Genomic DNA, 111,976 nt, shown 5'->3' on the forward strand with positions numbered 1-111,976 from the left:
TCCTACGCGCACGTGCCGATGCCACGCATGACCAACACCTATATGCTCGACGGCGACAAGACGCCCGAGGAAATCATCGCTTCGGTCAAGAAGGGTATCTACGCCGTCTCGTTCGGCGGCGGTCAGGTGGATATCACCTCCGGCAAATTCGTCTTCGGTTGCACCGAGGCCTATCTGATCGAGAATGGCAAGGTCGGTGCGCCGATCAAGGGCGCCATGCTGATCGGCAACGGGCCGGACGCAATGCAGCGCATCTCGATGATCGGCAATGACCTGCAGCTTGATACCGGGATGGGTATGTGCGGCAAGGCGGGGCAGTCGGTACCCGTCGGCGTCGGCCAACCGCATCTGCGCATGGACCAGATGACGGTCGGCGGCACCTCGGTTTAACCGGCCTTTATCGCCTAGGTGTAAACAGGCAAGTTTCACCCCTCTGTCCGGCAGGACAGAGGGGTGCCTCCAATTCAAGCCTCTATTTCTTGCTCAACAGCGCCACGGCCTCGACATGGGGTGACCAAAGAAACTGATCGATCGGGATCACGCGGTCGATCCGGTAGCCGCCCTTGACGAGAATACTCAAGTCTCGTGCCAGCGTGACGGGATTGCATGACACCGCCGCGACTTTCGGCACGGTGGATTTGGCAATCTCGATCGATTGCGCTTCGGCGCCGGCACGCGGCGGATCGAAAACAAGTCCGTTGAAGGGCGCGAGTTCACGCGCAAGAAACGGCCGGCGGAAGAGATCGCGGCGTTCGGCGGTCACCGGCTTCAGGCCCTGTACCTGGCGCACGCTACGGTCAAGCGCGGCCACCGCCGCTGCATCGCCCTCCACCGCATGCACCGCGGATTTCTCGGCAATCCGCAAGGCGAACGTGCCGGCACCCGCAAAAAGGTCGAGCGTCTTCTTGGCCTTGGCAAGATGGGCGGTCACCAGAGCTGCCATGGCGTTTTCTGCATCGACTGTCGCCTGCAGGAAGCCGCCGGCTGGCAAAAATACCGGCACCCTGCCAAATTGAACCATGGGCCTGCGCGGTTCAACGATGATTTCGCCTTCATAGGTCAAGCGGGCAAAGCCCTTCTTCAGCACCAGCGCCGTTAGGGCCTGGCGCTTTGCGGCGTCCGGGGCCTGGCAGCCCGAGACCATGATGTCGAGACCCGAGGCTGTTGCCGTCACGGTCAATCGAAACGGCTTCATCCCCCCACCGACAACCGCAACGAGATCGCGCAGGTCATCGAGGCGCGACACGATATCGGGCAGGGTCACCGGGCATTCCGAAATGTCGATGAGATCATGGCTGAGATGGCGATTGAAGCCTAGAACGGCGCCGTGATCGCTCGTGCGAGCCGCAAACACCACCCGGCGGCGGGTCTGCGGCATGCAGGGCACCAGCGGCTCGAGTTCGAAAACAAGCCCCCTTCCCGCGAGGGCTTCCTGAACCAGCGAGCGCTTCCACACCCGATAGGGTTCATCCTGCCAATGTTGCAGCGCGCAGCCGCCGCACTCTTCGAAGTGGCGGCAGGCAGGAGCGATGCGCTCCGGCGAGGCTTCGAGGAGAGCCATGAGCGTGCCCCGGCCATTGTCGAGCGCGATATTGGCGGTCTCGCCCGGAAGTGAGAACGGAACGTAGGCGATCCCGGATGCCGTCGAGGCGATGCCGTCGCCGCCCGCTCCCATCTTCTCGATTGTAACGCGTGTACTCATCAAACTTTTCTTTTCAATCCGGCGAGAAGATACTCGCGGTTGCCGTCGCCGCCTTCGATCGGCGAAGGACAAAGTCCGAGCGCGTTCCAGTCCGGCATTGCATCGAGCCATTTCCTTAGATCATCCGCCACCCGTTCGCCATCCTTCGGATTGCGCAAAATTCCGCCCTTGCCGATGGCCTCGCGCCCGGCTTCGAATTGCGGCTTGACGAGAAGGACGCAGTGCGACCCGGGTTCGGCCAGATCGAGGGCTGGCGACAATGCAAGTTTCAGCGAGATGAAACTGACGTCGGAGACGACGAGATCGGCCTTCAGACCGCCAAGATGGTCTCGGGTCAGTTCCCGCGCATTGAGCGATTCAAGATTGGTTATCCGCGGGTCGCCGCGCAGCCGCTCATGCAACTGTCCGTGCCCTACGTCGACAGCTATGACATGGGCCGCGCCGCGTTCAATCAGCACTTGCGTGAAGCCGCCGGTCGAAGCGCCGATATCCAGGGCTGCTCGCCCAGCAATGGGAATGTCGAAATGGTCGAGGCCGGCAATGAGCTTGAGCGCAGCGCGGGAAACGTAGGCGCTGGCGGGGTCGTCAACGAGGATGATGGCGGCTGCGCCAATCACCGCGCCCGGCTTGGTGACGACGGCACCATCCACTTTGACAGTCCCACGCACGATCGCATCGCGGGCGCGCGAGCGACTGGCAAAGAAGTCTCGTTCAACCAGAAGCTGGTCAAGCCGCATTGTCACGCGCGTGCTGGCGCAACCAGTTGATCGCGTCCGAGCGCATTGAATACGGCCTGTACAATACCGGCGCTGTCGAGCCCGGCGCGCGCATACATGGCTTCGGGCTTGGCGTGATCCTGGTAGGCGTCCGGCAGGGTCAGCACGCGGACGCGCAGGCCATGGTCGAGAAGCCCGTCGCGGCTGAGGAAATGCAGCACGTGCGAGGCGAAGCCGCCGACCGCGCCTTCCTCGACGGTGACGAGAACCTCGTGTTCGCGCGCGAGGCGGCGAATGAGGTCCTCGTCGAGCGGCTTGGCGAACCGTGCATCGGCGACCGTGGTGGAAAGACCGGCGGCGTCGAGTTCATCGGCGGCAACGAGGCACTCCTGCAAGCGCGTTCCGAACGACAGCAGCGCGACCTTGGCGCCCTCGCGGACAATGCGTCCCTTGCCGATCTCGAGGATCGCTCCACGCTCCGGCAGGTCGACGCCGATGCCATCGCCGCGCGGGTAGCGGAAGGAAATCGGACCTTCATCGTAAGCGGCGGCCGTTCGGACCATATGGCGAAGTTCGGCCTCGTCCGATGCGGCCATGACAACAAAACCCGGCAAGGCAGCAAGAAAGCCGGTGTCGAACGAGCCGGCGTGCGTTGCGCCGTCGGCGCCGACAAGTCCAGCGCGGTCGATCGGAAAGCGTACGGGCAAGTTCTGCAACGACACGTCATGGACGACCTGATCGTAGCCGCGCTGCAGGAAGGTCGAATAGATGGCGGCGAAGGGCTTGTATCCTTCGCTCGCCATGCCGGCCGCAAAAGTTACCGCATGCTGTTCGGCAATGCCGACGTCAAACGTGCGCTGCGGAAATACTTCCCCGAAGAGATCGAGACCGGTTCCGCCCGGCATCGCCGCCGTGACAGCGACGATCCTGTCGTCATGGCGCGCTTCCTCAATAAGGCTCGTCGCGAAGACCTTCGTGTAACTCGGTGCGTTTGCAGGCGGTTTTGCCTGCGCGCCGGTGATCACGTCGAACTTGTTGACGCCATGATATTTGTCGGCTGCCGCCTCGGCAGGGGCATAGCCCTTGCCCTTTTGTGTGACGACGTGGATCAAGACAGGACCGTCCATCGTGTCTCGCACGTTCTTCAGAACCGGAAGCAGATGATCGAGCTTATGGCCATCGATCGGGCCGACATAATAGAAGCCGAGCTCCTCGAACATGGTGCCGCCAGTCCAGAATCCGCGCGCATATTCTTCCGAAAGCCGCGCCTTTTCCTGCAGGAATTTTGGCAGTTTCTTCGCCAACTGTTTTGCCGTCTCGCGAAACGTGCGATAGGCCCGGCCGGAAACGAGGCGCGCAAGATAGGCGCTCATTGCGCCGGTCGGCGGCGCAATCGACATGTCGTTGTCGTTGAGAATGACCACGAGCCGCGCATCGAGCGCGCCGGCATTGTTCATCGCCTCGTAGGCCATGCCCGCCGACATGGCACCATCGCCGATGACGGAGACGACATTGCGCCTCGTTCCGGCGAGGTCGCTGGCGACAGCCATGCCGAGCCCGGCGGAAATCGAGGTGGACGAATGGGCAGCGCCGAATGGATCGTATTCACTTTCGCTCCGCCTGGTGAAACCGGAAAGCCCGCCCTCCTGGCGCAAGGTCCGGATGCGGTCGCGCCGACCGGTCAGGATCTTGTGCGGATAGGCCTGATGGCCGACATCCCAGATGATACGGTCGTGAGGCGTGTTGAAGACATGGTGGAGCGCAATGGTGAGCTCGACGACGCCGAGGCCCGCGCCAAGATGACCACCGGTCGTCGACACCGCATCGATAAGCTCGGTGCGCAGCTCAGAAGCGAGTTGCGGCAGGTCCGACTCCGGTAGCGCGCGCAGGTCCGAGGGGATCTTGACGCGGTCGAGCAGCGGTGTGTCAAAATTCTTGGCCAAGGTGCGAGGCTCCGTTTAAAAAGTCAGGCGTTCCTAGAGTAAATCGACCTGTGCGGCAAGGAGCCGGGCCTTTGCCCTACCCCTCCGGCAGGGGAATGAATTCTTCTTCGTCGCCAGGGACGATATCGAAGCGGCCGCTGCGCCACTCTTCCTTGGCCTGTTCGATACGCTCCTTGGACGACGAGACGAAATTCCACCAGATATAGCGCTGAGAGGGCAGAGCTGCGCCGCCAAAAAGCATGAAATGCGCGCCTTCCGGTGCACTGATGATGATTTCGTCGCCGCTGCGAAACGCTAGCAGGCGGTCGGCCGGGAATGTCTCGCCGGCGACCTCGACCGGGCCTTCCAGCGTATAGATCGCCCGCTCTTCGGCCGCTGTCCCCGGTATCTGGATGCGTTTTCCGGGTGCAAGGCGAATATCGACATAGAGCGTTTCGGCGTGCTGCTGTACCGCTGACTTGGCGCCGTGGAACGTTCCCATGACCACGCGCACGTCGACGCCGTTTTCGCTCATCGAAGGAAGCTCGGCGACGCCGGTATTGGCAAAGGCCGGGTCGATCTCTTCGAGATGGTCCGGCAAGGCGAGCCAGGTCTGCAGGCCAGAAATCGGCAGCGGCTCCTTGCGCAATTCTTCCGGCGACCGTTCCGAATGGACGATGCCGCGCCCCGCCGTCATCAGGTTCACGTCGCCTGGACGAATAACCATTTCGGTGCCGAGGCTGTCGCGATGGCGTATCTGGCCGTCGAAAAGGTAGGTCACTGTCGAGAGTCCAATATGGGGGTGCGGGCGCACGTCGATACCCTGGCTCGGACGCAGAATTGCCGGGCCCATGCGGTCGAAAAAAATGAAAGGGCCGACGAGCCGGCGCTTGGCAGTCGGCAGCGCGCGGCGCACTTCAAGATTGCCGATATCGCTGGTGCGAGGAATGATCAGCGTTTCGATGGCGTCGGCGGCCGTCCTGTCGCCGGGCTCGGGGTCATTGCCAGGGAAAAAGCTCATGGGCGCACTCCTTGGGTCACACCACGACCCGAATTGATACCAACCATAGAGTCCCGGCGCGCCGTTGAACAGCGTCGCTCAATTACTCGGGATCAAGCGGCTCGGTGCCGACCGGCTGTCCGTCACGGCCGAGGCGAATCTTTTCGACCTTGTCTTCGGCAACTTTCAGCAAGGCATCGCAATGTTTCTTCAGCGCTTCGCCGCGCTCGTAGATGCGAATCGACTGTTCGAGTGGCACGTCACCGCGCTCGAGGTCATCGACGATCTTCTCCAATTGGTCGAGCGCCTGTTCGAAGCTCATGGCAGCGATATCGGTATTGTTCGGGGCGTCTGCCATGGTCAACCTTCCATCAAGCGTTTGATATGCGCGCCCGCGGAGAGCGACATTCCCTTGAGGTCGTAGCCGCCTTCAAGAAGGCTGACAAGGCGATTTCCAGCAAAGCTCCCAGCTCTTTCCATGAGCATGGCGGTTGCCCAGTCGAAATCCTCTTCATCGAGGTTGATTTCGGCGAGCGGATCGCGGCGATGCGCGTCGAAGCCCGCCGAAATGATGATGAGTTCGGGCTGGAAAGTATCGAGCGCGGGCAGAATCCGCGTGGTGAACGCTTCGCGGAAATGGTCGCTGCCGGTCATCGGTGCAAGCGGCGCGTTGACGATATTGCCGGCGCCGGTTTCGGATTTCGCACCGGTGCCGGGATAGAGCGGCATCTGGTGCGTCGAACAATAGAGCACCGAGGGATCGTCCCAGAAAATTTCCTGGGTGCCGTTGCCGTGGTGGACGTCCCAATCGACAATCGCGACCCGTTCGACGCCGTGCGCCTTTTGCGCATGGCGTGCGGCAATCGCGGCATTGTTAAAAAGGCAAAAGCCCATGGCCTTGTTGCGCTCGGCGTGATGGCCGGGCGGGCGCGAGGCAACGAAGACATTGTCCGCCCGCTTAGCAAACACATCGTCGATGGCGGCGTTGGCCGCGCCGATCGCCGTCAAGGCCGCCTCCCAGCTTTTCGGGCTGACTGTCGTATCGGCATCGACGCGCGTCAGCCCCTCATCCGGTATCGTGCCGCGGACGCGCTCGATAAATTCCTGCGGATGCGCATAAAGGATCGTCGCCTCATCACCCATCGGCGCTTCGGCACGGTCCAGACCGTCAAAAGCGCTATCCTCCAGCACCTTGGCGAGCGCGCGCAGCCGGTCGGGACGCTCGGGGTGGCCCGGGAGCGTTAGGTGTTCGAGATAGATCGGATGCGTATAAAGGCGAGTAACCATGAAAACTTTCTGCGCTGCCAAAAGGGCATGACCATGACCAATTAGTTGCAGAGCGAATTTGCACCGGTCGGAGCAGCTTGTTCAAGGCGAAAGTGGACGGGTTGATACGAAAGTCGAATTGACGTGGCGTAGCGAACAACCCTCTCATAACAAGGTCCCGTCAATTGCGCGTGAACACATGACTACCATCTCCGATGTCAAGAAACTCGTCGCTCCCTTGCTCGAACGCCACCATGACCTCGCGCTCGTCAACCGTAAGCTGATAATCAAGTCGGTCCGACATGTCCTGCGATTTGTGTGCATAGACCGTCGGAGTGACCCGTTCACGTTTGCTGCCGATACAGCCGTGAACCTGTCGTTTTTGAACTTTGGCGGTTGGTCGCTGAGCGGTGGGCGAATGCTCTACATACCAGGACGGCTTTGGGACACGCGCGATCCGGAATCGCTGCAGCTTCTTCGCGATATGATCGAGTTCGAGGCGCTGCCTGAGTTGCGCGCCATCAATACGATCGACGATTTCGTTGCACACCGCTCGAATGACCCGGAGAATTCGCGGTATTTTTTCGCAAACCTCAACTGCTTGGCTGTCATCGCCATCGTCAAAGGCGATCTCGACAAGGCGGCATCGATCCTTGAGGCGGGCTTGGCCAGTGGCAAACAGGATTGCGTGCCCAAATATTATCCCCTGCTTCTCGCCCGCGACCAGCAAGGCCTCCTTGATTTCTTCCGCAGGCAGCAACTGAACTCGATCGCGGCGCTCAAACTCGAAAGCCGGCGCCCTTCCCGGTCGAGTTGCAGGGGCAACCGGGCGCTAGGCTTCACCCAGGGCCTGCGTAAGATCTGCGACCAGATCGTCCGGATGCTCGATGCCAATCGACAGGCGGATGGTCGAATCGAGAACGCCGATACGCTGGCGCACATCGAAGGGCACGCCCGAATGCGTCATCGTCGCCGGGTGGCTCGCAAGTGATTCCGTGCCGCCAAGGCTCACCGCAAGCTTCAAGATCTGCAGGGCATTCAGGAACTTGAATGCCGCAGGCTGACCACCGACAATATCGAACGAGAAGGTCGAGCCCGCGCCGGTGCATTGCGCGGCAAAGGTCTTGCCGAGCGGCGATGCCGGGTCGTGATAAGGCAGGTAGTGGATTTTCTCGACCTTCGGGTGCTCGCGCAAAAAGTCGGCGATGATGGCCGCGTTGTTATTGGCCTTCTCCATTCTAATCCCAAGCGTTTCGAGCGAGCGGCCGAGCATCCAGCACGAGTGCGGATCGAGCTGGGTGCCGATAGCGCCGCGCAGCGCCTTGACCTGTTTCATGACGGCCTTGGAGCCGAGGGCCGCGCCCGCGATAAGATCGGAATGGCCGCCGACATATTTGGTCAGGGAATAGAGCGAAATATCGGCACCATGCTCGATGGGGCGCTGGAACACCGGGCCGAGCAATGTGTTGTCGCAGGCGATCACGGGCCGATGGCCTTGCGTTTCGGCAATTGCGTCGGCAACCCGGCGGATCATCGCCACGTCAACGAGGCTGTTCGTCGGATTGGCTGGCGTTTCGATCAAGATCACGGAGACCCGCCCACGCTTCATCGCGTCCTCGGCGGCAGCTTGAACGGTTGTCTCGTTCACACCGTCGGCAAAACCGACTGCCGCTACGCCCATATTGAGGAAGGTCTTCGCAAGCAGCGTTTCCGTGCCGCCGTAAAGCGGCTGCGAATGAAGGATTGCATCGCCGGGACGGACGAAAGCGAGGAGCGTCGTTGCGATGGCCGACATGCCGGACGAGAACAGGGCACAGCTTTCCGTACGCTCGTAGACGGCAAGCCTGTCCTCGACGATTTCGCTGTTCGGATGGTTGAAGCGCGAATAGACGAGCCCGGCGCCGGTGCCCTCCGGCGGCTCGCGCCGCCCCGAGACGAAATCGAAGAAATCCCGCCCCTCCTCCGCCGACTTGAACACGAAGGTCGAGGTGAGAAATACTGGCGGCTTCACCGCGCCTTCGGACAATTCCGGATCATAACCGTAATTGAGCATCAGGGTTTCAGGATGCAACTCGTGATTGCCGATGCGGGTTTTGGAGGGATGGGGCGCGGTCATAACAGTCTCCTCGCTGGTAGCCTTACCAGCGAGACTATAGCAGATGGGAAGATCGTTCCTTGCGAATTTGCCCGGCTAATCGCAACAGTTTGAAGGTTAGAGGATGTCCGTCTTCGTGATCTGGATGCCGAAGCCTTCGAGGCCGACATAGTGGCGCTCGCGCGAGGATAGAAGCCGGATCGAGGTGATGCCAAGATCTTTAAGGATCTGCGCGCCAAGACCGATCTGCCGCCATTCCTCCTCGCGCACCTTCGCCTCGGCGTGGGCCTCGCGGTCCTGCAGGGTGGCACGATTGCGGTCATCGTCACGGCCGACGCCGACGGAGCCTTCGCGCAGATAAACGATGACGCCGCGCTTTTCTTCAGCAATGCGCTTCATGATGCTGTCGAGCGTGTTGCGCGCGCCGAATACATCGCTCAAGACGTCTTCGCGCTGCAGGCGTACCGGCACATCCTCGCCGTCACGAATATCGCCGTAGACGATAGCCGCGTGGTGCATGGGCTCCCACGGCAAGGCATAGGTAATGGCCCTCGCCTTGCCAGCGCACGTGTCGATATCATATTCGCCGATGCGCTCGATCAAGGTCTCCTTGCGCTGCCGATAGGCGATGAGGTCGGCCACCGTTACCTGGTGCAGATTGTTCGTCTCGGCAAAGGCCGCGACCTGCGGGCCGCGCATTACCGAGCCATCGTCATTGACGAGTTCGCAGATGACGCCGACTGGCGGAAGCCCGGCAAGCTTGCACAGGTCGACGGCAGCTTCGGTATGTCCGGAGCGCATGAGGACGCCGCCTTCGCGCGCGACAAGCGGGAAAATGTGTCCGGGCCGGACAAAATCCGCCGCGCCTGCATTGGGATTGGCGAGATTGCGCACGGTGAGCGTACGATCATCGGCGGAAATGCCCGTCGTGGTGCCATGCTTGTAATCCACCGTCACGGTGAACGCCGTTGCATGCGGCGCGTCGTTCTCGGCGACCATCGGCGCGAGATTGAGACGCCGCGCATGGTCGCGGGGCATGGGCGTACAGACGATGCCCGAGGTGTGGCGGACGATGAACGCCATCTTTTCCGGCGTGCAATGCACGGCCGCAACGATCAGATCGCCCTCATTCTCGCGTCCGTCATCATCCATCACGACGACGATTTCGCCGCGTTCGAAGGCGCGCAGAGCATCGACGACCCGTTTTTGATTGTAAGCCATGAAAGCGCCCCCCTAAATGCGGCCGGTCTGGCCGCGATGCCTCAAATAATGATCCGCGATGGCGCATGCGACCATCGCTTCGCCGATCGGTACGGCACGGATGCCGACGCAAGGGTCGTGCCTGCCCTTGGTCATCACATCAACCTGCTGGCCATCGGCATCGATGCTGCGGCGCGGGGTCAGGATCGACGAGGTCGGCTTGACGGCAAAGCGGGCAACGACCGGCGCGCCGCTCGAAATTCCGCCCAGTATACCGCCGGCATGATTGGAGAGGAATATGGGTTTGCCGTCATTGCCCATGCGCATCTCATCGGCGTTCTCCTCGCCGCTGAGCCTGGCCGACTCGAAACCGTCGCCGATTTCAACGCCCTTCACGGCGTTGATCGACATGAGGTAGCTTGCAATATCCTGATCGAGCTTGGCATAGACCGGCGCGCCAAGACCTGCAGGCACATTCTCCGCGACAACCTCGATGACCGCACCGATCGACGAGCCCGCCTTGCGGATGCCATCGAGATAGGCGGCAAAGGTTTCGACCGAGCCGGCATCGGGTGTAAAGAACGGGTTGTTGTCGACCTCGGCCCAGTCCCAGCGAGCACGGTCGATCGAATGTATCCCCATTGCGACCAGCGCGCCGCGCACCACAAGACCCGGCACGACTTTGCGCGCAATGGCGCCGGCAGCGACGCGCGCGGCGGTCTCGCGGGCCGAGGAGCGCCCACCGCCGCGATAGTCGCGAATGCCATACTTCACATCGTAGGTATAATCGGCGTGGCCGGGGCGATACTGGCGGGCGATATCGCCATAATCCTTGGAGCGCTGGTCGGTATTCTCGATCATCATCGAGATCGGCGTTCCCGTCGAGATCATGGTGACGCCGTCATCCTGCAACATCACGCCCGAGAAGACCTTGACCTGGTCAGGCTCGCGCCGCTGCGTCGTGTACTTCGACTGGCCGGGCTTGCGCTTGTCTAAATAGGCCTGGATTTCGGCTTCCGTGAAGGAAATTCCCGGCGGACAGCCATCGACCACGCAGCCAAGCGCTATGCCGTGGCTTTCGCCCCAGGTGGTGACACGAAAAAGATGACCGAAGGTATTGTGCGACATGTGGGTTACCCGCCTTTGGGAGGCGTTTTATGAGTGTTTCCTCCCGTGGTCAAACCCGTCGCTGCTAAATTCTCAATGCGGTGCGGATCCTTATGCTCCCGCGATTGCTTTCGCCGGCGACGGTTTCGCCGCCGACGAAAAGATCTTGGAAACAGATCAGTCCAAAGTCACGCCTGTGCTTTTGACGATGGGCTCCCATTTGGCGATTTCCGCCTTCACATGGTCGGCAAGCGCTTCCGGCGTCGATCCGACGATCTGCGCGCTGAAATCGTTCATGCGCGTGATCAGTTCGGGATTGGTGAGCGCGGTATTGGCGGCCTTGTTGAGGCTGGCGACAATCTCAGGCGGGGTGCCCGCAGGCGCAAACAGCGCGTTCCAGGTGTAGGTCTCATAGCCAGGCACGGTCTCGGCCACCGTCGGCATATCCGGGAAGGACGGCGCACGCTCCTTCGTCGTGACGCCGAGGCCCTTGAGCGACTTCGCCTTTATATGGGCCGACGAAGAGGGCAGATTGTCGAACATGATCGAAACCTGATTGCCGAGAAGGTCGTTCAAGGCCGGACCTGCGCCCTTATACGGAATATGCTCCATCTTCACGCCGGCCATGCTCTTGAACAGCTCACCCGAAAGATGCAGCGGCGTACCGTTCCCGGATGAAGCATAGGAGTACTTGTCGGGATTGGCCTTCAACAGATCGATGAGTTCCTTGACATTGTTGACCGGCAGCTGCGGATTGACCACGAGCACGTTGGGAACGACGACAAGAAGCGAGACCGGCGCGAAATCCGTCACCGGGTCATAGGGCTTGGTCTTCAGCATGAGCGGATTGAGCGCGTGGGTCGCGACGGTTCCCATTAGAATCGTATAGCCATCCGGATCTGCCTTGGCGACGCGAGCCGCACCGAGATTGCCACCGGCACCGCCGACGTTCTCGACGATCACCTGCTGCCCGAGCGATTTCGACATATTGGCTGCGACGAGGCGGGCAACGAGATCGGTGGATCCGCCGGCGGCAAAAGGCACCACCAATGTAATGGCCCGCTCCGGAAATGTCTCGGCAGCGGCAGGCAATACCGATGCAACGATCGAACCCGCGGCAAGTCCAAGAACGGTGCGTCTGTTAAACCCCATGAATATCTCCTCCATAATCTCGGTTGATTCAATGCATATCGTAATCATCAAAACATAACGGCGTGCAGGGATTAAGCAATAAGACTTATGGCGGTATGAAGGACTTAACAAAGCGCGGCAAAGGAGCCGTGTGCAAGGCCGTCAAATCCGGCCGGCGGCCGCCGCGGTGATCAAAATCGCGAGAGCCATGGAAAACCAGGAGCTGTAGTTTATGCCGTTTCCGGATGGAGGGCGCGTTCGGGTCGACGGTTCTGATTTCAACAAATCTACCGCAGATTCGCAATTCTTTTGCCACAAATCATCGCTCTAAGTGTGCGCGTCGCCCGACCACCGATTTGATAAAGAGGATTCGAAAATGCGCTTCTTTGTAGCAACATTCATGTTTATTGCCTCCCTGCTCCCGGTCGGTGCGCTTGCGGACGATGCCCAAGGGACAATCACCAAGATCGACGAGGACAATTCGACGATCACGCTCGACGACGGCAAGGTCTATAAATTGCCGGGCGAGTTCGATCTCAGCGTCATCGAGAAGGGAATGAAGGTCACGTTGATGTTCGACGTCGTCAACAAGGAACGCTTCATCACCGATATTGAAGAAACCCAGGAATAATCTGGCTAAAGCCAGGTAAGCTTGCCGTGCTCAAGGCGCAGGATGTGATCCTGCGTGATGGCGAGGTTGGCCGCGTCGTGGCCATCCAACCCGTTGATCATCTGGAAAATGGTGCGAAGGCAACCGCCATGCGTAACGCACACGGTCGGCCCCTTCACCTCGGACAGCCAGTTCGCCACGCGGATGCCGAGCATCGCATAGCTCTCGGCTGTTGGACCGGGCGGCACGAAGGTCCACTTGTTGCGCGCACGTTCCTCGACGAGTTCCGGCGTCTTCCTGGCGATGTCCTCGATCATATAGCCCTGCCAGTCGCCGAAGCTGACTTCCATCAGGCGCGGATCGGTGTGGTAGGCAGCCGGATCGACACCCATTCGGGTGCGGATGCGTTCCATGGTCTCGCGTGTGCGGCGCAACGGACTCGCAACGAAATCGAATCCTGCGCCGTCGCCGATGAGCGACTTGATCAGATCGCCGTTGCGGTCGGCTTGAGCGCGGCCGCGCGCATTGATATCGATATCTTCCTGCCCCTGGATTCGCTCCGTCACATTCCAGTCGGTCTCGCCGTGACGCGAGAAATAAATCAGCGTGTCGGGCGGGATCACTGCGATGCTCAATCTTTCACGACGGAAATGTCAGGTGCGTCCACGGCTTTCATGCCGACGACGTGATAGCCGCTGTCGACGTGATGCACTTCGCCGGTGACCGAGCGGGAAAGGTCGGAAAGGAAATAGAGACCGGCGTCGCCCACTTCCTCGATGCTGACCGTGCGGCGCAGCGGCGCATTGTACTCGTTCCACTTGAGAATATAGCGGAAATCGCCGATGCCTGATGCGGCAAGCGTCTTGATCGGTCCGGCGGAAATGGCATTGACGCGAATATTGTCGGGGCCGAGATCAACCGCGAGATATTTGACGCTCGCCTCGAGCGCGGCCTTGGCAACGCCCATGACGTTATAGTTGGGCATCACTTTTTCGGCGCCGTAATAGGTGAGCGTCAGGATGGAGCCGCCATCTGTCATCAGCTTTTCGGCGCGCTTGGCAACTGCCGTCAACGAATAGACCGAGATCAGCATGGTCTTGCTGAAATTGGCTTCGGACGTGTCGACATAACGGCCGGTCAATTCGTCCTTGTCGGAAAATCCGATGGCGTGCACGAGGAAATCGAGCTTGCCCCATTTCTCTTCGAGAGCTGCAAAACAGGCATCGATGGTCGCGGCGTCGCCGACATCGCAATGGCCACAGAGAAAAGCGCCGAGTTCCTCCGCAAGCGGCTCGACCCGCTTCTTCAAAGCGTCGCCCTGATATGTGAAAGCGAGTTCGGCGCCAGCGTCATGAGCCGCCTTGGCAATGCCCCAGGCGATGGACCTGTTATTGGCCACGCCCATAATCAGGCCCCGTTTACCCTGCATCAAACCGGTTTTGGCGGTCATATACCAACCCTTCATGAGACTTATGATCGATGTGCGGTATCGCACAGCCCGCGCCGGGCTTCAAGCATGCTCTCAATGTCGTTTTGGTTTTTCAGTTGCCGGATTCGCGCAGGAATGCTTCGAGCGCCGGATCGCGATTTTCGGGCAGCATGATGCGAACATGAACGAAGAGATCGCCATGTCCCTCGCCCTTTTTCGGCAAACCCTTGCCCTTCAGCCGCAAAACGCGGTCGGAGCTCGTCCAGGGCGCGACTTTGACCGCCACGCGGCCATTCAACGTATCAACTTCCTGGCGCGATCCGAGAACGGCATCGCGCAGCGATACCGGCAGTTCGACATGGATGTCCCGACCATCGACGCGGAACTCAGGGTGCGGCTTGAAACGGATCGTCACCAGAGCATCGCCCGCGGTGCCGCCCAATACTTCCTCGCCCTGACCCTTGAGCCGAATCGTCTGGCCGTTCTCGACGCCGGTAGGCAATTTGATCGCAAGCCGCTTGCCGTTCGGAAAAATCGCCTCGACCTTCTCGGCACCCGCGGCCTGCTCGAGCGTGATATCGATGGTTGCCTGGAGATCAGCGCCCTTGCGCGGTCCAGCGCGGCGCGCGCCGCCGAAGCCGGCGCCACCCATGCCGGCGCCCTCGCCGAAGAGGCTGCTCAATATGTCTTCCGCCCCGAAGCCGGAATTGCCGGCCGTGCTCGAGCGGAATTCGAAACCGCCCGGCCGATGGCGCGCACCGCCGAAACCGGCGAAAGGATCGCCCTCGCCGCCACCAAAACCTTCAAAACCATGGGGAGCGCGCTGCTTGCCTTCCGCGTCAATCTCGCCGCGATCGAACTGGCCCCGGCGCTCCTTGTCGCCGACAATTTCATAGGCCTGGTTGATCTCGGAGAAATTTGCCTGCGCCTTCGGATCATCCTGATTCTGGTCGGGATGGTATTTCTTGGCGAGCTTGCGAAACGCCGATTTTATTTCTTCTGGCTTCGCCGTCTTGGCGACGCCCAACACGCTATAGGGATCGCGCATGTGTCTGCCTTTCCTCGCACGAGCGAGATGTCCTGGGATTCCGCAGCTATATGCTCATGAATAGGAAGAAATTCCAGAGATTTGATGCAAAAAACTACGAAAACAGCTCAAAGCTTGCAACCGCTTACATAGGGGCGAACGATTTCAACGTCCACTGGCCGCCATTTTGCATGCACGTCTCGCCCTTATAGAGCATGACCCCGTCGAACGACTCGCGCGATGTCTGGAATTCGCGGCAAAGCTCTGTCTCGTTCTTCTTTTCGGCAATAGCGGTGATGGTGCCCTGGCTGCCGGTTTCCGGGTTGGACCACGGCACGGGTTTTTTGCCCCATTGGGTGAAATTAAGCGCGGAGACGATATTGCGGACGGTCGTCTGATCGGACGATCCTTTCGCATCGACGGCTTGCGCCGGAGCGACCGAACCGGTCACAGCTGTCTGGTCCGGAACCGCCTTCTCGATACTGAAACCCTTCATGGCACAGCCCTGGAGCAAGCCAAAGACGACGATGATCGCGGAGCCTTTAAAGAGCCCGCCTGCACGCCGCTTATCTGCACGGAATTGCTTGCTACCGGATCGTGGAAACGCCAAAAACATGCCTTTCTCTAACAGGGTCAATTCGAAATGACTATGGGACTATGGATTAAATGAAGTTAACAACGGATTACCCACCCATCGAACGTTATCAAATCGTTAGCTTTCGGGTATCCAAGTCAGCTTTGAAAAACGTGCCGGTTTTCTGTGGAAAGCTCTTTTGGAAAGCGGGAGAGAAGCATCACCTGGACGCGAACCGTGACAGGCGTGCACCGACCTCGGTTGCGAGGAGCAACCCACGAAACGAGGTGTCTGCTCGCCCCTCATATTCCATCGAGCAGAAATTGAAACGTGCTGGCGAATCCCATGAAGGCGACAATGATCATCCATAGCTCTCTCATGAAGCCAAGCCCGATGAGTTGGCCAGGTCCCTCGTACCCGGCAGAGTATTGGACATCATGCAGTTGAAGCTCGGGCGTTTCGGCAAGGACTTTGGCGATAAGCTGATATTCCGCAGCATTGGAGAAGTATTGGCAGTCTTCGATAGCTGTGTCGACTTTCTGCTTAAGATCAGAGAAAAATTTGAAGTGCAGCAGAACACCGTATATCGGGCCGAAATTGCGCTTGAACGGCCTGGGCTTGTGTATTCCACGAGACAACGAGCTTTCGCTATCCCAGTAGGTAAGCGGGTATTTTATCAGTTGGTTCGACAAGCCGAACTTCCTGCCTCGTAAACCGCCCTTTATCGACCATCCCGAACTCGCCTGTCCGATAACATACCCGGTGGCATCAAACTGGTTTGCTATCTCCCAGGGCGGAACATCATCGGAAAGGTTCGCGCATGAATGCTCCCCCGGATATAAGTCGATCATGGGGGCGGCCATTCTAAAATGTTGCTGGATAGAAAGATGCGCAGCGACGTCAGTGATCGGTCGCTGGTAGCAGTCCTGATAAACAAGATACTCATCTACATCCAGATTGAGGTACCACCGGTTCTGACCATAGTGGTTGAAAATCCATTCCCTCCACAGGATCGAGCGTTGAGCGTCCGCGTATCTAACCGTCGACCGCCAGAGGTCGACGTCATTCTGGGCGGTTAGATATTCGACGGTTCCATCACAGGATTGGTCGTCAATAACGATAAAACGCGCGACCCCGAGTTTTCTGTAATGCGTCAGAAACGAGCCTAGAAATTTCCTTTCATTTCTGACTGGCACCACAACTGCAATGTCACCGTCCGTATATTTTGACGTCGCTGTCGCGATCTGATGCATTCCGAGTTGGCTTGACAGCAGAGGAGCAGCCTTTAGCTCTTTGAGCCATGTGCGGACAGCCGCCAGAAAACCACGGTGCCGAAGTCCGATGGAATTTCGCGAAGGATAGCATGTGTTGTTCAACGAGGCGTCCTCAACTCCAGGATTTTGTGCGGGCGGTCCACGCAATACTTGCGGCGCCACACTCAATAAATGTAACCGATTCGAAAATGTTTCATAAATAGACCGAGGAATCGGTTCATTAACGTCCCGTCGCAGACCTCAAGCGCGCTCACGTGCCATCTTATTTAGCTGGAAGCCAGGTGCCGCTTGCCATGCAGGGCATGGAGAAGGTAACAAAATTCGAAGACTCTAACCGGAGTTGAGGATACGCCGTCAAGCGACCTCGGCACCCGTCTTCGAAACCTATGGAATGATCGAGACCCATGACATCAACAGATGACTTCACTGAGAATTCCGAGCCATTCGCCCTCTTCGCGAAATGGCTGGGGGATGCCACCAAAACCGAGCCCAACGATCCGAACGCCGTTGCGCTTGCGACCGTCGATTCAGACGGCCTGCCGGACGTGCGCATGGTTCTCTTGAAAGGCTTCGATACACAAGGCTTTGTTTTTTATACGAATTTCGAGAGCCGGAAGGGCGAGGAAATCCTCGGATCGATGAAGGCTGCCATGTGCTTCCACTGGAAGTCACTGCGCCGGCAGGTGCGTGTACGCGGCCCAGTCGAAATCGTCAGCAAGGAAGAGGCCGACGCATATTATGCCACGCGGCCGCGTGGCAGCCGCATCGGCGCATGGGCGTCGAAGCAGTCGCGACCGCTCGAAAGCCGGTTTGCGCTGGAAAAGGCCGTGGCCGAATATACGGCCCGCTACGCGATCGGCGAAATCCCGCGTCCCGACCATTGGTCAGGTTTCCGGATTCGCCCGACATCCATTGAATTCTGGCACGACCGGCCGTTCCGCCTGCACGACCGCGTGGTCTTCAGCCGCGACGAGCCAGCCGGTGACTGGAACAAGACGCGGCTCTATCCCTAAGCTGCGTTCAAGATCTGGGCTCTAGCCTTTCTTGCGGCTGAGGAATGCCATGAACGCCGCCCGCGCCTCGTCCGACTGAAGGCGCTCGGCAAAGAGCTTGGCCTCGAGATGGATGCGGTCGATGGTTTCCTGCCGCGGCATCCGCAACAGATCGCGGGCAATCTGCATCGCCTGCGGCGGCTTGGCGGCGATTTCGGTCGCCGCCTTCAACACGGACGCCTCGAGTTCGTCTGTCTCCACCAACCGGTAGATCAGCCCGGCTTCCTTCGCCTCGACCGCATTCAAGCCATCACCCATGGCGAGAAAGGCAAAGGCGCGTTGCTGCCCCATCAGAGTCGGTCCGAGCAGGCTCGATGCCGCTTCCGGGACGAGGCCGAGATCGACAAACGGCGTCTTGAAATAGGACTGTGGTGTCGCAAAGCTCAAGTCGCAATGAAGCTGCAACGTCGATCCGACACCGATGGCAAGGCCGTCTACACCCGCGAGCAGCGGCTTTTTCGCATTGGCGACCGTTACGAGAAAGTCGATGACCTCGGTGCCCATTTGGCCCGTGGTGGCGAAGGCCATGAAGTCCTGCAGGTCGTTACCGGAGGAAAATGCGCCCGGCACGCCGAAAAAGACATTGGCGCGGATGTCTGGATCGCTGTCGCTGTCGGCAATTGCCTTCAACATCGCCGCATACATTGTGCGTGTCAGCGCGTTCTTCTTGTCGGGTCGATTCATGCGAATGACTTGAACCGCGCCGTGGCGCTCGATTTGTATATGCTCCGACATATCGGTCCCCTGTTAAGAAAGCGCCGTGCGCGCGGCGAGCAGGCTGGCGGCGCCATGAATGACGCGGTCCTTTAGCGCCGCCGTTTCGGCGAGAAGATTTTCGGCGAAGAATCGTGCAAGTGCCGAGCGCCCGGCATTGTTGCCGCCGACAGCTGCCTTGGCGAGATAGGTCGCGCCCGCGGCAAGACCGAAGAGCCGCAGGAAAGGCGTCGCCCCCGCAAAGGCGTCGCTGACCCTGCCCGCGGCGATTGCCGCCTGCAGCCAGGAACCCGCTTCAGCAAGATCGTCGAGGCCATCAAACAGGCGCTTTGCGGTCTCGCCAAACTCGATGCTGTTCGAGGCGTTGACGGCTTCCGCGACTTCCCGCAATTCGGCGATATAGCCGGCGAAATGCTGGCCGCCGGCAAGCGACAGCTTGCGCTGGACAAGGTCGATCGCCTGAATGCCGTTCGTGCCTTCATAGATCGGCGCAATGCGCGCATCACGCAGCAGCTGTGCGGCGCCCGTCTCCTCGATATAGCCCATGCCGCCATGAACCTGGATACCGATTGACGCAACGTCCACGCCTATATCGGTCGAGAAAGCCTTGGCGACCGGCGTCAACAGATTGGCCCGATCCGACCAAAACCGCGCCTCATCGCCTTCGCCGGTCTTCGCCATGTCGATGGCATGGGCACAGGCATAGGCTATTGCGCGCGCGGCACCGGTCAGGCCCTTCATCGTCAATAGATTGCGCTGGACATCGGGGTGCTCGACGATCGGACTCATGCCTTCGCCCTTCCAGCCGGGCGCTCGCATCTGGCGGCGGTCCTCGGCATAGGCGAGCGCTTTCTGATAGGCAGTCTCGGCAACAGCGACCCCCTGTATCCCGACCGCAAGGCGGGCGTTGTTCATCATGGTGAACATGCAGGCGAGACCGCGGTTTTCCTCACCGATCAGCCAGCCGACCGCACCCGGCTCGCGATCCTTGGCAAATCCGTCCCCGTAGATCATCGTGCAGGTGGGCGAGCCGTGGATGCCCATCTTGTGTTCGACGCCGCCGCAGAAAACATCATTGCGGGCGCCGAGCGAGCCGTCCTTGTTGACAAGGACTTTCGGCACGAGAAACAGCGAGATACCTTTCGTTCCCTGCGGTGCGTCGGGAAGCCGGGCGAGGACGAGATGGACGATGTTGTCGGTCAGGTCGTGCTCGCCATAGGTAATGAAAATCTTGCTGCCGAAAATGCGATAGGTGCCATCCTCGGCGCGTTCGGCGCGCGTGCGCAATGCGCCGACATCGGAGCCGGCCTGCGGCTCCGTAAGGTTCATCGTGCCCATCCATTCGCCGGAGACGAGCTTCGGCAGATAAAGCTGTCTAAGATCGTCGGCCGCATGCGCTTCCAGCGCCTCGATAGCGCCAAGGGTCAGCGTCGGGCCGATCCCGAAGGCCATGGAGCCCGAGTTCCACATCTCGAATGTTGCAATGGCAAGCATCATCGGCAGGCCCTGCCCTCCGAACTCTTCGGGGCCGGTCAAGGCGTTCCAGCCGCCGTCGATCCACTCGCGATAGACTTCCTTCCAGCCGGGCGGAGTCGTCACTTCGCCATCCTTGAGCGGCGTGCCATGCTTGTCGCCGACTTCAAGCAAGGGAGCAACACGCGTCGAGGCAAAACGCCCCGCCTCTTCGACAATGGCATCGACAAGGTCACCCGAAAGGTCGCCGAAGCGGCCCTCTTCCAACGCGGCGTCAAGACCGGCGGTTACTCTGAGCGTGTGGATGATTTCCTCGACGGGCGCGCGGTACATGTCACGTCTCCTCATGCGTGATGGCAGCGGGCGCACATTGCAACCGCATCGGGGCGCAAGCAAGTGTATTTTTACGTAAACGTAAGATATTTGGATAAGGCGCTTTCGCTTCGTGATGGCCCAGCGAGTGTAAAATCGGTGACTAACCAAATATTAACCGCGATGCGGCGACCATCCTTGGTTAGTATGGGTTTGATCGCACCGTGTGAAGGATTTCCGTTTGACGATCCGCGTGCCCAGATTTGCCATTGCAACGGTCCTCGCGGCCTTGTTTCTCGGCGACCCGGCGCAGGCGGCATCCGAATTCACCACGCCATGGTCGAACAAGGCGCGCGCCATCGTTCTCGACGGCTACGAGCACAATTCCTTCAATCTCGTTGAAATCGCCAAAGACCCGAGGATTGCGGCGTTCATCCACAAGGGATCGGACGGCCTGCCGGCAAACTACCAGTGCAAGCGCATCGCCGATGCCATGCAACAGGAGCTGTGCAAACGCATCTGGCGCAATTATGCAGTCTCACGCGAGCTTTACCAGACACGCCGGATTCTGGCGAAGGCGCTGGGGTTAAAATGGGGCGCTTATCACCTCGCGCGCCCGGGCAATCCCATCGAGCAGGCAAACCATTTCGTCGATTATGCCGAACCGAGCGACGACGAACTCGTCGCCATCGATATCGAAGAGAACGATCCGTCGAAGTTCATGTCGCTGCAGGATGCGGAGATTTTCGCTGAGCACATCAAGTTCAGGATCGGGCGCTATCCGGTCCTTTATACGAATGGCACGACCGCGCGTTACATCGCCGACCATCGCCTGGAGCTTCCGATCCTGTCTCGCCTGCAGCTCTGGTACGCGCGCTACGAAAGCGATATCGCGCCGCATTTTCCCAAAGGCAACTGGCGCGATTACGCCCTTTGGCAATTTACCTCGCCGAGCAACTGCAACAAGCAGAAGTGCCCCTACCGCCCGGCCGGAACCAACCGCGACATCGACGTCAACATTACCGATATGACCGTGGCGCAGTTGCGGCGGGCGTGGCCGTTCGGCGAACTGGTTGATGCGATACCACCTGACGACTTGCCGATGCCAGGCAATCGCCCTTCGCCGCGCGACGATATATTGATGGCAGCGGCACAGCCGCCGCTTATTGATTACCGGCGCCTGAAGGAAATGACGGTAACATTGCACGCCGCCGCAGCGAACTTCCTTGCCGAAGCCTCGACACTGCTTGAAAGGAATGACCCGCGCACAGACAAGGTCGACCGGTCGATAACAGCTTCGATCTCGCTGAAGTTGGATACCGACGAAAGGCTGAATGGACTGTCGGCACGCAAGGCGACCGTGGAGCAGTTGTGGACCAGTCTACGCGAAGCCTCCGAGCCGGCGGCACCCGACCAGCGCGTCGTGGTAACCCATTACTGCTTCAAATACTTCGTGCCCAAGTCCAGGCAAACGGTGGAAGGGCAGCTTGCTGCGCTCGATCCCTTCCTATAGCGCGGCGGTCTTTTCGCGCTCGATGGCCCGCCAGCCGATGTCGCGCCTGTAGAAGCCCTCCGGCCAATCTATCTTGGCAATGGCAGCGTAGGCTGCGGCCTGAGCCTCCGCCACGGTACGGCCGCTTGCGGTAACGTTCAGTACGCGCCCGCCATTGGCGACGAGTTCGCCGTCTTTCTCTGCCGTTCCGGCATGAAATATCTCGACGGAACCGTCCGCAGCAGCCGAATCGAGCCCCCTTATGACGCTGCCCTTTTCAGGCGCAGCCGGATAATCCCGCGCGGCCATGACAACAGTCAATGCAGGTTCATCATTCCAGCGCACCGAAACCTGATCGAGCATGCCGTCGGCAGCGGCCTTAAGCAGCAGCAGCAGATCGTCCTTCAAGCGCAGCATCAGGACCTGCGTTTCCGGATCGCCAAACCGCGTGTTGTACTCGATCAGCTTCGGCCCGTCCTTCGTGATCATCAGCCCCGCGAAGAGAATGCCGCTGAACGGCGCGCCGATTTCCGCCATGCCGCGCATAGTCGGCTCGATTAGTTCGCGCATCGTCCGGTCGATCATCGCCTGCGGCATAACCGGGGCGGGCGAATAAGCACCCATGCCGCCGGTGTTGACGCCGGTATCGCCTTCGCCGACGCGCTTGTGATCCTGGGCGGTGCCGAATGGAAGCGCGGTCTTTCCGTCACAAAGGCAGAAGAAGCTTGCCTCCTCGCCATCGAGATATTCCTCCACCACGACCTCGGCGCCGGCACCGCCAAAGGCTCCGGAAAAACAGGCGTCAACGGCGTCGAGCGCTTCCTGCAGCTCGAATGCCACCACAACGCCCTTGCCGGCGGCGAGACCATCGGCCTTGACGACGATCGGCACGCCCTGTTGCCGGACATAAGCCTTGGCGGCATCGGCTTGCGTGAAACGCTGGTAGGCGCCAGTCGGAATTTCGAAACGGGCGCAAAGGTCTTTGGTGAAGCCCTTCGAGCCTTCAAGCCGAGCCGCAGCCTTGGACGGACCGAAAACCAGAATGCCGGCGGCGCGAAGTTCGTCGGCTATCCCGGCAACCAAAGGTGCTTCGGGTCCGACCACGACGAAATCAATGGCGTTTTCCTTGCAGAAAGCGACGATCTGCGCATGGTTGGCGGGGTCGAGCGCGACGCACTCCGCGACCTTGGCAATGCCGGGATTGCCCGGCGCGCAATAGAGCCTCGTCAATACGGGCGAGGCCGCGATCTTCCATGCCAGCGCGTGTTCCCGGCCACCGGACCCAATAAGCAGGACTTTCATTGACATCGTGCTCCGCATGTTTACGAGTTGCCGTGTCGGTATGGCCTTGACGCTTGAGGGTCAAGCACCTCGCGCAAATTTGCCCGGAAATACGTCTATAATGCTTGACTGCATCGCTGCCCGCTGCAAGGTCAGGCCATGACTTCAGAGAAAGACACGATCCAGTCGACACAATCGCGCGGCCGCGTATTCGACGCGCCGTCGGGCCATTGGGTCTATCGCACGCTTCCGAACTGGCTGTGGCCCTATGCCCAGCTGGCGCGTTGGGACCGTCCCATCGGCTGGTGGCTTCTGCTTTGGCCTTGCTGGTGGGGCGCGGCACTCGCCGCCAGCGCTGGCGCAAAGGTAGGCGACCCGATCTGGTCGGTCCTGCCCTCGCCCTATCACCTTGTTCTGTTCCTCGTCGGCGCCATCGCCATGCGCGGCGCCGGCTGCACTTATAACGACCTTGCCGATGAGGATATCGACAACAAGGTGGCACGCACGCGCTCGCGGCCACTGCCATCAGGACAGGTGACGCGCAAGCAGGCCAAGGTCTTCCTCATTCTGCAAACCCTGGTCGGATTGGTGGTGCTGCTGCAGTTCAATCGTTTCACGATCCTGCTTGCCATCGCATCGCTGGTGATCGTCGCGATTTATCCGTTCATGAAGCGAATCACCAATTGGCCGCAACTCGTGCTCGGGCTTGCCTTTTCCTGGGGCGCGCTTGTCGGCTGGTCGGCGCATTTCGGCGCGCTCGCGTGGCCGGCTGTCCTGCTTTATGCCGGAACGATCCTCTGGGTCATCGGCTACGATACGATTTACGCCCACCAGGACAAGGAAGACGACGCGCTTGTTGGCGTGCGTTCAACCGCCCGCCTTTTCGGCAACCGCACGCTCGAAGCGCTCATGATCCTTTACGGAGGAGCGCTGGCGCTGTTTCTCTGGGCCTTTGCCATGGCGGAAGTGCCGATGCCAGCAGTCGCCGGCCTGCTGGCCGCCGGCGCGCATATGTACCGGCAGATCATGACCCTCGATATCGAAAACCCTTCAGAGTGCCTGCGCCTCTTCAAGTCGAATAGCGTCGTCGGCTGGCTGATCTTCCTCGGCCTCGTCTTCGGCGGATTGTGGACCGTGGTCAAGCCGATGTTCTGATTGCCGGGGCTCCGGCCTATCTGGAGCCCTGGGCAATCACCTCCTGGCCCCCGATGACCAATCGCAGTCCGAGATCGCCGACCTTGCGCCGGGCGAGGAACCTTGGCCGGCGGCGACGAGGCTCGCGGCCCTGCCGGCGCTCCTTCGGCGCGGAAACGGTCACAGGACCGATGCTCTGTTCGAGCTGCCGCGCAATACCGTCCTCCTCGACCAGCATCATCGGCAGGGCGAACAGCGAGGACCAGGCGCGCCAGTCGGCGGCGATGTCGTTGAGGTCGTGGGCGACCAGCAGAGGTACGGAAAGATGCGGGTCGGTGTGCATGAGTTCGAGCGTGACGGTGATATCGCCGAGTTCGTCTTCGGTTGCCCGCGCGGTAACGCCCAGAAAGGCGCAAGCCGGCAATGCTAGTGAGACCGGCAAATGGCTCGCCGGCAACAGGCGTTTTACCACCGCGCCGCGCTCATGCAGCGTGAAAGTGACATCGCCGCGATCATCGCGCGTGGCATAGGTGACCGTTTGTGGCAGGTGGAATGGATCAAGCCGGAACTCCCGACCTGCCCAAACCGGCTTGGCTCCGGCTTTGTTCATGTGACGCCTTCTGTCGATCCTGAGAGCCGGTATTCCGGTCATCTCGTTTTATTTCCCTGTAGAGCGGACCGTTTTCGGTCTCGTATGGGGAAACAATAGGCGCCGACTCTGCCAATCCCGCTTAATGAACGGGGTTAACTCTTTCTCATCGCGAAGGATGGTTATCGAAAACCAACCGGCTCCAAGATTTTGGTAAGGCGGATGAATGAAAGGTTAGGGATACAGCCGTGCACTGGGCATGTCACCACCCTGTGGGCTGCCGCCCATCCCAAGGGTGAAGATACTTTGAGGCTAAAAGCCAAAGCCCGGTAGGCCCTGCACCGGGGGCGATCCAAGCTAAATCCACCAGGAGCTAAAGCACCTTGCCGGGGTTCATGATTCCGGCCGGATCGAATGCCTTCTTTATGCGGCGCATCAGGTCGAGCGCCACCGGTGATTTCGTCTCGGCGATTTCCTTGCGCTTCAACTGGCCGACGCCGTGCTCGGCGGAAATCGAGCCCCGATAGGCGCGGACAATACCGTGGACCCGTGTGTTCACCTCGACCCAGCGCGCTAGAAACGCCTCCTTGTCCGCACCAACCGGCTGCGAAATGTTGTAGTGGAGGTTTCCGTCGCCCATATGGCCAAAGCAGACGATGCGCGCGCCAGGAACAAGATCGAGCACAGCCTCGTCGGCCTCGGCGATGAATTCGGGAATGCGGGCGACTGGCACGGAAATATCGTGCTTGATCGATCCGCCCTCGGGCTTCTGGGCGAGCGACATGGCCTCGCGCATGTGCCAGAAGGATTTCTCCTGCGCCGTGCTGTCGGCAATCGTCGCATCTTCGACAAGACCGGCCTCGTAGGCTTCGGTGAGGATCGCCTCGATGGTCTCGCGCGCATCCTCGGCGGAGCGCGACGAGGATATATCGATAAGGACATACCATTGGTGGACGCCCTGCAGCGGATCCCGCACGCCATCGGTATGCGCGACGGAGAACTCGACCCCGATGCGCGGCATCAGCTCAAAACCGGTGAGCGACGGTCCGGCATGGCTTTGCGCTATCGCCAGCAGTTTCAAGGCATCCTCGGGGTTGGCCAGCCCGGCATAGGCGACGCCCTTGCCGCGCGGCAAGGGAAAGAGCTTCATGACCGCCGCGGTGATCACGCCAAGCGTTCCTTCCGCGCCGACGAAGAGGTCCTTGAGGTCGTAGCCGGTATTGTCCTTCTTGACATAGCGAAGGTCATTGAGAATCTCGCCGGTCGGCAGCACGACTTCGACGCCGAGGCAGAGTTCACGCGTATTGCCATAGGCAAGCACGGCCGTACCGCCGGCATTCGACGAGAGATTGCCGCCGATCTGGCACGATCCTTCTGAACCGAGCGACAGCGGAAACAGCCGGCCTTCGCGTTCCGCTGTCTCCTGCAACGTCTGGAGGATGACGCCGGCTTCGACGATGGCAAGGTTGCCTGCCGGGTCGATGGAGCGAATGCGGTTGAGCCGCGAAAGCGAAAGGATCACCTGCTGTCCGCTGGCATCGGGCATCTGCCCGCCGACGAGCCCGGTATTGCCACCTTGCGGCACGATCGCCGTACCGGTTTCGGTCGCGAGTTTCAGGATCGCCGAGACTTCCTCGACGGTCGAGGGTCGCAGGACCAGCGCTGTCCTGCCGCCAAATTTTTCGCGCGGTTCGATCAGGTACGGCTCGATATCGTGGGCGTTGCGCAGCGCATTGCCCTCGCCGACGATGGCGGAAAAGCGCGCAAGAAGATCAGGCGTCAAACTCATTTTATCTCATCCATTTCAGCAATTGCCGCGTCACGGGGTGCGGCGGCACGAACAAGCCGGTCATTGATCGCTTCGCCAAGTCCCTCGAAAGGTATGGGCTCCACGGCGATCACCGGACGTTTCAGGCGATCGAGGCGCTTCATGAAGTCGAAGAGGTTGGCGGCCGCCTCGCGCAAGTTGCCCGTCTCGCTGAGATTGAGGGTGGCACTGGCATTTTCAGCCTTTTGGGCACGGCTCGGCCCGAATGCCAGCAGTGCCTCACCTTCCCTGACGTCATGCACGTTCAGCCTCACACGCGCCGAGGGCGCATAATGTGAAGCCATCATACCTGGCGCCTCTATCGCCGCACGCTGATCAATGCGTTCGAGCCTGGTCCCTATGACCGACTCGATGTCTTCAGCCGCCAAGCCGCCCGGACGCAGCAGTGCGACGCGCGTCCCGTCGAGCTTTACGATGGTCGATTCCAGGCCGACCTCCGAGGGGCCGGCATCGAGAATGAGGCTGATCCGCGCGCCGAGATCCTCGTTGACCGCTTCGGCGCTGGTGCCGCTGATCTTGCCGGAGGTGTTGGCGCTTGGCGCGGCAAGCGGGTGGTCGAGCGCCGCGATGATTTTGCCGGCGACGCCGCGCGGCATGCGCAGCGCAATCGTGTCGAGACCGGCGGCAACGAGGGGGTGAATGGCGGTATCGGGCTTGAGCGGCAGAACAAGGGTGAGTGGCCCCGGCCAGAAAGCATGCATCAAACGCCGCGACAGTGGATCGATCACAGCGTAGCGTTCGGCCATGTCGATATCCGAAACATGGCAGATCAGCGGGTTGAAGTGCGGCCTGCCCTTGGCTTCGAATATGCCGGCGACGGCGTCGCCATTGGTGGCATCGGCGGCAAGGCCATAGACGGTCTCGGTCGGAATCGCGACGAGCTTACCCTCGGCAAGCGCACTGGCTGCCGTTCGCACTGCCTGATCGTCTGTCTTCAAAATCGTCGCCAAGGCGCTCTCCGATACCGGACTTGCCTACACGATGCCGCTATCGCCTCGCAAGTATCGGCTGATGAACACGCCGAATGAGTTCATGCGTAAAATTGTATCAATCCGAATCAAGGCTTGGCAATAAATCGCTGTTAAAGCTCGCTTTTAACAAAGAAACGTCACGGGGATTAGGACGAAAATGCTGCGCCAGACTATCGCTGCCACCGCCATGATCATGCTAATGGCCCCCGCTTACGCAGGCGGCTCCATCGACGTTGTGAGCGGATCGGCAACGCCGAACTCGATCTCCTATGTGGGTTTTGACAGTTTCGACGCAACCGGCAACCCGATCTGCACGCCTTGCGAGGCGCAGCAGGCCGCGGAAGCAGCACGACTGAAAGCCTATGCCGAGCGGCGCGAACGGTCGCGGCAATATATGGCGCGCCTGCAGGGGCGCGAAGTTCCAGCCGCCGCCGAAACGGCAACCGCCGCCGCTCCGGTATCTGATTCACCGATTGCAGCGAATGCCGCCGAACTCGTGCCGGCCGGCGAGCCAGTGCCGCAAAGGGCGCTCGCTGATGTGGCGGACACGCCGCTGCGCACAGGCCTGCAGTGAACGTTAGGCGCTCACCGAAAGAGGAAGCGCCTAACGCTTTGTCACCCCACGATCTTCGAGAAGTCCGCCACGGTAGTCGTGGCCGTGCGGATGCGCGCGAGCAACGCCAGGCGGTTGGCCCGGATAGCCGGGTTCTCGTCGTTGACGAGCACCTTCTCAAAAAATGAATCAACTGGTTCGCGCAATGCACTAAGTGCGATCATGGCGCCGGAAAAGTCTTCATTTTGAATCGCTTGCGCGGCTTCCTTCTCGGCTTGATTCACCGCCGCGGACAAGGCTCTTTCCTCGTCCAGATTAAATAGCGCAGCATCGACAGCATTGGCGATCTGCGTTCCCTTCTTTTCCTCGGCGCTCAGAATGTTCGCGGCGCGCTTGGTGCCCGCGAGCAGGTTTTGGCCTTCCTCCGTGTTGAGGAAGACGACGAGCGCCTCGACACGGCGGGCGATCAGCAACAGGTTGTCGGCGCGCTCGGTAAGCACCGCATCGATAAGATCATGGCGGGCGCCAAGATCGCGGAGGTAGACCTTCATGCGGTCATGGAAGAAGGCGAGCAAATCAAGCAGCACAGGATGCGCCTCTTCGATTACATCGCTGCGAAGGCGCTTTTCAAAACCGGAAACGGCGTTGATGACATCTTCTTCGCCATCGACGTCGCCCGACTGCTGAGCGGCCTGATGTTGCTCGTAGCCTTCGACGCGCTTTTCGATACTGTCTTCACGCAACTGGGAAAGTGCCATTTCGAAGACCGGCATCAGTTCGATCTTCCAGTCATTGGAAAGCAAAAGTCGAACGACGCCGAGCGCCGCCCGGCGAAGGGCAAACGGGTCCTTCGAACCCGTCGGCTTTTCATCGATCGCCCAGAACCCGACAAGCGTGTCGAGCTTGTCGGCCAGGGCCACAGCCACCGAAACCGGATCGCTCGGCACGATATCGGAGGGGCCCTGCGGCTTGTAATGCTCTTCGATTGCAGCAGCGACCGAAGGATGCTCGCCCTGCAAGAGCGCATATTTACGGCCCATGCCGCCCTGCAATTCCGGGAATTCGCCGACGATCTCGGTCGTAAGGTCCGCCTTGGCGAGAACGGCAGCGCGCATGGCAAGCGCCGGATCCGCGCCGACGAGTGGTGCGATCTCGCGGGCAAGCGCCCTTATGCGGATAATGCGCTCGCCCTGTGTGCCGAGCTTGGCGTGGAACGTAACGTTGAGCGCGTCGAGCCGCGCCATGCGCTGGTCGAGCGGCTTCGCAAGATCGAGATCGAACCTGATCGCAGCGGCGGCGAGCGTGTGCATGTCCGGCAGGTCATGCTGGTCCGTGTTCCAGAAGTAAAGGGCATCGGAGAGCCGGGCGCGCACGACCTTGCCGTTACCGAATGCTATCTCGCGTCCGCCATCCTTGGCTTCGATGTTCGAAACGAGGATGAATTTGTTCGACAGGGGATTCTCACCAGCTCCCGCAGCTTCGCTGTGACCACCCCCATCCGAGGGCGAGGTTGACGCGTTGCGGCCATTCTTGCCCTCCTCTTGAAGCGAAGGGGCGGACCGGAGAGCCGGGGTGGGATGAAGCGTCTGCTTGCGCGTAACGAAGCATTTCTGGTTGGTCTTGATCGTCAGTCGGACTACTTCCGGCGGGATCGCGAGGAATTCTTCCTCGAACTCGCCCATCAGGACGACCGGCCATTCAACAAGCCCGGATACTTCCTCAAGCAAGCCCTCATCCTCGACCAGGTCAAGGCCGGACGCAAAGGCAATGTTCTGGGCATCGGAAAGGATTATTTCCTTCCGCCGGTCGGCGTCGAGCACCACCTTGGCCTTTTCAAGCTTTGCGACGTAGTCATCGAAACGGCGAACGGTTATCGGCTTGCCGTCGCTGAGGAACCGATGGCCATAGGTGACGTTGCCGGCGCGCAGCCCATCGACCTCGAAATCGACGACAACGGGCTCCTCGGTTTCCGGACCGAAAGTGCAGAGGATCGACTGCAGCGGACGCACCCATCGCAGGCTTCCAGGCTTCGACGAGGCGGTACCCCAGCGCATCGATTTCGGCCAGGGGAACTCACGGATGATTTTCGGCATCAACTCGGCGATGATCTCTTCGGCGGGACGACCCGGCTTTTTCAAGTGAGCAACGTAGAAATCGCCTTTCTTGGGGTCGGTGTGGACATGCGCCTCGGAGATATCAAAGAGACCGGCGGAGCGAAGGAAGCCGGCAATTGCCTGTTCCGGCGCCTTGACGCTCGGTCCCTTGCGTTCCTCGTGAATATCTTTGGAGCGCGCGGTCAGTCCGCGCACGTCCAGCGTCAACCGGCGCGGTGTCCAGTAGTCGCCTGCCGCCTCGTAGGTCAGGCCAGCCTCGACGAGACCATCCGTGACAAGCTTTTTTAGATCCCCCGCAGCCTTGCGCTGCATGCGAGCGGGAATTTCTTCCGAGCGGAGTTCGAGCAATAGATCAGGCATTATACGGACTCGCTTCTGAAATTAACGCCACCGGCTTCCGTGAGCAAAAATGCCTCGCCGCACTGCCGGGCGAGATTGCGTACCCTCAAAATATAGCTCTGCCGCTCGGTGACCGAGATGACGCCGCGCGCATCGAGAAGGTTGAAGGCATGGGAGGCCTTGATGCACTGGTCATAGGCCGGCAGCACCATCTTATGGATGGCGGAATTGTCGCTTTCCCTGGGGGCGCCCGCCTTGAGCAGGGCCTCGCATTCGACCTCGGCTTCCTCGAAGTGGCGAAGCAGCACGGCCGTGTTGGCATGTTCGAAATTATAGCGCGAATATTCCTGCTCGGCCTGCAGGAACACATCGCCGTAGGTGACTTTCTCGTCGCCTTCAAGTCCGTTGAAATTGAGATCATAAACATTGTCGACGCCCTGCACGTACATGGCGAGACGCTCGAGACCATAGGTCAATTCGCCGGATACGGGCGAACATTCAATACCGCAAACCTGCTGGAAGTAGGTGAACTGCGAAACCTCCATCCCGTCGCACCAGCATTCCCAGCCGAGGCCCCAGGCGCCGAGCGTTGGGCTTTCCCAGTCGTCTTCGACGAACCGGATATCGTGCAGGAGCGGATCAAGGCCGATGGCGCGCAAGGAACCGAGGTAAAGTTCCTGAAGGTTCGCCGGCGATGGCTTCATGATCACCTGATACTGGTAATAATGCTGAAGACGATTGGGGTTCTCGCCGTAGCGTCCATCCTTCGGGCGGCGCGATGGCTGCACATAGGCGGCTTTCCACGGCTTCGGTCCGAGCGAGCGCAGCGTCGTCGCCGGGTGGAACGTGCCCGCTCCCACTTCCATGTCATATGGCTGCAGGATCACGCAGCCGTGCTCTGCCCAGTAATTGTGAAGCGTCAGAATGAGACCCTGGAACGAGCGGGCCGGCTGCAAGTGATCGGGCAAGGAGGAAGACACCGGGCGACCTTTTGGCAAGAAGGATTGGAGTGCACGTCCTAAGGCGTGCACTCCTACCGGTCAAGCAAAACGACGTGATCAGCCCTTCTTGTCGGGTGCCGGCGCAGGCGCAGGCTCGACGGGCGGCTTGGGCGTCTCGGTGCCATTTTTGGCGACACCCGGATCCTTTTCATCGGGCAATCCATTTTTGAGCTTTTCCTCGATCTTCGCCAGATCTTCCGGCTCGGGCTTGGAATCGCGCGCATGGGACCACTGGAACGTTGCTTCGAGCTTGCGGCCGGCGCGCCAATAGGCATCGCCCAGATGGTCGTTGATCGTCGCATCTTCGGCCCGCAGCTTCACCGCCTGTTCGAGCTGTGCAACCGCCTCGTCATAGCGACCGAGGCGATAGTATGCCCAGCCGAGCGAGTCGACGATATAGCCGTCCTGGGGACGCGCTGCGACGGCCTTCTTGATCAGGTCGAGGCCCTGCTCGAGCTTCATGTTCATGTCGATCCAGGAATAGCCCAGATAGTTCAGCACTTGCGGCTGGTCCGGATAAAGATCGAGCGCCTTGAGGAAATTGGGCTCGGCCTTGTCCCATTCCTTCAGTCGCTCATAGGCGATGCCGCGCTGGTAATAGATCGACCAGTCTTCCCGCTTGGGGTTTGCCAGCGCCGCCACGGCCTTGTCATAGGTCTCGGCGGCCTGCCGGAAATTCTTGTCCTGCGAATAGATGCTGCCGATCGCAAGATAGGTACGCATGTCCTGGGGATCGCTCCCGAGCAGGCTGTTCAACTCGGCAATCGCCTCGTCATTGCGCTTGAGGATCGCCAGATTGATCGCGAGTTGCATCTTCGCGTCGCGGCTATAGGGCGAATCGGCGGGAATGCGGCCGAAATAGTCGATGGCCTTTTCAGGCTGTTCGAGCTTGGCGCTGATATCGCCGAGCTGGAACAGAGTGGCGTCGTTGTCCGGACGCAGCGGCATCGACATCTGCAGATAAAGCTTGGAGAAGGCTTCGGCGCCATTGCGATCGATCGCCGTCGCAATCGTATAAAGCACTTCGGCAGCGCCCTGCTGCGGCGTCTGGATCAGCGGCTTCACCGTCTTGGCATCGCCAATTTCCTTGCCGAATTCGGTCAGCACCATACGTCCCGACAGCATTTCCGAAGCTTGCTGAATCAGAGCCACCGCGCCGTCGCGATCGCCATTCCTGAATTTGAACGAGGCAAACGCCTCAACCAGCCGCTCATAGGTATCGGGCGCCGCAGCGACACTGACCTTGTCGTCAATCGCGTCCTGGTAAAACTTGGCAGCCTTGTCCTTTTGCCCGGCCATATCGGCGATCATCGCCGAATTATATGTCTTGAACAGGTTGAAGCCTTCGGGACCCTCAAGCTTGGCGATCATCGACAGCGCCTCGTTCGGCTTGCCAGCACCGGCCTTTGCCCAGGCCGAGATCAGCCCGGTGATCATCCGGTCGAGGTCCGACTGCAGCGACAGCATCATCAGGGTATTGACCTTCTGATACTGCTTGCGATTCATCGCATCGATGCCGAGCGCGAGGCGGGAGAAGCGTTCGATCTCCGGCACGGCCTTCAACTCTTCGGCGATCGGCAGGGCCTGCTTGAACTGGCCGTCGGTCAAAAGCACAAGGAGCAGGCTCTGGCGCAGCTCGGTGTTCTTCGGATCGAATGTCAGCGCCTGCCGGTAGAAGTTGATCGCGCTCCCGAAATCATTGTCGCGCTCGGCGCTACGTGCCGAGAGAAATGCGCCTGAAAGCGTGCCTGCGTTCAAAGGTGGCGGGGCCTTGCTGGTGGCTGCCTCCGCAGCAGCTGCACCCACGGTCAAGACGGCGAGTGTTGCCCCCATAACGGAGCCGAGCAATTTACTACGCCGCATAACAGAAAACCTCATTATCTTTCCAGTTTGCATGTTTGGCCGAATCCAGTGAGCCAACCATGGCCTTTTTACGGTTCTCTCTCAACATTCATTGAAAGATTAGAACCGCCGCGATGGCCCCACAGCGGCTTTGCTTGATCAATTTCGTGTCAATTGACCCTGCTGATGCAGAAATCGATGACTTCGAGGAGCGCATCCTTTTCCGGCGAGCGGTCGAGGGGGGCCAGCGCATCGCGGGCAATGCCGCCAAAATGGCGCGCACGCTGTATAGTATCATTGAGCGCGCCATATAGCGTCATCAAACCTTTGGCTTTCTCGAGGCCCTTGTCGTCATTTGCGCCGTTTTCGAGCGCTTCCTTCCAGAAGTGGCGCTCTTCCGAGGTTCCGCGCCGGTAGGTAAGCACGACCGGCAGCGTGATCTTGCCTTCACGGAAATCGTCGCCCGTGTTCTTGCCGAGATCCTTGGCGTTGCCGCCATAGTCGAGCGCATCGTCGACAAGCTGGAAGGCAAGGCCGAGATTGAGCCCATAGGAGCGCAAGGCCTGGCGATCCGTGCGCGAGGCGGCAGCAATGATCGGGCCGACTTCGGCGGCGGCGGAAAACAGCGCGGCGGTCTTCGCCTTGATCACGGCAAGATACTCATCTTCCGTCGTTTCGAGATTTTTCGCGGCCGCAAGCTGCATCACTTCGCCCTCGGCGATGATGGAAGCGGAGGTTGCGAGGACGTCGAGCGCGTCAAGCGAGCCGACATCCACCATCATCTTGAAAGCCTGTCCAAGCAGGAAATCGCCGACGAGAACACTCGCCTGATTGCCCCAGATCATGCGGGCCGTGCTCTTTCCACGCCGCAGGTCGCTTTCATCGACGACATCGTCGTGGAGCAAGGTCGCGGTGTGCATGAACTCGACACTGGTCGCGAGCTTTACGTGCCCATCGCCCTGATAGCCGAACATGCGCGCGGCAGCGAGCGTGATCATCGGGCGCAAACGCTTGCCGCCGGACGAGATCAGATGGTTCGCCACTTCCGGGATCATCTCGACGTCCGAACCAGCCTTGGAAAGGATGAGTTCGTTGACGCGGCCCATGTCCGCCTTGGTCAAATCGACCAATGGCTGCACTGATCCCGTCGTATTCTTCTTCTCGTCAAGACTGACAACAACGCCCAAAACGAAACTCCTGCGGTTCTGGCCTGATGCGGCGACACCTTATTTTGACAGGATATATCCCGCAAGCGGCGAATTGGCGCGCAGAAATAGCAAGGGATACAAATTCGTGATAAGCGCTGGCCTGAACCCTGTGCTCCAACGCGGTATGGCCATGATCGAAATAATGCGCACCAACGACCCCGTCGTGATTTCCTTCGTGGAGTCGCTCCTCAAAGAGGCGGGGATCGCCCATTTCATTGCCGATTCGAACATGAGCATCATGGAGGGATCGCTTGGCGTCCTCGCGCGCCGGATCATGGTCGATGGCGAACGCGAGATGGAAGCCCGGCAGCTTCTGAAAGATGCTGGAGTAGAACAGGAGCTCCGCAGCTGAACCATGCTCGCCCGGGACGTTCCCCACACGATTGACGCGTTCCACCGCGGCCGGTTCCATCTGCTTCAGCCTGCCGCCAAGGGCCACCGTTCGGGCGTCGATGCCATGATACTTGCAGCCACCGTGCCGAGCGGCTTTTCCGGGCGCGTTGCCGATCTCGGGGCAGGAGCCGGCGCCGCCGGCCTTGCCGTCCTGTCGCGCTGCCCCGACGCCAGCGCCGCCCTGGTGGAGCGTTCCGACTACATGGCCGCCTTCGCACGCAATTCGCTTGATCTGCCGCAAAACGCACCGCTTTCGGGGCGCGCCAAGGTGATCGAGGCGGACGTCACCCTTGCCGGAAAAGCGCGAATCTCCGCCGGGCTCGGCGATAATGAATTCGATTTTGCCATCATGAACCCGCCCTTCAACCTGCCGACGGATCGCTCGACTCCGGACCCTGTTAAGGCGGAGGCGCATGTCATGACGCCCGGCATGATGGAGCAATGGATCAGAACGGCGGCCGCCATCGTCAAGCCGGGCGGCGGCATCGGGATCATTGCCCGTCCGACGTCGATCGCCGATCTTCTCGACGCTCTCAAAGGCAGGTTCGGCGGATTGATGATCGTGCCGGTTCAGCCTCGCCCGCAGGAAGCTGCTATCCGTATTGTGATCAAGGGAACGCGCGGCAGCCGCGCCGGCCTGACGTTGGAGCCAGCCTTGGTCATGCATCACGCAAGCGGCAATGGCTTCACCGAACGGGCGGACGCGATCAATAACGGTCTCGCCGCGCTTTTTTAGATCGCGGCATTGCGAATTGTCGCGCACCGCCTACATGCTCCGAAAGCATTGTTTACAAAGGAGACACGCTTGGTGAGATTCGTGCGGAAACTATTGCCACGCCGCTGGCGGCCCGATCACGTCGAAATCCCGGTTGTCCGCCTGCATGGCACAATCATGACGGGTGGCGGCCCATTCCGGCAGAATCTCTCACTTGCGACCGCGGCCTCCGTTTTCGAAAAGGCATTCGGCGACAAGGATTCACCGGCCGTTGCGATTTCCGTGAACTCACCGGGCGGATCGCCTGTGCAATCGCGCCTGATCTTTCGGCGCATTCGCGACCTCGCCGCGGAGAAGAACAAGAAAGTCTATATGTTCGTCGAGGATGTTGCCGCGTCCGGTGGCTACATGATCGCCATCGCCGGCGACGAGATCATCGCCGACCCTTCGTCCATCGTCGGTTCGATTGGCGTCGTCTCCGCGAGTTTCGGTTTCACCGATCTTATCAAGAAAATCGGTGTCGAACGACGCGTCTATACGGCAGGCAAGAACAAGGCGACGCTCGATCCGTTCCGGCCCGAGAACAAGGAAGATGTCGAACATCTGAAGTCCCTGCAGCTCGAGATCCACGAGACCTTCATCAACCTCGTCAAGGAACGGCGCGGGGAGAAGCTGACCGATAATCCGGACCTTTTCACCGGTCAGTTCTGGACGGGACTGCGCGGGCTGGAACTCGGTCTCGTTGATGGGCTCGGCGACATGCGCTCCTATCTTCGCGGGCAATACGGCCCGAAAACGCGGCTCAGGGTGATCGCGCAGCCGCGTGGTCTCTTCGGGCGCAAGCTGCCTTCTGCCGAGACCAGAATGGGTGAGCTTGGCGCCAATATTGCCGGCGGTATCATCAGCGCTGCCGAAGAGCGTGCGCTCTGGTCGCGATTCGGTCTCTGATAGACGCGGAGACTGTTTTTCATCCCCTCTACAGCGTGCTAGAATGAAGTCGATAGGATTGCTTTTCGAGGTTTGCGCTTGATGCCCCAATTGATCTTTTTCGCTCTTGTCGGCGTCGCTGCCGTGTACGGCTACCGCTCGTTCAAGAAGGAAGCACAGCGCGTTTCGCGGCGCGTGCGCGAAGCGGAGAAGGAAGTACAAAACCACGCACAAGGAACCCTTGTGCAGGATCCTGAGACCGGCGAATATCGACTGCGCAAAGATTGATCGCAATGCTCGACAGTCTTGATCGAACGATCACTCTGACGGCTCCGGCCAAGATCAATCTCGCGCTGCACGTGACCGGTAGGCGCAGCGATGGCTATCACCTTCTCGACAGTCTCGTCGTCTTTGCCGGCTTCGGCGACAGGATAAGCGTCAAGCGTGCTGCGCTCGATGACTTTGCCATATCAGGTCCTTACGGTCACGCCCTGCCCGATGATGCGTCCAATCTCGTTCTCAAGGCGCGCGATGCGCTGCGCGCGGTGTTCCCAGATCGGGCAACACCTGTTGCCATCCATCTTGAAAAGCATCTTCCAGTCGCATCGGGCATAGGCGGTGGGTCGACCGACGCCGCCGCAGCCCTTACCGCCCTTTCCAGCCTGTGGGCCCTTGATGTCGGCATCGACACTTTAGCGGCAATCGGTCTGCAGCTTGGCGCCGATATTCCCATGTGCCTCTACGGCCAGCCGCTGATTGCGCGCGGGGTTGGCGAAGAGATCGAACCGATGGCGACATTTCCGCGACTGCCGCTTCTGCTTGCCAATTGCGGCGCTTCGATCTCGACACCACAGGTTTTTGCCGCCCTCGACAAGCGCGACAACCCGCCCTTGCCGGCTCTGCGCGCGATGCGCTCGCTCGACGACGTCTGCGACTATCTCAAGGCAACGCACAATCACCTGTTCCAGGCGACGCGAGCGCTGACCCCCGGGATCGACGATACGATCGCTGCGCTCGAACGGACATCGCCGCGGCTGGTGCGCATGTCCGGTTCCGGCGCAACCTGCTTTGGCATTTACGACAGCGACCGTGACGCCGAAGAGGCGGCGGCAAAACTCCGTCGTGATCATCCTGACTGGTTCGTCGTTGCAACGCACAGTGCCATGGAGGGAAACTGACCGTGGCGCGCATTGATGAAACAAGACCCTTCGTTCCAGTGAAGATCGCCGTGCTGACGGTCTCAGACACGCGCAAGCTCGAGGACGACAAATCCGGGAGCACATTGGCTGAACGCCTGCTTGCCGCCGGCCACACGCTGGCGGAACGCGCCATCGTGACCGACGACGTCAACAAAATCCGCGAGAAGGTGCTGTCCTGGTCGATGGATCCGGGTATCGACGTCATCATCACTACCGGCGGCACCGGCTTTACCGGCCGCGATGTGACGCCCGAAGCGCTCGAACCCATCTTTGAAAAGCGCATGGATGGATTTTCCGAAGTCTTTCATCGCATTTCCTACGACAAGATTGGCACCTCGACGGTCCAGTCGCGTGCGACCGGCGGCGTCGTCAACGCCACCTTCGTCTTCGTGCTGCCGGGTTCGCCCGGCGCCTGCAAGGACGCGTGGGACGGTATCCTGCAGCATCAGCTCGATTACCGGCATATGCCGTGCAACTTCGTCGAGATCATGCCAAGGCTCGACGAGCACCTGAAGCGTACCGGAAAAGCTTAAAGCAGCTTGCTGGATAGGAGTTCTAGCCCTTCAACGGGGCGGGAATAATTTCTGCGCGCAGCCGCTTCATTGCCAGGCCTCGCGCAATATCCACCGATTTCTTGCCCGGATTGAACAGCGCCATCGACTGACGCTTGGATATAAGCAATCCGTCTGCGAGCGGATTTCCCGGCTTGAACACCCGGCTGAGGAACGGCCTGCGATGCGCCTGAGAACGGGTGAAGCAGGCCGGCCCCTGCATGCGCTCCACATGCATGGCAACGGGCTCGATCCAGCCGTCGAGCAGGCGCGCGCCCGGCTCCAGAAAAAGAAACCACTCGCTTCGCGCCCGGCGAAAACCATCAAGCAGCGTCTGGTCCTGCAAGAAGATGCAACCTGCCTGGTCTGCGACCCGGTGCGTCTGATCGACGGATCCCTCATCGACCACCACGACGTCGCTGAGCAATCCTTCGACCGCGCCACCCACCAGCCCGGCGAGCGTTCTTGCCAGAGGTTCATCCGAATTTTGGGTTTCAATCAGAACGGAGATCATTTCGAACGCTCTATCGCATAATCGGCCGAATATCCATCTGTCCTTTCGGCGCACAGATGGGTGGGATCGCGTCAATATTGTTCTTGCTTTGTTCTAGGTTTTTGCTAGGAATAGATTCATGTTGCGGCTGTGATGAGCGAATCGAGATTCGCTTCGGTCCAAGGAGAACGCAAATGAACATTGTGGTGCAAGCGGACAAAGCCGCCTTCGGGCAAGGCCGTGCACAACACGCCAATGCCGTGATCGACGAAGCGGGCCTGCGCATCGATTCGGAGCGCCGCCGTGGCCGCGGCGCAGGCATGAATCCGTCGGGACGCTTTGAAGCCGAGAGCCGCCATGTCTATGACGATGGGTGGGAGACGATCGAGGACCTGCCGCCCTTCAAGACCGAGGTTCAGATCGAGAAGCCGCGCGTCATCATCACGCGCAATGAATCGCCCGACATCAGCTTCGACCGTTCGATCAACCCCTATCGCGGCTGCGAACATGGCTGCATTTACTGTTTTGCGCGGCCTACCCATAGCTATATGGGGCTTTCAGCCGGGCTCGATTTCGAATCGAAACTTTTCGCCAAACCTGATGCAGCGAAGATGCTCGACAAGGAACTTTCGAAGCCGGGCTATACGGCGAAGACGATCGCCATCGGTACGAATACCGACCCCTACCAGCCCATCGAGAAGAAGTGGCGCATCATGCGCGACATACTCCAGGTGCTTGAGGCACACCAGCATCCGGTGGGCATCGTGACGAAATCGGCGCTGGTTATGCGTGACCAGGACATCCTTGCACGCATGGCGGAAAAGGGACTCGCAAAGGTATGCCTTTCGGTCACGACGCTGGACGGCAAGCTGGCGCGAACCATGGAACCCCGGGCCTCGACGCCGACGCGCCGCCTGCAGGCACTGCGCAGTCTCGCCGATGCCGGCGTTCCGGTCGGTGTCATGGTTGCGCCGGTCATCCCCGGTCTTAATGATCATGAGATCGAGCGCGTCCTTGATAGCGCGAGGGCAGTGGGTGCGCTCGAGGCGGGTTATGTCCTGCTCAGGCTACCGCTCGAAGTCAGCCCGATCTTCAAGGAATGGCTGCTGCGCAACTATCCAGACCGCTACCGCCACGTGCTTTCGCTGGTACGGTCCATGCGCGACGGAAAGGACTACGATGCTGAATGGGGCAAGCGCATGCGCGGCGACGGGCCTTATGCCTGGCAGATCGGCCGCCGCTTCGAGATCGCGGCCAAGCGGCTGGGGATGAATCTCGCCAAACGGCGCTTGCGCACCGATCTTTTTTCCCCAACTCCGGGAAGCGAGCAACTTTCCTTGTTTTAACAAGGGTTTCCGTCAGGCCGCGCCCCCATCCCGGCCTGATGTGACCTTGGGTAGCCTACCCCATCGCTACCTGAGGACTTGCAGAGAATCAGAACGAATGCGAGTTTCGTCGCAACATGGCTCGATCGCGTTCTGATTCTCTGCTTCTTCCCCTGGAGCCGGTAAAACCGGACTTTACCAGCGAGCGTAAGCTCATGCGCAGCGGCGTCGAATATATCGTCGGCATCGATGAGGCGGGGCGCGGCCCGCTGGCCGGCCCGGTGGTCGCCGCCGCGGTGATCCTCAATCCGAAGAAAATTCCCGATGGGCTCGACGATTCGAAGCGCCTGACAGCGCAGCGACGCGAGGAACTTTTCGATATCATTACGGCCACGGCGCTCTCCTGCGCGGTGGCCAGCGTTTCGGCGCCGGCAATCGACGCCACAGATATTCTGAAAGCCGCGCTCGAAGCGATGCGCAGGGCGGTTTGCGGGCTCGCCATTCAGCCCGGCCACGCACTGATCGACGGACGCGACGTGGCGCCCGGTTTGCCCTGCCCTGCAACGGCCCTGATCCGGGGCGACCAGCGATCGGTGTCGATCGCTGCAGCATCGATCCTTGCCAAGGTGACGCGCGACCGCATGATGACCCAGACGGGCAAGTATCTGCCGCTGTACGGTCTCGAGTCGCATGTCGGCTATGCCACCGAATATCATCGCAATGCCATGGAAGCCCATGGCCCGGTGGTCGGACTGCACCGCTTCAGTTTCTCGCCGCTCAAGGATCGGCAGGTCTAGAGCACCGCCTGTTGGATAGTGCTGCTCCCAGAGGTCGGATTGCTTGGCACATCGCAGCGCACCATCCACCGCTCTTCCACAGGTAGCGGCAAACAAAAAGCCGCCCGGAGGCGGCTTCTCGACAGGCATTCAGCCAAACTTAGTTGAGGCGTGACTTTACCTCGGACAGCGAAGACTTGAAGAGGTCAGCCGACGTTTTTGTATCGACCTTGTCAGCGAGAACCCTGCTCGCTGCTGCTACGGCAACATCGACAGCCGTGGCGCGAACCTCGTTGACCGCTTCGACCTGGGCCTGGGCAATCTTCTGTTCGGCCAGTTTGTGGCGGCGCGCGATATACTCTTCGCTCTTCTTCTTGGCTTCCTCAAGCAGGCCATGGGCTTCGCGCTGGGCGATGGCCACGATCTCGCCGGCTTCCTTTTCGGCGTCCTTGCGCTTGCGCTGAAATTCAGCGAGCAGCGACTGGGCTTCTTCACGCAGGCGGCGTGCTTCCTCCAACTCGTCACGGATACGATCGGCGCGGCTGTCGAGCGACTTGCCGACGACACCCGGTACCTTGAGGTAGACGATCAGCGCGAGGAAGATGATCAGGCCTACGAGGGCGTAAAATGTTGCGTCCAATTCCATTTTCGTTCTCCTCAGCCCCGGACGGCTTTGACAGCGGCAGAGACGCTTGCCTTGTCGACATTGCCACCGATGATCTTGTTGACGATCTCGGTTGCCGTATCCTCGGCAATGGTTCCGACTTCCTTCATTGCCTTGTCCTTGATGGCGGCAATGCTGGCTTCGGCTTCGCTGAGCTTCTGTTCGAGTTCGGCGGTAATCTTCGCCATTTCCGAATCGGACTTGGCCTTGGCTTCGTCCTGCGCGGTCTGGGCGATAGAGCCCGCCTTCTTCTTGGCGTCGGCAAGTTCCTGCTCATAGGCGGCAAGTGCTTCGTCCGAATCCTGTTTCATGCGGGCAGCCTGGTCGAGATCGGTCGCGATACGATCGCGGCGCGTCTCGATGATACCGCCGAGGCGAGGCAGGATCACCCGAGAGAGGAAGAGGTAAAACGCCGCGAATGTCAGTGCGAGCCACAGAACCTGGGAGGCGAAGTGGGTCGTATCAAAGGGCGGGAAGACAGCCTTCTCATGCGCCACACCGGTTTCGGTATGGGTTTCGGTTGCATGAGCGTCAGGCGCCGCAGGAGCGGCCGTCCCGGCAGCGCCATGCGTATCGGTCTGAGCGACGATTGTTTCCGTTGTGGATGCGGCATGCGCCGAAGACACAAACATATGTTGTCCCCTTGGGTTCGGGCGTTTCCCAAATCAGCAAACTGGATTGCTGCATATGATTACTGGCCGCGCGCAGCGCAGCCAGTAACAGTGCGCTGTCGTGAATTAAACAGCGAAGAGAAGCAGAAGAGCGATGAGCAGCGAGAAGATGCCCAGAGCTTCGGTAACGGCGAAGCCGAATACCAGGCGGCCGAACTGGCCGTCAGCTGCCGACGGGTTGCGCAGTGCACCGGACAGATAGCTGCCGAAGATATTGCCGAGGCCGAGGGCCGTGCCGGCCATACCAAAACAGGCGAGACCTGCACCGATGTACTTTGCTGCTACCGGATCCATATTAAACTCCTTTGGATAGAATTCTCATTGATAGATTTGCATTTGGCGGAGACCGCCGGTGAAGTTTTCTCAGTGACCGCCAGGATGTACTGCGTCGTTCAGGTACATGCAGGTGAGCACGGTGAAGACGTAGGCCTGAAGGAAAGCCACCAGGAATTCGAGACCCGTCAGCGCGACCGTCATGGCGAGCGGCAGGATCGAGCCGCCAATGCCGAGAGCGCCGAGAGCGCTCATCGAGGCAACGAAGCCGGCAAAAACCTTCAGTGTGATGTGGCCAGCAAGCATGTTGGCGAAAAGACGAACTGAAAGGCTGATCGGACGGGAGAGGAATGAAATGATTTCAATCGGCACCACGAGCAAAAGCAGAAGCTTGGGAACGCCGGACGGTACGAAGACGCCGAGGAACTTGAAGCCATGCTTGGCGAAGCCATAGGCCAGCACGGTACCGATGACGAGGATTGCGAGGCAGAAGGTGACGATGATCTGGCTCGTGACCGTGAAGAAGTACGGAAACATGCCGAGCATGTTGGCAACGAGCACGAACATGAAAAGCGAGAAAACGAACGGGAAGAACTTCATTCCGGCGCTGCCAGCCGAATCGCGCAGCGTCGAGGCCACGAACTCGTAGGCCATCTCGGAAACCGACTGGAGGCGGGTCGGGATCAATCCGCGGTTGGACGAGGTGAAATAGAGAAATGCCGAAGCGACAGCAACCGTTGCGACCATGAAGGCCGACGAGTTGGTGAAGGAGAGGTCGACTCCACCCACATCAATGGGAATCCACTTGTTGATATGGAATTGATGAATCGGATCGTTTGACACTCTAACCTCGTCTGTAATGTCTCTACTTGCGGGTCCAGTCTTGCGACCTTGGCCGAAGCCTATTCCGGTTTCTTGGTGTCCGAACCCTTGCCGAGCTCCGCACCTTGGTTCTCCGCCACACGTCCCGTCGAGCGCAGGATGTTCAGCGTTCCAGCACAAAAACCAAGGAGGAGCAGCACGATCAGCCCCCAAGGTGAAGTACCCAAAAATCGGTCAGCTAACCAGCCCAACCCCGCACCAGCCAGAACGCCGGCGATGAACTCGCTCGACAATTTCACGGCCTGCGCGACACCGGAGGCGGTTTCCGTCCCCTTGTCTTGCGAACTGGGCTTGAGACCTACACCCCTGGCAGCCAATTTTGCCGCCAGAGAGCGACTGCGACTCTCCAGTTCATCCGAAGTCAGTCTGCGTCCAGCACCCGGCGTGTCACCGACAGGACCTGACTTATCGGGTTCTTTCCCGTTGGCCAATGGCATGTCCTTTACACGCTGAATGCGAGGCTTCACCCCCGCTTCGAAGTCGCGCGCAACATATTGTCCCGATCCGCGCTAGTCAAGGCGCTGGAAGGAGACTCTCAAGGGTAATTTTCGCCGTAAAATTCAATATGTTAGGCAAATATGACTTTATGTCTCACCTCTTTGGCGAAAATTCGGGTTCGAATCCTCGCCGATCGCGGTCCGTCAAGCATCGGTTCTGATACGCACCAACCAGACACACGCCCCGCAACAGCTATTCGCAACCCTGCGTTTCTTGCGGGCAACAGCGAACTTTCCGATAAATGCGGCACCGACAGTTTGAGGGAAAGCAGGTGCGCCGAGCCAGCCGGCGTATCGAGGAGGATGGGCCGCTTCGACCATGGCAAAGGCCTTGCCCTCGAACTTGGAGGTGAAGCATGTGGTTCAAGCCACTTAGCATCACCCTGATTATGAAAAGAACCCGGACTGGCTGGACAATGTCGATCCGGGTTCAATTCAACTAATCAGGAACGGGGGGCGGGCGAAAGCTCGTCCCCCACTCCAAGAGCAATATAGCAGCTCTCGCATCAATTCCAAGACGACGAAAGTCGGATCAAATCCAGCCGCCGCCAAATGTGCGGTAGAAGATGTGCGCGCCGATCTTGTCGACACGCTTCATCGTTCGCGCCCAGTTGGGGCGAACATAGACTGCATGGTAATGGGTGGCGGACCCAACTTCAGGCAGGAAAATCTGTCCGGATGTCACGGCCTGCGCCACCTGCTGCGCTACTTTCCATTCCCTCGGTTCCGTGACGTGGAGCTTGCGGCCCTCGCAGGCGAACGAGAACTGGCAGCGATTGATCCAGTCATCGTTCTGGTAGACGACCCCGCAAATCGTCTTCGGATAGGCCGGGTTGCGCACGCGGTTCAGAATGACCTGCGCCACTGCCGCCTGTCCCTTGATACTCTCGCTGCGCGCCTCAAAATAAATGCCTGTCGCCAGGCATTTTTGTTCTTCCTTGGTGAAAACGACGGGAGGCAAAGGCGTTGCCAGCCAATAGTGGTCGCCGGCACCGAGCTGCGGGACAAAGCGTCCCGGCGATTTCGGCTCGGTAAGGATCGAATCGAATGGCGAGGTCTTCGAATAATCCGGCGTCGCCGGCGCGTAGCCAAGTGCCAGAACATCAGGCTTGTCATTATTGACGAGGCTCGCCAGCATTGGCGGCATGTCGGAAGCCGGCTTTTCCGGAGCCCGGTTGTGAAATGCGAGCGCGATCTGAAATTCCTTGCCAGCGATATTCGGCCTGGTGAATGCCATTGCGACTTCAATATCCTTGGACGGGCGAACCAGCATGCTCTGGCGCTGAAGGATCGAGCCGGCGTTGAAGGCTTTCGGCGGCGCCTTCTTGCTGATCGAAACGATTCGCCCCTGCTTTTCGGCGCGATTGATCCGCTCCTCGTCCGGAGTGGCGTCACGCGACTTCTGCGTACCCTTGATGGCGATCGGACCGATGCCGGGCGCATCGACACCGCTTGCAGGAATCGAACCCGTGATCGCCTTTTCATCGACGAACGACATGTTGGCCTTCTGGATCGAACCTGCCGGCGATTTTTCGAGATAGGAACTCCAGCGCCCCTGCCCCGATTCGGATCCGGAAAGGAGGCTCGTCATATCCTGGTATGCGGTCACGGTCGGGGAAAAGAGATAAAGCGCCGCGCCAATGAGCAAAGGCGCCGTATAGCTCTTGCCGGTCTGGTTGGTTCGCAGGGAACGCAATGCCCGCACATACTCAGAGAAACGCACGCCGATAACCCCACTCAAACCGAACAGTTCGAGCTAAAAAATGAAGCATTAACCTTGATGGAGAGTTAACGGCGCAGGCAGAAGTTTAGCGAACGAGCCCACGCCGGATATTATCCGCGATGCTCAGCGCTTCTTCCTGGCGCGGCCCGCGAACGGATTGTCGGATGCGCGCAACACGACGCGTATCGGAACACCCGGCATGTCGAATGTCTCGCGCAGGCCGTTCGACAGATAGCGCACATAGGATGTCGGAAAGGCTTCCGGACGCGAACACGAGATGACGAAGCCCGGCGGGCGCGTCTTGACCTGTGTGATGTACTTGATCTTGAGGCGGCGTCCGGCAACAGCGGGCGGCGGATGATGCGTCGTCACGCCCTCGAGCCAACGATTGAGACGGCCAGTGGAAATGCGCCGGTTCCAGATTTCGTCGGTGGTGGCGACGGCCGCCATCAGCTTGTCGATGCCCTGATTGCGTTCGCCCGAAATCGGCACCGCGCGAATACCGCGGATCTGCGGCAGCAGCCGTTCCGTCTTCTCACGGAGATCGGCGAGCACCATCTGGCGGTTCTCGACAAGGTCCCACTTGTTGAAGGCGATGACCGGGGCGCGACCTTCGCGAATGATAAGGTCAGCGATCTGCAGATCCTGCTTTTCGAAGGGGATCGTCGCATCGAGAACGATAATAACGACTTCGGCGAAGCGAATCGCCCGCAGTGCATCGCCGACCGAGAGCTTTTCGAGCTTGCCCTGGACGCGGGACTTGCGGCGCAGGCCAGCCGTATCGAAAAGCTTGATCTTGCGGCCCTTCCATTCCCAGTCGACCGAGATGGAGTCGCGGGTAATGCCGGCTTCCGGTCCCGTCAGCAGACGGTCTTCGCCCAGCATCGTATTGACAAGCGTCGATTTGCCGGCATTCGGACGGCCGACAATCGCAATGCGCAGGGGCTTCGACGAATCGTAGTCGGGAACGTCCTCGGCATCCGGATCGTCAATATCGTCGCCGATGAGATCCGCCGATGGCCCAGGCGCAGCCGGAATGCTGACAGCGACCGAATCATCTGTGTCTTTTTCGGCGTGTTCGTCCGGGAAGACGCGCTCCTCGCCCATCGCCTCGATAATTGCGTCGCGCAGATCGGGAAAGCCCTGGCCGTGTTCGGCCGATATCGGGCAAGGCTCGCCAAGGCCGAGTTGCCAGGAATCGTACATCCCGGCCTCTGCGCCACGCGCTTCCGCCTTATTGGCAACGAGAACCACGGGCTTGCCGGAACGGCGCACGAGATCGGCGAAGGTAACGTCGGTGGGCGTGACACCCGCCTTGGCATCCACCAGGAACAGAATGAGGTCGGCTTCGCCGATGGCGGCTTCGGTCTGCGCGCGCATGCGGCCTTCGAGCGATTCGCTCGGCATTTCCTCAAGGCCGGCCGTGTCGATCACATCGAAATTCAGATCGTACAGCTTGGCCGAATGAATGCGCCGGTCGCGGGTCACGCCCGGCAAATCGTCGACGAGTGCCAGTTTGCGACCGACAAGGCGGTTGAAAAGCGTGGACTTGCCGACGTTCGGGCGCCCTACGATGGCAAGGGTGAAACTCATCCGTTCGGTTTCCTGTCTCAGCCGGCTGTTGCAGCAGGCGCCGCACCGGTGCTGCGCAACATATCCAGCATGGTATCGGCGAACTGGCGAACATTGGCGGGAGCCGACTTGTCGTCGGCGATCTGTTGGAACAGCTTGGCGGAATCGGCGCCGCGTCCAGCCTTCCAGGCCGCAAGACCCAGCGCTTCGCGCGCCGAATGACGCATCGGGCTTGAATCGGAAGACAGCGTCTCGACGCGGCTTGCCACGTCCTCATAGGATCCAGTGTCCACGAGAATGAAGGCAGCGCGCAGCTTGGCAAGATCGCGAATGGCCTGCGGGATCGAACTATCGGCGGAGACCTTGTCGAAGGCGGCGACCGCGCCGGCGTTGTCGCCCTTCTGGGCGAGGACGCCCGCGGCGCGCATGCGTGCGAGCACGGGATAGGCGCCATAGCCATCCTTCTCGAGTTCATCGAGCGTCTTCAGGGCGTCGTCGTTCTTGCCGTCCCGAACAAGGTTGAGCGCAGCCAGGAACTTGTCGCCCGATTGCGAAGCCTGCCTCTCGGTCCAGTATTCGTAGAAGGAGAAGGCCGCGGTGCCGACGACGATTGCCACCACGCCGCCGATGAGCAGCGAGCCGTAGCGTTTCCAGAAAGCCTTCACCTTGTCGGAACGCAGTTCCTCATTCACTTCACGGAAAAAGCCGTCGTCAGTCATAGTGCCTCTTGGTTCAGCTTGCGCCAAAGTACAATTGTTAAAAACGCGGTGCAGCAGAGCCGCCCGCGCATGGAGTTCAGGCGCTTTTAGTCGGAAAACTCAAAGGATGTAAGTGGCAAACGAAAATTAGGTCATCTCCGCCGGTTACATCGGCTGAACGCCGATCAACAAAGCGTGCAATTTCCACACGAACAGGCCGTAGAGTACGACGCCAATGACGACCGCGATAATGTCGTTGGACACCGGGCCTGCCACAATGTTGGGGGAGCTAATGAGGCCGGCGCGCTCCTGCTGCTTGATGGCAATCCTATCGGCCACCGCCCAGGCGAGGAACGACAGGAACAGGATCAGCGAGGCCAGATCGCCGTTGGCAAGAAGATGCGCCAATGCCCATGTCTTGATGGCGATAAGCATCGGGTGCTTGAGCGCGGGTTTCATCCTGCCGGGCTTCGCGATGAAGACGCCGAGGAAGATCGCGGCAAACAGCATCAGGAGACCGGCGATATGCTTCATGAAGACGGGTGGTTCGTAAAGGATCGGGGCGTCAGGACGGGCAAGGCCGTATCCCCAGACGAGGAGGAAGAAGCCGGCAAGCGAGAGTACCGAATAGAAGCCCTTCCACTTGTTCTCGCCCCACTGCTCGATCTTGGCGAGCCGCCATTGCGGCGCAACGATGCGGACCGAATGAACGCCGAGAAAAACAATGATCCCAAGAATCAGTACCAGCATGGTCGCCCTCCCCGAAAGATGCCTGAGATTATAGCGGCATTGGAATAGTTCCAAGCTGATCGCTTGCGGTGGATCGCCGCGTCCGATCATCGCCACATTTGCCCTGTAGCGACGTTATTTCCCTTCCCGGAGCCGCGTTACCCCATCATGCGTTCGACCATCCTCGCCGCCGCATCCATGAGCCTGTTGTTTTCGATGCCGGCCTTGGCCGATGGCGGCGTGGCGGCGCGCGATACGCCGGGCGCAAAGCCGCAATATGTGCTGATCTCGTTTGACAATTCCGGCAGCAACGAGCTTTGGGATCGCAGCCGCGCACTTGCGCAGCGCAGCAATGCGAAGTTCACCTATTTTCTTTCCTGCGTCTTCCTGATCGATCAGTCCGACCGGAAGTCCTACCAGGCTCCCGGCCAGGCGCCGGGCCGTTCGAACATCGGCTTCGCCACATCGAAACAGGATATCGCAAAGCGGCTCGACAATATCTGGCGGGCGCGCAACGAAGGCAATGAAATCGCGAGCCATGCCTGCGGCCACTTCGACGGCAAGAACTGGACAAAGGCAGACTGGCAGCGGGAACTTGTCACCTACAAGCAGGTGTTGACCGGCGCCTGGGCGAAATATGGAAGCGATGCGGAGCCCGAAGGCTGGAAGCACTTTGTCGCCGACGAGATACGCGGATTCCGCGCGCCCTATCTTTCCGAGGGTCCCGCGCTGATATCGGCGCTCCGCGATCAGGGTTATACCTTCGACGGCAGCGGCGTTTCGCGGGGGCCGGCCTTGCCGGTGCATTCGAGCGGCATCTATCAGTTCGGGCTGCCGACGATCAGCGAAGGCCCGCAGAATCGCCCGGTGATCGCCATGGATTATAATCTTTACGTCCGCCATTCCGGCGCGGTGGAGCGTCCTGATCAATTGAACGTGTTCGAGGGCCGCGCCTATGACGCCTTCAAGGGCGCTTTCGACCGGCAGTATCAAGGCCAGCGCATCCCGTTCCAGATCGGGCTGCACTTCACGCTGATGAATGGCGATGCCTATTGGCGGGCGCTGGAGCGCTTTACCGAAGAGGTCTGCACCAAAGCCGATGTGCGGTGCACGACGTACAGTCAATATTTGAAGGAAACGGGCGGTGTTGCCATGCCAGTCGCCCGGGCGGAAGTCTCACAACCCGCGGCAAAGGGCGGCATCTGAGCCGCCCCTCACTTCGTCAGTCTCAAGCGTCTTCGGTCTGCGTGCGCAGGTAGTGCTCATCGATCGACGGCAGCGGCTCGTCATAGATCACCGCCTCGAAGGCGCGCAGGCGCTTGTAGATCGATATAAGCTCGACAATAGTCGTCCACGAATTGACGAGGTACTGGAACGACGACGTTACCTGCGAGAAGGCGCCGCTAATCTGGTTCATCGTCCCGAGCGTGATCTTGCCGGCGACGATCGAAGGGATCAGCACGATCAGAGAGAAGATATTGTCGGTCTGCAGATAGAGATAGCGGGCGACGTTGAAGTACATATAGTGGAAATAGAGCCGGAAATAATTGCGCCGCACATTGGCGAAAAGCTCCCTCACCACCGGCGGCTGGGCGCGGTCGTCGTGATCCTCGCCATAGACGAGTTCCTTGCGGTACGCTGCTTCGACACGCTGGTTGCGGAACTGCAGGCCCGGCAATTTGACGCCGACGCCCGCGAGCACCACCGTTCCGAAGATCGACCAGAAAACGGCGGCAAAGACCAGCGGATGCGGCACTTCGCCGACGATCGGCAGTTCAGTGATATTCGCCGAAAGCGCGATCAAGACCGGGACGAAGGCAATCAAGGTCATGAAGGAATCGATGAGCCGGACGCCAAGACCCTCCATGGTCTCGGCAAAGCGCATCGTGTCTTCCTGCACACGCTGCGAGGCACCTTCGATATGGCGAAGCTGGCTCCAGTGCGACATGTAGAATTCGTTCATGGCAGTGCGCCAGCGGAAGATGTAGTGGCTGACGAAGAAGGCGAGAAGCACACTAACGGTGACCCCGACCAGGGCGACGCCGAGGAACTGGCTCACGCCCTCATAGAACTGCTCGTAGGTCACCGGCGCGGACTTCGACACCGCCGTCTGGATGAGATTGTAGAAAGGTCCGTACCAGTTGTTGACGGCGACGCTGACCTGCACCTGGAAATAGGTGACGAACAGGATGAAAGCCGAGCCAAGCACCGACCAGCGCTGCCAGCGATGCGGGGAGAACCAGGCCCAGAATGCGGCGAAGATAAGTACGACGATGGCAAAATAGATATAGAACCAGATGAATGGCGTCGACCAGAAGCTGGCAATGCCGATGATTGGAGGCGCATCAGGCGCCGCCGGCGGTAGGCCGAACCGGGCGCCAAGCTGTTCGCCTATGGTAAACCAGAAAAGGACGGCGAGAAGCGACCAGAGCACTGCCGAAATGAAGAAGAGCTTCGGCCTTGGGAAGAATGAAACGAACACAGCGACACGTTCTCCGTGTGAAAAGTTGCGCAATTCATAGTTGTTCTGAATTGCACTTAACAGCACGAATTGGTCAAACATCGCTCAACAGCGATTAAATTGCTGTAATGATCTGACGATCGGAAATGGGGATGGCGAGGCTACAGGTGGGCGATTTGAAATCGCCCACCTGTAGCGGGTTAACTCAGTTGTTCTCCGACTGCGTCGCCAGATAGGCATGATCGATTGCCGGAAGGGGCTCGTCATTGATGGACGCCTCGAAGGCGCGCAGGCGCTTATAGATCGAGAGCAGTTCAACGATGGTCGGCCACGACCTGTAAAGATATTGGAAGGAATTGCTTACCTCCCCAAATGCAGTGCTCATCTGTTGCCAAAGGCCAAGCGTGATCTTGCCTGCCGCGATTGTTGGAATAAGCAGCACGTTCAGAAAGATCGCATCGGCCTGGCTATAGAGAGAACGGGCGATATTGAAGTAACCGTAATGGAAATAGAGCCGGAAATAGTTGCGGCGAACGTTTGCGAAGAGTTCCGTCAAAGCCATCGGCTGTGCACGGCCAGCGTCGTCCTCGCCCAGCACCAGTTCCTTGCGATACGCTGCCTCCACCCTCTGGTTCCGGAATTCAAGGCCCGGCAGCTTGAAACCGACGATCGCGAGCAGCAGAGTGCCGAAAAGCGACCATCCGACGGCGACGATCACAAGTGAATACGGCACTTGCCCGATGATTGGGAGTTCAGTGATCTGCAGCGAGAGTTGCGCGAGCAATGGAAGGAATGCGATCAGCGTCATTGCGGCCTGAATGAAACTGACACCCAAGTCTTCGATCGTCCGTGAAAACCGCATCGTGTCTTCCTGAACACGCTGGGATGCGCCTTCGATATGCCGCAACCGGCTCCAATGGGCCGTGTAATATTCGGTCATGGCAGTACGCCAGCGAAAGACATAGTGGCTGACGAAAAAGATCGAGCCAACGCCGAGGGCGACATTGGTAAGGCCGATTGTCATGAACTGCCATTGCAACCAATAAAGTTCCGATGCCGCCACGGAACCCGGCGTTGTGATCGCCTTCTGGAAAAGATTAAAAAACGGGCCGCGCCAGCCATTGAGTGCCAGGTTCAGTTGGACGTCGAAGTAAGTCGTGAAAAGGATAAGGGCGGAGCCGAGAACCGACCACATCTGCCACCTGTGCGGCGCATACCACATCCAGAATGCTGCGAAGATGGCGACGGCGGTCCCAAAATAAATGTAGAGCCATAAATACGGTTTGGTGATGAAAACAGCGGCGCCGAGGACAGGCGGCGCGCTCGGGTCTGCCGGGGGCATACCTAAGCGCGCGCCCAACGGCTCACCCGCGAATATCCAGAAGAGCACGGCAGCAAGCGACCAGAGCACGGCAGAAACAAAGAAGAGTTTGGGCTTGGGAAAAAACGATACAAACACGCGGCGCGTTCCTTATGCAATCTCTAGCAATTTATGGTTGTGAAATCAGTTGGTTAGATAATATTCTTCTTAAAGCTAGTGCACGGTGTCCGCAGTTAGGCAAGGCTCAACGTTTACTTTTGCCCAGCTTGCTGGTTGCAATGAGCAAACAATGGAGGACGCGATGGTTGGTGAAACGGATCTTGGCAAGCTTCTGGCAACGATGCGTCCGGTTCTCGCCGAGGGCGTCTATATGTTTGCGACCATTGCCAAGGGTGACTCGGCCCCGGCCGGCGTCGAGCCGGTGATGATGTTTCGTGAGGCGGAAGGCCTGACGCTGATCGTCGATGAAGCCACCGCTAAGCAATATGGGCTTGCAGCGATATTTCGCTCGCGGATGATAACGCTCGACGTTCACTCCTCGCTGGAGGCCGTCGGCTTTCTTGCGGCGATTACAGCCTGCCTTGCGAAGGCCGGCATGGGCGTCAATCCGGTCGCCGGGTATTACCACGACCACCTGTTCGTACCGGAAGATCGCGCCGAGGAGGCCATGAACTTACTGCACCAATTGGCGCAGGACGCCGGGCGAACCAGCTAGCGGCCACCCTGCCCGCGGCGCGCCGAATAGGCAAAGGCCGCGGCAATGATGAGGCTTGCCGCTGCGGCGAGCGTCGCGAAGATGAAGTCGCCGGTAATATTGGCAAGGTAGCCGCCCACGAGCGGACCGATGATCTGGCCGATACCGAAAGCCGCCGTCATCACGGCCATGACCTTGCGCGGCGAATGCGGCAAGAGTACCCGGCCCGCCTGGAAGCCGAAGGCGGTGATGACGATGAATGTCAGTCCGAGCAGGAGACCGCCGATTATCGGACCATAGGGTGCCGGCAGGACGACGCTTGCCGCAACGCCGATCGCCTGCACCGCGCATCCGAGCGCAAGGGCGACGAAGGGGCCGGTCCTGTGCAGAAGCGGCGTCCACAGCCAGACCGAAACTGCCCCGGCGATACCGGTCAGAAGCCAGACCAGCGCCTCCATCCACGGCCCACCCTGGTTGGAGCGCACGATGGCGATGATAAAGGTTGCAGTAATGATATAGCCAAAGCCGAATATGCCATAGGCGATATTGATCTTGATGAAAGCGGGCGTCCAGGCAAGACGCGGCTCCTCTACCGCCGCGCCACTGCGAACGGGACCCGTCCTGATGAGCATAAGTACGGCCAGCAGACCCAATAGCGAAAGGATCGCAGCACCGATCCAGTCCTCCCGCCAACCATAGCCATTGGCGGAACTGAAGGCGACGAGCAGCGATGAAACGGCGATGCCGGTGCCGACCCCGCCGAAATGGATCGCCTGCAGGTCCTGGCGGTTGGCTGCGGCAAGGTGGCTGAAGACGATGGTCGCCGCAAACACCAGCATGAAGGCGCTGGCCATGCCGGCAAGGAACCGCACCAGCGAAAAGGCGATGACGCCATCGCTGATGCTCATCATGAAGCAGAGCGCGGCACTCGATGCCAGCGCGAGGTAGACGAGCGGCCGTTCGTAGCCGGACCACCAGCTGAAACCCGCCACCACAGCACCGAGCAGATATCCCACATAGTTCGCGGAGGCGATAAGGCCCGCATCGCCCGGCGACAGGCCGAGATCGCTCATCATGCCTGGCAGGATCGGCGTGAAGATGAAGCGGCCGATGCCCATGCCGACGGCCATGGAAACAAGCCCGCCAAGCGCGAGGCGGACGGAGGATGAGGTCTGCGATTGCATGGCGGGACATTATCGCTGCAGTGCACACTGACAAGCCAATAAATTTGATGGTTGGGTTATTCGCGGTAATCGATTGCAGGCGGCTTGCCAACACTTAGGAAATATCCTAAGTGTTTATCCGCACGGAAGGAGGTGCGATTATGTTTGGTGCTACCCATGGTGCTGCGCAAGCGATGGCGCCGATTGACGGCATCTTCCGCGCGCTTTCAGACCCGACGCGGCGACGCGTGCTCGAACGGCTTGGAAGCAGCCCGGCTTCGGTCAGCGAACTTGCAGCGCCATTCGATATGGCGCTGCCCTCCTTCGTCGAACACCTCAAGGTGCTCGAAGGGTGCGGCCTTGTGCGGTCGGCGAAAACCGGCCGCGTGCGAACCTACCGGCTCGAACCGGAGCCGCTGCAATTGATCGAGGATTGGCTCGCGAAGCAACGTTCCCTCTGGGAACGCCGCCTCGATCAGCTCGACGACTATCTCATTCAACTCAAGGAGCAGGATAAATGACGCAGCTACCCGCAATAAATCCGGAACTCGATCTCGTTCTTGAACGCGTCGTCGATGTGCCGCGCGAACTTGTATGGAAGGCGTGGACGACGCCCGAACATATCGTCAAATGGTTCACGCCGAAGCCTTGGCAGACCACCGATTGCGAGATCGACCTTCGGCCGGGCGGCGTGTTCCGGACGACCATGCTCTCACCCGAAGGCCAGTCGTTTCCGAATGTCGGCTGCTATCTCGAAGTCGTTCCCAATGAGAAGCTCGTGTGGACAGATGCGCTGCTCCCCGGCTATCGTCCGTCGGAAAAGCCCTTTTTCACCGCCTATCTGACATTGGAACCCGAAGGAAACGGCACGCGCTACCGGGCCATCGCGATCCATCGCGACAGTGCGGGCAAGAAGCAGCACGAGGAGATGGGATTCCACGATGGCTGGGGCACCGTGCTCGACCAGATGGTCGCTTATATCAAGAGCGAAATGTAACTCGGCCTATTTCGTCAGCATCGGTGAGCCGTCGCGTGCATAGCGCTCGACGGTCGCCACCACGGCGCGCGACATCCTCGACGGCGGATCAATTCATTTGCCGTTGGCCAGCGCGATCTGCCCTACGAGTTTTGCCCATGGCATATCGAGAGCCCCATAAACGGCGCCGGCTTCGGGTCGCGCATTGTCCTTGAGGATTTCGACCATCAGGGTCGCATAGTCTGAGACGACAACACCGGCTTGAAGCATGCGCAGCAAGCCGGCCTCTCGCTTCGTCTGGTTGAATGTGCCGGACGCATCGACTGCAACATAGGCATCATAGCCCTTGCCGATCGCACTTATCGCAGGGAACGCCGCGCAAACCTCGAGGGAGATGCCCGCGAAGATTAGCTTCTTGCGGCCGGTCGCTTCTATGGCGCGCGCCACGGTCGGATCATCAAAGGCATTGACCGACGACCGGTCGATTATCTTTGTGCCGGGCAGCGCTTCGACGAGTTCGGGAAACGTCGGCCCCCACATGCTATCGCTCGCCGTGGTCGTGACGATGATCGGGAGATTGAGGGCGCGGGCCGCCTTTGCCAGAGCGACAATGTTGTGCTTCAACTCCCCGGTGGAATAGTCCCGCACACCAGTCATCAGGCCGATCTGATGATCGACGAGAACAAGCGCCGTATTGTCGGAAGTGAGCGGTTCATAAGGACGGACCTGGTCGGACATTTCGTACTCCTGCGGTCGGCGTGGTTGAATTGCGGCGGCAAGCGAGGGAGCGAGGCCGAATGCCGTCGCAGCCGCTCCTATTGCTGCTGTCTGGAGGAAGTGACGCCGTTCCATGATGCCTCCGTCAATTTCCGGACAGCCACCATGGCTCGCCCGGAGTCGCTACCTTTGCGGCGACGGGACGAACTTAAGGGCTGGCTTTCCGGCCAAGAAGAGGGCAAGTTTCAGACTTAACGTCCATCTCTTTGGACGAAGGAGCGGGCATGCTCGATCTCAACGACTTTTATTATTTCGTTCAGGTTGTGGATCGGGGCGGCTTTACAGCGGCCGGCCGAACGTTGCGCGTGCCCAAATCGACATTGAGCCACAGGATCAGGCGGCTTGCGTCCGAGTTGGGCGTTCGCTTGCTCAACCGCACGACTCCACGCTGACCGCCCTGATCCCATACCGACAAGGCCTGCTGCCATTGGTTCGCGTCTTCATCGATCATCTGGCTGCCGAGCTTCCAAAGGTAGTATTCGTTTAGGCCGCCCAATCTGCATCCGCGTTCGGTCTCGCAGCGATCTGCGGCGCTGACAACACTGCCTATTTCGTCAGCATCGGTGAGCCGTCGCGCGCATAGCGCTCGATGGTCGCCACCACGGCGGCCGGCAGCGCGACACCGTTGGCATGCTGGCGGCGTGCTTCGAGACGGCGGTCGCCGGGTAGCCGCACGGTAGGCGTTTCCTTGACCGCCGTCAGCATCTGCTCGAGCCGACCGGCGAAGCCGGGCCCGGCAAACATGTCGGGATCAATGGCGATGATGAACTGGCCCGTGCGCGGCGGCCCACCTTCGCAATCGCCAAAGGATGATGCTTCGTAGGACCAGTGTGCGCCGCCAAGGCCCGCAGCAAGAATATCGACCATCAGTGCAAGCCCGAAACCCTTGTAGCCTCCGATCGGCAGAAGGCTACCCTCCATCGCCGCGGCCGCATCGTTGGTCGGCACACCCTCCGCATCGATGGCCCAGCCGTCAGGCAGCGGCACACCGCGATTATAGGCGTCGATGACCGCAACCCTGGCGACGACGCTCGACGACTGGTCGATGACCAACGGCGCATGCCCGTCACGTGGGACGGCAAAGGCGAGCGGATTGGTACCGAAGAACGGCGTCTTGCCGCCGAAGGGCGCAATCGAGGGTGAAGCATTGGCCGTCATCAGCGCAATGAGCCCCTCGGCTGCCAGATCCTCGACAAAATAGCCGAGCGACCCGCAGGCATAGGAATTTGTGACCGACAGCGCCGCAATGCCCGATTGGCGGGCCGCGTCGATGAGCGCCGGTAGTCCGAGCGCGATCGCCGGATGGGCAAAGCCGGTGCCGGCGTCGACACGCAGCGCGACAGGCGACAATTGCTCAAGACGCGGCTGCGCGTGGCCGTCCACCTTTTTGCAGGCGGCATGGTCGCAATAGGTCGGAAGATAGGAAAGGCCGACGATCGCCTGCCCGTCACGTTCGGCCGCCGCAATTGATTTTGCGACTGCCGCCGCATTCTCCGGAGCAACGTCAGAAGCGATCAGGGCCCTCGCCGCGAGCGTTTCGATTTCGTCATAGGTCATCACCCTCTCGTCGCTCATGCCGGTATCACCTCTTGCTTCTTTTGCAGCCGCGCCAATTCCTCGAACGGAATGTGGCAGCGGATCCTGTGTTCGGGTTCGGAATCGAAGAGCGGCGGCTCCTGTTCCTCGCAGATCGCGCCGATCTTGCGCGGGCAGCGCGTATGGAAAACGCACCCGGACGGCGGATTGACGGCGCTTGGAATCTCCCCGTCGAGCCGGACGCGGCTCGGTTCGGTCTCGTCGAGCTTCGGTACGGCCGAAAGCAGCGCTTCGGTATAGGGATGGTGCGGGCCGGAGAACACGCGTTCGGACGGGCCGATCTCCATGATCCGCCCGAGATAGAGCACGGCGATGTGGTCGGACAGGTAACGAACGACGGCAAGATCGTGCGAGATGAAAATGTAGCTGACATGCTCCTTTGTCTGCAGATCGGCAAGGAGATTGAGGATCGCCGCCTGCACCGACACGTCGAGCGCCGAGGTGGGCTCGTCGCACACGACGATGCGCGGATCGCCGGCGAAGGCGCGGGCGATTGCCACACGCTGCTTGAGGCCACCCGAAAGCTGGCGCGGCTTTACGCTGAGATGACGCTCTGTCAGCCGGACAGAGCGGACCAACTCGATGAGGCGTTTTTGTTGCGCCGCGCCTTTCAGGCCGGCCAGCGTCCGCAAGGCACGGCCCATGATGTGGCGGATCGAATGCGCGCGATTGAGCGCTGAATCGGGATTCTGGAAAACGATCTGCATCGCCTTGACCTGATCGGCACTGCGGCTTTCAAGTTTTGACGCGAGTGGCTGGCCATCGAGTTGCATCGAGCCGCCGGAGTCGGCTGGAACGAGGCCGAGGAGGAGCCGGGCAAAGGTTGTCTTGCCGCTTCCCGATTCCCCGACGAGGCCTAGGGTCTGTCCCGGCATCAGATCAAGGGAAACGTCGTTGACCGCACGCAGGGCGTGGCCATGAGCAGCATAGGTCTTGTTGAGATCCTTGATGCGCAAGACCGGCTCGCGGCCGTGGGCCGCCGGCGCTGCTGCAATGCTTCCCGGCGTCGTGCGCGGCAAGTCCTGCGCGCGTTCGTGATAGTGGCACCGCGAAAGGCGGCCACCGAGGTCGTGCAGCGGCGGCAGTTCATTATGGCACCGGCTGTCGGCAAGGGCGCAGCGATCGGCAAAGGGACAGCCGGTGATCGTTGCGCCCGGCGCCGGGAGAAATCCCGGAATTGTGTCGAGCCTGATCTGGTCCTTGCGCTGGCCGCCCCGCGGGAGGCAGCGCAACAGTGCCACGGTGTAGGGATGGCGCGGATTGTTGAAAACTTCGGCGGTCGTCCCCTCCTCGACAAGCATGCCGGCGTAAAGAACGCCGACGCGGTCGCACATGCGCGAGACCACCGCGAGGTTGTGGCTGATGAAGAGGATCGACGCTGAAAGTTCCTGCCTGAGCTTGGCAATGAGGTCGAGCACCTCCGCCTCGACTGTCGCGTCGAGGCCGGTGGTCGGCTCGTCGAGGATCAGCATTGTCGGATCGCTGGCGAGCGCCATGGCAATGCCGACGCGCTGCTGCATGCCGCCGGAGAGCTGGTGCGGATAGCGCTGCATGACCCGTATCGGATCGGAGATACGGACGCGGTTGAGCATGGAGATGGCCTGATCGACGGCGGCCTGGTCGGAAATTCCGCGCAGCTCGAAAATCTCGGTCATTTGCCGCCCGATGCGGATCGACGGGTTCAGCGCCTTGCCGGGATCCTGATACACCATCGATACGCTTTCGGCACGCATGCGGCGCAGCGACTCGTTGTCGAGCTTCATGACATTGTGGCCGACAAGGGCGATTTCGCCAGCGGTGATGACTCCGTTGCGGGGGAGATAGCGCACGACAGACAGGGCAACCGTCGATTTACCGCAGCCGGATTCGCCGACAAGGCCGTAAGCTTCGCCCGGGCGAATCGTAAGGCTCAGATCGCGCAGCACAGCGCGGTTGCGGCCGCCAACCCGATAGGCGACGGAGAGATGATGCAGTTCGAGCGCATTGGGTGTCGATAAGTCAGTCATTCAAGGCCCCCTGCACGCCGTCGGCCACAAGATTGACGCCGATCACCAGCGAGGCGATAGCGAACGCATCGAAGAGCACGGTCCACCAGAAGCCTCCGCCGATCATCCCGTAATTGCTTGAAATGCTCAGGCCCCAGTCCGGCGATGGCGGCTGGATGCCGAAGCCCATGAAGCTCAGCGTCGCAACCGCGAAGATGGCATAGCCAAGACGAACGGTGGTCTCAACCAGGATTGGCGGTATGACGTTGGGAAGAATTTCCACGAACATGGTGTGCAGCGCGCTCTCGCGGCGCAATTGCGCCGCCGCGACATAGTCGAGTTCGCGCTCCGACAGAACGGCCGAACGCACGGTGCGGGCGATGATCGGCGCAAAGCTCAGGCCAATGACGATGATGACCGTGGTCTTCGACGTTCCGAGCGCAACGATGGCGAGCAGTGCGACGATCACGACCGGGATTGCCATGAACGCTTCGAGGATGCGGCTGATCACGTCATCGACAAGTCCGCGGAAATAGCCGGTGAACAGGCCGAGCGTTGTGCCGGCAATGGTGGCCAGCAACGTCGCCAGAGGCGCGACCGTCAATATATCGCGCGACCCGACGATGACGCGCGAGAACACGTCGCGACCGAGCTGGTCGGTGCCAAACCAGTTATCGGCCGAGGGCGGCATGAGCGCGTTAATAATGTCATCCGCAAGCGGATCGTGCGGCGTAAAATATTCGCCGAAGAGCGCACACAGGACCCAGAAGACAACGATGACGAGACCCGTGATGAAAGAACCGGAGCGGCCGAGCGCCGCCACCACTTCCATTGCGGGACTATGCTTGATCGGCGGCGCGGGCAGGTCAGGCTGTTTGATATCGGTCGCCGTCATTGATCGGTCCCCAGTCGGATGCGTGGATTGAGGACGGAATAGAGAAGATCGGCAATCAGCGTCGCCACCGCATAGATGATGCCGATCGTCAGGATACCGGCTTCAAGCACTGGGAAATCCTTGCCGCGTGCGGCCGTGAAGATCAGCGAGCCGATGCCCTGATAACGGAAGAGGGTCTCGACCACGACGAGCCCGCCAATGAGGTAGCCGGTCTGGGTGGCGATGACCGTGATCGTCGGCAGCAGCGCATTGCGCAGCACGTGCCGCCAGATGACCGTATGCCAGGGCAGGCCTTTGAGGACGGCGGTGCGCGTATAGTCGGCATCGAGCGCCTCGATCATGCCTGATCGCGCCATGCGCGCGATGTAGCCGAAGAGCACGAGGAACAGCGGCAATGCCGGAAGGATCAAATAGTAGATTTGGGTGAAGACGCCCGAACCCGGCGGCCAGACGGCTGCAATCGGCAGCCAGTTCAGCCAGACGCCGAAGAGCAGAATGAAGATGATGCCGGTGACGAATTCCGGCAGTACGGTTGCCGAAAGGCCCCCCAGGCTGATGATGCGGTCGATGGGCCGATTGACATTCAGCGCGGCGATGATGCCGCCGAGAATGCCGAGCGGCACCACCATGATGAAAGCAACGAGCGCAAGCTTCATCGAATTGCCGAGCGCATCGATGACGAAAGGCGCAACAGGCGCCCGGAAAATATAGGAAGTGCCCATATCGCCTTGAACGAAATGGGAAATCCAGTCCCAGTATTGTACAAGCAGCGGCCGGTCGAGGCCGAGCGAATGGTTGAGCGCGTCGACGGCACGCTGGTCGGCGAGCGGTCCCAATATGGCGCGCCCGACATTTCCGGGCAGCACCTGCCCTCCCAGGAACACCATGATACTGAGCAGGAACAGGGTTACGATCGAAAGGGCAATGCGCTTCAGCAGAAAGGAAAGTATGGCTCTAGCTCCCATGTTAGCCAGCCCCACCTGCGTGGAGCTGGCTGTTGCAGGATGTCCGTTCCTCCCTTACGCCTTCGAGGCGCGGTCGAGATAGTTCTGCGACATTGCCGTCGGCTGTACGCCGGAAACGCCCTTTGCCGTCGCCGTCAGGTAATCGAAGAAATAGCCGAAGATGACCGGCGTTTCCTCGAGCAGCAGCCGCTGTATCTTGCCGGCCGTCTCCTTCTGCGCCTCAAGGTCGAGCGCAGCGATGTATCCGGCAGCGAGCGTATCGTAGTCCTTGTTCTTGAAATGCGCCGAGTTCCACGTGCCTTCGCTCTTCAAGGGCGCGGAGAGGTAGACGTTGGGCACGCCGCGATGGCCGTAGTCGGTGATGCCCATGACGGAATCGAGCCAGTTGGACTTGCCGAACACCGCATCGCCGTAATAGGCGCCCTGATCGAGAATGTTGAGCTGGAGGTCGATGCCGATCTCCTTGACCGCATTCTGGATGAGCTGGGCATATTCCGGAATTTCCAGATAGCGCTCGGTGGTGAGCGTAACCTTGAAACCCTTGCCGGCTCCAGCCGCCTCCATCAGTTCCTTTGCCTGCTTCAGATCCTGCTGGCGCTGCGCAACGGTCGTATCCGTTGACGGAAAGGCCGGCGCAAACGGGCTGTCATTGCCAAGCGAGGCCCGACCCCGCATCAGCCCCTTTTGCAGCTTGTTGCGATCGATACTGAGCGCTACGGCGCGGCGCACCCGGGGATCCTTGAACGGGTCCATGTCCGTGCGCATGTGGACCTGGTGATGGGCCACGGATTTCAGGCTGATGATTTCGACGTTCGGATCGGTGAGCAGTGCGACGCCGGCAAGCACCGGCATCTGGTTGATTACGTCGACCTGACGGCCCTGAAGCGCAAGGATCATCGGCTGGATATCACCGAAAAAGGTGAATTCCGTCCGTGCCGGGAGTGCCTTTTCGCCCCAATAGTCCTCATTGCGCACAAAAGATGCGCCGACCTTCGGCGTGTATTTCTCGAGCTTGAACGGCCCGGTACCGTTGAAGTTCTTCTCGAAATCGCCCTTGTAATCAGCAGGAATGATGATCGCGTTGTAGTTGTCCGACGACACCATGTAGGGGAAGTTGCCGTTTGGCGCGTCGAGGTGGAACTCGACCGTGTAATCGTCGATCTTCTTGGTAGCGCCCTTCTGCAGGAACCCGGTAAAGACCGAAAGCGCATTGGACGAGTTCGCCGGGTCGGCGAGGCGATCGATACTCGCCACGACGTCGTCGGCCTTCATCTCGCCGCCGCTGTGGAATTTGACGCCCTTGCGCAGATTGAAGGTCCAGACATCACCCTTGTCATTCGGCTTCCAGCTTTCGGCCAGCATCGGCTTCAGGACGAGATCCGGGCCATCGAGGCACAGGAACTCGCCGCATTGCTGCAACATGAGCAAGCCGCCGGCATCGGCGACGCTGACAGGTTCGATCGCCGCGGCAGGCACGCTGCTGGCAACGCGGATCGTGGCGCCGGCCGTGCCTTGCGCGCGGGCAAGGCTGGGCATGCCGCCCATGCCGGCGGCGAATCCGACGCTGCCGAGGAAAGGCAGGGACAGGCCAAGCAGGCTGCCGTGACGAATGAATTCTCGGCGGCTTACCCTGCCGTCGACCAGGCCGTCGATGAGATGGTTTTCGAGATCGGTCCGGCCGCGCCGGAGCATATCGAGGAACTTGTAATTTTTCATGGCTTCTGCTCTTTCCCCTGGATCATGTTTTAACCGAACGATGAGTTAGGCAGCGCTCCTGGTCGCCGAGTTGCCGGATCGTCCGTGACCGACAAACTTAAGATGCCTTTTCCTCCGATCGCGTAATGCCCGGTCTGGGCGCCGGGTCAGGCAGCAAGCGAAAATTCTCCTTTTCAGTTCAGCGGCAAGCGCCGGTAGGTACCGGGCTTCGCAGAGTCGTGATACTTGTTCTTCGGGCCGTTCTCGGCAAAATCCCTGTGGCAGGCAGCAAGGCGGTCCCGATCGAGTGTAACTCCGAGTCCCGGCCCTTCTGGCACTGGAACGACATTGTTTCGCGGTGAAAACGGCCCTTCCTCGATGACGTCGGTGGTTTGCATTCGGAAAAGCGACTGGTTCGGCTCCCTTATCCAGCCGAGCGCCGCGCAGAGGTGAAGGTAAGCGGCGCTGCCGACGCCCGAATCGCCGCTATAGCACCAGAAATCGATGCCGGCGTGTTCGCAGGCGCCAATGAAGCGGACGAGGCGGCCGATGCCGCCGTGGGTCGCGGGGTTGCCGACAATCGCGTCCGGCACCCGCAATTCCATGGCGCGGGCAATGTCGATGTTGTGCGTCGAGAACGGTATCGAACAATGGCGACGCAATTCACGCATTTCCTCGATTGTCGCGACAGGATCTTCCCAGTTGCGAACGTTCAGCTGCTCCAAGGCTCGCACAAGTTGCCGAGCAGTTGCAAGTGAATAAGCTTGGTTGGAATCGATTCGCAGCATCACATCGTCGCCGAGCTTCTTGCGGATGAGTTCGAGCATACGCAGCGAGACCTTCGGGTCTTCGGTCGAGAACTTTCCCTCGAAAAACGTGGTCCCGAACTGCTCGTTGAGCTCGACGCAATAGTCGGCAACTTCCTCCGGGGTCTTCTCGCCAATCGTGGCCGCGCCATCGCCGCGCAGGGAGAAATAATCGGTGAAAGGTATTTCCTTGCGCACCGCCCCGCCGAGCAATTGATAGAGCGGCTGGTTCCAGGCCTTGCCACGAATGTCCCAGAGCGCCATCTCGATTGCGCCAAAGGCGAGGATGCGCGTGCGATCGTTGATGCTCTGGACGCCGGTCCAGAATGGCAGGCAAACGTTCTCGGCGCCGGCAATATCGATCGGATCGCGCCCGATCAGGTGAGGCGCCAGCGTGTCATTGATGATCGCGGCGGCGGCAGAACTCGGCGCTTCGCCGAGCCCGATAATCCCGTCATCGGTTTCGACTTCGACGATGGTTGGCGAAAAGCCATCGAGTTCGCCGAATACCCAGACATAGGGCGCTTCGAGCGTCAGGTTGATCGGGGTCGCGGCAATGCGGCGGATTTTCATGTCAGTGGCTCAATTCGAGAAACGGCTTGCCGAGGAGATCGGGATCAACATCAATGCCGAGCCCCGGACCGTCCGGCACGCCCATGCGGCTGCCGACGACCGGGGGCGCGTTGCGTGCAGTGCGAACCGTCACCCATTCGTGAAAGGCGATGGCATGCATGCGCCGTTCTTCCGGCGTCGACAGCGAGAGGTGGGCCATGGCAGCCGTGTCGACCTCGGCGCCGCCCGTGTCTTCCACGGTGATCATGAAGCCGAGATCAACCGCGACGTCGCGGATCTGGCGGGTCTTGGTCACGCCGCCGAGCCGCGAGATCTTGAGGGTCAGTCCGTCAGCCGCGCCCTTGCGATGAATTTCGAGCATCTGTTCGAGCGAAGTAACCGATTCATCGAGCACCATGGGCTTGTCGAGCGAACGGCGGACGGAGAGGCAATCGTCGATCGCGAGGCACGGCTGCTCCATCGTGTAGTCGATGGCGCGTGTCGCATCGGCGAACTGGCGCGCCTGATAGGCGGTCCAGCCGCCATTGGCATCACAGAAGATCACTGTACCTTTCGGCACCGCCGCAGCGACGGCCGTCACCCGCTCGATATCGTCGTGGACCTTGCCGCCGACCTTGACCTGCAGGCGATGAAACCCTTCGCCGACGATGCGCCTGGCAAGATCAACCATCGCGTCGACGGAGCCGTGGGTGACAACCTTGTAGAGATCGGCCATGTCGCTTTCGCGGCCGCCGAGCATCGTCACCAGCGGCACCTCGGCGGCGCGGGCCGTGAGGTCGCAGCAGGCCATGTCGAAGGCAGCCTTGATGTAGGGGTGGCCGTTGAAGACACTATCCATCAGGCGGTTTATCTGCGCGAGCCCGCGAGGATCCCTGCCGAGCAGATGTGGTGCGATCTCCGGAACCCCTGCCCTGGCGCCTGCCGCAAAGGCAGCCGAATAGAAGTTTCCAAGTGGCGCCATCTCGCCCCAGCCGGTCACGCCGGTGTCTGAGGTAATAGAAACCAAGATTGCATCGAAACCGTCGGCACCACGCCCCTTCGACATATTGTAGCGGCCGCCGACGAAGGGCTGCATAAGACTGTAGGCTTTGATGGACTTGATCTGCACGATAACCGTTCCCGTGTTCTTTGTGTGGAGAGCGCCTGCGGTCCGCGCTCAATTGTCGAGGCGTTTGCGGCTCCCCGGCTTCTTGGCGGCCTGCCTCTCCTCAAGCCCGCGCGCAAAAGCAACAAGTTCCTCAAAATCGAGGGCGATGTGCTCACGGGCGTGCCGCTGCGCCGCTTTCATGTCCTTGCCTTTGAGAAGACGCACATATTCCTCGTGCACGTCGAGCGAGGGCACCGGTTCGTTGCGTGCCCGTTGATGCAAGGCGAAATACATCTGCAGGCGGCTGGTGAGGCGCTGCCACGTATCGAGCAGGAGCGGGTGATCGGCCCATTCATAGATCAGGCCGTGCAGCTGCAGCGCCGTCTCGATCTGCCTGGTCGTGTCGATGTCGAGGGTCGCCTGCTTCACCGCAGCATGACGTCTGTCAAGTTCGGCAAAGAAGACCTCGGTGCGGAGCGGCCACGTTCTTTCGATGGCAAATTCGTCGAGAACCTGGTTGAGCGAATAGGCATCCTCGATATCCTTCGCCGTCACTTCGATCACGAATGTGCCCGCATAGGGAATGCTGGTAAGAATGCCCTCCTGGACCAACTCGCGCATGGCTTCGCGCAAGGGCGCGCGGCTCACCCGCATCTGTTCGGAGATGCGCAGTTCGTTGAGTTTCTGGCCAGGTTCGAGCTTGCCGGTGAGGATGGCCCGTTTGAGCAGGCTGACGATCTCGGCCCTACGGGTCGTATCGACAATGGGGTCAAAATCCGTAGCGCTCATGGATGGATCCTCGTTCCGATGCAAGAAAATCAGATTGTCGACAATATTGCAATCGAGAACTCGCAGCATTAGCATCGACATGTCGATCTGACCGCTTTAACAGCAGACTGACCGAGACGTAACGCGTACCTATCCACCGGAGATCGACATGACTTTGACGGGCTTTTTGCAGCTCACCGCTTCGACATTCACGTTCCTGCTCGCCGCGACGTGCGCAAAGGCATGGGCGCTGGCGCCGAGCAACGCGAAGCTGGTTCTAACCATTGTTCTCTATTCCGTCGGCAATCTCATCATGCTGCGTCTGGTACGCGAGTTCGGCATGGCATCGGCGTTCAGCCTCTCGGCTGTCATCCAGCTTATTGCGGTCAATCTCATCGCGCTGGTTTTCTTTGGCGAGAAGCTGTCGATTGTTCAATCCTTCGGCATCATCTTTGCTATACTTGCGGTCGGATTGATAACATTCGGGTCCGCCACCGAATAATCGGCAGGAGACGCGATGCCGGAGGAGCATCAGGCGAAGATGGTTCGCATATCGGGCCGCGTACAGGGCGTAAGCTACCGCGTCTGGACGCGCATGGAAGCGCGCAAGCTCGGATTGGGGGGCTGGGTCCGCAACGAACCGGACGGGAGCGTATTGGCCTTTATCGAGGGGCCGGATAACGCGGTATCCTCGATGCTCGATCGGTTCTGGCAGGGGCCGCCCGGTGCGTCGGTAAAGGATGTCGTGTCTGAGATTGCAGAGCCAGAAAATCTGTCGGGGGAGTTTCGGATAACGTCGTAAATGCGAGGACTTCGATGCGCAGGCTCATCCTCTTTCGGCACGCAAAATCGGAATGGCCGGCCGGCGTCGAGGACCATGAACGGCCGCTCGCCAAACGGGGCCGGCGGACGGCGCCATTGATGGGTGCGTTCCTCGCGCGGCAGGACTTGCTTCCCGATCTTACCCTCGTTTCGACCGCGCGAAGAGCCATGCAGACTTTTGAGCTTGCGTCCGCCGAATTTGGAGCAAAGCTCGAATGGAAAGCCGAGCCCCGCCTTTACGATGCCCCCGTCAACGCGCTTCTCGACGTTGTCCGGCAGGCGCCCCCCACCATCTCGACCCTGATGCTTGTCGGTCATAATCCCGGCCTTGAAGAATTCGCACGCCAGCACGTGGCTGGTGGGCCCGAACCCGATCTTTCGCGGCTGCGCGAAAAATTCCCGACCGCCGGCATTGCCGTGATTGATTTCAATGCCAAGGACTGGACAGCTGTTGAAACCGACCGCGGCGAACTCAAGCGGTTCGAGACGCCGAAGTCGCTCGAAGATACAAACTAAAAACCGAGCCTAGCGCCGCGGCGTCAGGCTGAGCTTCATGTGGCGGTTGACATCCTTATAGAGCAGATAGCGGAACTTGCCCGGACCGCCGGCATAGCACGCCTGCGGACAGAAGGCGCGGAGCCACATGAAATCGCCCGCCTCCACTTCAACCCAATCCTGGTTCAGACGATAGACGGCCTTGCCCTCGAGCACGTAGAGGCCATGTTCCATGACGTGGGTTTCGGCAAAGGGAATGACGGCGCCAGGCTCGAAAGTCACGATCGTCACGTGCATGTCGTGGCGCAGATCCGACGGATCGACAAAACGCGTCGTCGCCCACTTGCCCTCTGTGCCCGCCATCGGCGCCGGCGCAATATCCGCTTCATTCGCGAAAAAGGCTTCCGGCATGTCGATGCCTTCGACGGCTTCATAAGCCTTGCGGATCCACTGGAAGCGGACCGGGGCGCTGCTCTCGTTGCGAACTTTCCAGTTGCTTGCCGGCGGGATGAAGGCAAAGCCGCCGGGCTGCATCACCTGCTTCTTGCCATCGAGCGTGACGCTCAGTTCGCCTTCGAGAATAAAAAGCACGCCCTCGGCGCCAGCGTCGAGTTCGGGCCGCTCGCTGCCGCCGCCGGGCGCTACTTCCATGATATATTGCGAAAATGTCTCGGCAAAGCCGGAGAGCGGACGCGAAAGCACCCAAAGCCGGGTGTCGTCCCAGAACGGCAGGAGGCTTGTGACGATATCCATCATCACGCCCTTGGGGATCAAGGCATAGGCTTCGGTAAACACCGCGCGGTCTGTCAGGAGCTGCGTTTGCGCGGGTGCGCCCCCGTGGGGAGCGGAATAGGTTCGTTGAGCCATGGCCATTTCCTCTGCGTCTCCCGCCGAAGGCGGGCCTCGAAATCCAGATAACGCCTTCCTCAATAGCCAAACAAGGGCCGATTCATACCCCTTAAAAAATTGAAAGTGCTTGCACGTTTAACGCGAGCCACGGCCGGTCAAAATTTGTTGATGCGACAGGGCAGGCCAGCGGCTCCTACCTATCGGCCGATCAGGGAGGAGCGTCCCTCCCTAGCGCGCCTCCATGTCGTTGTTTCGTGACGTCAGCACCCGGTCGATCAACCCCCACTCCACCGCCTGCTCGGCGTTCATGAACTTGTCGCGGTCAAGTGTCCGTTCCACCTCTTCGTAGGTTCGCCCGCAATGCTTGGCGTAAAGTGTGATCATGCGATGTTTAACCTGTGCCATTTCCTCGGCATGGATCAGGACATCGGACGCTTGGCCCTGAAATCCTCCGAGCGGCTGATGGACATGTAGGCTGGCATTCGGCAAGGCAACCCTGTGCCCCGGCTCGCCGCCCATGAGAAGAAAAGACCCCATCGATCGCGCAGTTCCCATGCACAATGTGTGTACGGGAGCGCGGATGAACTGCATGGTGTCATACATGGCAAGCCCACTGGTGATAACGCCGCCATAGGAATTGATGTAGAGCGCGATGGGCAGCTTGGGGTTTTCCGCTTCGAGGAAAAGCAGCTGCGCGCAGACGGTTGCCGACATGGCATCGTTCACCTCGCCGTTCAGAAAAACGATACGCTCGCGCAGCAAGCGCGAATAAATATCGAATGAGCGTTCTCCACGCGAGGATTGTTCCACCACCATGGGGACGAGTTGCATCGTGTCGCGCATGCGCAACCTCCAGATTTCCGATTGATGTTTTGAGTATTAAGCGGCGAGCAGCATTCTTGGCACGGCGTCGTTCGCAGCCACCCGGGCTATGGTTCGCCGGTGAACGATTCCAAAAATGGTACCGCCACGGCCATTTGCACGTACGCTGAAAGTCACAATGCCTTGGTGGTGCGGCGGCTCGGTCTCCTCGATCAGCAACTCAAGTTGCTCGCGTTGCGTTTCGTGCAGAACCTCGAGCACATTCTGGTCCGGGAGCCAGCGCTTGCGAAAGGCTTCGACGCTGATCGCCTTCCAAACCTTGTCTGGGTCGGCCTCGAATTCGAAGCTAAATTCGAGTTGTGGCTCGGAACGTGACGGGGCTTCATTCACTGGTCCATCTCCTTGAGCAGGTCCGCCAGATCGGCAGCGCGATCAGGCCAATAGGTGCGATATTTGGCAAGCCAGTTGACCAATATCAAAAGGCCATCGGGCTCGACTTCATATTGGGTGAACCGCCCTTCGCGGCGCTCCTTCAGAAGCCGCGCTTCGCGCAGGACCGAAAGATGCTGCGACATGGCAGGCTGGGTTATGCCTAAGCCTTGACGCAACTCGGTGGCGTTCTGCGGCGCGGCTGCGAGCTTTTCAAAAATGGCCCGGCGCGTCGGATCAGCAAGGGCTTTGAAAACGATTTGTTCCATGGGTTGAGATAAGCAAACACTTATCTCAATGTCAAGCGAGCCAGTTTATTCCTGCTCGACTTGTTCGGCGCAGGCCGCTTGCACGCAGTTTCGCAGCCAGCGGTGCGCGGCATCGGCATCGTGGCGGGGATGCCAAAGAAGCGAAACGGTGACGACGGGCATCGACACCGGAAGCGGGAAGCTGTGCATGCCCATGCGCAAGGCGCTCGTGTGCCGTTCCGGCACGCTGGCGATCAGGTCCGAACCGCGGGCAAGCGCCAGCGCACTCGCAAACCCGCCGACGGTCACCACGATTTCTCGTTCAAGCCCCAGCAATTCCAGGGCCTCGTCGATGGGTCCCCTGTCGACCCCGCGCCGCGAAACACTGACATGCCGCCCCCCGACGTAGCGCCGGGTGGTCACCTCGCCCGCGGCGAGTGCGTGGCCTTTGCGAACCACACCGACGAACCGATCGCGGAACAGCGTCTGGATGCGCAGTTCCGGGCTCGTTGCCTTGCCGACGACGCCTGTTTCAAGATCCACGGTGCCGTCGCGAAGCGGGGCACTTTCCCTGTCGGCCTTCTGCACAAAACGCAGGCGTACACCCGGCGCTTCTGCGCCGACCCGTGCCATCAGTTGCGGCCCGAACGTTTCGACGAAGCCGTCGCTGGTGCGCAGGGCAAAGCTTCGCTTGAGGCCCCTGAGGTCGAGTGATTCCCGCGGGCGCAGAACGGCCCGCACATCCTCCACGAGTGGACCCACGCGCTCGCGTAGTTCAAGAGCACGCGGTGTCAGGACAAGACCTCGCCCGGCACGTACAAGGAGCGGGTCGCCTGTCGTCTCGCGCAGACGCGCGAGCGCCCTGCTCATCGCCGATGGGCTCAGTCTCAGACGTTTGGCGGCGCGCGCGACGCTGCCCTCCGCGAGGAGCACATCGAGCGTAACGAGCAGGTTCAGGTCGGGCGGCGTCATGTCACAACAATAAGGACTTCGAGATATGGCGTCAAACGCACGATTGAAGTGCAAATGCTGCGTCTTCCGCCATCTGTCGCAAGCGCTTAGCCTACCGGGCGAAGTGGCAAGGAGCCCAAGGATGGACCAGATGGCGATTGATCGAACGGAACCGGCAGCCGGAAGCAAGGAGGTATCCGCTCGGTTGACGCTCACCGCGCTTGCACTCTCGACGCTGCTTGCTGCCCTCGGCGTCAGCATCGCCAACGTCGCGTTACCGACGCTGGCGCAGGCATTTTCCGCGCCGTTCCAGCACGTGCAATGGATCATCCTCGCCTATCTTCTTGCCGTCACGGTTTGCATCGTAAGCGTGGGACGCCTCGGGGACGTTGTCGGCCATCGGCAGGTGCTCCTCGCCGGAATCCTGCTGTTCACCCTTGCCTCCGCCTTGTGCGCCGCGGCCCCCACATTGTGGATGCTGGTTGCCGCCCGCACGGCGCAGGGGCTTGGAGCGGCTATCCTGATGTCGCTCAGCATCGCATTTGTTGGCGATACGATTCCGAAGGAAAGGATCGGCAGCGCAATGGGCTTGCTCGGAACGATGTCGGCAATCGGAACGGCGCTCGGTCCTTCGCTCGGCGGCGTGTTGATCGCCGGCGCTGGCTGGCGCGCGATCTTTCTGGTGATGCTGCCGCTCGGCATCGCCAACTTCATCCTCGCCTATCGCTATCTGCCGGGCGAAAGCCGCAAAGGCCTTGCAACCCGCACCGGCTTCGACCTGCCGGGCACATTGCTGCTGGCGGTGACACTTGCCGCCTATGCCCTGGCGATGACGATTGGTCGGGGCCGATTCGGCGGCTTCAGCGCAGGCCTGATCGGGCTTGCGGTTGTGGCGGGCATGCTTTTTGTGCTTGTGGAGAAAAGGACGAAATCTCCTCTGGTTCGGCTGGCGATACTGCGCAGCCGGGTTTTGAGCGGCAGCCTTGCCATGAACGGGCTCGTCTCGACCGTCATGATGACGACGCTGGTCGTCGGCCCCTTCTACCTGGCGCGCGGGCTTGGGCTGAGCGCCGCCCTCGTCGGCATTGTCATGTCGGGCGGGCCGATCATCTCAGCCTTGAGCGGCGTGCCGGCGGGGCGGATGGTCGATCGCCGCGGTACGCGCGCCATCATTCTGGCCGGCCTCTCCATTATGGTGGCGGGTTCACTTGCGCTCTGCCTGATACCGGCGACGTTCGGCATTGCCGGCTACATAACTGCCATTGCCATCCTCACGCCGGGCTATGCCCTGTTTCAGGCGGCCAATAATACCGCGACCATGAAGGACGTCGCCGCCGATCAGCGCGGCGTCGTCTCGGGCATGCTCAGCCTCTCCCGCAATCTTGGCCTGATTACCGGCGCATCGGTGATGGGGGCGGTTTTTGCCCGGGCATCCTCGGCGCTTGATATCGCGGCAGCACCTGCCGATGCGATCATTGCTGGCATGCATGTGACCTTCGCGGCTGCTGCGGTTCTGGCGCTCGTTGCACTTGCGGTCGCCATGCGAACCGCGACCATCCGCCCGGAATAACAATGAGATCACATGTCCGGTGGCATCTTGTCGAACTTTGGCAGGGCCGGATCGACATGATCCCAGGGTAGTGCGCGCATGGCGTACGTCACGACCTGCGGCACGTAGCGGTTCGGATCGTCGAGACTTGCCGCATGAATGGTAAAGAACTCCGGCATGGTCCCGAAGGTCAGATAGACCGGCGATCCGCAGGTCGGGCAAAAGCCGTGCGACTTTATGTTGGCACTGTCGCCCGCAAGCGCCCACAGCTTCGCCTCGCCGCTGAGTTTCGGGTTAGCGCCGGCAAAGGTCATGTAGGATCCGTGTCCGGTTCCGCTGCGCCTTTGGCAGTCACGGCATTGGCAATCGTTAGAGAATACGGGTTCAGCCGCGATTTCATAGCGAACGGCGCCGCAGGCGCAGCCGCCGGTATAAGGCTTGCTCATGAGTTTCCTCCAAGGATGGTTATGTCCGGATTGGGAAGTTAGTTCGTTTCGTCGGCGACATCGCCGATACGCGGGATAATCTTTCTCCAGCCTTCGCTCATGCTCCTGAACGCTGTATCGTTCTTCGGCGTGATGAAGCCGGAATGGGTCAGCGTGAGCCGCGTGCCGTTTTCGACCGGTTTCAGGACGAATGTTACGATCGTGTCGAGGCGCGAGCCATAGCCGGTGTTGCTCTCGTGACCGCCTTTCCAGGCATAGGCGAAGCGTTCATTAGGTATGGCCTCGAGAACCTCGCAATGAATGGTGCCGTCCCACTCACCCGCCGGTGTTGTCTGATAGGTGAAGCGGTTGCCCTTCACGGGTTCAAAACCCTTGGCCGCCATCATCCAGCGGCCGATCAATGCGCCGGTGGTCAGCGTCTTCCAGATCGCCTCCGGCGCATGCGGGAAGACCTCGTCGACGACGATGTCGTGTGTATCGGCGTTCAATGCGGCGTCGTTCATGGATCGATCTCCTTGAGAAGGTTGCGAAGATTGGCGAACCGCTCGCGCCAGAAGACGCCGTAGTGGTTCATCCAGTCGAACAGCGGCTCCAGCCCTTCGGGCCTGGCGCGATAATAGACGTTGCGCCCCTCGGGCCGTTCGGCAACCAGGCCGGCACGTTTCAGCGACTTCAGGTGCTGAGATATGGCGCCCTGCGTAACCCCGCTTCCCCGCGTCAACTCTACCACCGTGATTTCATCGGTCCGAACGATCCGCTCGAACACGGCGCGCCGGGTTGGATCGGCGAGCGTACGCATGACGTTGGTGATGGGAGCAGCATCGAGCATGAGGATACATTAGTGAATGCTAATTCATTAGTCAACGCTAATTTAAAAGTTGGAGCGTATTTGAAGCGAGTATACATCGTGGTTGAAGCCATGCGGCTATCAGCAACGGATGTGTCGGTCGTGACCGACACCGAAAAGGCTTTCGCTTGGCCTCGTTACGAATTCCACACGCCCCCCGGGCGAAATCCCGGGGGGCGTAACACATCATGTCAACGTGAAAGCCGCGCTAAACCTACGACCGCCGCGGTTCGTCATTGAAAATCAGCCATCTCATAAAGCGGACGGATTTCGATCTCGCTCGGTCCGGGCATGGGGTTGGGGCAGCGCTTCACCCATGCGACCGCTTCGTCCATATCCTTGACGTCCCAGAGCCAGAAGCCGGCGACCAGTTCGCGCGGTGCGGCGAATGGACCGTCGATAACCGTGCGGTTCGCCCCATCGAACGCAACGCGCTTGCCCTGTGAGGACGGCTTGAGCCCATCGGCATCGCGCAAGATTCCCGCCTTGGTCAGTTCGTCATTATACCTGCCCATGGCCTCGAACATTTCGGTCGTGGGAAGAAGCCCCTTTTCGCTGTCTTCGGTCGCCTTTACCAAAACCATCACACGCATCGTCTGTCTCCTTGTTTGAGCCGATGTCATCGGCCATTCATAGAAACGACGAACGGGGCTTTCGGAAACCGACAAGGGTCGGGATTTTTTAGACGAACGAGGCTCGCCGGGAAAATTCTATTCCCACTCGATTGTGCCGGGCGGCTTTGAAGTCACGTCATAGACAACGCGGTTGATGCCCTTGACTTCATTGATGATCCGCGTCGCCGCCTGGCCGAGGAAGCCCATATCGTAGTGGTAGAAATCCGCCGTCATGCCATCGACGGAGGTAACCGCGCGCAACGCACAGACAAACTCATAGGTGCGCCCATCGCCCATGACGCCGACGGTCTGTACCGGCAGAAGGACGGCGAAGGCCTGCCAGATCACGTCGTAGAGACCGGCTTTGCGGATTTCGTCGAGGTAGACGGCGTCGGCTTCGCGCAGGATTTCGAGCTTTTCACGCGTGATACCGCCCGGGCAGCGGATGGCAAGACCCGGACCCGGGAATGGGTGGCGTCCGATGAAATGGTCCGGCAGACCTAGTTCCTTGCCGAGCACGCGCACCTCATCCTTGAAGAGTTCGCGCAAGGGCTCGACCAGTTTCATGTTCATGCGGTCGGGCAGACCACCGACATTGTGATGCGACTTGATGGTCACCGACGGACCGCCGGTGAAGGAGACGCTTTCGATGACGTCCGGGTAAAGCGTGCCTTGCGCAAGGAAATCGGCGCCGCCGAGCTTTTTGGCTTCTTCTTCAAAGACTTCGATAAAAAGCCTGCCGATCGTCTTGCGCTTCTTTTCAGGGTCCGCTTCGCCTTCGAGCGCACTGATGAAGCGCTCCGAGGCGTCGACGAGAATGAGCGGCAGATTGTAGTGCTCGCGGAACATCTGAACGACGTCGGCGGCTTCGTTCTTGCGCATCAGGCCATGATCCACAAGGATGCAGGTCAGCTGGTCGCCGACGGCTTCGTGGATCAAAAGGGCGGCCACGGAGGAATCGACGCCGCCCGAAAGCGCGCAGATCACCTTCTTGTCGCCCACCTGCTTGCGGATGGCATTGACGGCCTGCTCGCGATAGGCCGACATCGTCCAGTCGCCCTCGATACCGGCGATGCGGTGGACGAAGTTTTGGAGAAGCCTGGCGCCATCCGGCGTGTGCACGACTTCCGGGTGGAACTGGACGGCATAGTATTTGCGCGCCTCGTCGGCAATCGCCGCGAAGGGCGCGCCGGTCGATGTGCCCACGACCTTGAAGCCTTCCGGAATTTCAACCACGCGGTCGCCATGGCTCATCCATACCTGGTGGCGTGTGCCCTTGGCCCAGACGCCTTCGAACAGCGCGCACTCCTCCTGGATATCGAGGAAGGCGCGACCAAATTCCCGGTGGTGGCCGCCCTCGACCTTGCCGCCAAGCTGGGCGCACATGGTCTGCTCGCCATAGCAGATGCCAAGGACCGGAATGTTTGCATCGAAAACGTCCTGCGGGGCGCGCGGGCTCCCGATGTCGACGGTCGAGTGCGGGCTGCCGGAAAGGATCACAGCCTTGGGACGGATGCGGTGGAAAGCCTCGGCGGCAGACTGGAAGGGAACGATCTCGGAGTAGACGCCGGCCTCGCGCACGCGGCGGGCGATCAGCTGTGTAACCTGGCTGCCGAAATCGACGATGAGGACTGTATCTGGGTGCACGGGAGTGTTCATGGCGGGCCTTTAAAGCAAATGTCGAGTCGGTGCAATGGGTTACCACGCCGCACTGAAAAAGTGATTCCAGTTGTTTAGGGAAGAGATGAAGAGCTTGCGATTTTGATTCAACGGGCCGCTGGAATTCCCTCAAACAGCAATGCGCCCGTCTGCCAACGCCGCGCCCATCGCCTCGACCGCAAGGGCAAGCTTCTCGTCGATGACATGGAGATATTCTTTCCAGTCGTTGAGATGCCGCAGTTCCTCCTTGCCGTCGGAAATACCGCGCAGGCCGATGAGCGGCAGTCCGAAACGCTGGCAGGCCCGAAGCACGGCAAACGTCTCCATGTCGACCATTTCGGCGTGGACGCCGTCATAGGCCTCGCTGGAGACGATGTTGGCGCCCGTCGACAGGGAAGCCTCCTTGACGCCCGGAATGCGAAGCAGCAGCGGAACAACAACCGGCAGGTCGAGGAAGGGCGTCGCGCCTTTCTTGAACCCCAGCGGCGAGGCGTCCATGTCGCGGTAGCTGACGTTCGTCACCTGGTAGATTTCGGCCTGTTCGAGCGTGCGCGAACCGGCCGAGCCAAGCGAAACGACAAGATCAGGGAGCGCGCGGTTGGCAGCGAGGCTCGCAAGCGTTGCGGCGACGCTTACCGCCGCCTCGACCGGACCAACCCCGGTAATCATCGGGGTAAACAGTCTTCGCAGATGCGGACCATATTCGGCATCGACAGCCATGGCGAAGACGACGTTTTTTCCGGCGATCGGCGTCAGGTAAGCGTACATGTCATCCTGTTGCATTGAGCATCCACAACGATGCGTTGAGAAGTGTCGCGAACGCCACCCAGGCGAGATAGGGCAGGAAAAGCAGCGCGGAACTTCGGTCCGGCTCCCATGTCACCTTTATGAAACCGATGATCGCGACGAGCAACAGGCTGATGACGATCAGCGCCAGTCCCATCTGCTGGAAGCCGAAAAATGTCGGCGACCAAAGGAAGTTCAGAACGAGTTGAGCCCACCAGAATTGCTGCGGCCGTGGTAGGCCGTAGTCCCAGACGCGCCAGCCGGCAATGGCGATCAATATATAGAGAATTGTCCAGACGGGGGCGAAGATCCAGTTCGGCGGGTTGAACGACGGTTTCACCAGACCCGCATACCATTCGCCGGGCAGCGTGATGTAGCCTATGGCGAGCCCACCGCCGATAACCAACACGAGAAACAAGAGAAGCGCCATGGAACGGGACATGCTCGAACCTTCTGCTGGAGGACGTGCCTTGCGGCTTTTGTAATGTTATTTTTCTCGTTTGAGAACTGAAATGAAGAACCCGTCCGTCGAGGTCGCGAGCGGCGAAAGGATTGCTGTTCCGTCCTTGAAAAGCGGGGAAAGAGCCTTGGCCTCGCTGACCGCACGGTCCCATAGCGGCTTTGTGTCGACGCGTTCATAGGCTGGGTTGCTGCTCAAGAAAGCATCGACCTGGTTGCCGTTTTCCGGCGCGAACAGGGAACAGGTGATATAGACGAGCCTGCCCCCTGGCTTGACATAGGCCTTGGCGGCGTCGAGCACCTCGCGCTGTTCGACTTCGCGGCGCTCAAGCTGCTGGTCGCTGAGGCGCCACTTCGCATCGGGCCGCCGGCGCCACGTTCCCGAACCCGTGCACGGCGCATCGACGAGTACCAGATCTATCTGCCCCTCGAGCACCGCGAGGTCTTCGACATTTGCGTGGGCCTGCGCGTTGCGCACCCCTGCCCGCCTCAGTCGGTCGAAGATCGGCGCGAGCCGTTGGCGCTCGGCGTCATAGGCATGGATCTGCCCCTTGTTGCCCATTTCAGCGGCGAGCGCGAGTGTCTTGCCGCCCGCCCCGGCGCAATAGTCGAGCACCTGCTCGCCGGGCTTGGCATCGCTGAGCTTTGCCGCAATCTGCGAGCCCAGATCCTGCACCTCGAAGAGCCCGCGCTGGAAGGCCGGCTCGGCTTGCACGTTGGGATGGCGCCCCATGGCCCGCAAAGGCGGGACGCGCACCGCGGTTTCGAGCAGCGGCGCAGCGCTGGCGCCGGCCCGCGCCAGTTCCTTCAGGACCTTGTCGCGGTCGGCCTTCAGCGTGTTGACGCGCAGGTCCACGGGCGGACGGTCGCTGAGAGCTGCCGCCTCCCTCACCCAACGATCGCCGAATATCGCCTCGAAATGCGGCACGCACCATTCCGGAACATCGGCACGGATGTTGTCAGGCGCCGAGGCAAGGTCACGCGCTTCCCAGATCGAGCGGCGCTCGGCTTCGAGCGGCGCGGGAGCAAACTTGTCGCCGTCCAGCGCTGCATTGATCTCGTCCATGTCGAGTTCGGCATCGGAAAGCAGAACCCCGAAAGCGATGTGGCGGGCGGCATCGCTATCCATGCGCCAACCCAAAGAGAGCTTACGGCGAAGGGCGTCGTAGACGATATTGCCGATGACCGCGCGGTCGCCGGCGCCGGCGAAACGGTGAGACAGGCCCCAATCCTTCAAGGCATCGGAGGCCGGCCGCTTGCGGTTCTCGATATCGTCCAAAACTTCGATTGCCGCCTGCAGGCGTCCGCCAAGTCGCATGTGCATTCCTTTTTCTGTCTTCCCTGTCGCATACATGGCCGCGGCAATAAAGAAAAGCCGGAGCGTATCAACGCCACGATCGCCTTGACGAAGTGGCTACATGCAGCCACTTTTGTTTGATGAAAACAGTTTCCATACGCGATGCCAAGAACCGGCTGACCGAACTTGCCCGCGAAGTCGAGCAGGGCGAGACGATTGTTGTCACTCGCAACGGACGGCCGGTGATTGACATCATCCCGCACCAGAAGCGTGGCGGGCTCGACCTCATGGCTGGTGAAACCTACTTGCGGGCAAGAGGAATCAAGCAGCCGGTACCCTATATTGCCGAGGATTTTGACGCCGAGCTACCTGAAGATTTTCTCATTGCTCCGCATAATTGATGCACGTCCTGCTCGACACTTCTAAATGAAGACCAGCTAGCAAAACTCGATCCGGGTATGCCGCTCGATGACATTGTCGGATTTATCGATGCCGTCGGGATTGCGCTTTTGCCAATCGAGGCGCGCCATGTCGTTATTGCGGCCCAACCGGGACCAACTACGCGCGATCCGTTTGATCGGCTGCTGCTTGCGCAGTGCCATGTCGAGGGGTTGGCTTTGGCGACGATTGACCGCGCCCTGATCGATCATCCGCTGGCGTTGCAGCCATAAAGAAAGGCCGGAGCGTGTTGCCCCGGCTTTTCTCGGTTCAGATCGATGCAGCGTAATTATTCGGCCGCTTCGGACTTTTCTTCCTGCGAGATCGAGCTTGCTTCATAGCCATGCGCTTCCTTCAGCGCGGCGCGGACACCTGCCTCGTAGTCCGGATGAACGCGCTTGAAATGTGCCAGCTGACGCTCGACAATCGCGCCCGGAACGCCCTCCATCGCTGCGGCGATGTTGGAGAAAAGGCGCGACCTCTGGCCAGCATCGAACAGGCCGAACAGCGCCGCGACCTGACCATAGTCGTCATTGCCGATGCGGTGGTTATAACGATCGGCAGCACCCGACAGGGGCAGCGGCGGTTCTTTCGCGGCGGGCTGTTCGACAGCTCCCGAGAAGCTGTTCGGCTCGTAATAGGCATCGACATTGCCGGTCTTCTGGCCGAAGAAATTCATCGGGCCATCCTTGTGGTAGTGATGGACCGGGCATTTCGGTGCATTGACCGGGAGCGCTTCATAATGCGTGCCAAGGCGATAGCGATGGGCATCCGCATAAGAAAATACGCGCGCCTGCAGCATTTTGTCGGGCGAATGGCCAATGCCAGGAACGATATTCGATGGCGAGAAGGCCGCCTGTTCGATCTCGGCGAAATAGTTGTCGGCGTTGCGGTTGAGTTCCATGACGCCGATCTCGATCGGCGGGAATTCGCCGTGCGGCCAGACTTTGGTCAAGTCGAAGGGGTTATAGGAAGTCCTCTCGGCCTCGGCTTCCGTCATGACCTGGAACTGAACAGTCCATTTCGGGAACAGTCCGCGTTCGATGCCGCCAAACAGCTCTTCCTGATAGGATTCGCGGGTCTTGCCGATCAGGTTTTCAGCCTCGGCATTGGTGTAGAACTTGTGGCCCTGCTGGGTCTTGAAGTGGAACTTTACCCAGAAGCGCTCGCCCTGGTCGTTCCAGAATGAATAGGTGTGCGAACCGTAACCGTTCATGTACATCGGGGCGACAGGCAGACCGCGATCAGACATCAGGATGGTTACCTGATGCAGGCTTTCCGGTGAAAGCGACCAGAAGTCCCACATGGCAGTCGTCGAGCGCATGTTGGTGCGCGGATGGCGCTTCTGCGTGTGAATGAAGTCGGGAAACTTCAACGGATCGCGCACGAAGAAGACCGGCGTGTTATTGCCGACGAGGTCCCAGTTGCCTTCGCTTGTATAGAACTTGATGGCAAAGCCGCGCACGTCGCGCTCGGCATCGGCCGCGCCAAGCTCGCCGGCTACGGTCGAGAAGCGCAGGAGCAATGGCGTTTCGGCGCCCGGCTGCAGCGCCTTCGCCTTGGTGTAGCGGGAAATATCGCCGGTAATCTTCAGGGTGCCGAAGGCGCCCCAGCCCTTGGCGTGCACGACGCGCTCGGGAATGCGCTCGCGATTCTGATGCGCAAGCTTTTCGAGAAGCTGGTAGTCCTGCATCAGCACCGGGCCGCGTTCGCCGGCGGTGATGCTGTTCTGGTTATCGGAAACCGGCGCACCGGCAGTTGTTGTCAATGTCGGACGATCAGCCATTGGCCTCTCCCTAATATCTTCATGTTGAAAAAAAGAATCCCACGGTGCAGCGCAGCCGCATCCGCGCGCACCATAGAACCATTCTAATCATAGTTTCCAATTGTATTTAGAATAATTATTGATAGGATTTTCTTATCATGTTTTCCGTCCGGCAAATGCGCTATTTCGAGATCCTCGCCACGACGCTCCACTTCCGCAAGGCAGCGGAAATGGCGCGTATTTCCCAGCCGGCGCTTTCGGCCCAGATCGCTGAAATGGAGATGCGGCTCGGTGCGGCGCTGTTCGAGCGGACCCGCAGAAGCGTTGTCCTCACCGACATGGGCAAGCGGCTCCTGCCGCGCATCCGCACGATTCTCGATGAGATCCGTTCACTTGAAGAGCTTGCAGCGCAAAAGCGCGGCATCCTCAAGGGTCAGCTGCGGCTCGGTATCATACCGACAATCGCGCCCTATCTCCTGCCGTTGCTCGTCCCCGCCCTGCATGAGGCTTATCCCGAGCTATCAATCGAATTGCGCGAAGCGGTCACTTCCAAACTTATCGAAGATTTGCGCCTCGGCGATCTTGATGCGCTGGTCGCTGCCTTGCCGATCGAATCGGAAGGGACGATCGCCCGGCCGCTGTTTCGCGACCGTTTTCTCGTCGCGACCTCGACCAATGATATCGATGTCCTGACCTCGCCGATGACCCAGGAGGATGTCGCCGTCGAACGCCTGTTGCTGTTGGAGGAAGGCCATTGCCTGCGAGATCAGGCGCTCGCTGTCTGCACCAATGTGAAGCGGCGGCAACTCGTCAGCTACGGCGCGACGAGCATGGCGACGCTGCTGCAAATGGTCAGCCATGGCATGGGCCTGACCCTGATACCGGAAATCGCCGTCCGCACGGAAGCAACGCGCAACAATGTGCGGATTGTGGCTTTCGCTGATCCTGAACCTGCGCGAGATATCGGCCTGATCTGGCGCAAGCAGAGCGAGCGGCGCGATGATTTCGAGGCGCTCGCCGCGACGATCGTCGATTGCGGCAGGCAACTCGCCATCTCGGCGGACGAATTGAAGACGCTCGCCGCATAGTCCTCCACTAGCGTCATCAGGTCCGACTTCGGCAAGCATGGTCCTCAGGTCGAGATCCCGAGGATGATGTAGTGTGATTGGGAGGAACCTATGCGACGGGCGGCAATGCGAGATGCAGCGCCAGCATAACCCATAGTGCACCGTTCAGAATAAACCCGACCATGAAAAGCGGCTGCCGCAGCCTCAGGCGGTTGGACGTGATATGCACGATCGTATGCGCGACGCGCGAGACGACGAAAAGCCAGGCGAGAACCACGGCAAGAATATTGGCGCCGTTGACGACATACAGCGACAGGCAGACGACGTAGAAGAGAACCGGCAGTTCGTAGAGATTGATCAGATTGCGAATTGCCTTGACGCTTGCTTCGGGCTCGTTGAGCGGCAACCTGAAGTCCGACGGCCTCGCCTGACCGCTGATTACAGCCTCGCGCCGACGCAGAAATACCACGGCGTAAACGCAGCAGATCAGAAAGGTTAGCGCGATCATCGGCCAGAAAATTGCGGTCTGTGACATCCATAGCCCTCCATCGTTGAATACGTTCTAGTCAGGCTTGTGGATCATGTGCAAGCCTTCAATCCTCGCCATAGAAGTCGAAAGATGATCGATGAACGCGCGAACCCTGCGTGGGACGAAGCGGGAGGTCGCGTAGACCGCGTGGATATCGAGGGGCGCGTAGGCATGGTCCGGAAGCACCCGGACCAAGCGGCCGTTGTCGAGATGCGCTTTGACGAGCGGCACCTGTGCGCCGCCAATGCCGAGACCTGCGCAAAGCGCGTCATTGAGCACGAAAGCGTTGTTGGCAAGAAAGGTCGATCGAACCGGGACGGTGACAGGCCCTGCCGGCCCAATCAGCGGGATCGCCTCTCCGAGCGGCGTCCACGCGAATCGGACATGCCGATGATGAATGAGATCGTCCGGCGATTGCGGCGTACCATGTTCGGCAAGATAGCCAGGCGAAGCCACGAGGATGCGCTCGAACGTTGCAAGCTTGCGGGCAATCAGCCCGGACGATTTGAGTTCGCCAAGCCGGATGGCGACGTCGACCCCTTCGGCGATTACGTCGGCGATGCGGTCGTCAAGGACTAGCTCGATCACAAGGTCCGGATGCAGCCGCTGAAATTCGATGACGGCCGGGGAAAGATGCATCTGGCCGAAGCCGACCGGACCATGCACCCTGAGGCTGCCGCGCAGGCCGATCGTTGCCGTTGCCACGCTCTCCTCCGCCTCGTCGACGGATTGCAGGATCGCACGCACCTCCCGGTAGTAGGCCTCGCCGGCTTCCGTCAAAGCCAGCCGGCGGGTGGATCGATGCAGCAACTGCGCATTCAGGTGTCGTTCAAGCCCCATGACCTGCTGGCTTACGGCGGGCTGGGTCAGACCAAGTTCACGCGCCGCCGCCGAGAGCGTGCCCAGCTCCGCAACCCGAACGAACGTCTTCATAGCCGCAAAACGATCCATGACGGCCTCAAACCTTCACTTATGATTGTTATAAATATCGCGCGTCTACATAAATTGAAACATATAAATCATTTTAGCCTTCGAAGCAGATCAAGGAGGCACAAATGGAATCGGAACGGAAGAAGGCGGTTGTCGTCGGGGCCAACGGGATCATTGGCGGCAATCTCATCGCCCATCTGGCCGAACTCGGCGACTGGGAGATCGTTGGACTTTCACGGCGCAGCGGAAATGCGGCAGGCAAGCTAACCCACATCGCCGTCGATTTGCTCGACGTCGATGATACGAGGGACAAACTCGCGGGTCTCACCGACGCAACCCACATTTTTTACGCGGCCTACCAGGACAGGCCGAGTTGGGCCGAGCTCGTGCCGCCCAATCTCGCTATGCTGATCAATGTGGTCAATGCCATCGAGCCTATCGCACCGCGTCTTAAGCACATCAGCCTCATGCAGGGATACAAGGTCTACGGCGCGCATCTCGGGCCATTCAAGACGCCGGCGCGGGAAACCGACGCCAATCACATGCCGCCGGAGTTCAACATCGATCAGCAGGATTTTCTCGAAGCCCTGCAGAGGGGCAAGACCTGGACGTGGTCGGCGCTGCGCCCATCCGTGGTGATCGGCTTTGCCCTGCGCAACCCGATGAACCTCGCTTCCGTCATCGCCGTCTATGGGTCGATGTCCAGGGAACTTGGCATACCTTTGCGCTTCCCCGGCAAGCCCGGCGCCTATGACAGCCTTATAGAAATGACTGACGCCGGTCTTCTGGCGCGGGCAACCGTATTCATCGCGACGCACCCGCAATGTGGCAACCAGGCCTTCAACATCAATAATGGCGACCTTTTCCGCTGGAGCGAGATGTGGCCGAAGATCGCGAAATTCTTCGACCTCGAGGTTGCGCCGCCGCTTCCGATGGCGCTCGGGGTCGTGATGGCGGACAAAGCGGATCTCTGGAAGCGGATGATCGACAAGCACAACCTTTTTGAAACGCCCTATGAGGAGGTTTCGTCATGGGGCTTCGGCGATGCTGTTTTCAGCTGGAACTACGATTTCTTTGCGGACGGCACAAAACTCAGGCGCGCCGGCTTCCACGAATATGTGGACACCGAGGAAATGTTCATGCGGGTTTTCCGCGATCTTCGCGACAGGAACATCATTCCCTGAAGGTGTGCGAGGACTCAGCCAGCCGCGATATCGGTCTTCGTGAAGTCGTTGCCCTTGTATAGCAAAGGTACGCCGTAGTGACGCGCGCACGCATAAGCGAAACAATCGCCAAAGTTGAGATTGGCGGGATGTCGGTTCTTGCCGAACCGGTCATAAGCTTCAAGTGCGAGGAAAGCGGCTTGAGGGGGGATCTGTACAAGTTCGATTTCCATCAACACTAAAAAGTCCCTGACCGCGGACGTCGCTGCGGGAAGGGAAATATCGAGAATGCGCGCAACATTGACTGCGCATTCCCACGCTGCCGTAGGCGACGTAATTCGGTTGGCAGCAAATTGCATGCGCGCTGCGAGAGAACGCGCATCATCTTCGTCTGTCATCATTGCCACGAGGGCTGATGCGTTGATGAACACAGCTTACTCGTAAAGGCTATCGCGAAACGCCTTGTCGGTGGACCGGCCCTTCTCCGGATGGCCGGACCGGCGCAGCTCGCGAGCGAAATTTGCGGCAATATCGGCAAGCAGGGGTCTGCCCTCCTGCTCATGCAATGCGAGTTGCAGTGCCAGACGTACCGCATCGGTCTTCGAGGGAGCTTTGATGGACGCCTGATACCGGCGCGCAAGTTCATCAATCGTATCGTCCTTGATATAGAGCGGCACTATATTCTCCTTGGTATATAAGGGTATAAAATAGAAGATCCCGATCAACAGTAATACAAGTCAGACTCACTGCGTGAATAGTTCGCCCTGACGGCGCGGGCTGTCGTAGTTGAGGAAGAATTCGTCGAGTTGCGGCGGCGGCACCTGCGTCCCCGCAAGCATTGCGTGGGCCTGACCGCGATGATGGATCTGATGGACGAAAAGGTGCGACAGCACGAGGCGGATCGGCTCCTGCGAGGTGTCGCCGGTGCGCCAAGTGATCGAAATGACGCGGTCCAGATCTTCTGGGCTCAAGCCATCGCAAAATTCGATCAGGCTAATGTCGAACTCTTCTTGGGCGCGCTTCAGATCGCTCGCCTTCGGAAACGGCACGTCGCCTTCGATCCCCACATTCTGCCGGCCCTTGCCGATCATGTCGGCCATATAGATATGGTCGACGATCAGATTATGATTGAGCGTAAGCTGGATCGACGGGAAAAAGCTGGTGCGCTTCTGTGCGAACTCCTCGTCGGTCAATTGCTCGCAGGCGGTCAGCAGGCGATGGTTGGACCAGGCGCTGTTGCGCGCCATGGCTGAAAAGTGGTCGCGGAGGGCGCTGTCAGACATCGCCTTCCGCCCTTTTGTCAGTTGCCGCCCGGATAGTTCGGGCTTTCGCGTGTGATCGTGACATCATGGGTATGGCTCTCGCGCAGACCGGCATTGGTGATGCGCACGAATGTAGCCTTTTCGCGGAATTCTTCCAAGTTCCTGGCACCCACATAACCCATGGATGCACGCAAGCCTCCTGCCAACTGGTGCAGGACACCCGCGACCGGGCCCTTGTAGGCGACCTGTCCCTCGATGCCTTCCGGCACCAGCTTCAATTCATCGCGCACTTCAGCCTGGAAATAGCGATCGGCCGAACCGCGGGCCATTGCACCTACGGAGCCCATGCCGCGATAGGCTTTGAACGACCGCCCCTGATAGAGATAGACCTCGCCCGGGCTTTCTTCAGTACCCGCCAAAGCCGAACCGGCCATGGCGGCCGAGGCGCCTGCCGCCAAAGCCTTGGCGAAATCGCCAGAATATTTGATGCCGCCATCGGCGATGACCGGAACATCTGCCTTCTGCGCTGCCTCAACGGCCGACATGATGGCCGAAAGCTGTGGCACGCCCACCCCGGCGACGATGCGCGTGGTGCAGATCGAACCAGGGCCGATGCCGACCTTGACGGCGTCGGCGCCGGCGTCGATGAGGGCTTGCGTTCCAGCGGCAGTCGCCACGTTACCGGCGATGATGCGCACGGCATTCGACATTTTCTTTGCGCGGGTCACCGCGTCGAGAACGCGCTGCGAATGGCCATGCGCGGTATCGATGACGAGAACATCGACACCGGCGGCGATCAGTCGTTCAGCCCGTTCAAAGCCGTCTTCGCCGACGCTCGACGCCGCCGCCACACGCAGGCGTCCCTGGGCGTCCTTCGCGGCGTTCGGGTTGAGCTGCGACTTCTCGATGTCCTTGACCGTAACCAGTCCGACGCAGTGGCCGCGATCGTCGACGACCAGCAGCTTTTCAATGCGGTGCTGATGCAGCAGACGCTTCGCCTCGTCCTGCTGCACGTTCTCGCGCACGGTGATGAGGTTGTCGCGCGTCATCAGTTCGTGGATTTTTTGCGCAGGGTTTGATGCAAAGCGTACGTCGCGATTGGTGAGAATGCCGACGAGCCGGCCCGGCCTGCGACTGCCTTCGCCTGCATTCTCGACGACGGGAATGCCGGAAATGCCGTGCGACCGCATCAGCGCCTGCGCATCTGCGAGCGTAGCATCAGGGCCGATCGTCACAGGATTGACCACCATGCCCGATTCGAACTTCTTGACCTGGCGAACTTCCTCCGCCTGTCGTTCCGGGGAGAGGTTGCGGTGGATGACGCCCATGCCGCCGGCCTGAGCCATGGCGATGGCGAGCCGCGACTCGGTAACCGTGTCCATGGCGGCGGAAAGCAGCGGGAGATTGAGTTCGATATCCGGAGCGATGCGGGTGCGAATGTCGGTCTGACCGGGCATAACTTCGGAATGACCGGGTTGCAGCAGGACATCGTCAAATGTCAGTGCCAATGCGCCTGTTGCGGATTCAACGATTTTTGCCATGGACCAATTCCTTGCGGTAAAAGACTAAAGGGCGCACCACACGGGTGGAGCGCCGATCACGTTCAGTTCAGATGAATTGGCACGGGCTGGTAACACGGATATGTCCGTTTGAAAAGGCTCAAACGCAATTCCAATACGATCAACTTATCGCCATCGGATCTACAGGTGGTCTATCGCGGCGCTGCGGGCGCACGATATTGAGGCAAATCCACGCCGCCGGGCGCGATGCCCGGCCGGCGGTCCACAGGGCTGCCAACGATCAGACGTCGAATTGATAGGTGACGGGAACGAAGCGATAGCCGCCTTCCTGTTTTTCGGCGAAGCCGACCGAGGGAAACGGCATGTGGTAGCCGATGAAAGGCAATCGGTCGGTCGCGATCATATCGAAGACCTTCTTGCGGGTTGCGGCCCCCATGGCCTTGTCCGTATCGAAGGCGACCTCCCAATCCGGCCGCTGCAACGAGGCGACGTAGTGATTGGCCGTGTCACCGGTAATGACGAGGTGTTTTCCGCCAGATTCAATGTGGAAGATCATATGACCCGGCGTGTGTCCATAAGCGGCTTCGCTGGTGATGCCCGACGCGACAGGATCGCCGGCCTTGATGAACTTGATCTTTTCGGCAAGCGGCTTGACCTTGGCGGCCACGGCCTTCGCACCGTTTTCTGCCGGCGTTCCCATGCGGGCCGGGTCGGTCCAGAACGAATATTCGAGCTCGCCGGCAACGATGCTGGCATTGGGGAATGCCGGCGTGTCGCCGTTGATGAGACCGTTGATGTGGTCGCCATGCATATGCGTGAGAACAACGATGCTAACCTGGTCGGGCGTATAGCCGGCGGCCTTCATGTTGGCCTCGAGCCTGCCGAGGCCATTCTCCCGTCCGGCCGCCCCGAAGCCCGTATCGAACAGGATAAGGTCCGATCCGGTATTGATCAGCACCGGGGAAAAGCCGTTGACGAATTTCGTCTCAGGCAGGAAGTTCGCCCGCATCAATTGCGAGACGGCTTCCTGCGTCTGGTTGGCGCCGAAGGTCGGATAGGGTCCGTCACCGGGGCGCAGTCCGTCGAGGACGGTGGTGATTTCGTACTCGCCAAGCTTGAACCGCTTGAAGCCTGGCGGCGGCGTGTCCGACTGGGGCACGGCGGCGGCCATGGCGGAATCGGCAATCAATTGCGGCATCGTCAAACCTCCGATGGCTGCTGTGGAGGCCACGAGCAAGTCGCGGCGGGAAATCTCGAAACTTTGCATGACGCCTCTCCTGTGTATTCGTTCAACAGCCAAGCTTACACCGGCATGCGAAGCCGTCGTCCTTGCGGCCATGGCAAATCGATCACAAGACGGCGTTGCCGGATCACATCTCTTTGATCGCGGCTTGAGCGCTGGAACAGCGGGTGCTATCGGAGCTTTCATCAAGAGCAACTGAGTCCTGCGTATCGGGCCCTGCCTCCTGTTTTCTCGGTTGTGAGAACTGGAAACATCGTGAACCGCATAGTTCCCCTCGTCCTTGCCGTCGCTCTGTTCATGGAGCAAATGGATTCCACCGTTATCTCGACATCGCTTCCGGCAATTGCTGCGGATATCGGTACGAGCCCTATTGCGCTGAAACTCGCCCTGACCGCTTATCTCGTTTCACTGGCCGTGTTCATCCCCGTCAGCGGCTGGATGGCCGATCGCTTCGGAGCAAAGAACGTGTTTCGCGCCGCGATCGTCGTCTTTGTCCTCGGCTCCATTGCATGTGCCGCATCGGGATCACTGTTTGCCTTCGTTGTGTCGCGATTTTTTCAGGGTGTCGGCGGCGCAATGATGACGCCGGTCGGCCGCCTCGTTCTCGTCCGCTCGACGCCGCGCAGCGAACTTGTCGGTGCGATGGCCTGGCTCACCATGCCCGCGCTCATAGGGCCCTTGCTCGGTCCACCGGTCGGAGGGTTTCTGACCACCTATTTCAGTTGGCACTGGATCTTCCTGATCAACGTTCCGATCGGAATTATCGGCATCTGGTTCGCCACGCGCTATCTTCCGGCCATCGAAACGCTGATCCAGCGGCCGCTCGATGTTCCCGGATTTTTTCTGAGTGGCATCGCCGCCTCCGGCATTGTCTTCGGTCTTTCCGTCGTGAGCCTGCCTGCCCTCCCCTCGTGGGTCGGTTTTTCGACGCTGGCGCTCGGGATTGTCTCCGCGGTCCTTTACCTGCTTCACGCGCGAAAGACGCCGGAGCCACTTCTCTCGCTCGATCTCTTCAAGAATCAGGTGTTCCGGGCATCGATCGTCGGCGGAAGTCTATTCCGCATAGGCGTGGGCGCGGTGCCGTTCCTGCTGCCCCTGATGTTCCAGATAGGCTTCGGCATGACACCGTTTCAATCCGGTCTCATTACCTTCGTCTCTGCCGCAGGAGCAATGAGCATGAAGCTGGTAACAAAATGGTTTTACAGGAAGACCGGCTTCCGCAACTCATTGATGTACGGATCGGTGGTCGCCGCAGCGTTCATCGCCGTCAATGGCTTCTTCACCCCGGAAACGCCCTATGTGCTGATGATCCTCGTCTTGCTAGCCGGCGGCTTCTTCCGCTCGCTGTTCTTCACCGGAACGAACGCACTCGCCTATGCGGACATCCCGAACGAACAGACGAGCCTTGCAACACCGATCAGTTCCGTCGCCCAGCAGATCTCCATTGCGCTCGGCGTTGCAGTTGCGGGCGGCATCCTCGAGGTGTCGACCAAGATGCATGGCGGCCCGCTGCAACTCTCCGATTTTCACATCGCGTTCTTTATCGTCGCGGCAGTATCGAGCTTCGCGTGCCTGTCGTTCCGGGGATTGCGAGCCGATGCAGGCGCAGAAGTTTCCGGCCACCGGCCATTGGTGAAAGTGCCGGCCGCGGCGGAGTAGGCGAACGCTAAAGAGGTGCTTTTGGGAGTATTTCCCCCTTACAATGAAAAGAACCCGGATCGGCTGGCAAGTCTGCATCCAGGTTCAATTCATTCGATAAGGAAACGGGTGGCGGGCGAACGCTCGTCCCTCACTCCAAGACAGAATTTAGCAGTTTCCTCGTTATTTCCACGTCAGGATACTGGCATCATCCCTTGAAATCGCGTGCCAGCAGATAGAGCTCGACAGACTCGGCGCGCGACGCCGGCGGCTTCACATGATGAACAGATTTGAAGTTTTTCTTCAGCAAAGCCAGCAATTCGTTTTCCGTCCCGCCCTGGAACGTCTTCGTCAGGAAATGCCCGCCGGGCCGCAGCACCGCAACGGCAAAATCCGCCGCGACCTCGCAAAGGTGCGTGGTGCGGATATGGTCGGTGCGGCGGTGACCTGTGGTCGGTGCCGCCATATCGGAGAGCACGATATCCGGCTGGCCGCCGAGCGCTTCCATCAGTTTGTCCGGCGCGGCATCGTCCAGGAAGTCCATTTCGAGAAGCGTGACGCCCGGCAGGGGATCGACGTGCAGATAGTCGATGCCGACGACGGTCGGTTGCTCGTCTGGCGACCCGACAATCGACGCGGCGATCTGGCTCCAGCCGCCCGGGGCGGCGCCAAGATCGATGATACGCTGGCCCTTCTTCAGGATCTTGTAGCGGTCGTTGATCTCGATGAGCTTGTAGGCCGCGCGCGAGCGATAGCCGTCCTGCTTCGATCGTTGCACGTAAGGATCGTTGATGTGCCGTTCCAGCCAGCGGCGCGACGATTCCTTGATCGTCCCCGCCTTCTTCTTGATCTTGGTATGAAGGCCGCGCGTTCCCGTGCCGCCGCGCCCGCCCGTTGTTGTCTTAGCCATGTGCACTCCGGTGCCAGCGATTACGCCACGCACCATCGCGCGACATGAGTTCAGTCAGGATACCTTCGCGCAAACCCCGGTCGGCCACACGCAGCTTCTGGCTCGGCCAGACATTGCGAATGGCGTCGAGAATGGCGCAGCCGGCCAGAACGAGGTCGGCGCGGTCAGCCCCGATGCAGGGATTGGCGACGCGCTGGTCAAAGCTCCAGGAGAGGAGCTTGCTCGTCATTTCGGTTACGTCGTTATTCTCCATCCAGATGCCGTCGATGCGCCGCCGGTCGTAGCGTTCAAGACCGAGATGGATGCCGGCCAGCGTCGTGACGGTACCGGACGTGCCGAGAAGATGAAAATTCTGGCTCTTGACGAGGTCCCCGAGCTTGTGCCGCTCGGAGAAATCATTGAGCAGCTCGGCAACGTGGTTGACCATGACGGCGAAATTGTCCGTCGTCACGTCGCGCCCGCCGAAGCGTTCGGCAAGTGTTACTACCCCGACCGGAAGCGACGTCCAGGCGATGATGTGCTCGGCAAGACGCGGCGACCGGCGCTCGGTGAGGTCGATCAGCGCGATTTCGGATGAACCACCGCCAATATCGAAGAGGACGACAGCATCGGTCTCGCGCTCGACCAGGGTGCCGCACCCGGACACGGCAAGGCGTGCTTCAGTCTGCCGGTTGATGATCTCGAGTTCGAGGCCAGTCTCATCCTTGACCCGCCCCAGAAATTCCGGACCGTTTTCTGCCTGACGGCATGCCTCGGTCGCGATAAGCCGCGCCTTGCGAACATCGTGATTCTCGAGCTTGTCGCGGCAAATCTTCAATGCCTCGATGGCGCGGTTCATGGCGCTGTCGCCGAGCCGTCCACTGGCGCCAAGTCCCTCGCCGAGCCGCACGATGCGGGAGAATGCATCAACGACACGGAATTGCCCGGGACGCGTTGGCGAGGCAACGAGAAGGCGGCAATTGTTCGTGCCGAGATCGAGCGCGGCGTAAAGGGGCCCAGAAAAGCGGAAGTCTTGCCGGGACGACTGCTGTTGCGGTGTTGCCGATGCGTTTGCAGAAACGGTCGCGGGCGCCGGCGTTGCATACGCTGGCGGCTTTACACTGGCCCGGCCACGCCTGCGAAAACGATTGGGCCGGCGATTCTTTCCATGCTTGGTGGCAGCGGGAGGCGTTTCGCCGGTGGAAACTGAAACAGGCGTTGGCGCAAGCGAAGGTGCACTCGAAACAGCCGCCTGTTTCGACTTGCCGCGCCTGCGACGGCGTGCTCGTTTCCTGGGGTTCTTGTCGAAGCGTCCTTCCTGGGAATCAGGCTGGTCGTTCCGCGCATCGAGCGCAGAATCCCCGTGAGGCCCGGGCCCATTCTTGGGGTGACCTGTGCTGCCATTCAGCACCGTGCGACCGCCAGACGCCCCTCCGTGCGGCGCGTTGCCCGCGCCCGTTTCGGGGTCTTTCAAGATATTTTCCTTTGAGCGCCGCGCGAACCCTGAAGGACGCAGCAGGACGCTTTTTCAATTAACGTTGAACATAATGTAACACGCTTTGACAAATATTAAAGTGCACGAGGTGAATTAGCGCGAAGCGCGGTCCATCAAGGATCACGAACCTTTATCCAGCCCGCCGTAAAATCTGGCAACCTGTTGTTCCATGAATGTTCCGCCACGTTAATCCAAAGGGATTAGAGGCGGCCAATATGTGCAGCAGCGATCATATGTTAGTAGCGTTCCGTCGATCCTTCCGCCAGAATCCCACGCCGACACCCTCAACGAACTGCTGAACACGTTTTATTTGCAATTTCTGGTTGTATCTCATCATTGTACAACCGTAGTCGATGGATCCTTTATGCCAGAGCATGAGCACAGGCCGGTTTCCGTTGTCGGCCTTATACTTTTGTGTGCAGCTACCCTGATCTTCCTCGTGGTCATTTGGCTGGTTGGCAGCGCCTTTGCGCGGTCCGAACCGCATTTCACCCAGAGTGAAGCAGCTGGCGGCGGCGTGGTAATTGCGTCGTTGCGTTGACCAGCCGACATACCACTTCCTAAACTGATCAACAGAACGCTAAACGTGCGCGGTCGCGAACCAACCGCAACCGCGCAAGGGCATTTTGTTACGTATCTGGAGTAGCCGCAGCGCAACCGATCGGCCCGCCAAACCAATCCACCACCAAGGCTCCGCGCGCGAACAAAACAGGAACAAATTCCTTTTCATATAGGTCTGGTTGTGGCAATCTCTTGGAAAAGGAGATTCTGATGAACGCGATATCCCGGCAACCGGAGGATGAAATCGATGAGGCGTTGGCCTACCATCAGGGCGATGCTCGGGCGACGATTGCCGCGCTGCTTTCCGAACGCGAGTTCCTTCTGCGCGAGATCGAGTATGCCTCGCTCGCCCTGTCTTATGGCTTTGCGCGTGGCTGGAAGCCGGGACGCCAGACCCCAGCGCGATAGACTTCAGCGGCGTCACGTGCGAAGCTTGTAGCAGAGTAAAGCGAGGCACGATGAAACATAGTCCTAAACAAATACCCGCGGTGGGCGTAAAACCAAAACCCGTTCTAAGTCCTTCCGAGCAGAAGAATCTGGCGACAACGCTTGCCGCGACCGCCATCATCAACGATGAAACCGCAAAATGGGAAAACAAGACCGCGCGTCTCAAGGCATTGCGCCTTGCGAAGGAAGCTGCGGAACAGACGGAAGTTTCCACGCGCGCTCCCGCGACGAAATCGAAGACTGTGCGCAAGGCAAAGGCGAGATGACCCCATTCTTGAGCTCAATCCGGGTTCGCACGGACGGACGGCCGTTCTCCGTCCATTGAAGGCGCCGATAAATATTTTCAAATAGAAATGGGTACCTGAAGGACCGAGGCAATTCGTTATATTACACGCAAATATTTTATTGGGTTGTGGCATTGACGAAATAAAGCCTGGTGTTTATATAAGTCCCATCGGTATTTGGTAGTTTGTCAGTCCTTTTATTGCGCCACTAGGCGCTCTGAAAAAATCCTTCTTCAAAAATCGAGCTAAAAAACTGCTTGGCGCGTCGTGCCGAGGGTAGAAATATTTCCATTGAAAGGGTTCATCATGAGCACTGGAACAGTAAAGTGGTTCAATTCCACAAAGGGCTTCGGCTTCATTCAGCCGGATGATGGTTCGGCAGACGTGTTCGTTCACATCTCCGCAGTTGAGCGCGCAGGTATGCGCAGCCTCAACGACGGTCAGAAGATCAGCTTCCAGCTGGTCCGTGACAACAAGTCCGGCAAGATGACAGCTGATCAGCTGCAGGCTGCCTAAAAATAATTCGTCTCTGCGGTCTTTGACCACGGATGTACTGGCACTGGTTGCGAGATGAATTTGAGAAGGTCGGGTTTTCCCGGCCTTTTATTTTGCCCGGATTTTGATATTCGGGAAAACCAAGACATTTCATCGCATTGCAAAGAAATGTCTGGAAAGAAGCATCACGCCATATGACAGTGCGGCGGTAACGAATCCGCATTGAAGGAGTATTGCGGCGATGAAAGTTCTTGTTCTGGGCAGTGGCGTCGTCGGTGTCACATCGGCGTGGTATCTGGCGCAGGCGGGACATGACGTTGTCGTCGTCGATCGCCAGCCTGGGCCGGCGCTCGAAACAAGCTTTGCCAATGCAGGGGAGATTTCACCCGGCTACTCTTCGCCATGGGCAGGTCCCGGCATTCCGGTAAAGGCGATCAAGTGGATGCTGATGCATTTCGGGCCCCTGGTCGTGCGGCCAAAGTTCGATCCCTATATGGCGCTTTGGCTCATCCGCATGCTTCGTAACTGCACTTCGGCCCGCTATGCCCGCAACAAGGCGCGCATGGTGCCCATTGCCGAATATAGCCGCGACTGCCTGAAGGAGCTGCGCTCTGAAATCGGCATCGCCTATGACGAGCGCATGCAAGGCACGTTGCAGCTTTTCCGCACCCAGAAACAATATGAAGGAACGGCCGGCGACATCGAGGTGCTCAAGCAGTTCGGCGTTCCCTATGAACTTCTTGATCCCGCGGGCTGCATCGGTGCGGAACCTGCACTTGCCAATGTCAAAGGCAAGTTCGTCGGCGGCCTGCGACTTCCCGGCGATGAAACCGGCGATTGCCAGATGTTCACCGACAAGCTGGCAAAGCTATGCGCCGAAAAAGGCGTCGCCTTTCGTTTCAACACCACCATCACGTCGATAAACACATCCGGAAATCGCATCGCCAGCGTCTCGACGGAAACCGAGGAGTTCACTGCCGACGCCTATGTGGTGGCATTCGGCAGTTACTCGCCTTTCCTCTTGCGGCGCATAGGCGTTCACATCCCGGTTTACCCGATCAAGGGGTACTCCATCACGGCGCCAATTGCCGATCCCGATTCGGCACCGGTTTCGACGGTTATGGACGAAACCTACAAGGTCGCGATCACGCGCCTCGGTGATCGTATCCGCGCTGGCGGAACGGCTGAGATTTCAGGGTACGACCTGAGCCTCCGCGACGCGCGGCGGGCAACGCTGCATCATTCGGTCGGCGATCTCTTCCCGGGTGGCGGCGATCTTTCCAAGGCGACATTCTGGACCGGTCTGCGGCCGATGACACCGGATGGTCCGCCGATTATCGGGGCCAGCAAATATTCGAATCTTTACCTCAATACTGGACACGGCACGCTTGGCTGGACCATGGCCTGCGGTTCCGGGCGCGTCCTTGCCGATATCGTCTCTGGCAAATCGCCGGATGTCGACGCATCTCCGCTTGAAATCACGCGGTACGGCTAACCCATTTTAAACATTACAAATTGTTTAGATTGGCGTTCAGATTTCATTCATCTCGTCAGGACTAAACCAGGGGTGTCTCCCAAGACAACCTGTGGCTTAGTTCAGCCACGCAACAGACGAGGTAACACAATGAAAAAGATCGCTCTGGCAACACTTGCCCTATCGTTGCTGGCATCCCCAGCGGCTTTCGCCCAGCAGCAACACTCGCACCAGGGTTACCGATACGGCCATCCGCAAAACGAAGTTGTCGTCAAGAAAACGGTGACCGTGAAAAGAAATCACTGGTCGCGGGGCAAGCAGCTTCCGCCGAGCTACCGCCGCCACGTGGTGCGTGATTACCATCGTTATCACCTGCGCACCCCACCGCGCGGTTATCAGTGGGTGAAGGCCGATAATGACTACGTCATGGTCAGCATCGCGACGGGTATCATTTCCGCGCTTGTCCAGGCTCGCTGAGCGTAGAAAATATTCGAAGGGCGGCGTTCAGACGCCGCCCTTTTCGATTCAATCAACAAAGACGCGAACGCTCGCTGCCCGTCCGGCTGCATCGATGACGGTGAGCGTCGAAAAACCCCCGCCATCCGGCAGCCATTGATTGACGCGGCGGCGCGATGTTTCCGGCAACGGCTTGCCATTCGCAAGCCAGCGGAACGGGGCGCGACCGCCTTGCAGCTTCAATGCCAACGGCATGATTTCGCCGTCCGCCTTTGCACCGAGATCAACCCTTGCTCCTTCGGGCGGATAGACGATTTGCGGCGCCGGCTCCCGCGTCGATGCTGTGACGAGGCCGCTCGACGTTACCGAGAATCGTCGCTGGCTGATCGGCAGTTGCGCCTGTGCGATGCGTGCTGCACCGGCAGGTGCTGGAGGCAGCGGTGTAATGGCGACGCCGGATTTGGCGAAGCCCTCAAAAAGGATCGGTGCTGCCGACCCGAAACCGGTGAGTCCCGGAACCGCGCCATTGTCGGGCCTGCCCACCCAGACACCGAGCACATAATTGCCATCGAAACCCACCGACCAGGCATCACGGTATCCGTAGCTGGTACCGGTCTTGTAGGCGATGCCACGCTGGCCGGCGCCGAGTGGAGGCATGACGCCCGAGAGGACGTCCGCGACGTTCCATGCCGCCACCGGCTCGAGCAGCGGTTCGGCCATGATTTGCCCAGGCTTGTCCTGAATGCCGTCGCCAAGACGGACGGGCCTGCCCCGGTTGGCAAGCCCTGCATAGAGCTGGACAAGATCCTTCAGCGTTATGCCGACGCCGCCGAGACCGATGGCAAGCCCGGGCGCTTCATTCGGCGGCAGGACCGGCCTGATTTCGGAGCGGCGAAAGCGCATCATCAGCCGCGCCGGGCCAACCGCATCGAGAAGGCGCACTGCTGGAACGTTGAGCGAGAGCTGCAACGCCTGCCTGATGCTGACATCGCCCTGATAGCTCATATCGAAATTGCGCGGTCGGTAGCCGAAGAAATCGGCCGGCCGGTCTTCGATGATCGTCTCCTGGCTGACGAGGCCGTCCTCAAAGGCGAGCCCGTAAATAAACGGCTTTAGCGTCGATCCGGGCGAACGGTTGATGCGCGTCATGTCGATCCAGCCGGAACGGCTGGCATCGAAGTAACTGGCGGATCCGACCTCGCCGACAATCTCGCCGGTGCGCACATCCGCCATTACCATGGCAACGGATACTTTCGCCCCGAGCCGTGCAGCAAAGTCCTTCGCCACGCCTTCGAGCCCCTGCTGGACCGGCCGCCGCAGCGTGGTCATGTGCCGGAGCGTGTCCGGCTCCTTGCGCCTTGCGGCTTCGGCGAGATGGGCAGCATAGGCCGGCAGCTGCAATCTTTGCGCCGGGATCGATGCGAGTTCGGCGCGCTCCGCCTCTCCATCGCCGACGACCTTTTCAACCGCCATCCGGTGCAGGACGCGCGAACGTGCCGCCTCGGCCAGCGCAAGGTTGCGGTCCGGCCGGCGCCGTTCGGGCAATTGCGGCAGGGCGACGAGAAGCGCCGCTTGCGCCACTGTCAGGCGCCGCGGTTCCTTGCCGAAATATGCAAGGCTTGCCGCGCGCACGCCTTCCAGATTGCCGCCATAGGGCGCGAGCGTCAGGTAAAGATCGAGTATCTCGGCCTTGCTGAGGCGTCGCTCGATCTGCAGCGCACGAACGAGTTGCTGCACCTTGACGGTCAGCGAGCGACCTTCTCTTGGCTCGATCAGCCTTGCCACCTGCATGGAGAGTGTCGAAGCGCCCGATACAATGCGGCCGTTGGCAACAAGTTGCACGGCAGCACGTGCGAGCGCGATCGGATCTATACCGCGGTGCTGCCAGAAGCGCTGGTCCTCATAGGCGATGAGCATACGCACGAATTGCGGATCGACATCCGCGGCTGTTGTGCCCAGCCGCCAGTGCCCACCAGATGTTGCAAAGGCACGAAGCAACTGCCCGTCGGCGTCGAGGACCTCCGGGGAGATGTCGCGGGCTTTCTGCAAGGGCGGCGGATAGGCACGATCGGCTGCGTCAAGGCTAAACGCCAACGTAGCAGCCAAAGCCAGATTGGCCGCCATGCCGATGGACAGTTTGCGCCAGATCGACATTATTGTCCTGCGACGACCTCCATGCGGCCCGTGGCAGTGCGCGCCGAGAACTGCGGACGATACATGTCCTCTACGCTCGCTGCCGGATGATCATAGGTGCCGGGGGTTACGGCGCGCACCACATAGGCAAGCGTTATCTCGCCATTGTCGCCGTTGGCGCGGTCGAAGGCCGCAACGAAGCGATCACTGCGAAATTCCGTATGGGCAGCTTCGACTTCGCCGATCCAGTCGAAATTCGACAGGCTGGCGCTGTTGACGAGGCCGGGATTGTCGATCTCGAAGCCAGCCGGCAGAAGGTCGGTGATGAGGACGCGTGACGGCCAGCTATTGTTCTGGGTCACCTTCAGCACCACGACATAGCGCTCGTTCTGCTTGGCCTCGCTGGCATTGGCCTCCTGGCCGTCCAGCGTGTAGTAGGTGCGCTCGATGCCAAAGCCATTGCCGCCCGCCGGCAATGGCTGCGCCGGCGACGCGAGGGTCGTCAGGACTGCGGAGACCGGTTCCGCCGATGTGTTGGTGATCGAGACGGGCTGGGCGAGGAGCTCGTCACCGCTCAGGCGCGCGACATAGCCGCCGGTCCGCGCCGTGCCGTTCACATCAAGCTTCAAATCCTGATCGCCGCCCTGGATGGCACGCGCCGCCAGCAGCATCCACGTCTGTTCCTGCGTGCTCGTATAGGTCTTGCGCTCCCACTCGCTGGCGACGATCTTCGACAATTGCGGAATGATCGGCGGGACCGGGCGGCTTTCTGCGGCAAGGGCAAGGACGGCAGCATCGTCGCGAAGCGATGAACCATAGTCGGAGCGCGCGAGGCTGACATTGGTAACGAGTGTGGACTGCTGCAGTGCATCGGTGAAGATGCTTTGTGAACGCTGCGCATCGCCATAGAGCGAGAGGGCGGCGGCGAGATGCGCCCGCGCCAACGGCGTTGGGAACTCGGCAAGTTTCGTGTCGGCATAATAGCGCAGGTCGCTGATGGCCGCCTTGCGGTTGCGCGCAAGCACGTAGAGCGCATAGGCAATCTCATTGCCCTTGTCCTTGACGCTGACGTCATAGCTCAGCGAATTCTGCAGGTTTTCCAGCGCCTGCACCAGTGCCTGTTCCGGCACCTCGTATTTCTGTTCGCGGGCGCGGGTGAGGAAGTCGGTCACGTAGGCATCGAGCCACAAATCGCCCGAGCCGGGGCTCCAGAGGCCGAAGCTGCCTGAAGAAGACTGGTAGGACAGCACGCGGTAGATCGCGTCCTGGACGCGCTTTTGCACGTCCGTATCCTCCGCAATTCCCGACTGCTTGGCGAGTTCGCTCATGTAAAGCAGCGGCAATGCCCGGCTCGTCGTCTGCTCGGCGCAGCCATAGGGGTAGCGATCGAGCGTCATCAACAGCGCCGGAATGTCGAAGGCAGCCGAACGCGTCACGTTAAGGCTCACCGAAGCTCCTTGCAGGATGCTGCCCGCCAGCAATTCGCCATCCACCTTCAGCATGCTGTTCGGTGCGATCTTGATTGGCTTGCGTACCGTAAGCGGCAGCGTTGCCGCACGTACCGGAACATCCAAGGATTGTTCGAGCGACAGGCCGGCCGCGTTCGAAAGCTTCACCGAAACGACGCCGTCGCCAGGGTGTTCTCCCTTTAGCGGCAGGGTAATGTCGAATTTGCCACCGGCGGGCAGGTTGATGGTCTGCGAGGCGTTCGCCGCTTCGACACTAACGACCGGATTGGTCGTTACCTGCAGCTGATAATCGCCGGCCGGTGCGTCGGTGTTGGCGATGTCGAGCCGAAGCGACGACCTGTCGCCCGGCGCGAGGAACTTCGGCATGCTCGCTGTCACGACGACCGGATCGCGGATGATTACGTCAGACGTGGCATGGCCTACCCCGGCCTTCGACCAGGCGACTGCCATGATACGTGCCGTGCCATTGAACTGCGGTATGTCGAAGCTGACATTGGCCTTGCCTTGCGGGTCGAGTTTGACCGGACCCGAGAAGAAGGCGACGAGCTTTTCGGTCGGAGGGCTCCCCTGCATCGGCATCTGCGCACCGTCGCCGCCAGTGCGCAGCTTGCCAGTCACGCCCTGCGAACCATCGATGAGGCGCCCGTAGAGATCGCGAATTTCGATGCCGAGTTCGCGCTGTCCGAAATACCATGCATCGGGGTTGGGGGCTTCGTAGCGCGTGAGATTGAGAATGCCAACGTCAACGGCAGCGACGGTGACAAATGCATTTTCATTTGCCCCCGCACCGGTGACCTGCAGCGCGATGTTGAGCGGTTTGCGGGGCTCCGTCTTTGGTACGACGTCGAGCTTGACGGCAAGGTTGCGATCGCCCGGATTGACCCCCAGCCATTTGACACCGATGGCGCGCATCGGCATGTGGCTTTCCTGGTCGTTGCCCGGGCGGAACAGAGTTGCCGTGACATAGGCGCCAGCGCCCCAATCGGCAGTGACCGGAATTTCGACTTCGCCGCCTTCGGCAGGTATGTTGGCGCGCTTGGTGAGGCGGAGATTGTCTGCGCCAACGGCGATGAGAAGTTCACCGGCAAAGCGCGGCGACACCTTGAGTTTCGCCGTTTCCCCGGGCGCATAATTCGACTTGTCGAGAGCGATTTCGAGGCCGTCCGGCGTTTCCGTCGATGTTGCGGCGACATAGTAACCCGCGTCGAATTCGACGCTCGATGTAGGGCCGTCCGCAGCGGTGGTTTCAACCTCGAGCCGGAAACGGCCCCAGGTGACGGGCACCGAAATCTCCGCGCCGTCGATTGTCGTGTTCACTTGTCCGCTCGCGACTTGCTTCGTCGAAAGAATCGGCTCGTATTTCCATGAATTGCCGTCGCGATACCATTGATAGTTGCGCTCGACGCTGACCAGTTTCCATTCGAGACCCTGCATCGCCTCCTTCTGGTTGTTCTGGTCGATGCCGATCACATGGAATTTCGCAACCGAGTTTTCCGGCAGGTCGCCGGCAAATTCCGGCTTGATCCCGATCATCGGTCCTGACGGCTTGACGGGAAGCGTCAGCGTCCGCTCGACGGCGCGGCCGCCCGCCTCCTGCATACGCACGACTATGTCGGCATTGAGAAGCTGCGTTGTCGAAGGTACGTCGCTGATCAGGACATCGAAGGTGCCCTTGCCGGCATCGTCCAGCGGCTGCAGATCCTCCAGCGGAATACGCGAATCCTCACTGACCTCTTCATCGGCAAGACCGAAGGAATATCCCTTGAAATCAGCGCTTTCATGCGTCGGCTTCAGGGCGATCTCGCCTTCGAGATTGAGCCCTGCGGCCGGAGCGCCGTAGAGATAGCGCCCATCGACCTTGACCGGCGTCGGCTGACCGATCTCGATCGATTTTGCGTCGCTGGTCAGGTCGAATTCGACCCGGTCCGGCACGAAGTCCTCCACCAAAAACTGCTTTTCCGCGAGGGGCGATGCCTTTGGATCGGTAAAGATCTGCATGGTCCAGGTGCCACGCATGGAATTGGGCTGGAGCGCGAGATCGAGCGTATGGCCGCCGAGATTCGCCCCGTCACTGACCATGCGGCGGTCCTCGACCCCGTCGGGGCGCTTGAAGATAAAGGTAAGCGGCAGTTTCTCGATGGCGTTGGCGGCGTTGTCACGCGCCAATGCCGAGGCATGCACCGTCTCGCCGGCGCGATAGATGCCGCGTTCCGTCCAGGCCAATATGTCGATTGCGCCGGGGGCCGCGCGGCCTGTCACGCCGCGGTCGGAGAGGTCGAAGCCGGCGCGCGTCATGTCGAGGAACACGTAGTCAGCATCGCCGTTCTTGGCGGTGATTACGGCGGGTGCGGTGGCTGAGGTGCCGCGCATTAGCCCAGCGGTGAAGGTCGCCCTTCCCTCCGTGTCGGTGGTGGCCGTGCCGAGGATCTCGTTATTCTTGGCGAGAAGCTGCAATTCGACACCGATAAGCGGCTGTGCTGTCGCCAGCGAACGGGCGAAAACGTTGAGCCCGTCCGTACCGGCATAGGTCGTCAGACCGATGTCAGAGACGACGAACCACTGCGTTGCCTGTGCATCCCACTCCTCGGCTTTCGAATCCGGCGAAACGGCGGTCAGCACATAGACGCCCGGCTTGCGCTGGGGCAGCGCTTCATCAACCGGGAAACTCGTAACCACGTCCTTGTTGAGTTCAGACTGAATGTCGATCGCGCCCTGCCATACGAGTTCACCCGATTCGTCCTGCAGGCGCTGCGCGTTGTAGCCGTCGAGCTGGGTCAGGAATTGCGAGCTTGTCATCAGCGGCGCAAGACCACGGTCGCCGATACGGTAAAGCTTCAGATTGGCGCTCGCCGTGTTGACCGAAACGATGGGAATTCCACGACGGACGGTGCTCGGCAGCACGAAATTGTCACCGGTGAATCGCACCATGGCGGAGCGATCCTGGATGTAGAGGTCAAGATCGACAGGTGCTTCCAGCGCCTCGCCAACGGAGGACGGCAGACCGGGCCGCAGGGCGAGCTTGTAGCGCTGGCCGTGTTCCAGACCTTCCACGCAAATCTCGCTGCCGCTCGCCTCCATGGCTTTTGGCGGTGCCCCGTTGAGCGTGACGAACGGCGCGTAGTCCGTGCCCATCTTCACCAGAGGCTCGGAGAACTGCACGCAGGCGCGCGGCGTCGCGCTGTCCGCGTCAATGGTATGGTTGACAACGCGGAAGCCTTGCCGGGCCTTCAAGTCTGCATAAGCAGCCGCCACCGTCTTGTCGTAGACAAGCTCGAGGCTGGCCTTGTAGGCGCTGAGGGCAGCGCGATAATTCTCGGCGTTCTGCAGTGCTGCGGCGAGGGCGGCGAGCGCATCGGCACGGCTCGAAGCCGTGCGCGTCAGCTGGTAGCCGTTCAGCGCCGCCAGCGTGGCCTGGCCGGCAATATAGGTGTTCTTTTCGGCGCGATTGGCAGCGCGAGCCGTCTCGATCCAGAGCGCGCTGTCATCGGGGGTCAACGCGAGAGCCGTCTTGAAGTTGTTCAGCGCATTTTCCAGATTGCCCGCAGCGAGCTCGCCCCGCGCGGCGGCCAGAAAGCCATCGACGCCTTGCGCCTTCTGAGCGTCCGTCGCCGTCAGGCCTCCCTTGACCTGCCGCGCCTCCTGAACGAGCTGATCCGACAGGAATTGCAGCTTCGGCGGCGCTCCGATATCAGGTTCTGCCGCCGTTTCGACGACCTTGCCGGCAATCGATCCCGGCGCCGGCTTCAGCTCTTTGAAATCCGACTTGAGAAAGCACCACCTGGCCTTGGGGTTATAGGTGAAAGCCTTGCAAGTGCGATCAGCGAGGCAAACAACCTCACATTGGTCTTGGGTAACATCCTGTTCCGTTCGAAGATCGAAACCGAAATAATCTCCGTCCTTGGTTACGACCACATCACGGTTCGTCTCTGCTGCCCCGGCTGGCGCGTAAGCTGCGAACATACTGAAAACCAAGAGAGAAAAGCCGAAAACAGCACGCATGGACATCAGGGCCTCCCAACGCTCAGGACCGGCAGATTCCGGCCCTCAATGTCGACGCTGGGCACTGTTCAAACTTCGCCGTAACTTGTCAACAGATCATACGGAAGCTGCAGCGCCCTCCTGTTGAATTTCAGTGCGGATCCAGCGCTGGAACTGGAGCATCTGCGGCGTCGGCTTGCGGTTTTTCGGGGAAACCAGCCAGTAGGCGATAGGCGACGGCACCCGGGCCGGAAACGGCGCGACGAGCCTCCCGTCGCCAAGGCTGTCCTCAACGAACAGGTCCCAGGCGAGCATGATGCCCTGCCCACTGATCGTCGCCTCCAGCGCGAGCCATGGATCGGAGAAGGTCGGCCCGTCAAACGGCAGCGGCCCTTGAAGGCCCGTCGCGACCTGCCATTCATCCCAACTGAACATCGGATTTTCGTAACAGATGATGGGCTGGCGAAAGATGTCGGCTGGCGAAGACAGGCGTGCGGCAAAGGCCGGAGTGCACACGGGGAACATGGATTGCGGCAGCAGGCGTTCCGGCGCGCCGTCGCGCCAGTCACCGCTGCCGAGCCTGATGGCAAGATCAATATCGGATCGGTTGAGATCGAGCAGCCCCGGAGACGGATCGATGCGGATTTTAAGATCGGGGTAAGCAGCGCGCAACCGCCCGAGCCGTGGCACCAGCCATTTCGAGGCGAAAGTGGGCGCGACGGACAGGAGCAGCACCTGTTCGGTACTCTCGGCAAGCGCGACCGCCTGCGAAATTTGCTGAAAACCATCGGCAAGGCGTGGCAGCAGGCTGCGGCCGAAGCCCGTCGGCACCAGACCGGCCCGCGTACGCTCGAAGATCGCCTGGCCGATCTGTTCCTCCGTGCGGATCAATTGCTGGCTGACAGCACTAATCGAGACGCCGAGTTCGTCGGCCGCTCTGGGCAATGAGCCAAGTCGTCCGATCGCTTCCACGGCTTTCAGTCCATTCAAATGAAACCGGTTGAGATTCTTCATTTAGATTTTCTTCACGCCAATATCGGCAATCTTGATTGCAGGTGCTGATTGCTCGGCCAATAATAGCGCAAATCTCGAGCTTAAGGATCGACTATGAAGATTTTCTTTTTGATGCGCATTTTCTGGCGGTCCGCGATCGCAAAATGGGAGCACGGCGACAGCGAAATCCTCGACTGGCAACGGGATCCGTTATCGCATCCCGTTCTCGACGCGATGGGCCTCGACGAGTTGGCTGATTTGCCTTTCGATGCCCGCTCGGTGTGTCGCCAATAACAATTCAGGCGGGAACCGATCCAGGCTTGCGGATATGCTTGGCGGCGGCGATGACGAGATCATCCAGGCCGTTGCCGTCCTTGTCGAGGATGGCGAAGAGCTGGCTGCGCATGCGCGGCTCCCAGAAATGGTTGATATGCTCGGCGACCCCGACAATCGCCTCGTCCTTCGGCTGCGTGTGGAAGAAGCCCGCGATCTGATTGGCCATGTAGACCAGTTTCTGTTCCGTCGACTTGTGGCTTTCACTATCCATATTGCACCAATTGAACTGTCGGACTTTGAATAAGGGTGGATGCGGCGGAATCGGGATTGGCCTTTGCCGGGGCAGTGGCTGCCGCCTCATCGGCCTTGGTCTTCACCTGCGTCAGCACATGCGGGATGCGTTCCGGCCGGGTGAAGACATCGAACTCTTCGCCGCGCACCAGCGCAACGAGCGTCATGCCGGCGGCTTCAGCCGTACGAACCGCCAGCGCAGTCGGGGCAGAGACGGCAATGAGCATCGAAGCGCCGATGATCGCGGTCTTCTGGACCATTTCGATCGAAACCCGGCTGGTGATGACAACCGCGCCGCTCTCGCCGTCAACACCGGCCCTGCAGAGCGCGCCAGCGAGCTTGTCGAGCGCATTATGCCGGCCAACATCCTCACGCACCGCGACGATGCCCTGCCCCGGCACATAGAAGCCTGCCGCGTGCACCGCACCTGTTTCGCCGTGAAGCGGTTGGCGCCGCGACAAGGAGGTCATGGCATCGGCGATCTCCTGCGGCGTCAGCGTCAGCCGCACCTTGTCCACCGAAGCGACCGGCTTCAACGCCTGCTCGATCGATTCAATGCCGCACAGCCCGCAGCCGACCGGACCCGCCATGCGGCGACGACGGTCCGTCAATTCCTGCCCGGCTTCGGTCGCAAGACGCAGCTGGACATCAATACCCTCATTATGTTCCTCAACCGCGATCTCACTGATCTCGCCAAGCTGCGAGACGATCCCTTCGGAAAGGCTGAACCCAACGGCGAAATCCTCCATGTCGGCGGGTGTCGCCATCATGACTGCGTGGGTGGTGCCGTTATAGCTGAAGGCAATCGGCGTTTCCTCGGGCACAACCCGGCCTTCCACCGCATAGCTGTCATCCGCGCCTTTACGGCGACGGATGATGCGCGGGACGGAAAGCCGGGTCGGCCGCTCGCTCATTGCTATTCTGCCGCGTCGAGCGTCGCCGCAATCCGGCGGCTTTGGCGCGCCTGCTCGTCATATTTGACCTGCCAGTCGCTGGGCCCGTTCGATACAGCCACCTGCACCGCCGTGACCTTGTATTCCGGACAATTGGTTGCCCAGTCCGAAAAGTCCGTGGTGATGACGTTGGCCTGCGTCGAAGGGTGATGGAAGGTCGTATAGACGACGCCGGGCGACACACGATCGGTGATCAGGGCGCGCAGTGTTGTCTCGCCGGAACGGCTTGCGACCTTCACCCAATCGCCATCGCGCAGGCCGCGCTGCTCGGCGTCGTGCGGATGGATCTCGAGGCGGTCCTCTTCATGCCAGACGACATTGTCGGTCCGGCGCGTCTGCGCACCGACATTGTACTGCGACAGGATACGCCCAGTCGTCAAAAGCAACGGGAAGCGAGGCCCGGTACGCTCGTCGGTCGCGACATATTCTGTGCGGATAAATTTGCCCTTGCCGCGCGCGAAGCCGTCAATATGCATGATGGGCGTGCCGAGCGGCGCCTTTTCGTTGCACGGCCACTGCACAGATCCCTCTCTTTCGAGGAGTTCGTAGGATACGCCGGCAAAGCTTGGCGTCGTCAGCGCAACTTCGTCCATGATCTGCGACGGATGCGTATAGTTCCAGTCGAGCCCCATCGCCTTAGCAAGGTTTTGCGTAACCTCCCAGTCAGCATAGCCGTTGAGCGGGCTCATCACCTTGCGCACGCGGTTGATGCGACGCTCGGCATTGGTGAACGTCCCATCCTTTTCGAGGAAGGTCGAACCCGGCAGGAAGACGTGGGCGTAGTTGGCCGTCTCGTTGAGGAAGAGATCGTGGACGACGACGCACTCCATTGCGGCGAGACCCGCCGCAACATGCTTGGTGTCGGGATCAGACTGGAGGATATCCTCGCCCTGCACATAGAGCCCCTTGAAACTGCCATCGACAGCGGCATCGAGCATGTTCGGAATACGCAGGCCGGGCTCGTCCTGGAGCTTCACGCCCCAGAGCTTGTCGAATATATCGCGGGTCGATTCGTCCGAGATGTGGCGGTAACCCGGCAACTCGTGAGGGAACGAGCCCATGTCGCAGGAACCCTGAACGTTGTTCTGGCCGCGCAGGGGATTAACGCCAACGCCCTGGCGTCCGATATTGCCGGTCGCCATGGCAAGATTGGCGATGGCCATAACCGTCGTTGAACCTTGGCTGTGCTCGGTAACGCCGAGACCGTAATAAATGGAGCCGTTGCCGCCGGTCGCGAAAAGGCGCGCAGCCTGGCGCAGCATTTGCGGATCGACGCCCGAAATCTGCTGGGTGGCTTCGGGGCTGTGTTCCGGAGACGAGACAAAAGCTGCCCAATCCTGGAATTCGTCCCAGTCGCAGCGCTCGCGGATGAACCTCTCGTCAAAAAGCCCTTCAGTGATGATGACATGCGCGAGCGACGTGACGACCGCCACGTTGGTGCCGGGGCGCAGCGGCAGATGATAGGCGGCCTCGATGTGCGGGCTGCGGACAAGATCGATGCGGCGCGGGTCAACGATGATCAGCTTGGCGCCCTTGCGCAAACGCTTTTTCAAACGCGAGGCGAAGACGGGATGTCCATCGGTCGGGTTGGCGCCGATGATCATGACGACATCGGTATGCTCGACGCTGTCGAAATCCTGTGTGCCGGCCGAAGTGCCGAACGTCTGCTTCAGGCCATAGCCGGTCGGCGAGTGACAGACGCGAGCGCAGGTATCGACATTGTTATTGCCCAAACCGGCGCGCACCAGCTTCTGCACGAGGTAGGTTTCCTCATTGGTGCAGCGCGACGAGGTGATGCCGCCGACGGAGTTACGGCCATACTGGTACTGGATACGGCGAAACTCGCTGGCGACGTGCTTGTAGGCCTCGTCCCAGCTAACTTCGCGCCACGGATCGCTGATTTTCTCGCGGATCATGGGGTTGAGGATACGGTCCTTGTGTGTCGCATAGCCGTAAGCGAAACGGCCCTTGACGCAGGAGTGACCGCGATTGGCCTTGCCGTCCTTCCACGGCACCATGCGCACCAGTTCTTCGCCGCGCATCTCGGCCTTGAACGAGCAGCCGACACCGCAATAGGCACAGGTCGTCACCATCGAATGCTCGGGCTGGCCGATCTCGATGACCGACTTTTCCGTCAGCGTCGCCGTAGGGCAGGCCTGCACGCAGGCGCCGCAGGATACGCATTCGCTTTCGACGAAACTGTCATGCGGGCCAGCGGCCACGCGGCTGTCGAAGCCGCGGCCCTGGATCGTCAGCGCAAAGGTGCCCTGCACTTCCTCGCAGGCGCGCACGCAGAGCGAGCAGACAATGCATTTCGACGGGTCATAGGTGAAATAGGGGTTGGACTCGTCCTTGGGCAGCCACTGGTCATTGGCGACAGTCCCCGCCCTGGCAAAAACGTGGTTTTCGCCCTCATAGCCATAGCGAACATCCCGGAGCCCGACGGCGCCGGCCATGTCCTGCAACTGGCAATCGCCATTGGCGGCGCAGGTGAGGCAGTCGAGCGGGTGATCGGAGATGTAAAGCTCCATCACGCCCTTGCGGATATCCTTCAGGCGCGACGTCTGCGTATGGACGACCAGACCTGGCATCGCGGGCGTTGTGCAGGAAGCGGGCGTGCCGCCGCGACCTTCGATCTCGACGAGGCACAGGCGGCAGGAACCAAAAGCGTCGACCATATCCGTGGCGCAGAGCTTTGGAACCTCGATGCCGGCTTCCATGGCGGCGCGCATGATCGACGTGCCCTCCGGCACAGTCACCTCGTTTCCGTCGATGGTCAGAGTGACCAGCTTTTCGGACCGCGAGGCGGGCGTGCCGTAATCGATTTCATGAATCAGGGACATTGTCTTCTCCTATTCCGCAGCCTGGGCGACAGGCGCCGGCCGGAAATCTTCAGGAAAATGCGTCAGCGCGCTCATGACGGGATAGGGCGTGAAACCGCCAAGGGCACAGAGCGAGCCGAACTTCATTGTATTACATAAATCAGTCAGAACCTTGATCTGTTTTTCGGGTTCGACATTGGCCGCGATGCGGTCCACCACTTCGACGCCGCGCGTCGAACCGATGCGGCAGGGCGTACACTTGCCGCAGGATTCGACCGCGCAGAATTCCATGGCGAACCGCGCCTGCTTAAGCATGTCGACCGTATCGTCGAAAACGACGAGACCGGCATGGCCGATAAGGCCGTCCTTCGCCGCGAACGCCTCGTAGTCGAAGGGCGTATCGAAGAGTTCGCGCGGGAAATAGGCACCGAGCGGACCGCCCACCTGCACCGCCTTTACCGGGCGGCCGCTTGCCGTGCCGCCGCCAATATCATCGACGATGTCACCCAGCGTCAGGCCGAATGCCGTTTCGAACAGGCCGCCATGCTTGACGTTGCCGGCGATCTGCAGCGGGATGGTGCCGCGCGACCGGCCCATACCGAAATCCTTGTAGAAGGTGGCGCCCTTGTCGAGAATGACCGGGACCGAGGCCAGCGAGATCACATTGTTGATGACGGTCGGACGGCCGAAAAGGCCCTTGTGGGCGGGAAGCGGCGGCTTGGCACGAACGATGCCGCGGCGACCTTCAAGGCTTTCGAGCAAGGCGGTCTCTTCACCGCAGACATAGGCGCCGGCGCCAACGCGCACCTCCATGTCGAAGGCATAGGGCGACCCGAGCACCGATTTTCCAAGCACGCCCGCCCGGCGCGCAACCTCGACCGCCTCGTTCATCACCGCGACCGCATGCGGATACTCGGAGCGGATATAGACATAGCCCTTGGTCGCACCAGTGGCGATGCCGGCGATCGTCATGCCCTCGATAAGGACAAAAGGATCGCCTTCCATGATCATGCGGTCGGCAAAGGTGCCACTATCGCCTTCATCGGCGTTGCAGACGATGTATTTTTGCGCGCCTGCGGTGTCGAGCACGGTCTTCCACTTGATGCCGGTCGGGAAACCTGCGCCGCCACGGCCGCGCAGTCCGGATTCCGTCACCTGGGCGACGATCTCGGCCGGTGCCAGCGTAAGCGCGTTTTCCAGGCCCTTGAGGCCGTCGTGGGCACGGTAATCCTCAAGCGACACGGGATCGATGATGCCGCAACGAGCGAAGGTCAGTCGTGTCTGTCGCGCCAGGAACGGCAGCTGATCCGTAAGGCCGAGCCAGAGCGGATGCACCCTGCCCTGGCCCATCCCGTTGTCCAGCAATGCCGGTACCTCCGACGCCTTGACCGGACCATAGGCCACGCGGCCAGATAGGGTTTCGACCTCGACCAAAGGTTCAAGCCAGTACATGCCGCGCGAACCATTGCGCACGATGCGGGCATCGAGACCGCGGCTGTCGATTTCGGACTGAAGAACCTTTGCAACCCGCTCGGCGCCGAGCGCGAGCGCACCTGAATCGCGCGGAACGTAGAAGGTGACGGTCATAGCCGCACCTCCGTCGCGATCTCTTCAAGCCTTTCTGCGTCAAGTCGACCAATCACTTCACCATCGAGCATCGCCGAAGGCGAGCAGGCGCAAAGACCGAGGCAATAGACCGGTTCGAGTGTTACGGCGCCATCAGGAGTGGTGCCATGCCAGTCAATCCCGAGAAGTTCGCGGGCGCGATCGGCCAGCGCATCGCCGCCCATCGACTGGCAGGATTCAGCCCGGCACAGTTTCAAAACGTGCCGCCCGGCCGGATGATCGCGGTAGTCGTGATAGAATGTGAAAACGCCGTGGACCTCGGCGCGCGAAATATTGAGAGCGCTGGCGATGATCGGCAGCGTTTCCCTTGGAACATAGCCGAACTCAGCCTGCAACTCGTGCAAAATAGGAAGCAGAGGGCCTTCTTTGCCCTTCAATTGATCGATAATGCCTATCGCCCTTTCGGCGATATCGATACTTGCACTCTGCATACTGTGCAGCGCCCTCCCTCATGTTTCTCCCTGTTCTTTAGAACAGATCAAATATGGGATTATATATCAATATCGCAGTCTCGTCATTCGATAGAAGATTTCTATCAAACCATGTCCAAACTTTGCGCAAGGGCTCGCGCTTCGTGCAGAAGCGCCGAAACCAGTGGGGTATGCGGTTCGCGGTCGGCCGCAACGAGCCCGACAAGGTGGCGCGCATCGGGCTCGACAATGGGGATGGCGCGGATCGGTTCTGCAAATCCGAGCGTCTC

The 111,976-nt window shown here is 60.1% G+C and carries 114 protein-coding genes and 1 pseudogene (2 of these 115 only partly in view); 35 read left to right on the forward strand and 80 right to left on the reverse strand.

The genetic code is table 11. The features are described 5' to 3' along the window. Positions 1–390, forward strand: the 3' end of a protein-coding gene (gene tldD, locus HQ945_RS03555; protein ID WP_091919438.1) for a metalloprotease TldD. 1,023 nt of this gene lie to the left of the window's left edge; only the last 390 of its 1,413 coding nucleotides appear in the window; its start codon lies beyond the left edge, outside the window; the stop codon is at positions 388–390. An 82-nt stretch (positions 391–472) separates the two neighbouring features. On the opposite strand, the gene HQ945_RS03560 is transcribed toward tldD, so the two are convergent. The 11 genes from HQ945_RS03560 to HQ945_RS03610 form a co-directional block, all read right to left on the reverse strand. Continuing rightward, positions 473–1,702, reverse strand: coding sequence for a class I SAM-dependent RNA methyltransferase (locus HQ945_RS03560; protein WP_113281743.1), 1,230 nt, complete (start codon positions 1,700–1,702; stop codon positions 473–475). Continuing rightward, positions 1,702–2,439, reverse strand: coding sequence for a TlyA family RNA methyltransferase (locus HQ945_RS03565; protein WP_113281745.1), 738 nt, complete (start codon positions 2,437–2,439; stop codon positions 1,702–1,704). Before HQ945_RS03565 ends, HQ945_RS03560 begins: the two co-directional genes overlap by 1 nt. 2 nt (positions 2,440–2,441) lie before the next feature. After that, a complete protein-coding gene (gene dxs, locus HQ945_RS03570; RefSeq protein ID WP_091919444.1) occupies positions 2,442–4,361 on the reverse strand; it encodes a 1-deoxy-D-xylulose-5-phosphate synthase in 1,920 nt (639 codons plus the stop codon). Between the two features lie 76 nt (positions 4,362–4,437). Next, positions 4,438–5,361, reverse strand: coding sequence for a pirin family protein (locus tag HQ945_RS03575; protein WP_113281747.1), 924 nt, complete (start codon positions 5,359–5,361; stop codon positions 4,438–4,440). A gap of 82 nt (positions 5,362–5,443) precedes the next feature. Further along, positions 5,444–5,698, reverse strand: a complete 255-nt coding sequence (locus tag HQ945_RS03580) for an exodeoxyribonuclease VII small subunit (protein WP_027230082.1) — start codon at positions 5,696–5,698, stop codon at positions 5,444–5,446. A 2-nt stretch (positions 5,699–5,700) separates the two neighbouring features. Beyond that, on the reverse strand, positions 5,701–6,627 hold the full coding sequence (locus tag HQ945_RS03585; RefSeq protein ID WP_113281749.1) for a histone deacetylase family protein: 927 nt from the start codon (positions 6,625–6,627) through the stop codon (positions 5,701–5,703). Positions 6,628–6,787: 160 nt separating this feature from the next. Then, a complete protein-coding gene (locus HQ945_RS03590) occupies positions 6,788–7,366 on the reverse strand; it encodes a hypothetical protein (protein WP_174207662.1) in 579 nt (192 codons plus the stop codon). 72 nt (positions 7,367–7,438) lie between these two features. Further along, the gene (locus HQ945_RS03595; protein ID WP_113281753.1) at positions 7,439–8,722 is read right to left on the reverse strand and encodes a cystathionine gamma-synthase family protein; all 1,284 of its coding nucleotides are present in this window, start codon (positions 8,720–8,722) and stop codon (positions 7,439–7,441) included. Positions 8,723–8,818: 96 nt separating this feature from the next. Continuing rightward, complete coding sequence (gene ribB / locus HQ945_RS03600; RefSeq protein ID WP_027230086.1) at positions 8,819–9,922, reverse strand: 3,4-dihydroxy-2-butanone-4-phosphate synthase; 1,104 nt, start codon at positions 9,920–9,922, stop codon at positions 8,819–8,821. Positions 9,923–9,934: 12 nt separating this feature from the next. Beyond that, complete coding sequence (aroC, locus tag HQ945_RS03605) at positions 9,935–11,029, reverse strand: chorismate synthase (protein WP_027230087.1); 1,095 nt, start codon at positions 11,027–11,029, stop codon at positions 9,935–9,937. A 156-nt stretch (positions 11,030–11,185) separates the two neighbouring features. Then, entirely contained in the window at positions 11,186–12,160 is a 975-nt protein-coding gene (locus HQ945_RS03610; RefSeq protein ID WP_162737262.1) for a Bug family tripartite tricarboxylate transporter substrate binding protein, read from the reverse strand. Positions 12,161–12,515: 355 nt separating this feature from the next. Here HQ945_RS03610 and HQ945_RS03615 point away from each other — a divergent pair, with 355 nt between their 5' ends. Further along, positions 12,516–12,770, forward strand: coding sequence for a DUF1344 domain-containing protein (locus HQ945_RS03615; RefSeq protein WP_027230091.1), 255 nt, complete (start codon positions 12,516–12,518; stop codon positions 12,768–12,770). A gap of 5 nt (positions 12,771–12,775) precedes the next feature. Here the strand turns inward: HQ945_RS03615 and HQ945_RS03620 are convergent, their stop codons facing one another. From HQ945_RS03620 to HQ945_RS03640, 5 genes are all read right to left on the reverse strand, one after another. Then, entirely contained in the window at positions 12,776–13,378 is a 603-nt protein-coding gene (locus HQ945_RS03620) for a histidine phosphatase family protein (RefSeq protein WP_343051186.1), read from the reverse strand. Positions 13,379–13,380: 2 nt separating this feature from the next. Next, on the reverse strand, positions 13,381–14,199 hold the full coding sequence (fabI, locus tag HQ945_RS03625) for an enoyl-ACP reductase FabI (RefSeq protein ID WP_027230093.1): 819 nt from the start codon (positions 14,197–14,199) through the stop codon (positions 13,381–13,383). Positions 14,200–14,290: 91 nt separating this feature from the next. Beyond that, positions 14,291–15,226, reverse strand: a complete 936-nt coding sequence (locus HQ945_RS03630) for a DnaJ C-terminal domain-containing protein (protein ID WP_027230094.1) — start codon at positions 15,224–15,226, stop codon at positions 14,291–14,293. A 124-nt stretch (positions 15,227–15,350) separates the two neighbouring features. Further along, positions 15,351–15,821 (reverse strand): RT0821/Lpp0805 family surface protein, encoded by a 471-nt coding sequence (locus tag HQ945_RS03635; protein WP_343051168.1) that lies wholly within the window; start codon positions 15,819–15,821, stop codon positions 15,351–15,353. 260 nt (positions 15,822–16,081) lie between these two features. Further along, on the reverse strand, positions 16,082–17,155 hold the full coding sequence (locus tag HQ945_RS03640) for a glycosyltransferase family 2 protein (RefSeq protein WP_162737263.1): 1,074 nt from the start codon (positions 17,153–17,155) through the stop codon (positions 16,082–16,084). 302 nt (positions 17,156–17,457) lie between these two features. Between HQ945_RS03640 and pdxH the strand changes: the two genes are divergently transcribed. After that, positions 17,458–18,066 carry a pyridoxamine 5'-phosphate oxidase gene (gene pdxH / locus HQ945_RS03645; protein ID WP_113281757.1) on the forward strand — a complete coding sequence of 203 codons (609 nt, stop codon included), beginning with the start codon at positions 17,458–17,460 and terminating at the stop codon, positions 18,064–18,066. Positions 18,067–18,087: 21 nt separating this feature from the next. Here pdxH and HQ945_RS03650 read toward each other — a convergent pair whose 3' ends face one another. Both HQ945_RS03650 and HQ945_RS03655 read right to left on the reverse strand, forming a co-directional pair. Next, on the reverse strand, positions 18,088–18,840 hold the full coding sequence (locus HQ945_RS03650; RefSeq protein WP_113281759.1) for a crotonase/enoyl-CoA hydratase family protein: 753 nt from the start codon (positions 18,838–18,840) through the stop codon (positions 18,088–18,090). A gap of 12 nt (positions 18,841–18,852) precedes the next feature. Then, positions 18,853–20,625 carry an acyl-CoA dehydrogenase family protein gene (locus tag HQ945_RS03655; RefSeq protein ID WP_113281761.1) on the reverse strand — a complete coding sequence of 591 codons (1,773 nt, stop codon included), beginning with the start codon at positions 20,623–20,625 and terminating at the stop codon, positions 18,853–18,855. Positions 20,626–20,845: 220 nt separating this feature from the next. Between HQ945_RS03655 and HQ945_RS03660 the strand changes: the two genes are divergently transcribed. Beyond that, positions 20,846–22,117 carry a glycoside hydrolase family 25 protein gene (locus HQ945_RS03660; protein ID WP_246272491.1) on the forward strand — a complete coding sequence of 424 codons (1,272 nt, stop codon included), beginning with the start codon at positions 20,846–20,848 and terminating at the stop codon, positions 22,115–22,117. Here the strand turns inward: HQ945_RS03660 and purD are convergent. Beyond that, entirely contained in the window at positions 22,112–23,398 is a 1,287-nt protein-coding gene (gene purD, locus HQ945_RS03665) for a phosphoribosylamine--glycine ligase (protein ID WP_113281763.1), read from the reverse strand. The genes HQ945_RS03660 and purD overlap by 6 nt on opposite strands. Before the next feature lie 138 nt (positions 23,399–23,536). Between purD and ubiA the strand changes: the two genes are divergently transcribed. After that, positions 23,537–24,532 carry a 4-hydroxybenzoate octaprenyltransferase gene (gene ubiA, locus HQ945_RS03670; RefSeq protein ID WP_174207663.1) on the forward strand — a complete coding sequence of 332 codons (996 nt, stop codon included), beginning with the start codon at positions 23,537–23,539 and terminating at the stop codon, positions 24,530–24,532. A gap of 16 nt (positions 24,533–24,548) precedes the next feature. Here the strand turns inward: ubiA and HQ945_RS03675 are convergent, their stop codons facing one another. The 3 genes from HQ945_RS03675 to HQ945_RS03685 form a co-directional block, all read right to left on the reverse strand. Next, entirely contained in the window at positions 24,549–25,121 is a 573-nt protein-coding gene (locus HQ945_RS03675) for a DUF6101 family protein (protein ID WP_027230101.1), read from the reverse strand. A gap of 352 nt (positions 25,122–25,473) precedes the next feature. Next, positions 25,474–26,889, reverse strand: a complete 1,416-nt coding sequence (locus HQ945_RS03680) for an FAD-binding oxidoreductase (protein ID WP_113281767.1) — start codon at positions 26,887–26,889, stop codon at positions 25,474–25,476. Further along, positions 26,886–27,878 carry an L-threonylcarbamoyladenylate synthase gene (locus tag HQ945_RS03685; protein ID WP_113281769.1) on the reverse strand — a complete coding sequence of 331 codons (993 nt, stop codon included), beginning with the start codon at positions 27,876–27,878 and terminating at the stop codon, positions 26,886–26,888. Before HQ945_RS03685 ends, HQ945_RS03680 begins: the two co-directional genes overlap by 4 nt. A gap of 178 nt (positions 27,879–28,056) precedes the next feature. On the opposite strand from HQ945_RS03685, the gene HQ945_RS03690 reads away from it, so the two are divergent. Continuing rightward, on the forward strand, positions 28,057–28,473 hold the full coding sequence (locus HQ945_RS03690) for a hypothetical protein (RefSeq protein ID WP_113281771.1): 417 nt from the start codon (positions 28,057–28,059) through the stop codon (positions 28,471–28,473). A 41-nt stretch (positions 28,474–28,514) separates the two neighbouring features. Here the strand turns inward: HQ945_RS03690 and glyS are convergent, their stop codons facing one another. From glyS to HQ945_RS03710, 4 genes are all read right to left on the reverse strand, one after another. After that, positions 28,515–30,926 carry a glycine--tRNA ligase subunit beta gene (glyS, locus tag HQ945_RS03695; RefSeq protein ID WP_113281774.1) on the reverse strand — a complete coding sequence of 804 codons (2,412 nt, stop codon included), beginning with the start codon at positions 30,924–30,926 and terminating at the stop codon, positions 28,515–28,517. Continuing rightward, positions 30,926–31,885, reverse strand: coding sequence for a glycine--tRNA ligase subunit alpha (locus HQ945_RS03700; RefSeq protein ID WP_113281776.1), 960 nt, complete (start codon positions 31,883–31,885; stop codon positions 30,926–30,928). Before HQ945_RS03700 ends, glyS begins: the two co-directional genes overlap by 1 nt. Before the next feature lie 78 nt (positions 31,886–31,963). Beyond that, complete coding sequence (locus tag HQ945_RS03705) at positions 31,964–33,769, reverse strand: tetratricopeptide repeat protein (protein WP_113281778.1); 1,806 nt, start codon at positions 33,767–33,769, stop codon at positions 31,964–31,966. 149 nt (positions 33,770–33,918) lie between these two features. Beyond that, positions 33,919–34,935, reverse strand: coding sequence for a polyprenyl synthetase family protein (locus tag HQ945_RS03710; RefSeq protein ID WP_174207664.1), 1,017 nt, complete (start codon positions 34,933–34,935; stop codon positions 33,919–33,921). Positions 34,936–35,086: 151 nt separating this feature from the next. On the opposite strand from HQ945_RS03710, the gene HQ945_RS03715 reads away from it, so the two are divergent. The 6 genes from HQ945_RS03715 (at position 35,087) to moaB (ending at position 38,723) form a co-directional block, all read left to right on the forward strand. After that, the gene (locus HQ945_RS03715) at positions 35,087–35,308 is read left to right on the forward strand and encodes a putative signal transducing protein (RefSeq protein ID WP_027230107.1); all 222 of its coding nucleotides are present in this window, start codon (positions 35,087–35,089) and stop codon (positions 35,306–35,308) included. 3 nt (positions 35,309–35,311) lie between these two features. After that, positions 35,312–36,085: a tRNA1(Val) (adenine(37)-N6)-methyltransferase gene (locus HQ945_RS03720; protein WP_091919472.1), complete on the forward strand. Its 774-nt coding sequence runs from the start codon at positions 35,312–35,314 to the stop codon at positions 36,083–36,085. Between the two features lie 69 nt (positions 36,086–36,154). Further along, positions 36,155–37,012 carry a S49 family peptidase gene (locus HQ945_RS03725; protein WP_113281780.1) on the forward strand — a complete coding sequence of 286 codons (858 nt, stop codon included), beginning with the start codon at positions 36,155–36,157 and terminating at the stop codon, positions 37,010–37,012. Between the two features lie 81 nt (positions 37,013–37,093). Next, positions 37,094–37,279, forward strand: a complete 186-nt coding sequence (locus tag HQ945_RS03730; protein ID WP_027230110.1) for a hypothetical protein — start codon at positions 37,094–37,096, stop codon at positions 37,277–37,279. Continuing rightward, entirely contained in the window at positions 37,279–38,169 is an 891-nt protein-coding gene (locus HQ945_RS03735) for a 4-(cytidine 5'-diphospho)-2-C-methyl-D-erythritol kinase (RefSeq protein WP_425500626.1), read from the forward strand. Before HQ945_RS03730 ends, HQ945_RS03735 begins: the two co-directional genes overlap by 1 nt. 2 nt (positions 38,170–38,171) lie before the next feature. Then, positions 38,172–38,723 (forward strand): molybdenum cofactor biosynthesis protein B, encoded by a 552-nt coding sequence (gene moaB / locus HQ945_RS03740; RefSeq protein WP_027230112.1) that lies wholly within the window; start codon positions 38,172–38,174, stop codon positions 38,721–38,723. Between the two features lie 22 nt (positions 38,724–38,745). Here the strand turns inward: moaB and HQ945_RS03745 are convergent, their stop codons facing one another. Beyond that, the gene (locus HQ945_RS03745; RefSeq protein ID WP_113281782.1) at positions 38,746–39,255 is read right to left on the reverse strand and encodes a glycosyltransferase; all 510 of its coding nucleotides are present in this window, start codon (positions 39,253–39,255) and stop codon (positions 38,746–38,748) included. Between the two features lie 173 nt (positions 39,256–39,428). Here HQ945_RS03745 and HQ945_RS03750 point away from each other — a divergent pair, with 173 nt between their 5' ends. Both HQ945_RS03750 and HQ945_RS03755 read left to right on the forward strand, forming a co-directional pair. Beyond that, positions 39,429–40,580: a PA0069 family radical SAM protein gene (locus HQ945_RS03750; protein WP_027230114.1), complete on the forward strand. Its 1,152-nt coding sequence runs from the start codon at positions 39,429–39,431 to the stop codon at positions 40,578–40,580. A 116-nt stretch (positions 40,581–40,696) separates the two neighbouring features. Continuing rightward, the gene (locus HQ945_RS03755) at positions 40,697–41,356 is read left to right on the forward strand and encodes a ribonuclease HII (RefSeq protein WP_036813274.1); all 660 of its coding nucleotides are present in this window, start codon (positions 40,697–40,699) and stop codon (positions 41,354–41,356) included. 139 nt (positions 41,357–41,495) lie between these two features. Here the strand turns inward: HQ945_RS03755 and HQ945_RS03760 are convergent, their stop codons facing one another. The 9 genes from HQ945_RS03760 to HQ945_RS03800 all read right to left on the reverse strand — a co-directional run bounded on the left by HQ945_RS03760 (position 41,496) and on the right by HQ945_RS03800 (position 49,065). Further along, positions 41,496–41,975 (reverse strand): F0F1 ATP synthase subunit B, encoded by a 480-nt coding sequence (locus HQ945_RS03760; protein ID WP_162737267.1) that lies wholly within the window; start codon positions 41,973–41,975, stop codon positions 41,496–41,498. 17 nt (positions 41,976–41,992) lie between these two features. Further along, entirely contained in the window at positions 41,993–42,631 is a 639-nt protein-coding gene (locus HQ945_RS03765) for a F0F1 ATP synthase subunit B (protein ID WP_027230117.1), read from the reverse strand. Positions 42,632–42,736: 105 nt separating this feature from the next. Beyond that, complete coding sequence (locus tag HQ945_RS03770) at positions 42,737–42,964, reverse strand: F0F1 ATP synthase subunit C (protein ID WP_008125314.1); 228 nt, start codon at positions 42,962–42,964, stop codon at positions 42,737–42,739. Positions 42,965–43,033: 69 nt separating this feature from the next. Then, positions 43,034–43,786, reverse strand: a complete 753-nt coding sequence (locus tag HQ945_RS03775) for a F0F1 ATP synthase subunit A (protein ID WP_027230118.1) — start codon at positions 43,784–43,786, stop codon at positions 43,034–43,036. Between the two features lie 59 nt (positions 43,787–43,845). Then, entirely contained in the window at positions 43,846–44,256 is a 411-nt protein-coding gene (locus HQ945_RS03780) for an AtpZ/AtpI family protein (RefSeq protein WP_051614808.1), read from the reverse strand. 598 nt (positions 44,257–44,854) lie between these two features. After that, complete coding sequence (locus HQ945_RS03785; RefSeq protein ID WP_246272593.1) at positions 44,855–46,018, reverse strand: cell wall hydrolase; 1,164 nt, start codon at positions 46,016–46,018, stop codon at positions 44,855–44,857. Between the two features lie 150 nt (positions 46,019–46,168). After that, entirely contained in the window at positions 46,169–47,638 is a 1,470-nt protein-coding gene (gene der, locus HQ945_RS03790) for a ribosome biogenesis GTPase Der (protein ID WP_113281784.1), read from the reverse strand. Positions 47,639–47,655: 17 nt separating this feature from the next. Further along, complete coding sequence (locus HQ945_RS03795) at positions 47,656–48,336, reverse strand: tetratricopeptide repeat protein (RefSeq protein ID WP_027230121.1); 681 nt, start codon at positions 48,334–48,336, stop codon at positions 47,656–47,658. Between the two features lie 144 nt (positions 48,337–48,480). Beyond that, a complete protein-coding gene (locus HQ945_RS03800; RefSeq protein WP_027230122.1) occupies positions 48,481–49,065 on the reverse strand; it encodes an NnrU family protein in 585 nt (194 codons plus the stop codon). A gap of 147 nt (positions 49,066–49,212) precedes the next feature. On the opposite strand from HQ945_RS03800, the gene HQ945_RS03805 reads away from it, so the two are divergent. Further along, entirely contained in the window at positions 49,213–50,250 is a 1,038-nt protein-coding gene (locus tag HQ945_RS03805; protein WP_246272500.1) for a polysaccharide deacetylase family protein, read from the forward strand. A gap of 22 nt (positions 50,251–50,272) precedes the next feature. Here the strand turns inward: HQ945_RS03805 and sbmA (HQ945_RS03810) are convergent, their stop codons facing one another. After that, positions 50,273–51,526: a peptide antibiotic transporter SbmA gene (sbmA, locus tag HQ945_RS03810; RefSeq protein WP_113281876.1), complete on the reverse strand. Its 1,254-nt coding sequence runs from the start codon at positions 51,524–51,526 to the stop codon at positions 50,273–50,275. Positions 51,527–51,710: 184 nt separating this feature from the next. Next, positions 51,711–52,964: a peptide antibiotic transporter SbmA gene (gene sbmA, locus HQ945_RS03815; RefSeq protein ID WP_113281789.1), complete on the reverse strand. Its 1,254-nt coding sequence runs from the start codon at positions 52,962–52,964 to the stop codon at positions 51,711–51,713. Between the two features lie 163 nt (positions 52,965–53,127). On the opposite strand from sbmA (HQ945_RS03815), the gene HQ945_RS03820 reads away from it, so the two are divergent. Beyond that, complete coding sequence (locus HQ945_RS03820; RefSeq protein ID WP_027230125.1) at positions 53,128–53,541, forward strand: ACT domain-containing protein; 414 nt, start codon at positions 53,128–53,130, stop codon at positions 53,539–53,541. Here HQ945_RS03820 and HQ945_RS03825 read toward each other — a convergent pair. Continuing rightward, positions 53,538–54,704 carry a YbfB/YjiJ family MFS transporter gene (locus tag HQ945_RS03825; RefSeq protein ID WP_113281791.1) on the reverse strand — a complete coding sequence of 389 codons (1,167 nt, stop codon included), beginning with the start codon at positions 54,702–54,704 and terminating at the stop codon, positions 53,538–53,540. The genes HQ945_RS03820 and HQ945_RS03825 overlap by 4 nt on opposite strands. 140 nt (positions 54,705–54,844) lie before the next feature. Here HQ945_RS03825 and HQ945_RS03830 point away from each other — a divergent pair, with 140 nt between their 5' ends. Beyond that, positions 54,845–55,204 (forward strand): ArsR/SmtB family transcription factor, encoded by a 360-nt coding sequence (locus HQ945_RS03830; RefSeq protein WP_051614523.1) that lies wholly within the window; start codon positions 54,845–54,847, stop codon positions 55,202–55,204. Continuing rightward, complete coding sequence (locus tag HQ945_RS03835; RefSeq protein ID WP_027230128.1) at positions 55,201–55,680, forward strand: SRPBCC family protein; 480 nt, start codon at positions 55,201–55,203, stop codon at positions 55,678–55,680. The genes HQ945_RS03830 and HQ945_RS03835 overlap by 4 nt, the downstream gene beginning before the upstream one ends. Before the next feature lie 93 nt (positions 55,681–55,773). Here HQ945_RS03835 and HQ945_RS03840 read toward each other — a convergent pair whose 3' ends face one another. Next, entirely contained in the window at positions 55,774–56,511 is a 738-nt protein-coding gene (locus HQ945_RS03840) for an isochorismatase family protein (RefSeq protein WP_036813836.1), read from the reverse strand. Between the two features lie 149 nt (positions 56,512–56,660). On the opposite strand from HQ945_RS03840, the pseudogene HQ945_RS03845 reads away from it, so the two are divergent. Further along, positions 56,661–56,825 (forward strand): annotated as a pseudogene (locus HQ945_RS03845) (LysR family transcriptional regulator); the annotation flags it as partial. Between the two features lie 157 nt (positions 56,826–56,982). On the opposite strand, the gene HQ945_RS03850 reads toward HQ945_RS03845, so the two are convergent. The 8 genes from HQ945_RS03850 to HQ945_RS03885 all read right to left on the reverse strand — a co-directional run bounded on the left by HQ945_RS03850 (position 56,983) and on the right by HQ945_RS03885 (position 66,827). Then, the gene (locus HQ945_RS03850; protein WP_174207665.1) at positions 56,983–58,011 is read right to left on the reverse strand and encodes an Ldh family oxidoreductase; all 1,029 of its coding nucleotides are present in this window, start codon (positions 58,009–58,011) and stop codon (positions 56,983–56,985) included. Then, positions 58,008–60,038 carry a dipeptide ABC transporter ATP-binding protein gene (locus HQ945_RS03855; protein WP_113281795.1) on the reverse strand — a complete coding sequence of 677 codons (2,031 nt, stop codon included), beginning with the start codon at positions 60,036–60,038 and terminating at the stop codon, positions 58,008–58,010. The genes HQ945_RS03850 and HQ945_RS03855 overlap by 4 nt, the downstream gene beginning before the upstream one ends. After that, positions 60,031–60,912 carry an ABC transporter permease gene (locus HQ945_RS03860; protein ID WP_113281797.1) on the reverse strand — a complete coding sequence of 294 codons (882 nt, stop codon included), beginning with the start codon at positions 60,910–60,912 and terminating at the stop codon, positions 60,031–60,033. Before HQ945_RS03860 ends, HQ945_RS03855 begins: the two co-directional genes overlap by 8 nt. Then, a complete protein-coding gene (locus tag HQ945_RS03865) occupies positions 60,909–61,877 on the reverse strand; it encodes an ABC transporter permease (protein ID WP_174207666.1) in 969 nt (322 codons plus the stop codon). Before HQ945_RS03865 ends, HQ945_RS03860 begins: the two co-directional genes overlap by 4 nt. 54 nt (positions 61,878–61,931) lie before the next feature. Next, entirely contained in the window at positions 61,932–63,593 is a 1,662-nt protein-coding gene (locus HQ945_RS03870) for an ABC transporter substrate-binding protein (RefSeq protein ID WP_091919507.1), read from the reverse strand. Between the two features lie 173 nt (positions 63,594–63,766). Beyond that, positions 63,767–64,951, reverse strand: a complete 1,185-nt coding sequence (locus HQ945_RS03875) for a mandelate racemase/muconate lactonizing enzyme family protein (protein WP_113281799.1) — start codon at positions 64,949–64,951, stop codon at positions 63,767–63,769. A 1-nt stretch (position 64,952) separates the two neighbouring features. Then, positions 64,953–66,059, reverse strand: coding sequence for an enolase C-terminal domain-like protein (locus tag HQ945_RS03880; protein ID WP_113281801.1), 1,107 nt, complete (start codon positions 66,057–66,059; stop codon positions 64,953–64,955). A gap of 48 nt (positions 66,060–66,107) precedes the next feature. Continuing rightward, positions 66,108–66,827 (reverse strand): GntR family transcriptional regulator, encoded by a 720-nt coding sequence (locus HQ945_RS03885; RefSeq protein WP_091950265.1) that lies wholly within the window; start codon positions 66,825–66,827, stop codon positions 66,108–66,110. A 148-nt stretch (positions 66,828–66,975) separates the two neighbouring features. Between HQ945_RS03885 and HQ945_RS03890 the strand changes: the two genes are divergently transcribed. The 3 genes from HQ945_RS03890 to HQ945_RS03900 are packed head-to-tail and all read left to right on the forward strand — an operon-like array spanning position 66,976 to position 68,144. Then, the gene (locus HQ945_RS03890; RefSeq protein WP_091919512.1) at positions 66,976–67,308 is read left to right on the forward strand and encodes a hypothetical protein; all 333 of its coding nucleotides are present in this window, start codon (positions 66,976–66,978) and stop codon (positions 67,306–67,308) included. Between the two features lie 15 nt (positions 67,309–67,323). Continuing rightward, positions 67,324–67,608, forward strand: a complete 285-nt coding sequence (locus HQ945_RS03895; protein WP_113281803.1) for an acylphosphatase — start codon at positions 67,324–67,326, stop codon at positions 67,606–67,608. Positions 67,609–67,622: 14 nt separating this feature from the next. Then, positions 67,623–68,144: a SixA phosphatase family protein gene (locus HQ945_RS03900; protein ID WP_113281805.1), complete on the forward strand. Its 522-nt coding sequence runs from the start codon at positions 67,623–67,625 to the stop codon at positions 68,142–68,144. A 9-nt stretch (positions 68,145–68,153) separates the two neighbouring features. On the opposite strand, the gene HQ945_RS03905 is transcribed toward HQ945_RS03900, so the two are convergent. The 5 genes from HQ945_RS03905 to HQ945_RS03925 form a co-directional block, all read right to left on the reverse strand. Beyond that, on the reverse strand, positions 68,154–68,990 hold the full coding sequence (locus HQ945_RS03905; RefSeq protein ID WP_091919515.1) for a bifunctional allantoicase/(S)-ureidoglycine aminohydrolase: 837 nt from the start codon (positions 68,988–68,990) through the stop codon (positions 68,154–68,156). Between the two features lie 210 nt (positions 68,991–69,200). Next, positions 69,201–69,815: an ATP-dependent Clp protease proteolytic subunit gene (locus tag HQ945_RS03910; RefSeq protein ID WP_091919517.1), complete on the reverse strand. Its 615-nt coding sequence runs from the start codon at positions 69,813–69,815 to the stop codon at positions 69,201–69,203. Between the two features lie 36 nt (positions 69,816–69,851). Then, on the reverse strand, positions 69,852–70,184 hold the full coding sequence (locus HQ945_RS03915; protein ID WP_113281807.1) for a hypothetical protein: 333 nt from the start codon (positions 70,182–70,184) through the stop codon (positions 69,852–69,854). After that, a complete protein-coding gene (locus HQ945_RS03920) occupies positions 70,181–70,492 on the reverse strand; it encodes an ArsR/SmtB family transcription factor (protein WP_113281808.1) in 312 nt (103 codons plus the stop codon). Before HQ945_RS03920 ends, HQ945_RS03915 begins: the two co-directional genes overlap by 4 nt. Positions 70,493–70,537: 45 nt before the next feature. Next, on the reverse strand, positions 70,538–71,443 hold the full coding sequence (locus HQ945_RS03925; RefSeq protein ID WP_113281809.1) for a LysR family transcriptional regulator: 906 nt from the start codon (positions 71,441–71,443) through the stop codon (positions 70,538–70,540). Between the two features lie 121 nt (positions 71,444–71,564). Here HQ945_RS03925 and HQ945_RS03930 point away from each other — a divergent pair, with 121 nt between their 5' ends. Continuing rightward, complete coding sequence (locus HQ945_RS03930) at positions 71,565–72,992, forward strand: MFS transporter (protein WP_113281810.1); 1,428 nt, start codon at positions 71,565–71,567, stop codon at positions 72,990–72,992. 8 nt (positions 72,993–73,000) lie between these two features. On the opposite strand, the gene HQ945_RS03935 is transcribed toward HQ945_RS03930, so the two are convergent. The 8 genes from HQ945_RS03935 to HQ945_RS03970 all read right to left on the reverse strand — a co-directional run bounded on the left by HQ945_RS03935 (position 73,001) and on the right by HQ945_RS03970 (position 79,100). Further along, complete coding sequence (locus HQ945_RS03935) at positions 73,001–73,417, reverse strand: GFA family protein (RefSeq protein WP_113281811.1); 417 nt, start codon at positions 73,415–73,417, stop codon at positions 73,001–73,003. 38 nt (positions 73,418–73,455) lie between these two features. Then, positions 73,456–73,920 (reverse strand): SRPBCC family protein, encoded by a 465-nt coding sequence (locus HQ945_RS03940; protein WP_113281812.1) that lies wholly within the window; start codon positions 73,918–73,920, stop codon positions 73,456–73,458. Beyond that, positions 73,917–74,246 (reverse strand): ArsR/SmtB family transcription factor, encoded by a 330-nt coding sequence (locus tag HQ945_RS03945; protein WP_113281813.1) that lies wholly within the window; start codon positions 74,244–74,246, stop codon positions 73,917–73,919. The genes HQ945_RS03940 and HQ945_RS03945 overlap by 4 nt, the downstream gene beginning before the upstream one ends. Before the next feature lie 251 nt (positions 74,247–74,497). Continuing rightward, complete coding sequence (locus tag HQ945_RS03950; RefSeq protein ID WP_113281814.1) at positions 74,498–74,857, reverse strand: YciI family protein; 360 nt, start codon at positions 74,855–74,857, stop codon at positions 74,498–74,500. Between the two features lie 117 nt (positions 74,858–74,974). After that, positions 74,975–76,537: a glutamine-hydrolyzing GMP synthase gene (gene guaA / locus HQ945_RS03955; RefSeq protein WP_027230150.1), complete on the reverse strand. Its 1,563-nt coding sequence runs from the start codon at positions 76,535–76,537 to the stop codon at positions 74,975–74,977. Positions 76,538–76,666: 129 nt separating this feature from the next. Next, a complete protein-coding gene (locus HQ945_RS03960) occupies positions 76,667–77,320 on the reverse strand; it encodes a 5'-methylthioadenosine/S-adenosylhomocysteine nucleosidase (RefSeq protein ID WP_246272502.1) in 654 nt (217 codons plus the stop codon). Then, entirely contained in the window at positions 77,307–77,765 is a 459-nt protein-coding gene (locus tag HQ945_RS03965) for a TspO/MBR family protein (RefSeq protein WP_027230152.1), read from the reverse strand. Before HQ945_RS03965 ends, HQ945_RS03960 begins: the two co-directional genes overlap by 14 nt. A 45-nt stretch (positions 77,766–77,810) precedes the next feature. Continuing rightward, complete coding sequence (locus tag HQ945_RS03970) at positions 77,811–79,100, reverse strand: RsmB/NOP family class I SAM-dependent RNA methyltransferase (RefSeq protein WP_113281878.1); 1,290 nt, start codon at positions 79,098–79,100, stop codon at positions 77,811–77,813. A 119-nt stretch (positions 79,101–79,219) separates the two neighbouring features. Here HQ945_RS03970 and HQ945_RS03975 point away from each other — a divergent pair, with 119 nt between their 5' ends. After that, positions 79,220–79,480, forward strand: coding sequence for a type II toxin-antitoxin system Phd/YefM family antitoxin (locus tag HQ945_RS03975; protein WP_174207667.1), 261 nt, complete (start codon positions 79,220–79,222; stop codon positions 79,478–79,480). Positions 79,481–79,537: 57 nt separating this feature from the next. Beyond that, positions 79,538–79,750 carry a PIN domain-containing protein gene (locus HQ945_RS03980; protein WP_113281816.1) on the forward strand — a complete coding sequence of 71 codons (213 nt, stop codon included), beginning with the start codon at positions 79,538–79,540 and terminating at the stop codon, positions 79,748–79,750. Positions 79,751–79,806: 56 nt separating this feature from the next. Here the strand turns inward: HQ945_RS03980 and HQ945_RS03985 are convergent, their stop codons facing one another. Beyond that, a complete protein-coding gene (locus HQ945_RS03985; RefSeq protein ID WP_174207668.1) occupies positions 79,807–81,303 on the reverse strand; it encodes a catalase in 1,497 nt (498 codons plus the stop codon). A gap of 137 nt (positions 81,304–81,440) precedes the next feature. Between HQ945_RS03985 and HQ945_RS03990 the strand changes: the two genes are divergently transcribed. Further along, positions 81,441–82,370, forward strand: coding sequence for a hydrogen peroxide-inducible genes activator (locus tag HQ945_RS03990; protein WP_174207669.1), 930 nt, complete (start codon positions 81,441–81,443; stop codon positions 82,368–82,370). 88 nt (positions 82,371–82,458) lie between these two features. On the opposite strand, the gene HQ945_RS03995 is transcribed toward HQ945_RS03990, so the two are convergent. Next, on the reverse strand, positions 82,459–82,884 hold the full coding sequence (locus tag HQ945_RS03995) for an MAPEG family protein (protein ID WP_027230155.1): 426 nt from the start codon (positions 82,882–82,884) through the stop codon (positions 82,459–82,461). Positions 82,885–82,911: 27 nt separating this feature from the next. Further along, positions 82,912–83,829, reverse strand: a complete 918-nt coding sequence (locus HQ945_RS04000) for a LysR family transcriptional regulator (RefSeq protein WP_174207670.1) — start codon at positions 83,827–83,829, stop codon at positions 82,912–82,914. Between the two features lie 104 nt (positions 83,830–83,933). Here HQ945_RS04000 and HQ945_RS04005 point away from each other — a divergent pair, with 104 nt between their 5' ends. After that, entirely contained in the window at positions 83,934–84,992 is a 1,059-nt protein-coding gene (locus tag HQ945_RS04005; protein WP_174207671.1) for an SDR family oxidoreductase, read from the forward strand. A 14-nt stretch (positions 84,993–85,006) separates the two neighbouring features. Here HQ945_RS04005 and HQ945_RS04010 read toward each other — a convergent pair whose 3' ends face one another. The 5 genes from HQ945_RS04010 to HQ945_RS04030 form a co-directional block, all read right to left on the reverse strand. Further along, positions 85,007–85,402, reverse strand: coding sequence for a PIN domain-containing protein (locus HQ945_RS04010; RefSeq protein ID WP_174207672.1), 396 nt, complete (start codon positions 85,400–85,402; stop codon positions 85,007–85,009). Positions 85,403–85,405: 3 nt separating this feature from the next. Further along, positions 85,406–85,648, reverse strand: coding sequence for a type II toxin-antitoxin system VapB family antitoxin (locus HQ945_RS04015; protein ID WP_174207673.1), 243 nt, complete (start codon positions 85,646–85,648; stop codon positions 85,406–85,408). A gap of 66 nt (positions 85,649–85,714) precedes the next feature. Next, positions 85,715–86,254: a DinB family protein gene (locus HQ945_RS04020; RefSeq protein WP_174207674.1), complete on the reverse strand. Its 540-nt coding sequence runs from the start codon at positions 86,252–86,254 to the stop codon at positions 85,715–85,717. Positions 86,255–86,271: 17 nt separating this feature from the next. After that, positions 86,272–87,774: an IMP dehydrogenase gene (guaB, locus tag HQ945_RS04025; RefSeq protein WP_091919557.1), complete on the reverse strand. Its 1,503-nt coding sequence runs from the start codon at positions 87,772–87,774 to the stop codon at positions 86,272–86,274. Positions 87,775–88,033: 259 nt separating this feature from the next. After that, entirely contained in the window at positions 88,034–89,020 is a 987-nt protein-coding gene (locus HQ945_RS04030) for an MBL fold metallo-hydrolase (RefSeq protein ID WP_051614525.1), read from the reverse strand. A gap of 231 nt (positions 89,021–89,251) precedes the next feature. On the opposite strand from HQ945_RS04030, the gene HQ945_RS04035 reads away from it, so the two are divergent. Further along, positions 89,252–90,655: an MFS transporter gene (locus tag HQ945_RS04035; protein ID WP_036813283.1), complete on the forward strand. Its 1,404-nt coding sequence runs from the start codon at positions 89,252–89,254 to the stop codon at positions 90,653–90,655. A gap of 187 nt (positions 90,656–90,842) precedes the next feature. Here the strand turns inward: HQ945_RS04035 and HQ945_RS04040 are convergent, their stop codons facing one another. After that, complete coding sequence (locus HQ945_RS04040; RefSeq protein ID WP_091919559.1) at positions 90,843–91,544, reverse strand: RlmE family RNA methyltransferase; 702 nt, start codon at positions 91,542–91,544, stop codon at positions 90,843–90,845. Then, complete coding sequence (locus tag HQ945_RS04045) at positions 91,537–92,997, reverse strand: Ppx/GppA phosphatase family protein (RefSeq protein WP_113281823.1); 1,461 nt, start codon at positions 92,995–92,997, stop codon at positions 91,537–91,539. Before HQ945_RS04045 ends, HQ945_RS04040 begins: the two co-directional genes overlap by 8 nt. Positions 92,998–93,382: 385 nt before the next feature. Between HQ945_RS04045 and HQ945_RS04050 the strand changes: the two genes are divergently transcribed. The 6 genes from HQ945_RS04050 (at position 93,383) to HQ945_RS04075 (ending at position 96,756) form a co-directional block, all read left to right on the forward strand. Further along, positions 93,383–93,559, forward strand: a complete 177-nt coding sequence (locus tag HQ945_RS04050; protein ID WP_174207675.1) for a hypothetical protein — start codon at positions 93,383–93,385, stop codon at positions 93,557–93,559. 230 nt (positions 93,560–93,789) lie between these two features. Further along, positions 93,790–93,987 (forward strand): hypothetical protein, encoded by a 198-nt coding sequence (locus tag HQ945_RS04055; protein WP_027230164.1) that lies wholly within the window; start codon positions 93,790–93,792, stop codon positions 93,985–93,987. A gap of 50 nt (positions 93,988–94,037) precedes the next feature. Continuing rightward, positions 94,038–94,292, forward strand: coding sequence for a hypothetical protein (locus tag HQ945_RS04060; RefSeq protein ID WP_174207676.1), 255 nt, complete (start codon positions 94,038–94,040; stop codon positions 94,290–94,292). 324 nt (positions 94,293–94,616) lie between these two features. After that, on the forward strand, positions 94,617–94,826 hold the full coding sequence (locus HQ945_RS04065) for a cold-shock protein (RefSeq protein WP_027230165.1): 210 nt from the start codon (positions 94,617–94,619) through the stop codon (positions 94,824–94,826). A gap of 220 nt (positions 94,827–95,046) precedes the next feature. Continuing rightward, positions 95,047–96,300: a D-amino acid dehydrogenase gene (locus HQ945_RS04070; RefSeq protein ID WP_113281824.1), complete on the forward strand. Its 1,254-nt coding sequence runs from the start codon at positions 95,047–95,049 to the stop codon at positions 96,298–96,300. 129 nt (positions 96,301–96,429) lie between these two features. Then, positions 96,430–96,756, forward strand: a complete 327-nt coding sequence (locus HQ945_RS04075; protein ID WP_027230167.1) for an RcnB family protein — start codon at positions 96,430–96,432, stop codon at positions 96,754–96,756. Positions 96,757–96,804: 48 nt separating this feature from the next. On the opposite strand, the gene pbpC is transcribed toward HQ945_RS04075, so the two are convergent. From pbpC to HQ945_RS04090, 3 genes are all read right to left on the reverse strand, one after another. Then, positions 96,805–98,889, reverse strand: a complete 2,085-nt coding sequence (pbpC, locus tag HQ945_RS04080; protein ID WP_113281826.1) for a penicillin-binding protein 1C — start codon at positions 98,887–98,889, stop codon at positions 96,805–96,807. Then, on the reverse strand, positions 98,889–104,336 hold the full coding sequence (locus HQ945_RS04085) for an alpha-2-macroglobulin family protein (RefSeq protein WP_113281879.1): 5,448 nt from the start codon (positions 104,334–104,336) through the stop codon (positions 98,889–98,891). Before HQ945_RS04085 ends, pbpC begins: the two co-directional genes overlap by 1 nt. A gap of 96 nt (positions 104,337–104,432) precedes the next feature. After that, entirely contained in the window at positions 104,433–105,329 is an 897-nt protein-coding gene (locus HQ945_RS04090; RefSeq protein ID WP_113281827.1) for a LysR substrate-binding domain-containing protein, read from the reverse strand. 93 nt (positions 105,330–105,422) lie between these two features. Here HQ945_RS04090 and HQ945_RS04095 point away from each other — a divergent pair, with 93 nt between their 5' ends. Then, entirely contained in the window at positions 105,423–105,602 is a 180-nt protein-coding gene (locus HQ945_RS04095) for a hypothetical protein (protein ID WP_113281828.1), read from the forward strand. 4 nt (positions 105,603–105,606) lie between these two features. Here the strand turns inward: HQ945_RS04095 and HQ945_RS04100 are convergent, their stop codons facing one another. The 6 genes from HQ945_RS04100 to HQ945_RS04125 form a co-directional block, all read right to left on the reverse strand. Then, positions 105,607–105,855 (reverse strand): formate dehydrogenase subunit delta, encoded by a 249-nt coding sequence (locus HQ945_RS04100; RefSeq protein ID WP_113281829.1) that lies wholly within the window; start codon positions 105,853–105,855, stop codon positions 105,607–105,609. Next, positions 105,848–106,789, reverse strand: coding sequence for a formate dehydrogenase accessory sulfurtransferase FdhD (gene fdhD, locus HQ945_RS04105; RefSeq protein WP_113281830.1), 942 nt, complete (start codon positions 106,787–106,789; stop codon positions 105,848–105,850). The genes HQ945_RS04100 and fdhD overlap by 8 nt, the downstream gene beginning before the upstream one ends. Before the next feature lie 2 nt (positions 106,790–106,791). Then, positions 106,792–109,671, reverse strand: coding sequence for a formate dehydrogenase subunit alpha (gene fdhF / locus HQ945_RS04110; RefSeq protein WP_027230173.1), 2,880 nt, complete (start codon positions 109,669–109,671; stop codon positions 106,792–106,794). A gap of 9 nt (positions 109,672–109,680) precedes the next feature. Next, positions 109,681–111,237 carry a formate dehydrogenase beta subunit gene (locus tag HQ945_RS04115; protein ID WP_113281831.1) on the reverse strand — a complete coding sequence of 519 codons (1,557 nt, stop codon included), beginning with the start codon at positions 111,235–111,237 and terminating at the stop codon, positions 109,681–109,683. Beyond that, positions 111,234–111,707, reverse strand: coding sequence for a formate dehydrogenase subunit gamma (locus tag HQ945_RS04120; RefSeq protein ID WP_174207677.1), 474 nt, complete (start codon positions 111,705–111,707; stop codon positions 111,234–111,236). Before HQ945_RS04120 ends, HQ945_RS04115 begins: the two co-directional genes overlap by 4 nt. Before the next feature lie 104 nt (positions 111,708–111,811). After that, positions 111,812–111,976: the end of a LysR family transcriptional regulator gene (locus HQ945_RS04125; protein ID WP_027230176.1), read on the reverse strand. It continues 732 nt past the right edge of the window; the window shows 165 of its 897 coding nt (coding positions 733–897); the start codon falls outside the window, past its right edge; its stop codon occupies positions 111,812–111,814.

Origin of the sequence: Phyllobacterium pellucidum (assembly GCF_013327855.1) — a bacterium.
Classification (GTDB): Bacteria; Pseudomonadota; Alphaproteobacteria; order Rhizobiales; family Rhizobiaceae; genus Phyllobacterium; species Phyllobacterium pellucidum.

Coding starts and splice junctions, on each gene's coding strand:
- HQ945_RS03560 (WP_113281743.1), bottom strand. CDS start 1,702: ATGAGTACACGCGTTACAATCGAGAAGATGGGAGCGGGCGGCGACGGC.
- HQ945_RS03565 (WP_113281745.1), bottom strand. CDS start 2,439: ATGCGGCTTGACCAGCTTCTGGTTGAACGAGACTTCTTTGCCAGTCGC.
- HQ945_RS03575 (WP_113281747.1), bottom strand. CDS start 5,361: ATGAGCTTTTTCCCTGGCAATGACCCCGAGCCCGGCGACAGGACGGCC.
- HQ945_RS03580 (WP_027230082.1), bottom strand. CDS start 5,698: ATGGCAGACGCCCCGAACAATACCGATATCGCTGCCATGAGCTTCGAA.
- HQ945_RS03585 (WP_113281749.1), bottom strand. CDS start 6,627: ATGGTTACTCGCCTTTATACGCATCCGATCTATCTCGAACACCTAACG.
- HQ945_RS03595 (WP_113281753.1), bottom strand. CDS start 8,722: ATGACCGCGCCCCATCCCTCCAAAACCCGCATCGGCAATCACGAGTTG.
- ribB (WP_027230086.1), bottom strand. CDS start 9,922: ATGGCTTACAATCAAAAACGGGTCGTCGATGCTCTGCGCGCCTTCGAA.
- aroC (WP_027230087.1), bottom strand. CDS start 11,029: ATGTCGCACAATACCTTCGGTCATCTTTTTCGTGTCACCACCTGGGGC.
- HQ945_RS03610 (WP_162737262.1), bottom strand. CDS start 12,160: ATGGGGTTTAACAGACGCACCGTTCTTGGACTTGCCGCGGGTTCGATC.
- HQ945_RS03615 (WP_027230091.1), top strand. CDS start 12,516: ATGCGCTTCTTTGTAGCAACATTCATGTTTATTGCCTCCCTGCTCCCG.
- fabI (WP_027230093.1), bottom strand. CDS start 14,199: ATGACCGCCAAAACCGGTTTGATGCAGGGTAAACGGGGCCTGATTATG.
- HQ945_RS03630 (WP_027230094.1), bottom strand. CDS start 15,226: ATGCGCGATCCCTATAGCGTGTTGGGCGTCGCCAAGACGGCGAAGCCA.
- HQ945_RS03635 (WP_343051168.1), bottom strand. CDS start 15,821: ATGTTTTTGGCGTTTCCACGATCCGGTAGCAAGCAATTCCGTGCAGAT.
- pdxH (WP_113281757.1), top strand. CDS start 17,458: ATGACATCAACAGATGACTTCACTGAGAATTCCGAGCCATTCGCCCTC.
- HQ945_RS03650 (WP_113281759.1), bottom strand. CDS start 18,840: ATGTCGGAGCATATACAAATCGAGCGCCACGGCGCGGTTCAAGTCATT.
- HQ945_RS03655 (WP_113281761.1), bottom strand. CDS start 20,625: ATGTACCGCGCGCCCGTCGAGGAAATCATCCACACGCTCAGAGTAACC.
- purD (WP_113281763.1), bottom strand. CDS start 23,398: ATGAAAGTCCTGCTTATTGGGTCCGGTGGCCGGGAACACGCGCTGGCA.
- ubiA (WP_174207663.1), top strand. CDS start 23,537: ATGACTTCAGAGAAAGACACGATCCAGTCGACACAATCGCGCGGCCGC.
- HQ945_RS03675 (WP_027230101.1), bottom strand. CDS start 25,121: ATGAACAAAGCCGGAGCCAAGCCGGTTTGGGCAGGTCGGGAGTTCCGG.
- HQ945_RS03680 (WP_113281767.1), bottom strand. CDS start 26,889: ATGAGTTTGACGCCTGATCTTCTTGCGCGCTTTTCCGCCATCGTCGGC.
- HQ945_RS03690 (WP_113281771.1), top strand. CDS start 28,057: ATGCTGCGCCAGACTATCGCTGCCACCGCCATGATCATGCTAATGGCC.
- glyS (WP_113281774.1), bottom strand. CDS start 30,926: ATGCCTGATCTATTGCTCGAACTCCGCTCGGAAGAAATTCCCGCTCGC.
- HQ945_RS03705 (WP_113281778.1), bottom strand. CDS start 33,769: ATGCGGCGTAGTAAATTGCTCGGCTCCGTTATGGGGGCAACACTCGCC.
- HQ945_RS03715 (WP_027230107.1), top strand. CDS start 35,087: ATGATCGAAATAATGCGCACCAACGACCCCGTCGTGATTTCCTTCGTG.
- HQ945_RS03720 (WP_091919472.1), top strand. CDS start 35,312: ATGCTCGCCCGGGACGTTCCCCACACGATTGACGCGTTCCACCGCGGC.
- HQ945_RS03730 (WP_027230110.1), top strand. CDS start 37,094: ATGCCCCAATTGATCTTTTTCGCTCTTGTCGGCGTCGCTGCCGTGTAC.
- HQ945_RS03745 (WP_113281782.1), bottom strand. CDS start 39,255: ATGATCTCCGTTCTGATTGAAACCCAAAATTCGGATGAACCTCTGGCA.
- HQ945_RS03750 (WP_027230114.1), top strand. CDS start 39,429: ATGAACATTGTGGTGCAAGCGGACAAAGCCGCCTTCGGGCAAGGCCGT.
- HQ945_RS03755 (WP_036813274.1), top strand. CDS start 40,697: ATGGCTCGATCGCGTTCTGATTCTCTGCTTCTTCCCCTGGAGCCGGTA.
- HQ945_RS03765 (WP_027230117.1), bottom strand. CDS start 42,631: ATGTTTGTGTCTTCGGCGCATGCCGCATCCACAACGGAAACAATCGTC.
- HQ945_RS03770 (WP_008125314.1), bottom strand. CDS start 42,964: ATGGATCCGGTAGCAGCAAAGTACATCGGTGCAGGTCTCGCCTGTTTT.
- der (WP_113281784.1), bottom strand. CDS start 47,638: ATGAGTTTCACCCTTGCCATCGTAGGGCGCCCGAACGTCGGCAAGTCC.
- HQ945_RS03795 (WP_027230121.1), bottom strand. CDS start 48,336: ATGACTGACGACGGCTTTTTCCGTGAAGTGAATGAGGAACTGCGTTCC.
- HQ945_RS03800 (WP_027230122.1), bottom strand. CDS start 49,065: ATGCTGGTACTGATTCTTGGGATCATTGTTTTTCTCGGCGTTCATTCG.
- HQ945_RS03805 (WP_246272500.1), top strand. CDS start 49,213: ATGCGTTCGACCATCCTCGCCGCCGCATCCATGAGCCTGTTGTTTTCG.
- HQ945_RS03820 (WP_027230125.1), top strand. CDS start 53,128: ATGGTTGGTGAAACGGATCTTGGCAAGCTTCTGGCAACGATGCGTCCG.
- HQ945_RS03825 (WP_113281791.1), bottom strand. CDS start 54,704: ATGCAATCGCAGACCTCATCCTCCGTCCGCCTCGCGCTTGGCGGGCTT.
- HQ945_RS03830 (WP_051614523.1), top strand. CDS start 54,845: ATGTTTGGTGCTACCCATGGTGCTGCGCAAGCGATGGCGCCGATTGAC.
- HQ945_RS03835 (WP_027230128.1), top strand. CDS start 55,201: ATGACGCAGCTACCCGCAATAAATCCGGAACTCGATCTCGTTCTTGAA.
- HQ945_RS03840 (WP_036813836.1), bottom strand. CDS start 56,511: ATGGAACGGCGTCACTTCCTCCAGACAGCAGCAATAGGAGCGGCTGCG.
- HQ945_RS03850 (WP_174207665.1), bottom strand. CDS start 58,011: ATGAGCGACGAGAGGGTGATGACCTATGACGAAATCGAAACGCTCGCG.
- HQ945_RS03855 (WP_113281795.1), bottom strand. CDS start 60,038: ATGACTGACTTATCGACACCCAATGCGCTCGAACTGCATCATCTCTCC.
- HQ945_RS03860 (WP_113281797.1), bottom strand. CDS start 60,912: ATGACGGCGACCGATATCAAACAGCCTGACCTGCCCGCGCCGCCGATC.
- HQ945_RS03865 (WP_174207666.1), bottom strand. CDS start 61,877: ATGGGAGCTAGAGCCATACTTTCCTTTCTGCTGAAGCGCATTGCCCTT.
- HQ945_RS03870 (WP_091919507.1), bottom strand. CDS start 63,593: ATGAAAAATTACAAGTTCCTCGATATGCTCCGGCGCGGCCGGACCGAT.
- HQ945_RS03875 (WP_113281799.1), bottom strand. CDS start 64,951: ATGAAAATCCGCCGCATTGCCGCGACCCCGATCAACCTGACGCTCGAA.
- HQ945_RS03885 (WP_091950265.1), bottom strand. CDS start 66,827: ATGAGCGCTACGGATTTTGACCCCATTGTCGATACGACCCGTAGGGCC.
- HQ945_RS03890 (WP_091919512.1), top strand. CDS start 66,976: ATGACTTTGACGGGCTTTTTGCAGCTCACCGCTTCGACATTCACGTTC.
- HQ945_RS03895 (WP_113281803.1), top strand. CDS start 67,324: ATGCCGGAGGAGCATCAGGCGAAGATGGTTCGCATATCGGGCCGCGTA.
- HQ945_RS03900 (WP_113281805.1), top strand. CDS start 67,623: ATGCGCAGGCTCATCCTCTTTCGGCACGCAAAATCGGAATGGCCGGCC.
- HQ945_RS03905 (WP_091919515.1), bottom strand. CDS start 68,990: ATGGCTCAACGAACCTATTCCGCTCCCCACGGGGGCGCACCCGCGCAA.
- HQ945_RS03910 (WP_091919517.1), bottom strand. CDS start 69,815: ATGCGCGACACGATGCAACTCGTCCCCATGGTGGTGGAACAATCCTCG.
- HQ945_RS03920 (WP_113281808.1), bottom strand. CDS start 70,492: ATGGAACAAATCGTTTTCAAAGCCCTTGCTGATCCGACGCGCCGGGCC.
- HQ945_RS03925 (WP_113281809.1), bottom strand. CDS start 71,443: ATGACGCCGCCCGACCTGAACCTGCTCGTTACGCTCGATGTGCTCCTC.
- HQ945_RS03930 (WP_113281810.1), top strand. CDS start 71,565: ATGGACCAGATGGCGATTGATCGAACGGAACCGGCAGCCGGAAGCAAG.
- HQ945_RS03935 (WP_113281811.1), bottom strand. CDS start 73,417: ATGAGCAAGCCTTATACCGGCGGCTGCGCCTGCGGCGCCGTTCGCTAT.
- HQ945_RS03940 (WP_113281812.1), bottom strand. CDS start 73,920: ATGAACGACGCCGCATTGAACGCCGATACACACGACATCGTCGTCGAC.
- HQ945_RS03945 (WP_113281813.1), bottom strand. CDS start 74,246: ATGCTCGATGCTGCTCCCATCACCAACGTCATGCGTACGCTCGCCGAT.
- HQ945_RS03950 (WP_113281814.1), bottom strand. CDS start 74,857: ATGCGTGTGATGGTTTTGGTAAAGGCGACCGAAGACAGCGAAAAGGGG.
- guaA (WP_027230150.1), bottom strand. CDS start 76,537: ATGAACACTCCCGTGCACCCAGATACAGTCCTCATCGTCGATTTCGGC.
- HQ945_RS03960 (WP_246272502.1), bottom strand. CDS start 77,320: ATGCAACAGGATGACATGTACGCTTACCTGACGCCGATCGCCGGAAAA.
- HQ945_RS03965 (WP_027230152.1), bottom strand. CDS start 77,765: ATGTCCCGTTCCATGGCGCTTCTCTTGTTTCTCGTGTTGGTTATCGGC.
- HQ945_RS03970 (WP_113281878.1), bottom strand. CDS start 79,100: ATGCGACTTGGCGGACGCCTGCAGGCGGCAATCGAAGTTTTGGACGAT.
- HQ945_RS03975 (WP_174207667.1), top strand. CDS start 79,220: ATGAAAACAGTTTCCATACGCGATGCCAAGAACCGGCTGACCGAACTT.
- HQ945_RS03980 (WP_113281816.1), top strand. CDS start 79,538: ATGCCGCTCGATGACATTGTCGGATTTATCGATGCCGTCGGGATTGCG.
- HQ945_RS03985 (WP_174207668.1), bottom strand. CDS start 81,303: ATGGCTGATCGTCCGACATTGACAACAACTGCCGGTGCGCCGGTTTCC.
- HQ945_RS03990 (WP_174207669.1), top strand. CDS start 81,441: ATGTTTTCCGTCCGGCAAATGCGCTATTTCGAGATCCTCGCCACGACG.
- HQ945_RS03995 (WP_027230155.1), bottom strand. CDS start 82,884: ATGTCACAGACCGCAATTTTCTGGCCGATGATCGCGCTAACCTTTCTG.
- HQ945_RS04000 (WP_174207670.1), bottom strand. CDS start 83,829: ATGGATCGTTTTGCGGCTATGAAGACGTTCGTTCGGGTTGCGGAGCTG.
- HQ945_RS04005 (WP_174207671.1), top strand. CDS start 83,934: ATGGAATCGGAACGGAAGAAGGCGGTTGTCGTCGGGGCCAACGGGATC.
- HQ945_RS04020 (WP_174207674.1), bottom strand. CDS start 86,254: ATGTCTGACAGCGCCCTCCGCGACCACTTTTCAGCCATGGCGCGCAAC.
- guaB (WP_091919557.1), bottom strand. CDS start 87,774: ATGGCAAAAATCGTTGAATCCGCAACAGGCGCATTGGCACTGACATTT.
- HQ945_RS04030 (WP_051614525.1), bottom strand. CDS start 89,020: ATGCAAAGTTTCGAGATTTCCCGCCGCGACTTGCTCGTGGCCTCCACA.
- HQ945_RS04040 (WP_091919559.1), bottom strand. CDS start 91,544: ATGGCTAAGACAACAACGGGCGGGCGCGGCGGCACGGGAACGCGCGGC.
- HQ945_RS04050 (WP_174207675.1), top strand. CDS start 93,383: ATGCCAGAGCATGAGCACAGGCCGGTTTCCGTTGTCGGCCTTATACTT.
- HQ945_RS04055 (WP_027230164.1), top strand. CDS start 93,790: ATGAACGCGATATCCCGGCAACCGGAGGATGAAATCGATGAGGCGTTG.
- HQ945_RS04060 (WP_174207676.1), top strand. CDS start 94,038: ATGAAACATAGTCCTAAACAAATACCCGCGGTGGGCGTAAAACCAAAA.
- HQ945_RS04065 (WP_027230165.1), top strand. CDS start 94,617: ATGAGCACTGGAACAGTAAAGTGGTTCAATTCCACAAAGGGCTTCGGC.
- HQ945_RS04070 (WP_113281824.1), top strand. CDS start 95,047: ATGAAAGTTCTTGTTCTGGGCAGTGGCGTCGTCGGTGTCACATCGGCG.
- HQ945_RS04075 (WP_027230167.1), top strand. CDS start 96,430: ATGAAAAAGATCGCTCTGGCAACACTTGCCCTATCGTTGCTGGCATCC.
- pbpC (WP_113281826.1), bottom strand. CDS start 98,889: ATGTCGATCTGGCGCAAACTGTCCATCGGCATGGCGGCCAATCTGGCT.
- HQ945_RS04085 (WP_113281879.1), bottom strand. CDS start 104,336: ATGCGTGCTGTTTTCGGCTTTTCTCTCTTGGTTTTCAGTATGTTCGCA.
- HQ945_RS04090 (WP_113281827.1), bottom strand. CDS start 105,329: ATGAAGAATCTCAACCGGTTTCATTTGAATGGACTGAAAGCCGTGGAA.
- HQ945_RS04095 (WP_113281828.1), top strand. CDS start 105,423: ATGAAGATTTTCTTTTTGATGCGCATTTTCTGGCGGTCCGCGATCGCA.
- HQ945_RS04100 (WP_113281829.1), bottom strand. CDS start 105,855: ATGGATAGTGAAAGCCACAAGTCGACGGAACAGAAACTGGTCTACATG.
- fdhD (WP_113281830.1), bottom strand. CDS start 106,789: ATGAGCGAGCGGCCGACCCGGCTTTCCGTCCCGCGCATCATCCGTCGC.
- fdhF (WP_027230173.1), bottom strand. CDS start 109,671: ATGTCCCTGATTCATGAAATCGATTACGGCACGCCCGCCTCGCGGTCC.
- HQ945_RS04115 (WP_113281831.1), bottom strand. CDS start 111,237: ATGACCGTCACCTTCTACGTTCCGCGCGATTCAGGTGCGCTCGCGCTC.
- HQ945_RS04120 (WP_174207677.1), bottom strand. CDS start 111,707: ATGCAGAGTGCAAGTATCGATATCGCCGAAAGGGCGATAGGCATTATC.